At 38.6% G+C, this 115,343-nt stretch carries 97 protein-coding genes, 10 tRNA genes and 1 pseudogene (2 of these 108 cut by a window edge); 31 read left to right on the top strand and 77 right to left on the bottom strand.

All coding sequences use genetic code 11. The features are described 5' to 3' along the window. Together rcsC and gyrA are read right to left on the bottom strand one after the other, a co-directional pair. On the bottom strand, positions 1–1,148 hold the 5' portion of the coding sequence (gene rcsC / locus GWJ01_RS17340) for a two-component system sensor histidine kinase RcsC (RefSeq protein WP_161711378.1). 1,687 nt of this gene lie to the left of the window's left edge; the window shows 1,148 of its 2,835 coding nt (coding positions 1–1,148); the start codon lies at positions 1,146–1,148; its stop codon lies beyond the left edge, outside the window. Between the two features lie 192 nt (positions 1,149–1,340). Next, positions 1,341–3,968: a DNA topoisomerase (ATP-hydrolyzing) subunit A gene (gyrA, locus tag GWJ01_RS17335; protein WP_075670684.1), complete on the bottom strand. Its 2,628-nt coding sequence runs from the start codon at positions 3,966–3,968 to the stop codon at positions 1,341–1,343. 172 nt (positions 3,969–4,140) lie between these two features. Here gyrA and ubiG point away from each other — a divergent pair, with 172 nt between their 5' ends. The 6 genes from ubiG (at position 4,141) to tyrP (ending at position 10,682) form a co-directional block, all read left to right on the top strand. Further along, entirely contained in the window at positions 4,141–4,878 is a 738-nt protein-coding gene (gene ubiG / locus GWJ01_RS17330; RefSeq protein ID WP_109393073.1) for a bifunctional 2-polyprenyl-6-hydroxyphenol methylase/3-demethylubiquinol 3-O-methyltransferase UbiG, read from the top strand. A gap of 348 nt (positions 4,879–5,226) precedes the next feature. Further along, a complete protein-coding gene (gene nrdA, locus GWJ01_RS17325) occupies positions 5,227–7,518 on the top strand; it encodes a class 1a ribonucleoside-diphosphate reductase subunit alpha (protein WP_109401828.1) in 2,292 nt (763 codons plus the stop codon). Between the two features lie 11 nt (positions 7,519–7,529). Further along, positions 7,530–8,660 (top strand): class Ia ribonucleoside-diphosphate reductase subunit beta, encoded by a 1,131-nt coding sequence (gene nrdB, locus GWJ01_RS17320; protein WP_109393071.1) that lies wholly within the window; start codon positions 7,530–7,532, stop codon positions 8,658–8,660. A gap of 25 nt (positions 8,661–8,685) precedes the next feature. Next, positions 8,686–8,964, top strand: coding sequence for a class I ribonucleotide reductase maintenance protein YfaE (gene yfaE, locus GWJ01_RS17315; RefSeq protein WP_161711377.1), 279 nt, complete (start codon positions 8,686–8,688; stop codon positions 8,962–8,964). 90 nt (positions 8,965–9,054) lie between these two features. Then, entirely contained in the window at positions 9,055–9,288 is a 234-nt protein-coding gene (locus GWJ01_RS17310; RefSeq protein WP_036935606.1) for a YgdI/YgdR family lipoprotein, read from the top strand. Between the two features lie 182 nt (positions 9,289–9,470). Continuing rightward, a complete protein-coding gene (gene tyrP, locus GWJ01_RS17305) occupies positions 9,471–10,682 on the top strand; it encodes a tyrosine transporter TyrP (protein WP_161711376.1) in 1,212 nt (403 codons plus the stop codon). A gap of 79 nt (positions 10,683–10,761) precedes the next feature. Here tyrP and GWJ01_RS17300 read toward each other — a convergent pair whose 3' ends face one another. Next, entirely contained in the window at positions 10,762–11,304 is a 543-nt protein-coding gene (locus tag GWJ01_RS17300) for a YfaZ family outer membrane protein (protein WP_109393068.1), read from the bottom strand. Positions 11,305–11,588: 284 nt separating this feature from the next. Between GWJ01_RS17300 and GWJ01_RS17295 the strand changes: the two genes are divergently transcribed. Then, positions 11,589–13,043 carry a catalase gene (locus tag GWJ01_RS17295; protein WP_098942372.1) on the top strand — a complete coding sequence of 485 codons (1,455 nt, stop codon included), beginning with the start codon at positions 11,589–11,591 and terminating at the stop codon, positions 13,041–13,043. Positions 13,044–13,243: 200 nt separating this feature from the next. On the opposite strand, the gene menE is transcribed toward GWJ01_RS17295, so the two are convergent. The 6 genes from menE to GWJ01_RS17265 all read right to left on the bottom strand — a co-directional run bounded on the left by menE (position 13,244) and on the right by GWJ01_RS17265 (position 20,622). Further along, positions 13,244–14,674 carry an o-succinylbenzoate--CoA ligase gene (gene menE / locus GWJ01_RS17290; protein WP_161711375.1) on the bottom strand — a complete coding sequence of 477 codons (1,431 nt, stop codon included), beginning with the start codon at positions 14,672–14,674 and terminating at the stop codon, positions 13,244–13,246. Continuing rightward, positions 14,662–15,633, bottom strand: coding sequence for an o-succinylbenzoate synthase (gene menC, locus GWJ01_RS17285; RefSeq protein ID WP_161711374.1), 972 nt, complete (start codon positions 15,631–15,633; stop codon positions 14,662–14,664). Before menC ends, menE begins: the two co-directional genes overlap by 13 nt. Beyond that, positions 15,633–16,490 (bottom strand): 1,4-dihydroxy-2-naphthoyl-CoA synthase, encoded by an 858-nt coding sequence (gene menB / locus GWJ01_RS17280; RefSeq protein WP_075670662.1) that lies wholly within the window; start codon positions 16,488–16,490, stop codon positions 15,633–15,635. The genes menC and menB overlap by 1 nt, the downstream gene beginning before the upstream one ends. A gap of 12 nt (positions 16,491–16,502) precedes the next feature. Further along, positions 16,503–17,270: a 2-succinyl-6-hydroxy-2,4-cyclohexadiene-1-carboxylate synthase gene (gene menH, locus GWJ01_RS17275; protein ID WP_161711373.1), complete on the bottom strand. Its 768-nt coding sequence runs from the start codon at positions 17,268–17,270 to the stop codon at positions 16,503–16,505. Beyond that, a complete protein-coding gene (gene menD, locus GWJ01_RS17270) occupies positions 17,245–18,939 on the bottom strand; it encodes a 2-succinyl-5-enolpyruvyl-6-hydroxy-3-cyclohexene-1-carboxylic-acid synthase (protein ID WP_109401832.1) in 1,695 nt (564 codons plus the stop codon). The genes menH and menD overlap by 26 nt, the downstream gene beginning before the upstream one ends. A gap of 351 nt (positions 18,940–19,290) precedes the next feature. Further along, positions 19,291–20,622: an isochorismate synthase gene (locus tag GWJ01_RS17265; protein WP_109401833.1), complete on the bottom strand. Its 1,332-nt coding sequence runs from the start codon at positions 20,620–20,622 to the stop codon at positions 19,291–19,293. A 209-nt stretch (positions 20,623–20,831) separates the two neighbouring features. Here GWJ01_RS17265 and GWJ01_RS17260 point away from each other — a divergent pair, with 209 nt between their 5' ends. After that, the gene (locus GWJ01_RS17260; RefSeq protein WP_161711372.1) at positions 20,832–22,043 is read left to right on the top strand and encodes an alpha-xenorhabdolysin family binary toxin subunit A; all 1,212 of its coding nucleotides are present in this window, start codon (positions 20,832–20,834) and stop codon (positions 22,041–22,043) included. A 14-nt stretch (positions 22,044–22,057) separates the two neighbouring features. Further along, positions 22,058–23,104 (top strand): alpha-xenorhabdolysin family binary toxin subunit B, encoded by a 1,047-nt coding sequence (locus GWJ01_RS17255; protein WP_109401835.1) that lies wholly within the window; start codon positions 22,058–22,060, stop codon positions 23,102–23,104. Positions 23,105–23,164: 60 nt separating this feature from the next. On the opposite strand, the gene nuoN is transcribed toward GWJ01_RS17255, so the two are convergent. From nuoN to hexA, 14 genes are all read right to left on the bottom strand, one after another. Next, positions 23,165–24,634, bottom strand: a complete 1,470-nt coding sequence (gene nuoN / locus GWJ01_RS17250; protein WP_109401836.1) for an NADH-quinone oxidoreductase subunit NuoN — start codon at positions 24,632–24,634, stop codon at positions 23,165–23,167. A gap of 6 nt (positions 24,635–24,640) precedes the next feature. Beyond that, complete coding sequence (gene nuoM, locus GWJ01_RS17245; protein WP_109393059.1) at positions 24,641–26,170, bottom strand: NADH-quinone oxidoreductase subunit M; 1,530 nt, start codon at positions 26,168–26,170, stop codon at positions 24,641–24,643. Between the two features lie 19 nt (positions 26,171–26,189). After that, entirely contained in the window at positions 26,190–28,025 is a 1,836-nt protein-coding gene (nuoL, locus tag GWJ01_RS17240) for an NADH-quinone oxidoreductase subunit L (RefSeq protein ID WP_109401837.1), read from the bottom strand. Beyond that, positions 28,022–28,324 (bottom strand): NADH-quinone oxidoreductase subunit NuoK, encoded by a 303-nt coding sequence (gene nuoK, locus GWJ01_RS17235; protein WP_023581731.1) that lies wholly within the window; start codon positions 28,322–28,324, stop codon positions 28,022–28,024. The genes nuoL and nuoK overlap by 4 nt, the downstream gene beginning before the upstream one ends. Continuing rightward, the gene (gene nuoJ / locus GWJ01_RS17230; RefSeq protein WP_109401838.1) at positions 28,321–28,854 is read right to left on the bottom strand and encodes an NADH-quinone oxidoreductase subunit J; all 534 of its coding nucleotides are present in this window, start codon (positions 28,852–28,854) and stop codon (positions 28,321–28,323) included. The genes nuoK and nuoJ overlap by 4 nt, the downstream gene beginning before the upstream one ends. A 12-nt stretch (positions 28,855–28,866) precedes the next feature. Further along, positions 28,867–29,409: an NADH-quinone oxidoreductase subunit NuoI gene (gene nuoI, locus GWJ01_RS17225; protein WP_006533299.1), complete on the bottom strand. Its 543-nt coding sequence runs from the start codon at positions 29,407–29,409 to the stop codon at positions 28,867–28,869. 14 nt (positions 29,410–29,423) lie between these two features. After that, positions 29,424–30,401, bottom strand: a complete 978-nt coding sequence (nuoH, locus tag GWJ01_RS17220; RefSeq protein ID WP_006533300.1) for an NADH-quinone oxidoreductase subunit NuoH — start codon at positions 30,399–30,401, stop codon at positions 29,424–29,426. Beyond that, entirely contained in the window at positions 30,401–33,133 is a 2,733-nt protein-coding gene (gene nuoG / locus GWJ01_RS17215; protein ID WP_161711371.1) for an NADH-quinone oxidoreductase subunit NuoG, read from the bottom strand. Before nuoG ends, nuoH begins: the two co-directional genes overlap by 1 nt. Positions 33,134–33,186: 53 nt before the next feature. Next, positions 33,187–34,551: an NADH-quinone oxidoreductase subunit NuoF gene (gene nuoF / locus GWJ01_RS17210; protein ID WP_109393055.1), complete on the bottom strand. Its 1,365-nt coding sequence runs from the start codon at positions 34,549–34,551 to the stop codon at positions 33,187–33,189. Then, the gene (gene nuoE / locus GWJ01_RS17205) at positions 34,548–35,093 is read right to left on the bottom strand and encodes an NADH-quinone oxidoreductase subunit NuoE (protein ID WP_006533305.1); all 546 of its coding nucleotides are present in this window, start codon (positions 35,091–35,093) and stop codon (positions 34,548–34,550) included. The genes nuoF and nuoE overlap by 4 nt, the downstream gene beginning before the upstream one ends. Positions 35,094–35,095: 2 nt before the next feature. Then, a complete protein-coding gene (gene nuoC / locus GWJ01_RS17200; RefSeq protein WP_075670636.1) occupies positions 35,096–36,892 on the bottom strand; it encodes an NADH-quinone oxidoreductase subunit C/D in 1,797 nt (598 codons plus the stop codon). Between the two features lie 76 nt (positions 36,893–36,968). Further along, positions 36,969–37,643, bottom strand: a complete 675-nt coding sequence (locus GWJ01_RS17195) for a NuoB/complex I 20 kDa subunit family protein (protein WP_004243697.1) — start codon at positions 37,641–37,643, stop codon at positions 36,969–36,971. A 17-nt stretch (positions 37,644–37,660) separates the two neighbouring features. Next, the gene (locus GWJ01_RS17190; RefSeq protein WP_036912633.1) at positions 37,661–38,113 is read right to left on the bottom strand and encodes an NADH-quinone oxidoreductase subunit A; all 453 of its coding nucleotides are present in this window, start codon (positions 38,111–38,113) and stop codon (positions 37,661–37,663) included. 799 nt (positions 38,114–38,912) lie between these two features. Further along, on the bottom strand, positions 38,913–39,830 hold the full coding sequence (hexA, locus tag GWJ01_RS17185) for a transcriptional regulator HexA (protein ID WP_075670634.1): 918 nt from the start codon (positions 39,828–39,830) through the stop codon (positions 38,913–38,915). An 861-nt stretch (positions 39,831–40,691) separates the two neighbouring features. Here hexA and GWJ01_RS17180 point away from each other — a divergent pair. Then, positions 40,692–41,906, top strand: a complete 1,215-nt coding sequence (locus tag GWJ01_RS17180) for a pyridoxal phosphate-dependent aminotransferase (protein WP_075670632.1) — start codon at positions 40,692–40,694, stop codon at positions 41,904–41,906. Positions 41,907–42,042: 136 nt separating this feature from the next. Then, positions 42,043–42,624 (top strand): 5'-deoxynucleotidase, encoded by a 582-nt coding sequence (gene yfbR, locus GWJ01_RS17175; RefSeq protein WP_075670630.1) that lies wholly within the window; start codon positions 42,043–42,045, stop codon positions 42,622–42,624. 50 nt (positions 42,625–42,674) lie between these two features. Here yfbR and GWJ01_RS17170 read toward each other — a convergent pair whose 3' ends face one another. The 5 genes from GWJ01_RS17170 to yfbV all read right to left on the bottom strand — a co-directional run bounded on the left by GWJ01_RS17170 (position 42,675) and on the right by yfbV (position 47,095). Then, complete coding sequence (locus GWJ01_RS17170; protein ID WP_109401841.1) at positions 42,675–43,178, bottom strand: hypothetical protein; 504 nt, start codon at positions 43,176–43,178, stop codon at positions 42,675–42,677. A gap of 185 nt (positions 43,179–43,363) precedes the next feature. Continuing rightward, positions 43,364–45,193, bottom strand: coding sequence for an SLC13 family permease (locus GWJ01_RS17165; RefSeq protein ID WP_109393053.1), 1,830 nt, complete (start codon positions 45,191–45,193; stop codon positions 43,364–43,366). 109 nt (positions 45,194–45,302) lie between these two features. Further along, positions 45,303–45,965 (bottom strand): sugar phosphatase, encoded by a 663-nt coding sequence (locus tag GWJ01_RS17160; protein ID WP_075670624.1) that lies wholly within the window; start codon positions 45,963–45,965, stop codon positions 45,303–45,305. 40 nt (positions 45,966–46,005) lie between these two features. Then, positions 46,006–46,500 (bottom strand): YfbU family protein, encoded by a 495-nt coding sequence (locus GWJ01_RS17155; RefSeq protein WP_100158514.1) that lies wholly within the window; start codon positions 46,498–46,500, stop codon positions 46,006–46,008. Between the two features lie 139 nt (positions 46,501–46,639). Beyond that, the gene (gene yfbV, locus GWJ01_RS17150; protein WP_069367978.1) at positions 46,640–47,095 is read right to left on the bottom strand and encodes a terminus macrodomain insulation protein YfbV; all 456 of its coding nucleotides are present in this window, start codon (positions 47,093–47,095) and stop codon (positions 46,640–46,642) included. Between the two features lie 392 nt (positions 47,096–47,487). Between yfbV and ackA the strand changes: the two genes are divergently transcribed. Together ackA and pta are read left to right on the top strand one after the other, a co-directional pair. After that, positions 47,488–48,690, top strand: coding sequence for an acetate kinase (ackA, locus tag GWJ01_RS17145; RefSeq protein ID WP_109393052.1), 1,203 nt, complete (start codon positions 47,488–47,490; stop codon positions 48,688–48,690). A 77-nt stretch (positions 48,691–48,767) separates the two neighbouring features. After that, positions 48,768–50,912: a phosphate acetyltransferase gene (pta, locus tag GWJ01_RS17140; protein ID WP_161711370.1), complete on the top strand. Its 2,145-nt coding sequence runs from the start codon at positions 48,768–48,770 to the stop codon at positions 50,910–50,912. A 355-nt stretch (positions 50,913–51,267) separates the two neighbouring features. Here pta and alr read toward each other — a convergent pair whose 3' ends face one another. The 4 genes from alr to GWJ01_RS17115 all read right to left on the bottom strand — a co-directional run bounded on the left by alr (position 51,268) and on the right by GWJ01_RS17115 (position 54,872). Then, entirely contained in the window at positions 51,268–52,491 is a 1,224-nt protein-coding gene (alr, locus tag GWJ01_RS17130) for an alanine racemase (protein ID WP_161711369.1), read from the bottom strand. Between the two features lie 353 nt (positions 52,492–52,844). Further along, the gene (locus GWJ01_RS17125) at positions 52,845–54,101 is read right to left on the bottom strand and encodes a PTS ascorbate transporter subunit IIC (RefSeq protein ID WP_099073795.1); all 1,257 of its coding nucleotides are present in this window, start codon (positions 54,099–54,101) and stop codon (positions 52,845–52,847) included. 10 nt (positions 54,102–54,111) lie between these two features. Continuing rightward, a complete protein-coding gene (locus GWJ01_RS17120; RefSeq protein WP_075670616.1) occupies positions 54,112–54,399 on the bottom strand; it encodes a PTS sugar transporter subunit IIB in 288 nt (95 codons plus the stop codon). 29 nt (positions 54,400–54,428) lie between these two features. Then, positions 54,429–54,872, bottom strand: coding sequence for a PTS sugar transporter subunit IIA (locus GWJ01_RS17115; RefSeq protein WP_075670614.1), 444 nt, complete (start codon positions 54,870–54,872; stop codon positions 54,429–54,431). 227 nt (positions 54,873–55,099) lie between these two features. On the opposite strand from GWJ01_RS17115, the gene GWJ01_RS17110 reads away from it, so the two are divergent. Next, on the top strand, positions 55,100–56,146 hold the full coding sequence (locus tag GWJ01_RS17110; protein WP_088495111.1) for a LacI family DNA-binding transcriptional regulator: 1,047 nt from the start codon (positions 55,100–55,102) through the stop codon (positions 56,144–56,146). On the opposite strand, the gene yfcD is transcribed toward GWJ01_RS17110, so the two are convergent. Next, positions 56,143–56,685: an NUDIX hydrolase YfcD gene (gene yfcD / locus GWJ01_RS17105; RefSeq protein WP_072063189.1), complete on the bottom strand. Its 543-nt coding sequence runs from the start codon at positions 56,683–56,685 to the stop codon at positions 56,143–56,145. The genes GWJ01_RS17110 and yfcD overlap by 4 nt on opposite strands. Before the next feature lie 198 nt (positions 56,686–56,883). Here yfcD and GWJ01_RS17100 point away from each other — a divergent pair, with 198 nt between their 5' ends. Together GWJ01_RS17100 and GWJ01_RS17095 are read left to right on the top strand one after the other, a co-directional pair. Continuing rightward, positions 56,884–57,501: a glutathione binding-like protein gene (locus GWJ01_RS17100; RefSeq protein WP_075670610.1), complete on the top strand. Its 618-nt coding sequence runs from the start codon at positions 56,884–56,886 to the stop codon at positions 57,499–57,501. A 63-nt stretch (positions 57,502–57,564) separates the two neighbouring features. Further along, the gene (locus GWJ01_RS17095) at positions 57,565–58,470 is read left to right on the top strand and encodes a TIGR01777 family oxidoreductase (protein ID WP_161711368.1); all 906 of its coding nucleotides are present in this window, start codon (positions 57,565–57,567) and stop codon (positions 58,468–58,470) included. Between the two features lie 153 nt (positions 58,471–58,623). Here the strand turns inward: GWJ01_RS17095 and GWJ01_RS17090 are convergent, their stop codons facing one another. The 11 genes from GWJ01_RS17090 to GWJ01_RS17040 form a co-directional block, all read right to left on the bottom strand. Further along, positions 58,624–59,205: a UbiX family flavin prenyltransferase gene (locus GWJ01_RS17090; protein WP_006533335.1), complete on the bottom strand. Its 582-nt coding sequence runs from the start codon at positions 59,203–59,205 to the stop codon at positions 58,624–58,626. A gap of 119 nt (positions 59,206–59,324) precedes the next feature. Then, on the bottom strand, positions 59,325–60,842 hold the full coding sequence (gene purF, locus GWJ01_RS17085) for an amidophosphoribosyltransferase (RefSeq protein WP_075670606.1): 1,518 nt from the start codon (positions 60,840–60,842) through the stop codon (positions 59,325–59,327). A 30-nt stretch (positions 60,843–60,872) separates the two neighbouring features. After that, positions 60,873–61,364: a colicin V production protein gene (gene cvpA / locus GWJ01_RS17080; protein WP_023581692.1), complete on the bottom strand. Its 492-nt coding sequence runs from the start codon at positions 61,362–61,364 to the stop codon at positions 60,873–60,875. A 185-nt stretch (positions 61,365–61,549) separates the two neighbouring features. After that, complete coding sequence (gene dedD, locus GWJ01_RS17075) at positions 61,550–62,200, bottom strand: cell division protein DedD (RefSeq protein WP_161711367.1); 651 nt, start codon at positions 62,198–62,200, stop codon at positions 61,550–61,552. Beyond that, positions 62,190–63,488 carry a bifunctional tetrahydrofolate synthase/dihydrofolate synthase gene (gene folC, locus GWJ01_RS17070; protein ID WP_161711366.1) on the bottom strand — a complete coding sequence of 433 codons (1,299 nt, stop codon included), beginning with the start codon at positions 63,486–63,488 and terminating at the stop codon, positions 62,190–62,192. The genes dedD and folC overlap by 11 nt, the downstream gene beginning before the upstream one ends. Beyond that, a complete protein-coding gene (accD, locus tag GWJ01_RS17065; protein ID WP_109393043.1) occupies positions 63,481–64,449 on the bottom strand; it encodes an acetyl-CoA carboxylase, carboxyltransferase subunit beta in 969 nt (322 codons plus the stop codon). The genes folC and accD overlap by 8 nt, the downstream gene beginning before the upstream one ends. Positions 64,450–64,618: 169 nt before the next feature. Beyond that, entirely contained in the window at positions 64,619–65,320 is a 702-nt protein-coding gene (locus GWJ01_RS17060; protein ID WP_098942343.1) for a DedA family protein, read from the bottom strand. Between the two features lie 24 nt (positions 65,321–65,344). Further along, positions 65,345–66,229 (bottom strand): tRNA pseudouridine(38-40) synthase TruA, encoded by an 885-nt coding sequence (truA, locus tag GWJ01_RS17055; RefSeq protein WP_109401847.1) that lies wholly within the window; start codon positions 66,227–66,229, stop codon positions 65,345–65,347. Then, on the bottom strand, positions 66,229–67,239 hold the full coding sequence (locus tag GWJ01_RS17050; RefSeq protein ID WP_109393041.1) for an aspartate-semialdehyde dehydrogenase: 1,011 nt from the start codon (positions 67,237–67,239) through the stop codon (positions 66,229–66,231). The genes truA and GWJ01_RS17050 overlap by 1 nt, the downstream gene beginning before the upstream one ends. A gap of 45 nt (positions 67,240–67,284) precedes the next feature. Beyond that, complete coding sequence (gene pdxB, locus GWJ01_RS17045) at positions 67,285–68,427, bottom strand: 4-phosphoerythronate dehydrogenase PdxB (RefSeq protein ID WP_161711365.1); 1,143 nt, start codon at positions 68,425–68,427, stop codon at positions 67,285–67,287. A gap of 149 nt (positions 68,428–68,576) precedes the next feature. Then, positions 68,577–69,359, bottom strand: a complete 783-nt coding sequence (locus tag GWJ01_RS17040; RefSeq protein WP_109393039.1) for an AraC family transcriptional regulator — start codon at positions 69,357–69,359, stop codon at positions 68,577–68,579. Positions 69,360–69,480: 121 nt separating this feature from the next. Here GWJ01_RS17040 and GWJ01_RS17035 point away from each other — a divergent pair, with 121 nt between their 5' ends. Then, positions 69,481–70,401, top strand: coding sequence for a DMT family transporter (locus tag GWJ01_RS17035; RefSeq protein WP_109393038.1), 921 nt, complete (start codon positions 69,481–69,483; stop codon positions 70,399–70,401). Positions 70,402–70,966: 565 nt separating this feature from the next. Here the strand turns inward: GWJ01_RS17035 and fabB are convergent. Then, the gene (gene fabB, locus GWJ01_RS17030; RefSeq protein ID WP_088495099.1) at positions 70,967–72,178 is read right to left on the bottom strand and encodes a beta-ketoacyl-ACP synthase I; all 1,212 of its coding nucleotides are present in this window, start codon (positions 72,176–72,178) and stop codon (positions 70,967–70,969) included. Between the two features lie 206 nt (positions 72,179–72,384). Here fabB and mnmC point away from each other — a divergent pair, with 206 nt between their 5' ends. Then, positions 72,385–74,433, top strand: a complete 2,049-nt coding sequence (gene mnmC / locus GWJ01_RS17025) for a bifunctional tRNA (5-methylaminomethyl-2-thiouridine)(34)-methyltransferase MnmD/FAD-dependent 5-carboxymethylaminomethyl-2-thiouridine(34) oxidoreductase MnmC (protein WP_161711364.1) — start codon at positions 72,385–72,387, stop codon at positions 74,431–74,433. A gap of 87 nt (positions 74,434–74,520) precedes the next feature. Here mnmC and GWJ01_RS17020 read toward each other — a convergent pair whose 3' ends face one another. The 7 genes from GWJ01_RS17020 to prmB all read right to left on the bottom strand — a co-directional run bounded on the left by GWJ01_RS17020 (position 74,521) and on the right by prmB (position 80,472). Continuing rightward, on the bottom strand, positions 74,521–75,069 hold the full coding sequence (locus GWJ01_RS17020; RefSeq protein ID WP_161711363.1) for a GNAT family N-acetyltransferase: 549 nt from the start codon (positions 75,067–75,069) through the stop codon (positions 74,521–74,523). A 109-nt stretch (positions 75,070–75,178) separates the two neighbouring features. Next, positions 75,179–76,075: a hypothetical protein gene (locus GWJ01_RS17015; protein WP_109401850.1), complete on the bottom strand. Its 897-nt coding sequence runs from the start codon at positions 76,073–76,075 to the stop codon at positions 75,179–75,181. 327 nt (positions 76,076–76,402) lie between these two features. Continuing rightward, positions 76,403–76,675: a YfcL family protein gene (locus GWJ01_RS17010; protein ID WP_109393034.1), complete on the bottom strand. Its 273-nt coding sequence runs from the start codon at positions 76,673–76,675 to the stop codon at positions 76,403–76,405. A gap of 153 nt (positions 76,676–76,828) precedes the next feature. Beyond that, positions 76,829–77,383: an elongation factor P hydroxylase gene (locus GWJ01_RS17005; protein ID WP_109393033.1), complete on the bottom strand. Its 555-nt coding sequence runs from the start codon at positions 77,381–77,383 to the stop codon at positions 76,829–76,831. 17 nt (positions 77,384–77,400) lie between these two features. Next, positions 77,401–78,201, bottom strand: coding sequence for a sulfite exporter TauE/SafE family protein (locus tag GWJ01_RS17000; protein WP_161711362.1), 801 nt, complete (start codon positions 78,199–78,201; stop codon positions 77,401–77,403). A gap of 168 nt (positions 78,202–78,369) precedes the next feature. After that, the gene (gene aroC / locus GWJ01_RS16995; RefSeq protein WP_151435599.1) at positions 78,370–79,455 is read right to left on the bottom strand and encodes a chorismate synthase; all 1,086 of its coding nucleotides are present in this window, start codon (positions 79,453–79,455) and stop codon (positions 78,370–78,372) included. An 84-nt stretch (positions 79,456–79,539) separates the two neighbouring features. Next, positions 79,540–80,472, bottom strand: a complete 933-nt coding sequence (prmB, locus tag GWJ01_RS16990; RefSeq protein WP_161711361.1) for a 50S ribosomal protein L3 N(5)-glutamine methyltransferase — start codon at positions 80,470–80,472, stop codon at positions 79,540–79,542. Between the two features lie 590 nt (positions 80,473–81,062). Here prmB and smrB point away from each other — a divergent pair. Further along, positions 81,063–81,605, top strand: a complete 543-nt coding sequence (gene smrB, locus GWJ01_RS16985) for an endonuclease SmrB (protein ID WP_109393029.1) — start codon at positions 81,063–81,065, stop codon at positions 81,603–81,605. Between the two features lie 88 nt (positions 81,606–81,693). On the opposite strand, the gene sixA is transcribed toward smrB, so the two are convergent. From sixA to GWJ01_RS16965, 4 genes are all read right to left on the bottom strand, one after another. Then, positions 81,694–82,167 (bottom strand): phosphohistidine phosphatase SixA, encoded by a 474-nt coding sequence (sixA, locus tag GWJ01_RS16980; RefSeq protein ID WP_075670568.1) that lies wholly within the window; start codon positions 82,165–82,167, stop codon positions 81,694–81,696. Between the two features lie 388 nt (positions 82,168–82,555). Then, positions 82,556–84,712: a fatty acid oxidation complex subunit alpha FadJ gene (fadJ, locus tag GWJ01_RS16975; protein ID WP_161711360.1), complete on the bottom strand. Its 2,157-nt coding sequence runs from the start codon at positions 84,710–84,712 to the stop codon at positions 82,556–82,558. Next, positions 84,712–86,016, bottom strand: a complete 1,305-nt coding sequence (gene fadI, locus GWJ01_RS16970) for an acetyl-CoA C-acyltransferase FadI (RefSeq protein ID WP_109393026.1) — start codon at positions 86,014–86,016, stop codon at positions 84,712–84,714. The genes fadJ and fadI overlap by 1 nt, the downstream gene beginning before the upstream one ends. 235 nt (positions 86,017–86,251) lie before the next feature. Then, entirely contained in the window at positions 86,252–86,548 is a 297-nt protein-coding gene (locus tag GWJ01_RS16965) for a YfcZ/YiiS family protein (RefSeq protein WP_006533378.1), read from the bottom strand. A 345-nt stretch (positions 86,549–86,893) separates the two neighbouring features. On the opposite strand from GWJ01_RS16965, the gene fadL reads away from it, so the two are divergent. Then, positions 86,894–88,249 (top strand): long-chain fatty acid transporter FadL, encoded by a 1,356-nt coding sequence (gene fadL, locus GWJ01_RS16960; RefSeq protein ID WP_109401854.1) that lies wholly within the window; start codon positions 86,894–86,896, stop codon positions 88,247–88,249. 84 nt (positions 88,250–88,333) lie between these two features. On the opposite strand, the gene mlaA is transcribed toward fadL, so the two are convergent. The 4 genes from mlaA to GWJ01_RS16940 all read right to left on the bottom strand — a co-directional run bounded on the left by mlaA (position 88,334) and on the right by GWJ01_RS16940 (position 91,315). Then, positions 88,334–89,074: a phospholipid-binding lipoprotein MlaA gene (mlaA, locus tag GWJ01_RS16955; RefSeq protein ID WP_075670556.1), complete on the bottom strand. Its 741-nt coding sequence runs from the start codon at positions 89,072–89,074 to the stop codon at positions 88,334–88,336. A 207-nt stretch (positions 89,075–89,281) separates the two neighbouring features. Then, positions 89,282–90,178, bottom strand: a complete 897-nt coding sequence (locus GWJ01_RS16950; protein ID WP_227003129.1) for an AAA family ATPase — start codon at positions 90,176–90,178, stop codon at positions 89,282–89,284. Between the two features lie 296 nt (positions 90,179–90,474). Then, positions 90,475–90,657, bottom strand: coding sequence for a GDCCVxC domain-containing (seleno)protein (locus tag GWJ01_RS16945; RefSeq protein ID WP_161711359.1), 183 nt, complete (start codon positions 90,655–90,657; stop codon positions 90,475–90,477). Positions 90,658–90,739: 82 nt separating this feature from the next. Continuing rightward, positions 90,740–91,315 (bottom strand): fused DSP-PTPase phosphatase/NAD kinase-like protein, encoded by a 576-nt coding sequence (locus tag GWJ01_RS16940; RefSeq protein ID WP_161711358.1) that lies wholly within the window; start codon positions 91,313–91,315, stop codon positions 90,740–90,742. A gap of 334 nt (positions 91,316–91,649) precedes the next feature. On the opposite strand from GWJ01_RS16940, the pseudogene GWJ01_RS16935 reads away from it, so the two are divergent. Continuing rightward, positions 91,650–91,839, top strand: a pseudogene (locus GWJ01_RS16935) (DNA polymerase III subunit theta). 2 nt (positions 91,840–91,841) lie between these two features. Here GWJ01_RS16935 and GWJ01_RS16930 read toward each other — a convergent pair. The 5 genes from GWJ01_RS16930 to GWJ01_RS16910 form a co-directional block, all read right to left on the bottom strand. Further along, a complete protein-coding gene (locus GWJ01_RS16930) occupies positions 91,842–92,105 on the bottom strand; it encodes an immunity protein (RefSeq protein WP_075670550.1) in 264 nt (87 codons plus the stop codon). Further along, complete coding sequence (locus tag GWJ01_RS16925; protein WP_161711357.1) at positions 92,105–93,979, bottom strand: colicin-like bacteriocin tRNase domain-containing protein; 1,875 nt, start codon at positions 93,977–93,979, stop codon at positions 92,105–92,107. The genes GWJ01_RS16930 and GWJ01_RS16925 overlap by 1 nt, the downstream gene beginning before the upstream one ends. Before the next feature lie 18 nt (positions 93,980–93,997). Then, positions 93,998–94,237, bottom strand: a complete 240-nt coding sequence (locus GWJ01_RS19080; protein ID WP_411909535.1) for a phage antirepressor N-terminal domain-containing protein — start codon at positions 94,235–94,237, stop codon at positions 93,998–94,000. A 362-nt stretch (positions 94,238–94,599) separates the two neighbouring features. Further along, positions 94,600–94,671: transfer RNA gene (locus tag GWJ01_RS16915), tRNA-Arg, on the bottom strand. 195 nt (positions 94,672–94,866) lie between these two features. Next, a complete protein-coding gene (locus GWJ01_RS16910) occupies positions 94,867–95,643 on the bottom strand; it encodes an AraC family transcriptional regulator (protein ID WP_109401868.1) in 777 nt (258 codons plus the stop codon). Between the two features lie 104 nt (positions 95,644–95,747). Here GWJ01_RS16910 and GWJ01_RS16905 point away from each other — a divergent pair, with 104 nt between their 5' ends. The 6 genes from GWJ01_RS16905 to GWJ01_RS16880 all read left to right on the top strand — a co-directional run bounded on the left by GWJ01_RS16905 (position 95,748) and on the right by GWJ01_RS16880 (position 104,544). Then, positions 95,748–96,551 (top strand): sulfite exporter TauE/SafE family protein, encoded by an 804-nt coding sequence (locus tag GWJ01_RS16905; protein ID WP_161711356.1) that lies wholly within the window; start codon positions 95,748–95,750, stop codon positions 96,549–96,551. Positions 96,552–97,424: 873 nt separating this feature from the next. Beyond that, positions 97,425–99,704, top strand: coding sequence for a thiosulfate reductase PhsA (phsA, locus tag GWJ01_RS16900; RefSeq protein WP_161711355.1), 2,280 nt, complete (start codon positions 97,425–97,427; stop codon positions 99,702–99,704). A 14-nt stretch (positions 99,705–99,718) separates the two neighbouring features. After that, positions 99,719–100,297 (top strand): 4Fe-4S dicluster domain-containing protein, encoded by a 579-nt coding sequence (locus tag GWJ01_RS16895; protein WP_023581663.1) that lies wholly within the window; start codon positions 99,719–99,721, stop codon positions 100,295–100,297. Then, entirely contained in the window at positions 100,294–101,073 is a 780-nt protein-coding gene (phsC, locus tag GWJ01_RS16890) for a thiosulfate reductase cytochrome B subunit (RefSeq protein ID WP_161711354.1), read from the top strand. Before GWJ01_RS16895 ends, phsC begins: the two co-directional genes overlap by 4 nt. 270 nt (positions 101,074–101,343) lie before the next feature. Further along, positions 101,344–103,485, top strand: coding sequence for a TonB-dependent receptor (locus GWJ01_RS16885; RefSeq protein WP_234566152.1), 2,142 nt, complete (start codon positions 101,344–101,346; stop codon positions 103,483–103,485). Positions 103,486–103,497: 12 nt separating this feature from the next. Beyond that, the gene (locus GWJ01_RS16880; protein WP_161711353.1) at positions 103,498–104,544 is read left to right on the top strand and encodes an ABC transporter substrate-binding protein; all 1,047 of its coding nucleotides are present in this window, start codon (positions 103,498–103,500) and stop codon (positions 104,542–104,544) included. Between the two features lie 597 nt (positions 104,545–105,141). On the opposite strand, the gene GWJ01_RS16875 is transcribed toward GWJ01_RS16880, so the two are convergent. The 8 genes from GWJ01_RS16875 to GWJ01_RS16840 form a co-directional block, all read right to left on the bottom strand. Beyond that, entirely contained in the window at positions 105,142–105,444 is a 303-nt protein-coding gene (locus GWJ01_RS16875) for a helix-turn-helix domain-containing protein (RefSeq protein ID WP_109393015.1), read from the bottom strand. A 2,183-nt stretch (positions 105,445–107,627) separates the two neighbouring features. Continuing rightward, positions 107,628–107,703, bottom strand: a tRNA-Val gene (locus tag GWJ01_RS16870). A 14-nt stretch (positions 107,704–107,717) separates the two neighbouring features. Continuing rightward, positions 107,718–107,793: transfer RNA gene (locus GWJ01_RS16865), tRNA-Lys, on the bottom strand. 40 nt (positions 107,794–107,833) lie between these two features. After that, a tRNA-Lys gene (locus GWJ01_RS16860) sits at positions 107,834–107,909 on the bottom strand. A gap of 38 nt (positions 107,910–107,947) precedes the next feature. Continuing rightward, a tRNA-Lys gene (locus tag GWJ01_RS16855) sits at positions 107,948–108,023 on the bottom strand. Positions 108,024–108,064: 41 nt separating this feature from the next. After that, a tRNA-Val gene (locus GWJ01_RS16850) sits at positions 108,065–108,140 on the bottom strand. Positions 108,141–108,183: 43 nt separating this feature from the next. Next, positions 108,184–108,259, bottom strand: a tRNA-Val gene (locus tag GWJ01_RS16845). A 39-nt stretch (positions 108,260–108,298) separates the two neighbouring features. Then, a tRNA-Val gene (locus tag GWJ01_RS16840) sits at positions 108,299–108,374 on the bottom strand. 321 nt (positions 108,375–108,695) lie between these two features. On the opposite strand from GWJ01_RS16840, the gene gltX reads away from it, so the two are divergent. From gltX to GWJ01_RS16825, 3 genes are all read left to right on the top strand, one after another. Next, the gene (gene gltX, locus GWJ01_RS16835; protein ID WP_161711352.1) at positions 108,696–110,114 is read left to right on the top strand and encodes a glutamate--tRNA ligase; all 1,419 of its coding nucleotides are present in this window, start codon (positions 108,696–108,698) and stop codon (positions 110,112–110,114) included. A gap of 157 nt (positions 110,115–110,271) precedes the next feature. After that, positions 110,272–110,347, top strand: a tRNA-Ala gene (locus GWJ01_RS16830). Positions 110,348–110,374: 27 nt separating this feature from the next. Then, positions 110,375–110,450, top strand: a tRNA-Ala gene (locus GWJ01_RS16825). Positions 110,451–110,518: 68 nt separating this feature from the next. Here the strand turns inward: GWJ01_RS16825 and GWJ01_RS16820 are convergent. Beyond that, a complete protein-coding gene (locus tag GWJ01_RS16820; protein WP_109393087.1) occupies positions 110,519–111,271 on the bottom strand; it encodes an SDR family NAD(P)-dependent oxidoreductase in 753 nt (250 codons plus the stop codon). 183 nt (positions 111,272–111,454) lie between these two features. On the opposite strand from GWJ01_RS16820, the gene GWJ01_RS16815 reads away from it, so the two are divergent. Next, positions 111,455–111,895: a MarR family winged helix-turn-helix transcriptional regulator gene (locus GWJ01_RS16815; protein ID WP_109393013.1), complete on the top strand. Its 441-nt coding sequence runs from the start codon at positions 111,455–111,457 to the stop codon at positions 111,893–111,895. A 2-nt stretch (positions 111,896–111,897) separates the two neighbouring features. Here GWJ01_RS16815 and GWJ01_RS16810 read toward each other — a convergent pair whose 3' ends face one another. The 3 genes from GWJ01_RS16810 to ligA form a co-directional block, all read right to left on the bottom strand. Continuing rightward, a complete protein-coding gene (locus tag GWJ01_RS16810) occupies positions 111,898–112,113 on the bottom strand; it encodes a DUF3820 family protein (RefSeq protein WP_023581656.1) in 216 nt (71 codons plus the stop codon). Between the two features lie 166 nt (positions 112,114–112,279). Beyond that, positions 112,280–113,464: a NupC/NupG family nucleoside CNT transporter gene (locus GWJ01_RS16805; RefSeq protein WP_069367879.1), complete on the bottom strand. Its 1,185-nt coding sequence runs from the start codon at positions 113,462–113,464 to the stop codon at positions 112,280–112,282. A 228-nt stretch (positions 113,465–113,692) separates the two neighbouring features. After that, positions 113,693–115,343: the 3' portion of an NAD-dependent DNA ligase LigA gene (ligA, locus tag GWJ01_RS16800; protein WP_161711351.1), read on the bottom strand. 377 nt of this gene lie beyond the right edge of the window; 1,651 of the gene's 2,028 nt are visible here — the last part of the coding sequence; the start codon falls outside the window, past its right edge — the gene reads right to left on this strand; it ends in the stop codon at positions 113,693–113,695.

Below are 115,343 nucleotides of genomic sequence, written 5' to 3'. Positions count from 1 at the left end.
CTTAAGATGATCATTCCATCACGTATTCTAAGAATACTGATCCCGACTGGCGCTGATGCCACGATCTTATGGTTAAACTGTTCGTGTTCTTCTAGACGAGAGGCATTATTTTCGGCTGGAGAGAATATTTTTCTCTCAAAGATCCAGACGAAAATAAAAATCATAATGGCTGAGATAATATTTAAGATCAGCGCATTAAAAATCGTGAATTTAAATTCATTTAAAATTTGCTTGAGTGGTAATGAATACACCACACTAAAAGATGATGGTAATAATTTACGCTTAGCAACTAAATCACTAAAGTCTTCATCAAAGCCAAAATAAGGGGCGCTGACATCAGGAACCTGTTTAACGGTATGATAGTTGTTTTCTGCTGGATAGCTTAAAACTGTTGTATTTCTGCTATTAAGAAGATGAATTGAAATCACTCTATCTTTGGCAGGAGAAAAATATTCAAGACGAATAGCCCTTTCAATACCAATCAGGCCAATGAATTTACCTGAGGCATAAACTGGCGACATAACATATAAAATGCCACTATCCCCTTTTGCATCTGGCACTATCCAATATTGATTAACTTCTTTACCTTGTGCACGTTGATTAACATAGTTACGTGTATTTTCGTAAACCATTTTTTTCAACATTTCAGTATCAACAGGGGATGCTCGCAAAGGGAAGTTAATCATACACATGCTATGGGAGCCAACCATAAAGACTTGATTTATCCCTTGTAATGCCGGAGTGTTATCTTTCCAATAATATAAGATGCTGTTAAAAGAGCGGAAATAGTTGTTCGTTTGCCCTTTAAATAATTCACAATCTGCGGTGTCATTAAGTTTATGAAGAGAGAATGGCCCTTCATAAAATAATGAGTTTTTCATGCCCGGGTTTAAGTTAATTTGTTCTTGGTGACGTTCTGCGAGGTATTGTAAATCACGGATAGTGCCGGAGGTTTGCCTAAAGAAACTCAGAAGGTTGGTGTAGTTATTACTATACTCTTGCCGAATATCAGACTTGGTATCATTAAAGATATTGATGAGGTAAAACATGGTTAGCAATGCACCCATCGCCCACAACATGATACCTAATATCCGAAAAAGGTAGCGGGAAATTTTTAACGATGTTTTAAAGGACGAGAGATATCTCAAACAACCACCCTAATCAATATTCCTACCGCACAAGAAACTTATTCTATTCTAGCAGAAGTTACTGAATGTCTGAATGATATGATCTTTATCATCAGGATAATTTTTTCTGATAATAAACTGATCCTACCACATAAAAAAAGCAGGCAATTATGCCTGCTTTCTTTTATTTATACATCACAATAATGATAAATATTATTCTTCGTCCGCATCATCTGCTAAATTTGAATCAGGTGCTTCTGATGACTCTTCGCTAATAACTTCATTAACTTCATCGTCATCTAATGCATCATCCTCATCTTCAACGCGTTGCAAGCCAACGACCAACTCATCTTCTGTTGTACGAATTAAGGTAACACCTTGTGTATTACGTCCAACAATGCTGACTTCAGAAACGCGTGTACGAACTAATGTACCCGCATTAGTGATCATCATAATCTGATCAGTTTCTTCAACTTGAATTGCACCAACAACTTTACCGTTACGCTCACTCACTTTAATAGAGATAACGCCTTGTGTTGCACGATTCTTCGTTGGGTATTCGCTTTGAGCAGTACGTTTACCATAACCATTTTCAGTTACAGTTAAGATATCACCTTCACCACGAGGGATGATGAGTGAAACCACTTTATCGTCATCACTCAGTTTCATACCACGGACACCTGTCGCAGTACGACCCATTGGGCGAACACAATCTTCCGCAAAACGAACCACTTTACCTTCCGCAGAGAACAACATAACTTCGTTTGTGCTATCGGTTAAATCAACACCGATTAACTCATCGCCTTCATTTAAGTTAACGGCAATGATGCCTGCACTACGAGGACGACTGAAATCTTGCAGAGGCGTTTTCTTCACGGTTCCGCTTGCCGTTGCCATAAAGACAAACTTACCTTCTTCATACTCTCTTACTGGCAAAATAGCGGTAATTCGTTCATTTTGCTCAAGAGGTAATAAGTTGATAATTGGACGACCACGAGCACCGCGACTTGCTTCTGGTAACTGGTAAACTTTCATCCAGTAGAGACGACCACGGCTTGAGAAGCATAAAATCGTGTCATGGGTGTTAGCCACTAATAGACGATCGATAAAGTCTTCTTCTTTAATTCTTGCTGCTGATTTGCCTTTACCACCACGACGCTGTGCTTCGTAATCGGTAAGTGGTTGATATTTAACGTAGCCTTGGTGAGAAAGTGTCACAACAACATTTTCTTCATTGATCAAGTCTTCAATATTAATATCAGCCGTATTTTCAGTGATCTCAGTTCGGCGAGGATCGTTATACTGATCTTTAATCGCATTTAGCTCTTCACGAATGACTTCCATCAGACGTTCAGGGCTTCTTAAGATATGTAATAGCTCAGCAATTTGGAGTAATAACTCACGATATTCATCTAACAGTTTTTCATGTTCAAGACCGGTCAGTTTCTGCAAACGCAGATCTAAAATAGCTTGAGCTTGTTGCTCTGTTAGATAGTATTTACCGTCGTGCACACCATATTGTGGCTCTAACCATTCAGGGCGAGCAACGTTGCTGTCGCCAGCACGCTCTAACATGGTAGAAACGCTACCTAAATCCCAAGGTTGTGCAATTAATGCCGCTTTTGCTTCTGCTGGATTTGGTGCTTGACGGATCATTTCAATAACTGGGTCAATGTTCGCCAATGCAACAGCCAGTGCTTCTAAGATATGAGCACGGTCACGCGCTTTGCGTAATTCGTAAATAGTACGACGAGTAACAACTTCACGACGGTGACGAATAAAGGCAGAGATAATTTCTTTTAGATTTAATAATTTTGGCTGGCCTTGGTGAAGCGCAACCATATTAATACCGAAAGAAACCTGCATTTGTGTTTGTGAGAATAAGTGATTTAATACCACTTCACCCACAGCATCACGTTTGATTTCAACGACAATACGCATACCGTCTTTATCAGACTCGTCACGTAATCCGCTAATACCTTCAATACGCTTATCTTTAACAAGCTCTGCAATTTTTTCAATTAAACGAGCTTTGTTCACCTGATAAGGAATTTCTGTCACGATAATAGTTTCGCGACCTGTTTTCTCATCAGTTTCGATGTCAGCCTGAGCACGAATATAAATTTTTCCGCGACCAGTACGGTAAGCATCTAAAATTCCTCTACGACCATTAATAATAGCGGCAGTCGGGAAATCAGGCCCCGTAATATGTTCCATCAACTCTTCAATCGTGATGTCTTCGTTATCAACATAAGCAAGACAGCCGTCGATAACTTCGCCTAGGTTATGTGGAGGAATGTTTGTTGCCATCCCCACCGCAATCCCTGAAGAACCATTGACTAACAAGTTTGGAATACGGGTTGGCATTACTGCCGGAATATGTTCTGTTCCATCATAGTTAGGAACAAAATCAACCGTTTCTTTTTCCAAATCCGCCAGCAGTTCATGGGCGATTTTCGCCATACGAACTTCGGTATAACGCATTGCAGCCGCCGAGTCACCATCAACTGACCCGAAGTTACCCTGCCCGTCAACCAACATGTAACGCATAGAAAAAGGCTGTGCTAAACGAACAATCGTTTCATAAACAGCACTGTCACCGTGCGGGTGATATTTACCGATAACATCCCCAACAACACGGGCTGATTTTTTATAAGGTTTATTCCAATCGTTTCCTAGTACATTCATCGCGAAAAGCACTCGGCGGTGTACTGGCTTCAGTCCGTCTCGAACATCGGGTAATGCGCGTCCTACAATAACAGACATCGCATAATCCAAATATGAGCTTTTCAGCTCTTCTTCGATATTAACTGGTGTGATTTCTCTGGCAATGTCGCTCATGGAGCCACTGTCCCTCATACTACGGATTCAAAGGTTTAGAACTATACCACAAATCGCCAATTTTTGGAAAAAGGAAACAACTAAATTAATGATCCTTTCGCTATTCTCTTCGATTTCACCGTCTAACGTTGGTAGAATCATGGCAATATGAAAATAGGAGTAATACTTTCTGATGAATGATAAAACAACCTCTTTACATGCTAACGTGGATCAGCATGAAATCGACAAGTTTGAAAGCGTCGCATCACGGTGGTGGGATCTTGAAGGTGAATTTAAGCCATTACACCGCATCAACCCGCTAAGACTCAACTATATTCAAGAACGCGCAGACGGCCTATTCGGAAAAAAAGTCCTAGATGTTGGTTGCGGTGGCGGTATTTTGTCTGAAAGTATGGCATGTGTTGGGGCTGAAGTAACTGGCCTTGATATGGGTACAGAGCCATTACAAGTTGCACGTTTGCACTCGCTAGAATCGGGTATTCCGGTCACTTACATTCAAGATACAGTTGAAAACCACGCAAATGAAAACCCACAAACTTATGACGTCGTTACCTGTATGGAGATGTTAGAGCACGTTCCTGACCCTTCATCTGTTGTAAGAGCCTGTGCAAAACTGGTAAAACCTGGTGGACATGTTTTCTTCTCAACCATCAATCGTAATAAAAAAGCGTGGTTGATGCTGGTGGTAGGTGCGGAGTATATTCTGAATATGGTACCTAAGGGCACACATGATGCTAATAAGTTTATTCGCCCATCAGAATTACTTAGTTGGGTTGATGAAACCGATTTGCGTAGCAAAAATATGATTGGTTTACATTATAACCCGATTACTGACAAATTCCGATTAGCGCCAAATGTCGATGTGAACTATATGGTGCACACACAATCGACACATAACTCGAATTCGTGAAACTGAAAGTTTGATTTGGTTTAATAAAACATCAAACGATCACATTTTTTAAAATTGACTTTACATCGTTGTCACTTGAATTTGTGTTTCTTACTGCCTGTATTTATGCAGGGTACAGGCAGTTGTTAAAAAAATTATCCCCTATTTATCCACAGAAACAATCAGATTTGTACACTTGATCAATCGCTCAATTACCTTTATCTTGTTATCACCATTTGAACCAACCCCTATATATTGTGTTTCCTTAAATTTCACACCACAAGACTCCTTGGCACAAATTGTCATCGGGAGCGTTTTTTTGCGGTATAAAATTTCAGGTAACACTAATGCAAGAAAGGTGCATCGCTCATGAATCACAGCCTGCTCGTCACAAAACGTGATGGTCATAAAGAACGCATTGACTTAGACAAAATTCACCGTGTTATCACCTGGGCCGCAGAAGGTCTAGAAAATGTCTCTGTATCTCAAGTTGAATTACGTTCTCAGATTCAGTTTTATGATGGTATCAAAACTGCTGATATCCATGAAACGCTGGTAAAAGCTGCTGCGGACTTAATCTCTGGTGAAACACCTGATTATCAGTACCTCGCTGCCCGTCTTGCCGTATTTAATTTACGTAAAAAAGCGTATGGCCAATTTGAGCCACCAACACTGTATGATCACGTTAAAAAATTAGTCGATTTAGGCAAATATGATCGCCATCTTCTTGAAGATTACACACAAGAAGAGTTTGAACAGATGAATAACTTTATTGTTCATCAACGTGATATGAACTTCTCCTACGCTGCGGTTAAACAATTAGAAGGTAAATACTTCGTTCAAAACCGTATTACAGGTGAAATTTACGAAAGCGCACAGTTTTTATATGTTTTAGTTGCGGCTTGCTTGTTCTCTCGTTATCCACAAGCAACACGTATGGACTATATCGAACGTTTCTATAATGCGATTTCAACCTTTAAAATCTCATTACCAACACCAATCATGGCAGGTGTAAGAACACCAACTCGTCAATTTAGCTCTTGTGTATTAATTGAGTGTGACGACAGCCTTGATTCTATCAATGCGACATCAAGTGCCATCGTGAAATATGTTTCTCAACGTGCGGGTATCGGTATCAATGCGGGTCGTATTCGTGCATTAGGTAGTGCTATTCGTAATGGTGAAGCATTCCATACGGGATGTATCCCTTTCTATAAACACTTCCAGACTGCGGTAAAATCTTGCTCGCAAGGTGGTGTTCGTGGTGGCGCAGCAACCTTGTTCTACCCATTATGGCATTTAGAAGTTGAAAGCCTGCTGGTGCTGAAAAACAACCGTGGTGTTGATGATAACCGTGTTCGCCATTTAGATTACGGCGTTCAATTAAATAAATTAATGTATGAACGTTTAATCAAAGGGCAGGATATTACTTTATTTAGCCCTTCTGATGTCCCTGGTCTATACGATGCATTCTTTGCTGATCAAGATGAATTTGAACGTTTATATGTGCAATACGAGAAAGATAAGAGCATCCGCCAAAAACAAGTTAAAGCAGTTGAGTTATTCTCATTAATGATGCAAGAACGAGCATCAACTGGCCGTATTTACATTCAGAACGTTGACCACTGTAATACACATAGCCCATTTGATCCGGCAATTGCACCAATTCGTCAATCGAATTTATGCTTAGAAATTGCACTACCAACTAAACCATTAAATGATATTAAAGATCCTAATGGTGAAATTGCACTGTGTACATTATCTGCATTTAACTTAGGCGCAATTGAAAATCTTGATGATTTAGAAGAACTTGCTCGTTTAGCCGTTCGTTCTTTAGACGCGCTGTTAGATTACCAAGATTATCCAATCTTAGCGGCAAAACAAGGTGCAATGGGCCGTCGTACCTTAGGTATTGGTGTTATTAACTTTGCTTATTATTTAGCAAAACACGGTGTTCGCTACTCTGATGGTAGTGCAAATAACTTAACTCATCGTGCGTTTGAAGCAATTCAATACTATTTATTAAAAGCATCTAATGAATTAGCGAAAGAACAAGGTGCATGCCCATGGTTTAATGAAACCACTTACGCTGACGGTATTTTACCTATTGATACCTACAAAAAATCATTAGATGTACTGACAAAAGAACCTCTGCATTACGATTGGGAAAGTTTACGCAAAGACATTAAAGAGCACGGTTTACGTAACTCAACACTGTCTGCACTGATGCCATCAGAAACATCTTCACAGATTTCTAATGCAACAAATGGTATCGAACCACCGCGTGGTTATATCAGTATTAAAGCCTCTAAAGACGGTATTTTACGTCAAGTGGTTCCTGAGTATGAGCGTTTGAAAGGCGCTTATGAATTACTATGGCAAATGCCAAGTATTGAAGGTTACTTGCAGTTAGTGGGCATCATGCAGAAATTCGTTGACCAAGCCATTTCAGCGAACACTAACTACGATCCTACTCGTTTCCCTAGCGGTAAGGTTCCAATGAACCAACTGCTGAAAGATTTGCTGCTCGCTTACAAATATGGTGTGAAAACACTTTATTATCACAATACCCGTGACGGTGCAGATGATGTACAGGGTGATCTGGAAGAAGTCGTTGAGACGGAAGATTTAGATTGTGAAGGCGGCGCGTGTAAAATTTAATTGAGGAAGCTATGTCTTATACTACTTTTTCACAAGTTAAAAATGATCAACTTCAGGAGCCCATGTTTTTTGGGCAACCTGTTAACGTAGCGCGTTATGATCAGCAAAAATATCCTATTTTTGAAAAGCTAATTGAAAAACAGCTCTCCTTCTTCTGGCGTCCAGAAGAAGTGGACGTTTCTCGTGATCGCATTGACTACAATGCATTACCTGATCATGAAAAACATATTTTTATTAGCAACTTAAAATATCAAACGCTGTTGGATTCGATTCAAGGCAGAAGCCCTAACGTGGCATTCTTACCTTTGATCTCGATCCCAGAGTTAGAGACATGGGTTGAAACATGGTCATTCTCTGAAACCATTCACTCACGCTCTTATACTCATATTATTCGTAATATCGTTAATGATCCGTCAGTTGTGTTTGATGATATCGTTGAAAATGAAGAGATTTTAAAACGTGCTCGTGATATTTCTTCTTACTATGACGAGTTAATCAAGCTGACAAATCTTTATCACATGTATGGTGAAGGCGACCATCAAGTTAAAGGTAAAACAATTCACGTCACATTACGTAAATTAAAGAAACAGCTTTATCTGTGCTTAATGAGCGTCAACGCACTAGAAGCAATCCGCTTCTATGTTAGCTTTGCTTGTTCATTTGCCTTTGCTGAACGTGAACTGATGGAAGGTAACGCGAAGATCATCCGACTAATTGCTCGTGACGAAGCGCTACACTTAACAGGTACACAACACATGCTGAATTTACTGCGTTCAGGTCAAGATGATCCTGAAATGGCAGAAATTGCAGCAGAATGTGAGCAAGAGTGTTATGACCTGTTCGTTGAAGCTGCTGAGCAAGAAAAAGAGTGGGCTGAATACCTATTCTCTGAAGGCTCGATGATTGGTTTAAATAAAGATATCCTTTGCCAATATGTTGAATATATTACAAATATTCGCATGCAAGCAGTGGGTCTTAAATTACCATTTAAAGCGCGCTCTAACCCTATTCCATGGATCAACGCATGGTTAGTGTCTGACAACGTTCAAGTTGCACCTCAAGAAGTTGAAGTCAGTTCTTACCTCGTGGGTCAAATCGATTCACAAGTTGATACTGATGATTTAAGCAACTTTGAATTGTAATACTGAGAAATAACACCGATACGTTATGGCATCTCATAAAGTGACCCTGCTGATGCAGGGTCTTTCAAAACCTTTAGAATTTCATACTGACACCCACCCCTCTTTGCTTGATGCATTAGAACATGGGAAAGTCCAAGTCGAATACCAATGTCGCGAAGGCTATTGTGGCTCTTGTCGTCTGCGCCTAGTGAAAGGCAAGGTTTGTTATCGCAATGAACCTTTAGCATTTATCCAACCTGATGAAATCTTACCTTGTAGCTGTCATCCCATCAGTGATATTGAAATAGAAATTTACTCTAAATAATTTGAATTATCTTAATTTGAGCTTTTTTCTAACACTCTTGTTCAACTTTGACTAAGGTTAAGTTAACACGATAAAAAAAGGAAAAGCATTATGAAATTAAAGTCTATTTTCTCAGTCATTGCTATTTCTACATCAATTCTGCTTGTTGCAGGCTGTTCAAGTCCACAAAAAATAGAAACAGTAAATGGGGAAACAATTTTAACGACGGATAAACCCCAAGAAGATGAAGCAACTGGATTAATTACCTACAAAGATTCAGAAACCGGACAGATTAAACAGATTAATCGTGATCAAATAAGACGAATGGTAGAGCTTGACGATTAATGCTCTTATAAACCCTTCTCTTAAAGCGCCAATTCATATTTATGATTGGCGTTTTTTTATTCACAAAACCCTTTCTTGTAAACTAATCATTACACTATACGTAATTAAAATTTGACAGAATTTTACCATTCTTATACTCTGCTTTTTAAATAAATAAAATAGTCTAGTGAACAGAGGATCTTGTGAAGAATCGCACTATAGGCAGTGTTTTTATTGTTGCAGGAACAACAATTGGGGCTGGTATGCTGGCAATGCCATTAGCTGCCGTGGGTATTGGCTTTAGCACGATGATGTTATTGCTTATTGGCTTATGGTTATTGATGAGCTATACCGCATTACTGCTGGTGGAAGTTTATCAATACAACGATCCTCATACAGGTCTCGGCTCTATCGCAAAACGCTATCTCGGTGTAGGTGGTCAAGTTATCACTGGCCTCGCACTGTTGCTATTAATGTATGCATTAACGACCGCTTATATTAGTGGTGCAGGTGAACTACTTTCGGCTACCCTTTCATCTTGGATTGGTCATGAGCTTTCTATCACTCAAGGTATTATTATCTTTACAGTGATTGGCGGAGCTGTAGTAGGAATTGGTACAACATCGGTCGATATGATTAATCGCCTATTATTTACCGCAAAAGTCTTTTTCCTTATATTCATGCTGATTGTGATGTTACCTCACGTTGAGTCGGTAAACTTGACCTCAATGCCTGTAGAATATGGACTTATCCTTTCTGCGGTTCCTGTTATTTTTACCTCATTTGGTTTCCACGGTAGTGTGCCAAGTATCGTAAGTTACATGAATGGCGATATTAAAAAGCTACGTATTATCTTTATTATTGGTAGTGCTATTCCGCTTGTTGCTTATATCTTATGGCAAATTGCCACATTAGGTGCCATCCCAACAAATACTTTTATGGGAATTATGGCGCAGCAATCGGGATTAAATGGCTTACTGACGGCTATTCGTGATGTTGTTGCTACACCTCGCGTGAATATTGCAGTTAACCTATTTGCTGCATTGGCTTTAGCTACTTCATTCCTTGGTGTTGCATTAGGGCTATTTGATTATCTTGCAGATCTCTTTAAGCGTAGCAATCGCGCTACTGGGCGCATGCAATCAAGCCTGTTAACCTTTGTTCCACCTTTGGTTTGTGCGCTTTATTTCCCTAACTTTGTGCAAGCATTAGCTTATGCGGCTATTGCACTGTCAATTTTAGCATTACTTCTACCGGCTTTATTAGTATGGAAAGTCAGACAAGAACGAAATGGTACTGATAAATACAAAGTTAAAGGTGGGAAAAATGCATTAGGTCTTGTATTTACTTGTGGCCTGGTGGTTATTGGTATTCAAGTCGCCATCACTTTTGGTTTATTACCTCAAGTTGGCTAACTCCCTTTCTTATAGGCGACAAAAAAGCAGGTGCTGATTTTAGACACCTGCTTTTTTTGATTCAGATATAGCGTCTAGATTAGAAACTTAAACCGGCACCCACATAGAAACCATCAGCTAATTTATTATTACTTCTATTATGTGAGTTTTCGATTTCAATCACGCGATAACCAGCATTAACATGCAATGGTTTAAATACCGTTAATTGTGCACCCACATCAGCTTCATAATAAGATTTGCTACCAGAGGTTAATCCTTCAGGAGATGCATAGGCTTCGCCATACACACTTAAAGAAGGCAGAACATTCCAGTTAAGACCCACACCACCCGCTAAAGCAGCACCATCATCACCATTTTTGGGTGCTAAATAAAGTGCTTTACCACCAACACTTGCTGAAAAAGGCCCTAATGGCAGAGCAAACTTTGCACCTAGGCTACCTAATTGACCATCATGATCACTACGAGCCCAGTTACCATTAAAAGAAAGACCCGCATTAGGATTGCCTAATCCTGCGCGAACGTCTGTATAATGCTCACCCGCTTGAATATTCATTGATACCGCATTGGCATTTGCCGCCATAAATAGTGTACTTATAGCGCCGACCAATAAATATTTTTTCATTGTTATTACCCCAGCAAATAATTGTCCTAACTTATAATTATACAACAAATTTATTAAACAACTTGACTCAAAATTGAAAGATAATCTGTAGAATTTTCAATCTATGTAAATAAGTTACATCTATCAATATTATTGGTCTAATTGGTTTTATTAATGGATTTAATATTGCTAAAGTGGAATTACAGTCAATATTAACCATAATAAATATAAGGCTGTTCGCTTCGTTTTATTCACACATGCTATTTTTTTAGATCGTTTACTATTTCATAAACTGGAGATATGTGATGGAAAAGAAAAAGCTAACAACGGCGTCAGGCGCACCTGTTGTAGACAATAATAACTCAATGACAGCAGGCCCTCGTGGTCCGATGTTACTTCAAGATGTCTGGTTTTTAGAAAAACTAGCTCACTTTGATCGTGAAGTTATTCCAGAAAGACGTATGCACGCAAAAGGCTCTGGTGCTTTTGGTACATTTAAAGTCACTCACGATATTACGAAATATACTCGCGCTAAAATTTTCTCTAAAGTGGGTAAAAAAACAGAAATGTTTGCTCGCTTTTCAACTGTTGCTGGTGAAAGAGGTGCCGCAGACGCCGAACGCGATATTCGTGGCTTTGCGTTAAAATTTTATACTGAAGAAGGTAATTGGGATATGGTGGGTAATAACACTCCTGTTTTCTACCTTCGCGATGCGCTGAAATTCCCAGACTTAAACCACGTTGTAAAACGTGATCCTAAAACCAACCTACGCAATATGGCATATAAATGGGATTTCTTCTCTCATTTACCAGAAGCTTTACACCAATTAACTATTGATATGAGTGACCGTGGTTTACCACAAAGCTATCGTTTTATTCACGGTTTTGGTAGCCATACTTATAGCTTTATTAATAAAGATAATGAGCGTTTCTGGGTTAAATTTCACTTCCGTTGCCAACAAGGTATTAAAAACTTGATGGATGATGAAGCTGAGACTCTGGTTGGTAAAGATAGAGAAAGCTCACAACGTGATTTATTTGATGCGATTGAACGCGGTGATTTCCCTCGCTGGAATTTACAAATTCAAGTGATGCCAGAAAAAGAAGCGTCAAAAGTCCCTTATAATCCTTTCGATTTAACTAAAGTTTGGCCTCATGCTGACTATCCATTAATTGATGTGGGCTATTTCGAGCTAAACCGTAACCCTGAAAACTATTTTTCTGATGTAGAGCAAGCAGCATTTAGCCCTGCCAACATTGTTCCGGGCATTGGCTTCTCCCCAGATAAGATGTTACAAGGTCGCCTATTCTCTTATGGTGATGCTCACCGTTATCGTTTAGGTGTTAATCATCATCAAATCCCTGTGAATGCGCCACAATGCCCATTCCATAATTATCATCGTGATGGTGCAATGCGTGTTGATGGTAATAGTGGTAGCGGTATTACTTATGAGCCCAATAATGGTGGTATGTTCCAAGAACAGCCTAATTTTAAAGAGCCACCATTATCAATTGAAGGTGCTGCAGATCACTGGAACCATCGTGAAGACGAAGATTATTTCAGCCAACCTCGCGCACTGTATGAATTACTGAGTGATGAAGAGCATCAACGTATGTTTTCTCGCATCGCAGGTGAATTAATTCAAGCAAGTAAAGATACACAAAAACGTCAAATTGCCTTATTTAAGAAAGTTCATCCTGAATATGGTGCTGGTGTTGAAAAAGCAATGAAAGCATTAGCAAAAAAAGACGCTAAATAACCGTATAATAAGAAGCCCTGTGAGCAACTCGGCAAAAATAATAAGGCGCCTTCGGGCGCCTTTTTCTAATAATCTTTAGGACTTATTGTCTATTTTATGCTCATCATTTTAACCATGACGAACAGAAATTCAAATTACTTTTATCTACCTTTTATATTAGAAATAGAATTTTGATAGGAGGATCGACAAACACACCATTATTACTTCAACAATTGCCCTTTCATCCATTGTTGTACTTGTTTACGAGAGATTTTTATTCCCCCATTTTTAAGGCTTTCAGGAAGTTGTAAGCAAGCAACAGGTCTTTGAAATCCGGCTAATCGGGAGTGATACCACTGTGGTAATTGATTAATGATTTCAATATCAGCATCAACAACTGCAACCGGACGTTGTCCAAATTCGGCATCATCGATAGGGACAACAAAAGATTGGCTAACACTTGGATGTGTATTAAGAATTTTTTCAATATCTTCCGGTTGGATCCCTTCGCCAGCACTGAAAAAAAGATTGTCCAAACGGCCTAAAACACACCATTCTTCGGCACTAAAACAACCTTTATCTTGTGTTGAATACCAACCATCAGCCGTAAGCGATAGCGGTTTTAATTGACCATCAAACCAATACCCTAGTGCAACACTGTCAGACATTATCTGGAGTTCATCATCCACTAACCTAACTTCTTTGCCTTTTAGTGGAAGTCCTACTCCCGCTTTACCATCTGCACGCTTGGCACAAACGGTTGATGCCATTTCCGTCATACCGTAGCCACACCAGCATTGAATTCCCCAATGTTCTGCTTCTTGCGTTAGCTCAATAGGGATCATTGCTCCGCCTAATAAAACAGATTTTAGGGTAATAGGTTGTTGATTATCTTGTTGCGCTCTATTTTGTAAGAAGCGCCATAATTGTGTGGGAACTAAAGAGGCATGAGTACAACCTTGCAAAGCATCTACAAAAGGATGCATTTCGCGCACCACCAGCGTTGCTCCGCGTAATAACCAGCGCCAAAGTATACCTTGTCCTGAAACGTGAAATAGAGGCAAAGAGAGTAACCAACTATCCCCTTTTTCCAAAGGCATTAATGATAAAACACCCATTGCACTGCAAAGATGTGCGTCAAAGGTGTGTACCGCGGCTTTAGGCAAACCTGATGAGCCTGATGTCAAAATAAGTGTTGCCATACGAGATGGCGTCCATAGGACATCATTTACTGTTTGAGTTTTATATTGACGTGACGTGTTATCTAACTCCACACCACTAAGATCAAGCAATGTTGCATTTAAATCTAGCGGTGTTTCACTCAAATCAGCATAAAAATCAATGCCTAAGTGAGGTAATAATTCATCAAGTAAAGATTTTGGAAGCTGTGGATTTAAAGGTAATACCTTTGCACCACATTGAAAAACAGCGAGCAATGCGAAAACAAGATTAATGTGATTTTTTCCACGTAACAACACAGTGTTTTGTGTATCAACACCTTGTTTAGCAAAATTATTAGCTAACTGATTTATATGACAACTTAGTTGTTGCCATGTAATTGGTGAAACACCTGAAATGATGGCCGTTTCATTTGGGTATAATTGTGCCCAGTGATGCCACGGCCATTGTTTAAATGGAACTACTGTTGCCATACTGTCTCTAGCTGTTCAAGAGAGATAAGCGGAATGTCCACATTTGGCCAAGAACGAATAAGTTGTTGTTTAATCAAATCAACAGTATCGAGCCCCGGAATACTATTAGGTGTTAACCATTGTGCAATTCTGGCTAATTGAGTGAGTCCGAAACTACTTTCAATACTTGAACTGATAATAGCATCTAACCCCAACGCATTGGCTTGTTTAATAAGCATTTGACAGCGTTCAAGACTTCCCACTAACGTAGGCTTAATAACAATCGTTGTTACACCAGGTTGTAGTTTTACTTCAAAACCATCATCACGCACCGTTTCATCCCAAGCGATGTTAATACCTGTTGCTTGAGAAAAAGCCAGTGACTCTTCTGGTGTTTTGCAAGGCTCTTCTAAAAACGCAATACGGTCACGCCATTGCGGATTAACATACTTTGCAAAGCCTTCTGCTTTTGCTGGTGTCCAGCTTCGATTGGCATCAAGTCTTAGTTTTAAGTCAGGGATAGCTTCTAATAACAGGTTAACAACGATCCCATCACGCACTGCTTCATATAAGCCAACCTTGATTTTAGCGACCTTTTCACCTTCCATATCATTAAGGCTTAAAATCAAATCATCAGGATCGCCATTACATAAAGGTGCGGCACGATAATTCGCATCTTGTGGCAATGTACCTTCCAGCTCTGCTAATGCACAGCTAATACCAAAAGCCACACTTGGCAGTTCACTATGAACAGGGTTTTCACCCGCGCACCAAGCTGTTAACCAAGATTGTGCAGCTTCTTGTGCTTGTTCTAAAGTTTCACGGCTAAACTCAGGAAGAGGTGAAATTTCACCCCACCCTTGTTTGCCATTTTGCTCTAAACAGACAAGAAAACCATCACGCGTTTTTAGCCTTTGATAGCGCAGAACAACGCCTGCATCTACAGGTAGGCTGAATGAATAGAGTTTGGCGTTTCGCATTATGGGTTACGTTTAAATCGAGTGAAATCAGGTTGACGTTTTTCGTTAAAGGCGTTGCGACCTTCTTGACCTTCATCAGTCATATAGAACAGCATAGTTGCATTACCCGCTAATTCTTGAAGGCCAGCTTGACCATCACAATCTGCATTTAATGCAGCTTTCAAGCAACGTAATGCCATTGGGCTATTTTCTAGCATTTCACGACACCAGCGTACTGTTTCTTTTTCAAGATCTGCGTAAGGAACAACAGTGTTAACCAAGCCCATTTCTAATGCTTCTTTTGCATCATATTGACGGCATAAGAACCAAATTTCGCGTGCTTTCTTTTGACCAACAATGCGAGCCATATAAGAAGCGCCCCAGCCACCATCAAAAGAACCAACTTTAGGGCCAGTTTGACCAAAAATAGCGTTTTCAGCAGCGATAGTTAAGTCACACATCATATGAAGTACATGACCACCACCGATAGAATAACCTGCAACCATTGCTACAACAGGTTTTGGACAAGTACGGATTTGGCGTTGGAAATCTAGCACATTCAGGTGATGAGTACCGCTATCATCGCGATATCCGCCGTAATCGCCACGAATTTTTTGGTCGCCACCTGCACAGAATGCTTTTTCACCCGCACCCGTTAAAATGATAGTACCAATTGTGTCATCATAACGTGCATCAGCTAATGCTTGGATCATCTCTTTCACTGTCAAAGGACGAAAAGCATTACGCACTTGCGGGCGGTTAATCGTAATTTTTGCAATGCCATCGACTGATTTATGATAAAGGATATCTTCAAAACCTTCAGAACAATCCTGCCATTCAATCGGTGCATATAATTTTTCTTCGCTCGGGTAAAGCATAATTAGGTTCCTTTAACCAAAGAGGGATAAAACATGATTTATCACCGCAGCATAAGCAACAGGCTGTGCCTGATGGGCATTATGACCAGCATGCGGGATAGTCGTTAATGGCAGCGAATATTGCTGCGCAATAGATTGAAATTTATTATCTTTTTCACCACAAAGCCAAATAAATGGCAAAGTGAGTTGCTGTAATTCTGTAACAAGCCAAGGCTGATTACCTAAAGAAAGTGTTTCTAAACTTTCTGCAATACAAAAACCCGCATTACGGCAACGTTTTTCAACGAATAACTGGCGTTTATCATCACTTAAATCGGCAAATACCGGTTGCTGATACCACTGTGTTAATACGTCTCTGATAGGCTCATTACGAAAACGTTCAGCCCAGCGTTTATCATGTGCAAGGCGGCTTTGTCTTTCCGTTGCATCATATAACCCCGGATTTCCGCCCTCCACAATCAATCCCATTAATCCTGTAGTATCGCCAAAACACGCGTGATACATAGAGATTCTGCCACCTAACGAGTAGCCAATTAACCAATAATGGTTAATACCTTGCTCTTTAAGTGTGTCTGTTAGCAATGCACTAACTTCAACAAAATCTTTCGCACTGATAGAAGCAGAACCACCATGACGAGGCAAATCAATCACAAGTGATGGATATTCATGGCAAGCCTGGATCACAGGCTCCCATTCACAACCTTCACCTAATAGCCCATGCAACCAAACTAACCAAGGCCCTTCATTATGGGTATTATATCGCTGACATGCTAAAGTCATGAGATGTTACCTGTTTTACCAGCTGATTTAATGTTTTTGCACCATCAGTATCATCAACAATTAATTCAATTAATGTCGTTGTTGGCGCCCCTGTCCAGCACGCCTGAACAGTCGTTAACAGTGCATCCCAATTTGTTGGTGATACATAATGCAAGCCAAACATTGCGGCTGCATGTTTGAAATTTAATGAGTGAGGCATACAGTAAAAACGTTCTCGTTCTGCCTCTGGCGTTGGTAGCATTGAGAATATTTGCCCACCGTTATTATTCACTACGATAATAACATTAGGCGCATAGACTTGTTGATGCAACGCTAGACTATTTAAATCATACAGTGCTGATAAATCGCCTAATATTGTTAATGTTGGCTTTTCTGTTGCACGATGAACACCCGCAGATGTTGAAATCAAACCATCAATACCACTCGCACCTCGATTGCTCATCACAGGATAACCTTCAGGCAACTGAGCAAATGCATCGATTAATCGTACTATCAGACTATTGCCAACAAATAACTGCCCATCATTAGGAAGTAATTTATCTAATCGGTGCGCAACCTGTGCTTCACCGAAATAATCCGTTATTTCACTGACTTTTTGATAGGTTTGTTTGGCTATATTAGTTAATACATTTGTCCACGGTGAATTATCAACCGCAGGATGTGCCGTTAACCACTGCATCGGTGGTAATGTAAATTTCTCACCTTGATGATGACCAGGATCTAATCGTCCCGGAATAGGATCAATAATCCAATACGTTTTTGGCGAACATCCTACTTGCCATTGTAATAAGCGTTTGCCTGTTAAACTTGAACCAAATTGAATAACGATTTCAGCTTTATTTAATTCTGATTTTATCTGTGGATTATTCAACCATAAATCGGCACAAGGTAACGGTTGCCCAGTTTGTGATAATACATCACCCAATAAAGGCCAACCTAATTGTGAAGCCCATTTTGCGACTTCAACACCCTCTTCTGGGCTAATACGTCCTGCAATAACCACACCTTTTTTTTGACGCAATGCATTCCACTGAGAATGCATAGTGGCAGAGGTAAAAAGTGTTTCTTGTAGCCACGGTTTATCACTTTGCCACCAATCCCCTAAAGCTTCAGTCCATGGAGTCGATGTTTCAACATCATCACCATATAAAGGTTCTGCAAAAGGGCAATTGACGTGTAATGCACCATGAACCAATGTATTCATGGCATTATCAAGGGTAGAAACTAACCAGCTTGCAGAAATATCTGCTGTTGGCCTTGGTAACGAGAGTGTCTGTGAAGGATGCGTTGCAAAAATACTTTGCTGGCGAATAGCTTGGTTTGCACCACAATCAATTAATTCGGGCGGTCTATCCGCGGTTAAAAAGACAACACGCTCACCCGTTAATCCGGCTTCAATTAACGCAGGATATAAATTGGCAACGGCGGTTCCCGATGTCACGATCACAGCGACAGGCTCTTTAGTTGCTTTTGCGAGACCCAAAGCTAAATGACCAAGACCACGCTCATCAAAATGCGTATGGCAGACTAATTTTTGATTGGCAGCCGCCGCAAGTGTTAAAGGGGTCGAACGAGATCCGGGGGCAATACAGATATGGCGTAAGCCATGACGAGTCAAAGTTTCGAGTATAACTTTAGCCCATTGGCGATTAAACGAACTATTAGACATTGATCATCCCAACAACGAAAACCTGCAATTGCTATTATAATATCTGTTCCTAAATACTTTTCCTTAGCCTAGTTCAATGAACAGAAGTTTTCGTTAAATAAATCGTTAAAGAAAACACTCAAAAAGTGCATTATTTAGGCTAATCATCCACTCTATTTTCAATGAGCTCTTTTTTATCGTTAAGAATAGGAATAAATAGCGCTAGTGTTCTAAAGGATAGCATCAATTAGTTAACAATTAGCAGTGGTTATTTGAAGAGTAGCACTAAATAACTGACTTTAAAAAACTACTCATCAAATTTTGATTATTTCGCTGGTATTATTTATTCAAACTGAGATTATCTGTAAGAAATTAATTCTCTTTTTCCAGCAATGTGCGTAAACCTGCCGCTTTATTTTCGATTTCAGTCCACTCTTGCTGAGGATCAGATCCTGCAACAACTCCTGCACCAGCGTATAAAGTCAATGCATCATCGTGCAACTCACCACAACGTAAACTGACCGCAAATTCGGCATGAGGGAGAGATAAATATCCCGCAGAGCCCGCATACCAACGACGCTCAAAAGGTTCATGCTTACGAATAAATGCACGCGCGACACTTCTTGGTAAGCCACATACGGCTGCGGTTGGCTGTAATCGCTTTAAGCAATCGATGTCATCAGAGTCAATTAATTTACCATGTATATAGCGACGAAGATGTTGCACTTTACGCAACCGGATAACATCCGCGGGTGAAACATCAATACCGTCAACTCCACCTTGTAATCGTTGGCAAATATCATCAACTACAACCAGATTTTCATGTTGATTCTTCTTATCATTCATCAACCAATCTGCAAATTCAGTAGCTTGTTGCTCGTTATCAGAACTCGCGACTGTACCCGCTAACGCTTCGGTATAAAGCATCAACTCATCACGCTTATATAATCTTTCTGGGGTTGATCCCATAAATGCATCTGAAGGTGAAAACGCCAGCATATAGTGATAGCAATGATGATTAACATCACGGCTCGCTTTCATAAATTGGATCGCTTTCAGCGGGTTATCTAGAGTTAAGCATGTCGCTCTTGCAGGGACAACTTTTTCAAATAAACCTTGGCTAATTTCATCTAAGGCAATATTGAGATAGTGAGTCCACTGCTCTTGCGTTAAAGAGTGATTAACATGAGTAACAGAAACAGAAAGCGGTTCAATTTCTACAGCTTGATTTAATGTTTGCAGAAAATCCAATGTATTTTGCTTATCACCTTCATCCAACATATTTAGATGAACAGAAAGCTGTTGCTGGTGGCGCCTAATCTCAATGCGAGGCAAAAAAAGGTAGGCATCATCGCCTTTTATTTTATCAATGCGGCCTGGAATAATGGTATCCCATGCATTTAAGCCCCAAATACGCACATCATCACTGTCTGCATCACAATGATGTAAACCTAAAAATTGGCAAGCATCTTGAATATGATTAAAACAGCGTAATTGCCCACAAGCGGCGACTTCTTCATGCTCATCGCGATGTTGCCAATAAAATTGGGGATAATGCGACTGTGCAGCAAGCCATGAGAGCAATGAAAATGAAACCTCTGATGGCAAGGTGACTTTCAAATGTAAAAGATTACCTTGTGCTGTCAGATTTATATTTTTAACTTTTTCGTACAGTGTCGAAAACACAGGATTAACCTTTTCCACTCCAAATACCCACAACTAATTAAAAGGAAGATTATACGTCTCTATACAAATTATCAAAGGGTTGATTAATTATAACCTTTGTCATTTATCAAAGTTTTGTATTTTTCATGTTACAAAGTAGATGTATTAATCTAAAAACTTAAATCGTGAACAAATCATTTTAAGGCTGAACTGTATAGGCGAAAAACATTATACATAAGAGGGGTTATATGGATACAACCATCTTTGAACAAGTAGATAAATTTATCGAAGTGCCCGATGTTCCTAAAGTTGCACTCAGTTTAATATTAGGAATAGATATCGAAAATGGCCGATTACCGGGAATTGTAACTGCTCCTGATTTAATTAAGATAAAATCTTATATTAATAAAGCGCTTTCACTTCCTTACAAATTAGATGATGTAATAGATTTTATTGGTTACAACCAAATAAGCATACAACAACTTTTACCAGAAAACATTTTATCTCTTTTTATCAAAATACGAGAGCATGCCTTAGAATGGAATAAGATAGAATATTCAATAAAACAACAAGCAATTGATTTAGAAATTATTGGTAGAGAAATTACTTCTACAGGTGAAAATATTATTTCATTTATTAATCAAATGCCGTTACTTACTAAAATATCAACAACCATGCATGATCTTTCTGAGCAAGAGTTAGCCAACATCAAATATACCTCTCAAGATAAACAAGTTTCCATTCAACTTATTCATATATTAGAAAGTATGAAAGAAGATATTGAAACTGAGCGAGATAAAACACTTAAATTAAAAGAGAACTTATCCACGTTCAGAAGTAAAATTATGGGTGAAAAAGACAGTAAAAATGTAACTCATCACTCTATTTATCATGAAATTCTTAATAAAAAGAGACTCATTAATGAATTTTATAATAAAAATAATCCTCTATTAAGTGATGAACGTAATTTACTGATTGAAGATATTTCAATACTGAAAGAAGAATATAAAAACTATGTTATCCTTGCTTTTACAGGGCTTGCTGCGGGCATTATCGGCGTTATTATTACTGGTGGAATTTTTGGTTCAAAAGCTGAAAATATTCGTAAAAAAAGAAATCAATTAATTGATAAAGTAAAAAGCCTCAATAAAGAGATAGATATTTACACCAACCTATCACTACATTTAAATTCACTTTATATTGAACTGGAAGAGATACAACAACTTATCGAAGATACAAATATGGCACTAGAGCATATTGAATATGTTTGGCAAGCCATATTAACGGAAATAGAAGCATCAATTAATAATTTCAACAAAATAAACAATACATTAGAACTTATTAAGTTTAGTATTTACCTAGAAAAAATCATTTCACCTTGGTATATGGTAATTGGTTATTCAAAAGAGATCTTAATCTCTTTCGATAATGCTCTCTCTTCTTTTTACTCCTCAAATTAACAAAGGGAATTGTTATGAATAATAATGAAACTCACATCATCTCAGAAATATCTTTTGAACATAATAAACTCTTTCATGCATATAAAAACATTCTTCACTTAAGTAATAATAAGTGTTATATGAATAATGATTTTGACAATGAGCTAACCTTATTCTTAGAGAAAAACAATAAAAATATTGAGAGTATCATTTATTTTTCTCTAGTATTAAAAAGTCGATTAAGACAAAAATTACTTAATAATACATTTAAAACCATTAATGAAATTGATGAAGAGATAAAAAAGGAAACTCTTGATGTAGAGTTAAAATTAAAACTGGAAGTAGAAAAAAAAGAGATCATAGATCTATATCTAAACGAGATAAACGAAACAAGCACTATAATTAGTGAACATAATTTATTTCTATCAATGGAAATAAAGCGACTTAAAAAACATTTTATCACTCATAAGGTCACACCCTTTATCACTGATAAAAAGGATTTTATTAACCAACTAACAAAAAACATTTCAACTTTAGAGATAGATTCAGAAAAAACGAAGCAAGAACTGAATATCATTCGAGAAAGTGAAGCGCTTCTAAATAAAAGATATTTTCTCAACCTCTTCAAAAGTTCTATTCCGTCAAAGTCAGAAATAGAAGAACTCAATATTGAACCTAACGAGAAAAACCTGTTATCTTCATTGATAGAAATACTTAATAATTTATTTTCAACCTTAAATCATGGTTTTTCTTATACTAAAATCGTTGAAACTCGTCACCAATTAACGGCAAATTACCTAGAGCAAATTAAACAACTCAACCAATTAAGAAACAAAAAGCAAAATGCCCTATTTGTTCTAAAACACTACTATAAACTAATTGATATCGACTATTACCTAAGAGTTTTTATTGAACAATTAGAACGATTAAACAAATATTGGAATAATATTAATTTACAATTTTACGAGCTAAAAAATAATATTTTATTAACAGAAGATATTATTATCCCTCTATTTTCATTCTTAGATGATTTCTCTCTATATTACGATACTTCAGAAAAGATAAACAGTAATACACCTTAGCTAAAAAAACGGCTCTATAATAAAGAGCCGTTTTACTACCTTATTATCTAATAATATCGATTAATTTACTGCTGGAGCAATAATCGCAAAATTAGTTAATTCAATAAGTGGTTGTGGCCATACACCTAATGCAATAACAACAATTGCACAGATTAGTGCAACAAATGTTGCCATATTTTGTGATGTTGTTGAAATAGCTGGAGTGTTGTCATTGTCAGGTTTACGTAAGAAGACAATAGCCGCAGCACGTAGGTAGTAGAATAAACCAATAGCACTACCTAACACAACCATACCTGTTAACCACCATAAGCTTGAGCTGATACCTGCAATGATGACATATAGTTTACCAATGAAGCCTAATGTAATTGGTACACCTGCCAGTGATAACATCATCAGCGACATCACCACCGCAACCACAGGACGACGCCAGAATAACCCGCGGTAATCTTCCAGTGAATCCATTTCGCTCTCACGATAAGGACTTGAAGCTACTGCAATAGCACCAAACGCCCCTAAGCTTGCAAACAAGTAACCTGCTAAATAAATTTCAGCTGTTTCTTGTGCTAATACAGGACTGTATTGCAATACAATTAATGCCACTAGCAGATAACCAAGGTGCGATACTGAAGAGTAACCCAGTAAGCGCTTCACGCTCTTTTGCGTTAACGCCATGATGTTACCAAATAAGATAGAGGCAATTGCCATGAAACCTAAGATCATTCGTAAGGTTTCACTATCCGCAGCGGGTGCTTCAAGGAATAAACGCATAACAACAGCGAAAATACCAATCTTACTTGCTGTCGCTAAGAACGCGCCAGTTGGTGCTGGTGCGCCTTGGTAAACATCGGGTGTCCACAGTTGGAATGGGAATAAAGATAATTTAAAGCCAATTCCCACTAACATCATACCTAAACCTGCGAGTACTAATGGTTTATGGATATTACTATCACTTAAACTCTGTCCCATTGCGGTAAAGGAGAGGTTTCCTGCTTCTGCATAGAGAAGTGCCATGCCAAACAGTAAAAAAGAAGATGCAGCTGCTGAAAGCAGCATATATTTAATACCTGCTTCCAAAGAAGGACGTTGTTGGAATGCATAACCGATAAGACCAAACAGCGGTAATGTCAGTAATTCAATACCAATAAACATCGATGCGAAGTGGTGAGCCGAAGAGAGTAAAATCCCCCCAATGACCGCAATCGCAATCAGCAAATAAAATTCTTCTTTGTTATCTTGATAGCCTTCTAACCAAGGATAAGCAAAAGCTATAGTTCCAATACCAGAAAGGATCACTAGCGCGGTAAAGAAGCTAGAGTATCCATCAACATGGTAAAGCGTGGTAACGTCCACTACGCCTAATGCATTAACGTAATAGAGTGATCCCAGCGCAATGATGAAACCCGTTGCTGTCAAAGTGGCAATAGTAAAATGATCGCGTCGCCACGCAATGGACAGCATCACAACCACCACCGTCAATCCGACGATCAATAGCGGTAGCATTGCGATCAATTGTTCAGGAGTTATTGTCATGGCGAATTACGGCCTTACTGTTGAAATAGAAGCGGAATACCAAGTCTGGAGATTTTCCATCGCTGATATTGATGTGTCTAATACTGGTTGTGGGAAGAAGCCTAAGATAACCAGTAAAACAACCAATGTGATCAGGATAAAGAACTCTCTCAGATCTAACCCTTTATAGGTTCTTTCAGCTGCTTTCGGTGAACCATAGTAAGCTTGTTGCATCATCCACAATGCATAGACAGAAGCAAAAACTAAACCAAAGACCGAAATAATTGTAATCAGCTTAAAGTGACCATAAGTACCAAACAGGATCATAAACTCACCAACGAAGTTACCTGTTCCCGGCATACCTAAAGAAGCAACCGCAAAGAACAATGAAAACGCTGGTAAGAAGCGGATGCTTTTCCACAATCCACCCATTTGGTTCATATCACGAGTACCTAAACGCTCATACAGCATGCCACACATGATAAATAGACCTGCTGCTGACAAACCATTGGTGATCATTTGAATAATCGCACCTTGGTAAGCCAATACAGAGCCGGCATAAATCGCAATTACGATAAAGCCCATGTGAGAAATACTACTGTAAGCCGCAAGACGTTTGATATCTGTCTGACGAAATGCCAGTAATGCTGCATAGAATACAGTAATTAAACCTAACCACATCGCCACCGGAGCCAGTAACGCTGATGCTTCTGGGAAGAGCGGTAAGTTAAAACGTAATAGACCGTAAGCCGCTGTTTTTAGCAAAATACCTGATAAGTCAACAGAGCCTGCTGTTGGCGCTTCTGCGTGAGCATCCGCTAACCAACCATGTACAGGAACAATTGGCATTTTCACTGCAAATGCAGCAAAGAAACCTAACATCAGAATAAATTGTAGTTCAGAGCTTAAAACAGTATGTGCTTGTAATAAGGTATCGTAATTAAATGTCCAAATACCTGTTTCACGGTAGAAAGCCACCGCAAGACCGATAATGGCCAGCAACATTAACAGGCCACTTGCCTGTGTATAGATAAAGAATTTTGTTGCTGCACTAACGTGTTTTTTATCGCTACTTCCTTTGTGTCCCCATAAAGAAATCAGGAAATACATTGGGATCAACATCATTTCCCAGAAGAAGAAGAATAAGAACAGGTCAGTTGCTAAAAATACCCCCATCACACCTGCTAAGATCCACAGCAGATTAAAATGGAAAGCACCTTGTGATGGCTGATTTTCACTCCACGATGAAAGTACCGCTAAGATACCTAAAATCGCAGTTAATACAGTCATCAGCAATGACATACCATCAAGTGCAAATTGGATATTAATCCCTAAAGCAGGTATCCACGGCACAAAGTAATACTCTGTCCAGCGTGGCGCTCCATCAGCACTAAGTAGTTGATAATCGCCCTGCAACCAAAGTTGCACAGAAATAACAAGTGTTAATCCCATCGTCAGCAACGCAACCCAGCGAGGGACTTGCGAGCCGATTCGTTCAGCCTGCCAACTTAGCAGGCCACCGATGAAGGGAATAAGTATTAGCCAGGGTAATAACATGGCGCAATGTGTCCCTTAATTAAACCAGAAGCAGCAGAGCGATGACCAGCACTGCACCTAAACCGAGAGAAGCCGCATACCAACGTGCTAATCCATTCTCACTGAAACTTAATCCTTTATTGGTGCCTTTAAGCAGACAACCGAATAAATTAAAGAATTGGTTAACAGGATCATTTTGGATAAGCCACGCCGCCCCTTTATAAGGTTTGACAAACAGCACTTCATACAGCGCATCGAATCCCCAAGCATGGAACCACCATGTTGAGAAGAAACGACCTGTACGAGTATTGGCAACCTTAGAAACACATTGACGCTGTTTCAGGTATAACCATGCTGCAATGGCAACGCCTACTATCGCTACCACACCAGAAAGAATTTCTAACACATATTTACCATCGTGCGATGCATTTCCTTCAGGGAAAACTGCACCTAGCGGTTGAGTAATTAACGCACCGATAAATGTTGATAACAGTGCTAATACCGCTAATGGGAAAGTATGAGTAAACCCTCTAACTTGGTGTGCTTCGGTTTTGGTTTCACCATGGAATACGATGAAAATCAAACGGAAGGTATAAAGTGACGTAAATAACGCGCCAACTAAACCTGCAAGCATTAAGTTAAAATGCCCGTTTGAATACGCACCCCATAAGATTTCATCTTTACTGAAGAACCCTGCTGTTAACAGCGGTAATGCCGCTAATGCGCCACCACCAATTAGGAAACAAGCATAAACAAATGGGATCTTCTTACGTAACCCGCCCATCTTAAAGATATTTTGTTCGTGGTGGCAGGCAACAATCACCGAGCCAGCTGATAAGAACAGTAATGCTTTAAAGAAAGCGTGTGTCATTAAGTGGAAAATTGCCGCATCCCATGCTTGAGCGCCTAAAGCCAAGAACATATAACCAATTTGGCTCATGGTTGAATAAGCAAGAATACGTTTGATATCTGTTTGTACTAAAGCTGCAAAGCCCGCTAACACTAATGTGACTGCACCGATAATGCCGACCAATTCCAGTACTTCTGGTGCCATTAAGAATAGTGCATTGCTGCGTGCGACTAAGTACACACCCGCCGTGACCATGGTTGCGGCGTGAATTAATGCAGATACAGGTGTTGGACCTGCCATTGCATCGGCTAACCAAGTTTGTAATGGAAGCTGTGCTGATTTACCTACTGCACCGCCTAATACCATCAACATTGCCCAGTTAATAACGCTTGAGCCCACGGCTAATTGCTCAGGAGCAAGTACTGCCATTTCACGGAAACTCAATGTACCTAATTGGTCAAACAGGATAAACATACCGATAGCTAAGAACACATCACCGATACGCGTTACGATAAACGCTTTCATCGCCGCTGCGCCATTAGCAGGATTGCTATAATAGAAACCAATTAATAGGTAGCTACATAGACCAACCCCTTCCCAACCCATATACATCAGCATCATGTTATCAGCCAGTACTAAAACAACCATACTTGCGATAAATAAGTTGGTATAAGCAAAGAAGCGAGAATACCCCTCTTCTCCACGCATATACCACGATGCATACATATGAATAAGGAAGCCAACACCGGTAATAACACCCAGCATAGTTAATGAAAGACCGTCAAGAACCAGAGTGAATGGAATATTAAAATTTCCTGCAGACATCCAGTTCCATAAAGTCAGAACATACGTTTCTTGCCCATTGGCAAAGAAATCCATACCAGCCCAAAGTGCAACTAAAGCCGATAAACCAACCGAACCAGTACCAATCCATGCTGATACGTTTTCAGACCAACGACCACGTGAGAAAGCGAGCAGTAAAAATCCCAGCAGTGGTAGCAGAATGGTTAAATAGAGTATATTCATCCGCGCATCTCACTGACTGTATCGATATTGATATTTTGGCGATGTCTATGAAGCTGTAACAACAATGCCAGACCAATACTTGCCTCTGCCGCTGCCAAGCTGATTGCCAGAATATACATTATCTGACCATCCGTTTGACCCCAAAAGCTACCACCGACAACAAATGCCAGTGCAGCCGCATTAATCATAATTTCTAGTCCGATCAACATAAACAACAGGTTGCGGCGAAGTACTAAGCAGGTAAAACCTAACACAAACAGTACCGCAGCCAAGATCAAACCATGTTGAAGAGGTATCATTTTTGCTCCCCTGCGTTTTCGTTTTCGACGAGATCGTCATGGCTCTGATCACGACCAATGTGATAAGCAACTATTAACCCTGACAATAAGAGAACAGATGCTAACTCAACAGCCAGAATATAAGGCCCAAATAAGCTAATACCGACCTCTTTCGCACCAATTATTTCTCCAGTAATTTCACCGTGAGTGACACTACTAATTGCATAAATAAGCACGATTAATAACATCAGAGATAAAAGTGCTGGCCCAATCCAAAACTTCGGTTGTAGCCACTTTCTCTCTTGATCAACGACGGATTTACCTAAGTTGAGCATCATCACCACGAAAACGAACAACACCATAATGGCGCCAGCGTAAACGATGATTTCTAATGCACCTGCAAAATAGGCGCCCAGCGAGAAGAAAACCACAGAGAGTGCAATCAATGAAATCACTAAGTACAACAATGCGTGTACTGGATTGGTATGAGTGATAACTCTCAATGTTGCAAGGATGGCAATCAGCCCCGCGATGTAAAATGCAAATTCCATGAATATCGCTCCTTACGGTAACAGGCTTTTGACATCGATAGGTTTAGCTTCATCATCTGCATCACCTTTGTCTTTGCCGTTAATCGCCATACCTGTTTTACGGTAAAAGTTATATTCAGGATATTTGCCGGGCCCAGAAATTAACAGATCGTCTTTTTCATAAACCAGATCCTGACGCTTAAACTCACCCATTTCGAAATCAGGCGTTAATTGCAGTGCCGTTGTTGGGCAAGCTTCTTCACATAAACCGCAGAAGATACAACGAGAAAAGTTGATACGGAAAAATTCCGGATACCAACGACCATCTTCATGTTCTGCTTTCTGTAATGAAATACAGCCAACTGGACAAACTGCTGCACACAAGTTACAAGCAACACAGCGCTCTTCACCATCGGGATCACGCGTCAATACAATACGTCCACGGTAGCGTGGTGCAACATTGACAGGTTCTTCCGGGTACATCTGTGTTTCACGTTTGGCGAAGGCGTGTAAGCCAATCATCCAAATGCTTCGTACCTGGGTGCCGAAACCAGTCAATAACTCTTTTAAAGTCATGGTTCAATCACCCCTTATTGAGCGTTGTAAAGTATCACTGCAGCAGTTACCAGCAGATTGATAAGAGTTAACGGTAAGCAAATTTTCCAACCAAAAGACATCACTTGGTCGTAACGCGGACGCGGTAACGAAGCACGAATAAGGATGAACATCATCATGAAGAATCCTGTTTTCAGTGCAAACCAAATAAACGACGGTAAGAAAGGGCCTTGCCAACCACCAAAGAATAACGTCACGATAAGACCTGATACCGCAACGATCCCGATATATTCACCAACAAAGAACAGACCAAATTTCATACCGGAATATTCAATGTGATAACCATCAGCAAGCTCTTGCTCTGCTTCTGGTTGGTCAAATGGATGACGGTGACAAACAGCAACCCCAGCAATCGCAAACGTAATAAAGCCAAAGAATTGTGGAATGACATTCCACATATTCGCTTGTGAGTTTACGATGTCAGTCAGGTTAAAAGAGCCCGCTTGTGCAACAACCCCTAGGATTGAGAGTCCTAAGAACACCTCATAACTTACGGTTTGTGCTGATGCACGCATTGCACCTAACAGTGAATATTTGTTATTACTTGACCAGCCTGCAAATAACACGGCATACACCGCAATACCTGCAACCATCAAGAAGAACAAAATACCAATGTTTAAGTCAGCGACAACCCATGTTGAGCTAACAGGTACAATTGCAAATGACAGCAGTAAAGATGAAAACGCAATCACTGGCGCAATGGTGAAGATAAAGCGATCAGCAAATTTCGGGATCCAGTCCTCTTTAAAGAACATTTTGATCATATCCGCAATTAACTGTGCTGAACCTGCATAACCTACACGGTTAGGCCCATAACGGTTTTGGAATAACCCCAGTAAACGGCGTTCCCCCATACTCATAAAAGCACCACAAGTGACCACGACAAGCAAGATCACGACGGCTTTTAAAACGGTGAGTAAAATCTCTGTAACTTCAGGAGATAACCAGCTCATTATGCAATACCCCGCAGTTGACGAACCGATACACCCACCAGCGATGGAGAAATACCGGCCATACCTAACGGCAAGCCGATTTGACCTTGAGTCAGGTGAGTACTGATTTTCACAGGTAAGGTGAATTCACGGCCTTCGTAAGTAAACATCGCTTGCTGACCTTGAGTTAACGCTAATGCCTGTGCATCAGATTCACTCAATGTTAAATAAGCCGTTTCCATACGAGATTGGATAACTTCAGCGCGTTGTGATAACTCTTCACTACCAAATAAACGGTAGCAAGGTGCGACAGTCCATTGATTTTTCTGTGCATTAAATGGCGCAGGAATATCAGTGAAATAGCCAAGCGTATTATCACCACATTCAATTAGACGCACACCAGGATCGCCAAAGCGTAAGCTACCACCCACTTCGGCTTGGAATTTATTCCATGCTTGAGGTGAGTTCCAACCCGGTGCCCATGCAAATGGAATTTGCTGACGAGGTGCTGTTGGGCTGTTATTGCCTTCCATTGAGAACGCAAATGGAGTGTCGATATCTTTTGGTTGACGCTGTTCATGAACAGACACATTTGCCAACATAGAAGTACGGCCGCTATAACGATGCGGTTCACGAGCCAGTTTCTGTCCACGAATACGGAATGATGCATTCGGAGCAGCATCAACAATGCCTGCAAACTGAGGAAGACTGGTTGCACAATGCTCAATAACACTGTCTAACTGTGTCCAATCCAGTGTTCTTTCATGCCATTGTGAATCAACCGCACTTAACCAACGCCAGCTTTCATGCATCACGACTTCTTTGTTATAAAAAGAAGGTTCGAAAACTTGGAAGTAACGTTGTGCTCTACCCTCTTGACTCACCATTGTTCCATCGCTTTCAGCAAATGAAGAAGCAGGGAGAACAAGATGTGCTTTCGCCATAATGTCTGTTTGCTGGTGGTCGATAACAATAACGTTATCTACTTTAGCAATCGCATCGTCAATCACGTCTGCATCGTAGTGGCGATATAAATCGTTTTCCATTACAACAACAGTGTTAGTTTGACCACTACGCATCATTTTTAATGCATCATCAAGTGGTTGTGCATTCATCATGGCAAGCCCCATGCTGTTTGCATCATCAGCAACGAAAGAAAGCCCTACTTCATTACCTTTTGCTTTTAATGCAAACGCAATGTTAGCAGCTGCTTTGATAACGTCTTCGCTACCTGCATGACTACCACTGATAATTAATGGTTTCTTCGCTTGAGAAAGTGCTTGAACAACCATCTCGATATGTTTATTCAGCGCTTCATCAATGCCATCAACTGCAGGTGCTTCACCGTTAATGTTATTGGCAATCGCAAAACCTAAACGCGCTTGATCAACAACCGGTGCGCGGTAACTCCATGCAGCAACATCATCGAGGCGGGTTTCATCAACATGAGTGACAAACAGCGGATATTTTGCACGTTGCCCGATATTCATAATCGCAGCAATTTGCCAGTCAGCGACTTTTTGAGCAGCTGCCATTTCACGTGCTTTACCTTTCACAGCTTGACGTACAGACAATGCCATACGAGCACCGGTTTGTGTTAAATCTTCACCTAACACTAAAACAGCATCGTAATCTTCAATTTCACGCAGAGATGGGGTATGAACGCCACCTTTTTGTAAAATATCTAACATTAAAGTCAGTCGTTTTTGCTCTGATGCCGAGATACCACTATAGAAGTTTTCAGCACCAACAACTTCACGTAATGCGAAGTTGCTTTCAATGCTTGCACGCGGGGAACCAATACCCACGATACGCTGACTTTTCTTCAGCATATCCGCAGCAGCTTGAGTTGCTTGAACAGCGTTAATTTCTAACCAGTTACTGCCTAAACGTTTTTTAGGCTGACGAGGTCTGCTTGCTAAATTCACATAGCCATAGCCAAAACGACCACGGTCACACAGGAAATAGCGGTTTACAGTCCCGTTATAACGGTTTTCAATACGACGTAATTCACCATAGCGTTCACCAGGGCTGGTGTTACAACCTATGCTACAACCTTGGCAAATACTTGGTGCAAACTGCATATCCCACTTACGGTTATAGCGTGATGAGTGAGTTTTATCAGTGAACACACCTGTCGGACAAATTTCAACTAAGTTACCCGAGAATTCGCTCTCTAATGTTCCATCTTCAACGCGTCCAAAGAATACGTTGTTATGTGCACCAAAGACGCCCAGATCAGTACCATCGGCATAGTCTTTGTAGTAACGAACACAGCGGTAACAAGCAATACAACGGTTCATTTCATGAGAAATAAACGGTCCCAGATCTTGGTTTCTATGTGTACGCTTCGTAAAGCGATAGCGACGCATAGTATGACCTGTCATTACCGTCATATCTTGAAGGTGGCAGTTACCGCCTTCTTCACAAACTGGACAGTCATGAGGATGGTTTGTCATATACCATTCAACAACGCTTTCACGAAATTTCTTCGCTTCTTCGTCATCAATAGAGATAAACGTGCCATCAGTCGCCGGTGTCATACAAGACATCACTAAACGACCTCGGGTATCCTCAGCATTTTGATACTGCTTCACCGCACACTGGCGGCAAGCGCCAACGCTTCCCAGCGCTGGGTGCCAGCAAAAATAAGGAATATCTAAGCCTAAATTAAGACAGGCTTCTAACAGGTTATCAGCCCCGTTAACTTCATATTCTTTGCCGTCTACATGAATCGTAGCCATAGTCAGCATGCTTCCCAAAGGCCTGCACAGCAGGCGTTAAACCTAGAATGTGTCGTGAAAAATTACCAGCGGCTTTTCAGCAAGTTAGGCTGAATACCTCTGATCAAGTTGGCATTGGTATAATCTTCTTGAATAATGCCAGCCTCAAATTCTTCACGGAAATATTTAATGGCGCTTTGTAAAGGTTCTACTGCGCCCGGTGCGTGAGCACAGAATGTGTGTCCTGGACTTAAAGAACGACATAAATGCTCAAGTGTTTCGATATCACCAGGGCGACCTTTACCGTTTTCTATCGCACGTAAGATTTCGACACTCCATGGCAAGCCATCACGACAAGGTGTACACCAGCCACAAGATTCACGAGCAAAGAACTCTTCTAAATTACGGGTTAATGAAACCATATTAATTTCATTATCTACCGCCATTGCAAGTGCTGTACCTAAACGGCTACCTGCTTTTGCAATCGTGCCAAAATCCATTGGGAGATCGAGATGATCTTCTGTTAAGAAGTCAGTACCTGCGCCACCCGGTTGCCATGCTTTCAGCTTAAGACCATCACGCATACCGCCTGCGTAATCTTCAAGGATCTCACGCGCTGTTGTACCAAATGGTAATTCCCATAAGCCCGGAAATTTCACGCGACCAGAGAATCCCATTAATTTAGTACCCGCATCTGGGCTTTTGCCTTCACTTAAGCCGATATACCAATCTTTACCGTGTTCAATAATCGCAGGCACGTTACACAATGTTTCAACGTTATTGACACAAGTTGGTTTACCCCATGCACCTGATGTTGCTGGGAAGGGAGGTTTAGAGCGCGGGTTAGCACGACGACCTTCTAATGAGTTGATTAATGCTGTTTCTTCACCACAGATGTAACGACCTGCACCAGTGTGAACAAACAGTTCAAAATCAATTCCGGAACCAAAGATGTTTTTACCAAGAAAGCCAGCTGCTTTTGCTTCTTCAATGGCATGGCGTAAATGCTTAGCCGCTTCGACATATTCACCACGAAGGAAAATATAACCACGGTAAGCTTTTAGTGCGTGAGCGCCGATAATCATCCCTTCAATTAACAGATGTGGAAGTTCTTCCATTAAGAGACGGTCTTTATAAGTACCCGGCTCCATTTCATCTGCGTTACAAAGGATGTAACGGATATTCATGCTTTCATCTTTTGGCATCAGGCTCCATTTCAAGCCTGTTGAGAATCCAGCACCACCACGACCTTTTAGACCAGCATCTTTAACTTCAGTGGTCACTTCCGTCGGTGACATACCTTTTAATGCTTTTTCTGCCGCTTTATAACCGTTTGTAGCACGGTATTCATCCAGCCATACAGGCTGACGATCATCACGTAAGCGCCACGTTAGCGGGTGCGTTTCTGCGCTACGAATAATCGGTTTTGCTCCTGAAATTGCTGTCATGGATACTGCTCCAGTAACGTTTCAATCTCTTCAGGTTTAACAAAGCTGTGAGTATCGTCATCTACCATCATGGTAGGACCTTTATCACAATTACCTAAACAGCAGGTTGGCAGTAACGTAAAGCGACCATCTGGTGTAGTTTGACCAGGAATGATATTAAGATGCTTTTCAATCGCTGCCTGAATGCCTTGATAACCTGTAATATGACAAACCACGCTGTCACAAAAACGAATAATGTGACGGCCAACGGGTTGACGGAAAATTTGGCTATAGAACGTAGCAACGCCTTCAACATCGCTTGCAGGGATCCCAAGAACATCCGCAATCGCATAAATTGCACCGTCTTCAACCCAACCGCGGTTCTTCTGCACAATTTTCAGTGCTTCAATAGAGGCTGCTCGCGGATCTTCATAGTGATGTTTTTCTTGTTCAATTTCAGCACGTTCTTCTTCAGTTAAAACAAACGTTGCTTTCTTTGAATGCGTGACATCAACGATTTCGATCTGCACTGCATCATCTTTTTGGTTTAATTCATTTTGCATGATTAACGATCCACATCCGACATTACAAAATCAATACTTCCCAGATACACAATCAAGTCAGAAACCAGACTACCGCGGATAACCGCTGGGATTTGTTGCAAGTGAGCAAAGCTTGGCGTACGAATACGCGTGCGGTAGCTCATTGTGCTGCCATCACTGGTTAAGTAATAGCTGTTGATCCCTTTAGTGGCTTCAACCATCTGGAATGATTCATTAGCAGGCATAACAGGGCCCCATGAAACCTGTAAGAAGTGATTAATCATGGTTTCGATATGCTGTAATGTGCGCTCTTTTGGTGGAGGCGTTGTCAGTGGATGGTCTGCTTTAAATGGCCCTTCTGGCATATTTTTATAGCACTGTTCCAGAATACGTAAGCTTTGGCGTAGTTCTTCTACTTTCAGCATTACGCGGTCATAACAGTCACCATTACTTGCAACAGGGATTTCAAATTCAAAGTTTTCATAACCTGAATATGGACGCCATTTACGCACGTCAAATTCAACACCTGTTGCACGAAGACCTGCACCTGTCACACCCCAATCTAATGCTTCTTTAGCATTATATGAGGCAACACCAATAGTACGACCTTTCAAGATACTGTTTTGCAGTGCTGCTTTTACGTAAGAATCTAGGCGTTTTGGCATCCAATCTAAGAATTCACGTAATAAGCGTTCCCAACCGCGAGGTAAGTCATGAGCAACACCACCGATACGGAACCATGCTGGGTGCATACGGAATCCAGTAATTGCTTCAACAATGTTGTAAACTTTCTGACGGTCAGTAAAGGCAAAGAACACCGGTGTCATTGCACCAACGTCTTGGATAAAGGTACTGATATACAGTAAGTGACTATTAATACGGAATAGCTCTGACAGCATGACACGAATGACTTTAACGCGTTCAGGCACTTCAATACCGGCAAGTTTTTCCACTGCAAGTACATAAGGCATTTCGTTAACGCATCCGCCAAGGTATTCGATTCGATCTGTATATGGGATATAGCTGTGCCAAGATTGGCGCTCACCCATTTTTTCAGCACCACGATGGTGATAGCCCACGTCAGGCACACAGTCGACGATCTCCTCGCCATCAAGCTGAAGAATAATACGGAATGCACCGTGAGATGATGGATGGTTAGGACCGAGGTTTAAGAACATAAAGTCCTCATTCTCCGTACCGCGTTTCATCCCCCACTCTTCAGGTTTAAATGTTAGCGATTCCATTTCCAGATCCTGCTTCTGCTTTGTCAGCACATAAGGATCGAACTCTGTCGCACGGGCTGGATAATCTTTACGCAGTGGATGACCTTCCCAATCAGGAAGCATCATAATACGACGTAAATTTGGATGCCCATTAAAGACAATCCCAAACATATCCCAGACTTCACGCTCATACCAATTCGAGTTAGGAAAGATAGATGTGATAGTCGGAACATTAAGATCATTTTCACTTAATGCGACTTTCAACATAATATCTTTATTACGATCGATTGATATCAGATGATAGAAAACGGAAAAGTCTGCTGCTGGCAAGCCTTGACGATGCGTACGAAGACGCTCATCAAAACCATGCATATCAAACAGCATGACATAAGGTTTTGGTAAAGATTTGAGGTATAGCATTACCTCAATAAGTTGTTCCCGCTTTACCCAAACAACTGGCATGCCAGTACGAGTAGGCTGGAACGTAAACGCATCTGGCCCAAATTTCTGACGCAGTTCATTAACCACCTGATCATCAATATGATCGGTCGTTTCCCACGCTGGCCGAGCGCCTTTTTGCGCTATCTGATCGGTCATTTCTATTCACCACAACTTTGATCAGGGTTACTATGATCGCAACACATTGCTCTGGTTACGTCTTAGGCAAAAGCCTTTAAATTTCGTCAGGAGTACGCAGATTTTTCACTGCGATACGTTCACCGTGTTTTCTTTCTCGTTCTGATTGCATATTGGCACGGTAAACGCCTTGGTCGCCGACAACCCATGATAATGGGCGACGTTCTTTACCAATGGACTCTTGTAATAACATCAGTGCTTGCATGTAAGCTTCAGGGCGTGGTGGACATCCAGGAATATACACATCGACTGGAATGAACTTATCAACACCTTGCACTACTGAGTAGATGTCGTACATACCACCAGAGTTTGCACATGCCCCCATAGAGATAACCCATTTAGGCTCTAACATCTGATCGTATAAACGTTGAATAACGGGTGCCATCTTAGTAAAGCAAGTACCCGCAACCACCATAAAGTCAGCTTGACGAGGGGATGCACGTAATACTTCAGAACCAAAACGAGCCACGTCATGCACAGCCGTAAATGACGTCACCATTTCAACGTAACAACAGGAAAGACCAAAGTTATATGGCCATAAAGAGTTTTTCCGTCCCCAGTTCACAACGTCATGCAACGCATGTTCCAGTTTTCCCATATACACGCTGCGATGAACGTGAGCATCTAACGGGTCACTGACAATTTCCTGTGATTGCAGGGGATAACGGTCATTCTCACCGTTCGGATCTATGCGGGTGAGCGTATAATCCATTTCTAATGCCTCGCTTATTACTGCTGCGGATGTTTGCCGCTGGTTAATCGAACATGGCTTTTACTCGCAGTTTCACGGCGAGAGCGAACAGGCGTCCAATCTAATGCGCCTATACGAACCAAGTAGAATAATCCAGCTAATAAAATAGCGATGAAGACTGATGCTTCAATAAAGCCTAACCAGCCAACTTCACGAACGGAAACAGCCCAGGCATAAAGAAACAGTGCTTCAACATCGAAAATAACGAAAAACATGGCAACTAAATAGAATTTAGCTGACATGCGCAGACGAGCGCTGCCAACAGAATCAAGACCTGATTCATAAGGAACATGCTTTGCCCTTGCCTGTGCGCGTCCGCCTAAATAGCGGGCACCCAACAACATGAGCGAACATAACCCCAATGCGCCTATGAGGAAGACAGCAAATGCCCAATGATGGGCGATAACTTCGGTGGTTGTAGACATACTCATTGCTTACTCATCAAAGGTGGTGTCAATTAACCAACTCTTATCCGGCGGTTTACACCACATTTCTAATTACGAAAAAAAAGGCGAATTAAACAGACTTGCTAATTAAAGAAATAATAACAGTCTATTTATACCTTTATTCTTTTTTAAAAAACTTTGCGACAAATCACTCAGTTTTCTATCGCGATTTAACAACTTTAACACTCAATTTTAACACTCAATTACGGCTCAATGCTAAAACGTGTCAGTAAACCGACAAGCTTTATGCTAACACGCTTAGTCTAACTGATAATTCGATTTTACTACACCAGTATCTCAGGAAAAACCTGACTCAACACAGGCAAATGTGCCTTATTTTTTTGATCAAACTCACAAAATAGTCGAAAAAACACCTAATCAGTTTAAAATTTATCCAAATTTTAACAAATTAACTTTCTAATATTGTGGAGGAGGTCAAATATCCGCTTAGATTTACTTTTTTATTCTCTTAAAACCTAGACAATCTTTTTATTTGTTAACAAATCCTACAAGTGATTAACCAAGGGGGAAGGTAAACATTTTTTTAACAAGCAGTTAAGGTAGTTATGGAATGAAATGTCACAAAGATAAATACATAAAACAACATAATTATTAACAAAGTGTTACTATTTCAAAAAAAATAATAAAAAAACGGAAATAAATGCACTTTATTGCATCTATTCCCGTTTATCATTATTCATCACTATCCAGTTTTATTTGACTCTTTTTTAATCTTTAATTTTTGTGTTTTAACGCTAAAAAATTCACACAATTATTAATGTGATTATTCAAGTTCAGTAGAGCTAATATCTTCAGGTGCAGTGACGGTATAAGGTGTTTTCTTGTTTTCAATCGCATTGAATACTGTTAACACCGCTTCGTTTTGTTCATCAGAATTACGATATAACCAATATTGTGTCTCAGGTAAACGAGGTAATCCTTCGCTTTCACCTAAAATACGTAAATCGGCATTCTGCATTTCAAGTGGACGTGCAGTAATACCCACTTCTGCATTAACCGCAGCACGAACAGCAGATAAAGAAGCTGCTTCATAAGCAATACGCCATTGGATCCCTGCATCATCTAACGTGTTTATCGCTAATTGACGGAATGGGTTCGTTTCATCCATTACAACTAAAGGAATAGGCTCATTCATTTGTAATTGGAAGTCTGGCGCACAATGCCATAACACTGGTGCAGTACGTAACGCTGTACGTGGGTGATGACCAATACGTGCTGTTGTTAATGCTAAATCAATTTCATGATTATCTAGCATTGTCTCAATATATTGAGAACGCTTAATACGTACATCAACAGCTAAACGTGGATACACTGACGCGATACGATTTAGTAAAAACGGTAATAAAGTATCAACAGAGTCATCAGAAGCACCAATACGTAGCTCCCCTTCTGCATCACTATATGTTAATGATGCCGTTGCATCATCATTTGCACGCAGAATTTGACGCGCATAACCTAACAGTTGTAGACCATGCTCTGTTAAAAGTTTATTACGACCATGACGGGCGAAAAGCTCTCTACCCACCAATTGCTCTAAACGTTGCATCTGCTGACTCACAGCAGATTGGGTTCGACATACAGCAGCAGCGGCTGCTGCAAAAGTGTTCAAATCTGCTACAGCTACAAACGTTCTAAGCAGATCGAGGTCGAGATTCATTATCGGACGATTTGCATTAATCATTGTTTATTCTTCACTTATTTTTGATTTTTAAATTACATATACCTGGTGTTTTATATCAAAAGTCTAAAAAAGACTTCCGATTCAGACAGTACTCTACTCTGAAAAGGAGAGCAAAGACATACCGAATACTTTACATTTGTTTCTTATCGTTTACACCTCCTAGATAGAAAGGAATTGCATCTTTTTGTAACAAATTAAATTTTATTATCATTTCAAGCATTCACAAGAAAGAACTGTATACCGTCATCACAAGTTAGACGTAGATCATACTATATTGCTTTCTCATTCATAAATTTTAACATTTTGAAAATAATTTAAATTATCTTAACTATGCATTCAGGTTTAAGTATCTTCCCCTATAAACTAAATTTAAGATTTAAATTTAATTTATACTTAAACTAATTGATTGCTATAGAATAAAGTAGATTTAACCATATTATTTGAAAATTTAATATATTAAGTCAGATAATACAAATCCGATAAAATTATTCAATAATTGATTATGCAACATTTCATCTACCTATCAATCACATCAACTTATTTCTGATAACCACACTAAAAAGCCCCTTTTCAATAGAGCAATAATCTAGTTTCACTTCAAAATATGAAATATAAATCCATCATAAGCAATACAATCAGTCATCAAAATAACATTCTAAGAATAAACTGACCTTTTACACCAAAAATTACCTAGCATCTTCAAAAGTTTGTAACGTAAGAGTAGAGTGATAGAACAGTTATTTGCTGGGACAGCCTTTTCATTTGTATCTTTCTATATGAATAGCAATCGGCGATAAATGTCGCTAAGTCGCCATAATCACAATAAAAGATACGAGTCAGACCCTATTAGGTAAACGCGCTATGAATCAGATTAAAAAATCAAACAAACTCGAACATGTCTGTTACGACATTAGAGGTCCGGTTTTGCAAGAAGCAAAACGTCTGGAAGAAGAAGGTAATAAAGTTTTAAAACTCAATATTGGTAACCCGGCACCTTTTGGCTTTGAAGCACCTGATGAAATCTTAGTAGATGTGATCCGCAATCTACCAAGCTCTCAAGGTTATAGTGACTCCAAAGGACTGTTTTCTGCGCGTAAAGCTATCATGCAGCATTATCAAGCCCGTGATATGCGTGATATCACTGTTGAAGACATTTATATTGGTAATGGTGTTTCTGAGTTAATCGTACAAGCAATGCAAGCTTTATTAAATAATGGCGATGAAATGCTTGTACCTGCACCTGATTATCCATTGTGGACAGCAGCCGTTTCTCTTTCAGGAGGAAATGCCGTTCACTATATGTGTGATGAGCAACAAGGCTGGTTCCCTGATTTAGATGATATCCGCAGTAAAATCACAAAAAATACCCGCGGTATTGTTATTATCAACCCAAATAATCCGACAGGTGCGGTATATAGCAAAGACATTCTGATGGAAATTGTTGAAATTGCACGTCAACATAACCTGATTATTTTTGCTGACGAAATCTACGATAAAATTCTGTATGACGATGCCGAGCACCATTCTATTGCTGCCATGGCGCCCGATTTATTAACCGTAACATTTAATGGTTTATCAAAAACCTACCGCGTTGCAGGCTTTCGTCAAGGTTGGATGGTATTAAACGGCCCTAAAAAACACGCTAAAAGCTATATTGAAGGCTTAAATATGTTAGCGTCTATGCGTTTATGCGCTAACGTTCCTATGCAACATGCCATCCAAACGGCATTAGGTGGCTATCAAAGTATTAGTGAATTTATTCTGCCGGGTGGTCGTTTATATGAGCAACGCAACCGTGCTTGGGAACTAATTAATCAAATTCCGGGCGTTTCTTGTGTTAAACCTATGGGAGCATTGTATATGTTCCCTAAAATAGATCTTAACCGTTACAGTATTAAAGACGATCAAAAAATGATCCTCGATTTATTACTCCAAGAGAAAGTATTACTGGTACAAGGTACAGCCTTTAACTGGCCATACCCAGACCATTTCCGTATCGTTACTCTTCCGCGTGAAGACGATTTAGATATGGCAATTCAAAAATTCGGTCGCTTTATTGTCGGTTATCATCAATAAGATTACCTGCATATAAAATAAAACGCAGTATAACAACCAGTTATATTGCGTTTTTTTATTTTCTTTTCTATTAACGTTTACATCTACCTGTTATCCACTCACAATAATGCCTTCAATCACGCAATTGGGAGATATTATGAGTTACTTTTTTGCCCACCTTTCTCGCTTAAAACTCATTACTCGTTGGCCTTTAATGCGTAATATCCGCCAAGAAAATGTTTCTGAACACAGTTTACAAGTCGCTTTTGTCGCCCATGCCTTAGCGGTGATTAAAAATCGTAAATTTGGTGGTAATGTCAATGCTGAACGTATTGCATTACAAGCGATGTATCATGATGCCAGTGAAGTGATCACCGGTGATATGCCGACACCGATTAAGTACCATAATCCACAAATTGCTCATGAATATAAAAAAATAGAAAAATATGCCCAGCAAAAATTAATTGAAATGTTACCAGAAGAATTACAAGACGATTTTCGCCCTCTTATTGATGAGCAATTACATAGTGAGGAAGAAACCTTTATTGTCAAACAAGCTGATAGTTTATGTGCTTATTTAAAATGCCTTGAAGAGCTTGCCGCAGGTAATAGTGAATTTAATTTAGCCAAAAATCGCTTAGAAAAAACGTTAGCCGAAAGACATAGCCCAGAGATGGACTATTTTATGAAGGTATTTGTACCAGGGTTTAGTTTATCGCTTGATGAAATTAGTGAGTAAAAAAATCAGCTTATGATAATATATTATCGTAAGCTGATTTTTAATTAATTTTAATTGTTAAAAGTATTTTTATTATTAATAGACTGGAAGTAAGGTGAACTTTCGTACTGAATATGACTAATAGACCTTTCATTTTCTAGTTGAGGTTCATCTGTATGTATCTTTGATGAAATCCATAAATTCTTATCTAATTTTATTTTTTGAGTCGGTGGATTATTCTTTTTTTCAAAAGATGTATATCCTATTTCTTGTGGATATTTTGCAATACTATCATTAATACTTTCCTTCAAATTTTCAGCTGTAGACTTATTATAAATATGCCGAACACCTCTTTTCTCTTCATTTTTATTTAATAAATCTTTCTGTATTTGATTTAATTTTATCGGTTCACCTATCGTAACATTTGATTCAATTTTACTAAAAAAGCTGACAATATTATTTTTAATACTACTAATACTAGATGCTAATCTTGAAAAAATTGATTTACTTTTTTCATTAGAACCTATACCAACAACTTTTCCGCTATTATTAAGGACTTGAAATGTAATACCCATAATTATCTCTTTATCTATAAATAAATGTATAGACAAAGAATACACCTCTAATTTGAATTAATTTTCAGAAAAAAAACATCTATAAATAAATTATATATTGCACATAAAAAACTACCAACCAATAAATAAAAAACGCTGTTTATTAATTAATAAACAACGTTTCAGCAAACCAAAAATATTGATAATTAGAATGGGAATAATAGCGGGATCAAGAATACGCTAATAAACATCACAATAATGGTAAATGGCACCCCAATTTTAATAAAGTCAGCAAATTTATAACCACCAGGTTCAAGGATAAGCGTATTAACCGGAGATGAAACAGGCGTCATAAATGCTGCGGAAGCCGCGACACCAATCACCATTGCAAATGGTAATGGTGAAACATTCATTTGGTTTGCAGCAGCAATAGCAATTGGTGCCATTAATACTGCGGTTGCCGTATTCGAGATAAACAACCCGATTGATGCACAAAGTATAAATAAACATACCAACATCACTTGAGGACCGGCACTACCTGCAACATCCATTAAGCCATTTACAATAAGCTCGATACCGCCTGTTTTTTGCAATGCGGCAGCAAAAGGCATCATACCGACAATTAAAATAATACTTGGCCAATGAATAGAACGATAAGCACTTTCCATATCAATACAGCGGAATTTACCCATCAATAAACAAGCAATAAGTGCCGCAATAAAATTAGGAACTTCATTCGTTACCATTAATGCCACCATTAATGCTAACGAAAATAATGCGTGAGGTGCTTGAGATGAAGCAGGAGCAACCGTTTCAATTTCAGCAGCCAGATTTAATACGATAAAATTACGCGGTTTAGTTGATAAAACGCGAATAAGTTTCCAATCACCAATCACCAATAACACATCGCCAAGGCGTAATGGCTCATCGACTATTTTACCCGGCAAGGCACTTCCTTCGCGACGGATCGCAACGACATTTAAGCCATAACGAGTACGGAATTTTATCTCTCTTAATGATTTGCCTAATAACTCTGAGTCTGGATTCATGGATACTTCAGCAAGACCTACATCACGGGATTGTTCAGAGAAATATTCTCCTCGTAATACCATCGGCTCTAACATCTGTTCACGGCAAAACTCACGTAAATCGACATCACTGGCTGACATATCTATCAATAAAACATCACGTTCTCTTAATTCAGTACCACCGGTTGCGCTAACCATAACACGCCGAAACCGCCTCCAACGTTCGATACCAACAACGTTTGCACCATAACGAGAACGTAAATGTAATTCATCAAGTGAATGGCCTATTAGCGGAGAACCTTTACGAATGGCTAAACGACGAGCACGTCCTGCTAATTGATAATCACGAATAAGATCACGGAAAGTTCGACGATAAGCCTCTTTTTGCTTACCATTATCGTTGTTTCCTAGCCACCGACGTACCACCAGCATATATAAAATGCCTGCGAATAAGACGGCAATACCAATAGGTGTAATGGAGAAAAATTGAAAACTTGGCAATCCTTCTCTGACTAATTCACTATTAACAACCATATTAGGCGGTGTCGCCACTAAGGTCATTAATCCACTGATAAGGCCCGCAAAACCTAGTGGCATCATTAAACGACCTGGTGATGTTTTCATGCGAGCAGCAACGCTCAGCACAACAGGAATAAAGATAGCTACCACGCCTGTTGAGCTCATGAAAGCCCCTAAACTTGCAACACATATCATTAATAGCACAAGCATTTTAACTTCACTGCTACCCGCGACACGTACAAGCCAGTCACCCATTTGATAAGCCACGCCTGTTCTCACTAACCCTTCGCCAATAACAAAAAGGGCTGCAATAAGTAATACGTTAGGATCACTAAATCCTACTGTGGCTTCATTTAATGTGAGTGTACCGCTAAGAACGAATGCGATGATGACGAGTAAAGCGACCACATCCATGCGGATTTTGTTGGTCGTAAAAAGCACAATAGCTATCAATAGCAGGCTTAAAACCCATAATAATTCGCTATTCAAAATGGCCTCGATCAGCAATAAGTGAAAACAGGTTAAGACATCAATTCACTACATTGATAAGTAGACCATTTCTACATCAATAAGTCTTCTAATATGATCAAAGAAAAGACTATCTTTTGTGCGTTATTATCACTTTTTCAGCTTGCTTCTCGATTTGAATATCATTTAAAGAATCAATAATTAAATGAATCTCATTACGGCGAGGAAGGGATAAAGGAGCATGAACAGCAACGACTTGGCATCCTGCATCTAAACCAGAGTAAATACCCGCGGCGGCATCTTCAAAAACCACACAATCTTGTGGTAATAAACCCAATTTCTTGGCACCTAAAAGATAAGGCTCAGGATTAGGCTTACCTCTACTAATACATTCTGCTGTGACCCAATGCTTAGGTTCAGGGATACCCGTGACAGATTGACGTGTTGAGGCAATAGGAACAGTGCCTGATGTAACAATCGCCCAAGGAATATTTAAGTCATTAAGGCGATTAATCAGTTCAATAGCACCCGGAAGCGGTGCTAACCCTTCGGTTTGTGTTGATTCTAATTTTTCTAACCAACGGAAAGTTTCAGTTATCTCTTGTTCGGTTGCATTAGGCATAAAATGGCGAATCGACTCAATGGCAGGTTTTCCGTGGATGTAGTCATTAATCTCTTGTGTTGATACACCTACGCGCTCACCAAATAGCGCCCAACAATGTTCAACAACCGGTAATGAATCAACTAAGGTTCCATCAAGATCAAACAGAAAACCTTTACATGTAATTGCCATATTTTATGCCTACCTTTACCTTACAATGGTGCGCTAATGATTACGCATTAAGTATTTGTTGAATTTCAACGGTGCTAAGGTGATATTGGCGAGGGCACGCTAACCAAACGTTAAGCATTCTTTGGTATTTTTCCCACATTGGTGTTTGAGAGTTAAAACCATGACTGCCACTATCGAAATGCGTGTAACGCCCTTCTGTATTCACCATAAAACGCACATAGCTAAGATAGCGGGATTCTGTCGCCGCATCAAAGCCAATAAATGCGACACGACGAGCATCAGGCATCTCTTGTTCTTTTAAGTTATCACGAGAAACTTGCAGTGCATGGTACATTTCCATGACATTAATAATGGTACGGCAAGTCTCCTCTGACATTTCATCAAAATCACGGTCTAGTTCACGTAATTGTAATCCATACCCACGTTCAATGATTGTCTGATAGCGGCGATAACGTTCAGCGTTATCAGGATCCATCATAGTCATCATTTTATATTGATTAGAGAGGATCAAGCGTTGTGCGTGTGTCATTTCCATCATTAATTCTCCAAAGAAATCATTGAGGAGAGCATGACATTAATCAAAAGTATTGAGTAGTGTTAACTACGCGTTTTTTGATCTCAACGGGGTAATTCTAAGGACAATCATGACAAACGAAGACGGTAGAACAAATGTTCTACACATCATCAAGAAAAGAGCGATCAAGTTGCTTAAAAGCACGTTTTAATAAATGGGCTAAAGAAAGGTAAGTAGGTGTTTGCTCAACAGGGGCTAAAGCGATGCCTGCTTCTTCAAATTTCTCACGAATCTCATAAAACCAGCGTAATAACGTAGCAGGAAGTGGCGTAGCTGCACGTTTACCCAACCACCATAATCCTTGCATTGGCAAGCTACAAGCAAAAAGCGCGGTTGTAATTGCAGGTCCCAAATTACCACCTAATGCAATTTGCCATGTCATTGTAAAAATGGCGATAGGTGGCATATAACGAATACCAAAGCGTGTGGCTTTGACAATACGATTTTCAGGGAAAACAGGCGCTAACTGCTTTTCAACCGGCCAGGTTTTTAAATACTCGTTACCCAAACGAAGCTTCTTAAAAAAGCCGGGGGGAGTCACTGTCGGTTCGCTCATAATGACCTCAATCAATTTCTTCTGTAACTTTTAAAAAATATCTATAAAGAATAAAAATCTTTTAGTAGAATTAAGTATATTTTGTCTTTGTTGCCTTTACTCTGTATCCTGTGCCCATTCTAAAGGTTTGTGGCAATAAAGCGCTATATTTTGTTTGCCGGCGTGATTTTCAACCCTTTTCGCCGATTTTAACGCGAAAAGCTAATGGGTGAATAAAAATCGTCCAATTAATGATTGGCAACTATAATTAGCATCAAGTTTTTTACTTTAAGCATGATGCGCGTCATTAATGTCATCATAGTAATGCGATAGGCTTTTATGATTGACGTTTTATTAACCACCGTCTTTATAATATAAAAGACACTACGACAACAAGATAAATAGGTAATTCCATGTCAAGTAAGCTGGTGCTGGTACTGAACTGCGGTAGTTCTTCTCTTAAATTTGCAATTATCAACCCAGAAAATGGTGAAGAATTCCTTTCAGGTTTGGCTGAATGCTTCAACCTTCCTGAAGCCCGCCTGAAGTGGAAAATGGATGGCCAAAAACATGAAGCTGCGTTAGGCGCAGGTGCTGCTCATAGCGAAGCATTAAACTTTATCGTAAATACTATTCTGGCTGAAAAACCAGAACTGTCTGCACAAATCGCTTCAATTGGTCACCGTATTGTTCACGGTGGTGAGAAATTCACTAAATCTGTCGTGATCACTGACGAAGTTATCAAAGGTATTGAAGCTGCTATCCCATTTGCTCCATTACATAACCCAGCTCACCTTATTGGTATTGAAGAAGCGCGTAAAGCATTCCCTCATTTAATTGAGAAAATGGTTGCGGTATTTGACACTGCATTCCACCAAACAATGCCAGAAGAAGCTTATCTGTATGCACTGCCATACAGCTTATATAAAGATCACAGCATCCGTCGTTACGGTGCTCACGGAACTAGCCATTTCTTCGTTTCTCGTGAAGCCGCTAAAATGTTAAACAAACCTGTTGATGAACTGAACGTAATCACTTGCCACTTAGGTAATGGTGGTTCTGTTTCTGCTGTTGTTAACGGTAAATGTGTTGATACTTCTATGGGTCTGACTCCATTAGAAGGTTTAGTAATGGGTACTCGTAGTGGTGATATCGATCCTGCTATCGTGTTCCATTTACACGACACTTTAGGTATGAGCGTTGAAGACATCAACAAACTGCTGACTAAAGAATCTGGTCTGTTAGGTTTAACAGAAGTCACTAGTGACTGCCGTTATGTTGAAGATAACTACGACACTAAAGCAGATGCTAAACGTGCAATGGACGTTTACTGCCATCGTTTAGCCAAATACATCGGTTCTTACTGTGCACTGATGGAAGGTCGTTTAGATGCTATTATCTTTACTGGTGGTATCGGTGAAAACGCAGCGATGGTACGTGAGTTATCTCTGAAAAAACTAGCTCTGTTAGGTTTTGAAGTGGATCATCAACGTAACTTAGATGCACGTTTCGGTAAATCAGGCACTATCACTACCGATAACAGCCGTCTTGCTGTTGTTATCCCAACTAACGAAGAGTTAGTTATCGCTCAGGACGCAAGTCGCCTGACCGCTTAAGTTCTTTGATGTACTGCCAGTGTCATGCTGGCAGTACTGTTTTACATAACGAGCAACCGATATTTAAAGAGGTTTCCGTGTCCCGTACAATTATGCTAGTCCCAACTGATACACGCGTAGGTTTAACCAGCGTCAGCTTGGGTGTTATCCGTTCTATGGAACAAAAAGGCGTTCGCCTTAGCGTGTTCAAGCCAATTGCACAACCTCGTGTAAAAGGCGCTTTAGATCAGACAACTGCGATTATCCGCTCTCACTCCACTATTCAATCATCAGAACCTTTAAACATGGATTATGTTGAGTCTCTACTCAGCTCAAACCAAAAAGATGTTCTAATGGAAGAAATTGTTGCTAGATACCATGAAAACACCGCTGATGCAGAAGTTATTCTCATCGAAGGTCTGGTACCTATGCGTAAGCATCCTTTTGCACAATCATTAAACTATGAAATTGCAAAAACATTAGGTGCTGAAATTGTTTTCGTTACTGCATTAGGTAACAACACTGTTGAACAGCTAAAAGAGCGTATCGAATTTGCGCGTGCTGAATTTGGCGGTGTAAAAAACCAAAACATCACAGGCGTTATTGTTAACAAACTAAATGCACCTGTTGATGATCAAGGCCGTACTCGCCCTGACTTATCTGAAATCTTTGATGATTCAAGTAAAGCGATTATCTCTAATGTCGATTTAAAAACCATTGAAAAAAATAGCCCACTGCCTTTACTGGGTTGCATTCCTTGGAACTTCGATTTAATCGCCACTCGTGCAACAGATATGGCAAAACACTTAAATGCGACTATCGTCAATAAAGGCGATATTGAAACCCGTCGTATTAAGTCTGTGACTTTCTGTGCCCGTAGTATTCCACACATGTTAGAGCATTTCCGTCCAGGTTCACTTTTAGTGACTTCAGCGGATCGCCCAGACGTATTAGTTTCAGCGTGCCTTGCAGCAATGAATGGCGTGGAAATTGGTGCAATTCTACTAACAGGTGGCTACCAAATCGATACACCAATCAAACAACTTTGTGAACGTGCATTCGAAACTGGCTTACCAATCTTTATGGTTAATGCTAACACTTGGCAGACCTCTTTAAATCTGCAAAGCTTTAGCTTAGAAGTTCCTGCTGATGACCATGAACGTATTGAAAAAATTCAGAACTACGTTGCTCAACATATCAATACACAATGGATTGATTCACTGACAGCTAACTCTGAACGCCCTAACCGTTTATCACCACCAGCATTCCGTTATCAATTAACAGAATTAGCACGTAAAGCGAAAAAACGTATCGTTTTACCAGAAGGTGATGAGCCTCGTACTGTTAAAGCAGCAGCAATTTGTGCTGAGCGTGGTATCGCAACTTGCGTACTGTTAGGCGATCCTGAAGAAATTCGTCGTGTAGCAACTGCACAAGGTGTTGAATTAGGCACAGGCATTGAGTTAGTCAATCCTAAAGAAGTACGTGAAATCTATGTACCTCGTTTAGTTGAACTGCGTAAAAATAAAGGTATGACAGAAGTTGTTGCTCGTGAACAGTTAGAAGATAACGTTGTTCTTGGCACATTAATGCTGGAAAAAGGTGAAGTAGACGGCCTAGTTTCTGGTGCTGTTCATACAACTGCTAACACTATTCGCCCACCACTACAGTTAATCAAAACTGCACCAGGTAGCTCATTAGTGTCTTCTGTGTTCTTTATGCTGTTACCAGAACAAGTTTATGTTTATGGTGACTGTGCAATTAACCCAGATCCAACAGCAGAACAACTGGCTGAAATCGCAATCCAATCTGCAGACTCTGCAATTGCATTCGGTATCGACCCTCGCGTTGCGATGATCTCTTATTCTACTGGTAACTCTGGTGCAGGTAGCGATGTAGAGAAAGTTCGTGAAGCGACACGTTTAGCACAAGAAAAACGCCCTGATCTGATGATTGATGGTCCTTTACAATACGACGCAGCTGTTATGGCTGATGTTGCTAAATCTAAAGCGCCAAACTCACCAGTTGCAGGTAAAGCGACTGTGTTTATCTTCCCTGATCTGAACACCGGTAATACCACTTATAAAGCGGTACAACGTTCAGCTGACTTGGTTTCAATTGGACCAATGTTACAAGGTATGCGTAAACCAGTGAATGACCTTTCTCGTGGTGCATTAGTAGACGATATCGTCTACACCGTTGCGTTGACAGCGATTCAGGCAAGCCAACAAGAAAACGCATAATTATTGAAGTTCGCTTCAAATAAAAAAACGCCAGATGATTGATTTCATCTGGCGTTTTTTATTCTACAGATTTCTTATTTGACTAAAATCCGAGGCAATCTCAAAACAGACAACTTGATTCTGTCTCCGTTATAAAGGAGTGTCAAGAGAAATGACTAAGCTTGCCCTATTAGAGCTGATTAACAGTTTTGTGTTTTGCTTTACTGAAACATGAAAGATTATGTTCTTTTAATATCAGTAGTGGCGACACCGTAGTTCAAGCTATTTTATCTTGCGATAAATAGTTTTGTGGGGGTAAATTCCCCCACAATTTCTCTCGAAAGTTATTGAGATTGGTGATCACAAACACCCTACTTTAATCCACTAACACACGCTGATTGGTCGCACCCCACAAAATCGACATCTCTGTAAATAATGCACCACTAATATCTTCAACCTCTTCAGCGGTGATCTCTGCATTACCTTGCTTACCAAAAAACACGACTTCATCCCCTGATTTGATATTTTTAAGATCAGTAATATCAACAATCACCGTATTCATTGATGTTTTACCTAAAACAGGCACACGTTGGCCACCAATTAAAGCATGCCCTGCATTACTAAAGACTCGACGATAACCATCTGCATAACCGACAGGAATATTAGCTAATACTGAGTCACGTTTTAGTGTGTAAGTGCGATCATAACCAACAGTATTTCCTTTAGGATAATAATTGATTGAGGCAATATTGGATTTAAAAGTCATAACACGTTTGTAATCTGTACTTGCGATGGTATCACCATAAAAAATCCCGCCTACACGTACCATATCTAGCCATGATTCAGGGACGGTAATTGTGGCAAAAGTATTTGCCATATGCAGAGTAACGTCTTTACGATTTAGCCCAGTAACATCCAATACCTTTTGTGATTGCTGTTTAAAACGAGCGAGATCTTCTCTTACTTTATCCGCATCTTCTTCAGGATAATGAGACATAATGCCAACCACTTTAAGGTTAGCTAATTGAGTAATTTGCTTCGCCTCTTCGAGCCCCGCATTGTTATTAACTTCTAAACCATTACGAGACATTCCACCTGAGTTTAAGGCAAGATGAATAGGGATCACTTTATTTTGTTGTTTAGCAATGGCATCTAATTTCTTAGCCATATCTAAGTTACCAATCAATTCTTCCACGTTATAGCTTGTCGCCTGAGCCATTTCTTGCTCAGTGGCATTACGTACACGCATTAAACGACCTTGAAATCCTAGATCACGAACTTCTTTTAGCTCTTGGTTATTCGTTACACCAATACATTGCACATTATTTTCAATCATAACAGGTGCAACTAATGATAAATCATGTCCATATGCATCGCCTTTTAAAACAGCACAAAGCGAGGATTTATCACCTAAAAGTGATTGGACTTTTTTCACATTAAAATCGAGCGCACTACGTGAGATTTCAATCCATGAGTTATTCACAATTACCGGTTGAACCTGAGCTGTTTGAGTCGCTGGTAGATTGTGATTAACTGGTTGTTGGCAAGCAGTGATAACAAAAAGTGGTAACAACGCAAGATATCGAATACCAAAAGACATCTTCTTTTTCCTTAGTGATTGTGATGTTAAACCTATTTTTATAATTAATTAGGTACGAAAATATACACATCGTGAATATTCACTCAGGATAATAGCATTATTATTCATAAAATAAACATATTAATTCAAAATGATATATGTATCAGCCAATGACGAAAGTGAATAGAAAAGGGAAAGAAAATTATAGGTGTGATCTCTGTAGGAAACGCCAGTCTATCCCCGTGCATACGGGGAACACTCTAATCATAATATATTGAATATATAAAAGAAATTTAAGTGCATTATTTCTACCAAAAAAATGCCCGACTGATTAAAAAGTCGAGCATCTATTAAAATTCAATAAATAAATACTATCAACGAACAATAATACCTAACAGAATACCGATAACACCGAAATCTGCATCACTAAATGTAGTGTTAGCAATACCGATATCACCAAGTACTGGTAATAGGAACACAGGTAAGAACGTGATTAATAAACCTTGAACGAATGCGCCTAAAATCGCACCACGACGTCCACCGGTTGCATTACCAAATACCCCAGCCGTTGCACCCACAAAGAAGTGAGGAACCACACCAGGAATTATTACTGTCCAATCTAAGGCATACAGAATAAACATGCCGATAACACCCGCAGCAAAGCTACTTAAAAAACCTACTAATACTGCATTAGGTGCATAAGGGAATACAACTGGGCAATCTAACGCTGGTTTTGCATTAGGGACTAACTTATCTGAAATACCTTTAAATGCAGGAACTATCTCAGCAATAACCATACGCACACCTTGCAGAATAATATAAACACCTGCTGCAAAGGTTATAGATTGCATTAACGAGAACATAAACCAGTTTTTACCACCACTGACTTCACGAACAAAAGCATCGCCCGCAAATAAACATGTAATGATAAAGATAATGCCCATAGTGAAGGCAATAGCAACTGGCGTATCACGTAAAAATAGTAAGCTTTTAGGAACATTCATCTCTTCTGTTGAATGCTCTTTATTACCAAATTTACTGCCGATAAAGCCCGCAACAACATAAGAAATAGTTGAGAAGTGCCCTAATGCAACATCGTCAGAGCCAGTGATTTTTTTCATATAAGGATGTGCAATGGCAGGGAAAAATACCATTGAAATCCCAACAACTAATGAACCAACCGCAACTAATACTGTGCCTTCTAAGCCCGCAGTTGCCAAAATAACTGCCACCATCATTGACATAAATAATGTATGGTGACCAGTTAAGAAAATAAATTTCCACGGCGTTAAACGTGCAATTAAGATATTAATCAACATGGCAAAAAACATAATTAATGCCATCTCTTTACCAAAGCTTTTTTGTGCAATAGAGACAATAGCCTCGTTATTAGGCACAACACCTTGAATACCGAATGCATGTTGGAAAATCGTTGAGAAATCACCCAGTGAGTTAATTACAAGACCTGCACCAGCACCTAAAATCACAAAACCCATAATGGTTTTTACGGTGCCTTTAATACATTCTGTAACTGGTTTTTTCTGGGCAATTAAACCAATCAATGCTATCAAACCCACTAAAATAGCCGGCTCTGAAAGCACATCACTCATTAGAAAGCGGAAAAAGTCCATGATAGGCTCCTTATAACGCGCCTAATTCACGTAATGCGGCAGAAAGCTTCTCTTTCATCGCCACTTTATCAATCATGTTGTCCAGTGAAACAACCTTTCCATTTACCGCTTGTGAATTAAGTTGCTCAGCAATATCGCGTGTACCTACATAGATATCACTTGGTGTGCCTTTTGCTGAACCCAGATCAACGTGATCCACTTCTGCATTCACAGCAAGATCTTTTAGGATGCTTTTGATGCTCATTTCCATCATTAAGCTACTACCTAAACCATTTCCACACACAACAGTAATTTTCATGATATTCCCCTTGGTAATTTAAATCGTCATTAATAGTTGTTGATAACGGCTAATACATCCGCTTTGCTTTTCGCATTAAATAGCTTTTGAATATCAGTGTCGTTATCAAAAAGTTCGGCTAATTTCATAATGGCATTAATATGGCTATCGTTATCTGTTGCAGCCAAAACAATCAGTAATTTCACAGGATCGTTTTCATCAGCACCAAACTCAACACCTTGCTCAACAATAGTTAATGCAAGAGAAAGTTGATTAACACCATCCTCAGGACGTGCATGAGGCATCGCAATGCCTGGACCTAATACATAATATGGCCCGATTTTTTCGTGTGATTTATAAATTGCATCGATATAACGAGGTTCAATACAACCTTTATCAATTAATGGCTGACACGCTACTTTAACGGCTTCTCGCCAATCGCTAACGTTTGGAACCACTTGCACCACATCCGGTGTTAATAACGTTTTAAGCATATTTGTAACCTCAATAAGACTCTTTTTGAGCTTCGTTATTAAGGATAGTAATCATTAATGGTAGCGCTATCTAGATAGATCATTCGTAATTGTGATAGCGCTATCATTTTAATGAAATGTTAATTGCAGAAAATGCCAACAATTGACACTGTATTGTTTCAGCATAATGGGAAAATTTCAGGTAGGATCTGCGGTTAATAAAATAGGCTAAGCAAGCATAATCACAAATGATCAAAACACGTAAGCGCCGAAATACAGGTCGCGTCACATTACAAGATGTCGCTAAACATGCAGGAGTCGGTTCAATGACCGTTTCTCGTGCATTGCGAACCCCTGAATTAGTTTCTGATAAGTTACGAGAAAAAGTTAATCAAGCAGTAGAAGAGCTTGGCTATATTCCTAATGCTTCAGCAGGTGCTTTAGCTTCAGCACAAAGCCATATTATTGCTGTACTGTTGCCCTCTTTTACAGATAGAGCCAGTGCGGATTTTATGCAGTCTTTGCAACAAATACTCAATCGTCATCAGTATCAAATTTTAGTCGGTTGTTATGAACATCAGCCTCATAAAGCTAGCGATGTGATCAATATGCTATTGCAAAGTAATCCTGCTGCATTGGTTGCCTTTGGTTCACAGCTTAGCCCAACTCATTTTTTACATATCAGTAATGCCAATGTGCCTGTTGTCAGTGTCGCCAGCCAATCGGATGAGCAGGCAGCAATTAGTATCGATTGTTCTTATGAGCAAGCCGCATATGATTTAACAAACCATTTAGTCACCCAAGGAAAACGTTGTATTGGCTATATTGGTGCGTTACAAGGGCAACGCCTGCACCACCAGCAAATAACAGGTTGGTCACGAGCATTACTCAAAAATTATTTAAATGCTGAACAAAGTGTCACCACACCCGATCCCGCTTCTATGGCATACGGGCGACAAGCATTAACAGAAATTTTATTGCGTCAACCAGAACTAGATGCGGTTATTTGTAGTCATGAAAGTATTGCGCTAGGTATGATTTTTGAGTGTCAACGTCGATTAATTAAGATCCCACAAGATCTAGCTATTGCTTGTTTAGAAGGCTCTGAAAATAGCGATCAGATATCTCCTTCTCTCACATCAATTCGTTTTGATTATCACAAAATGGGAAAAGAGGCGGGAAAACATCTGATAGCACTTTTACAACGTTTGAGAGACGAAGATGATAACGCTATATTCGAAGATACCGTTATCAACTATGCTTATCGATTTGAACTAGGGCAAAGTACCCCTTAATCTACTGTTTCTCTACTTTCTAGGCGTGTACTGTTGTTACGCGTTAACCAAAGAGAAAGCGCTTTTAATGAATCCGGTGTGAATTCATCACAACGTTCAGTAATTTCAGAGGGAGTTAACCAACACACTTCCTCAATTTCTTCTGCTTGCAGTGCGAAAGGCCCATGAGAAACACAACTAAACAGACTTCCCCATACACGACAACTTTCATCATCATAATAAAATTGGCCATGCTCAGCAAAAGGGACACCAGCAATACCTAATTCTTCTTCTGCTTCACGACGTGCACTTTCAAGTAAATTCTCACCTTGTTGAACTACACCACCCGCAGTAGCATCCAACCAACCAGGATAAAAATCTTTTGTTTCAGTTCTTCGCTGTGCCAAGATTTTTCCCATTCCATCATGAACCACGATATAAGTTGCTCTATGTCTTAGGTTTTCAGCTCGCATTTGTTGACGTGTTGCTTGTGCAACGACTTCATTTTTATCATCAACAATATCAACCCATTCAACCAATGCCGTCTTTTCTTGTTCCATCCTCAACAAACCTTTTTTAACCGATACTAAACGATCGTAATTTTTATCCTGAATATACCAAAATCACTATTTTTCACCACTACAATAATCATACGTGACTTGTTTTATCCATCTTGCGCTTTTTTGCTTTTTATGATGTTAGAAGGCAGACTGTGATTATCTTATGTATTTAGTGCCTACTTTATTTTGGAGCTTTTTATGATTGACTTATATTATGCAGATACCCCAAATGGCCAAAAAATAACGCTTTTTCTTGAAGAAACAGGCATACCTTATCAGTTACATCGCATTGATATTAGTAAAGGCGATCAATTTAAGCCTGAATTTTTAGCAATTTCACCCAATAATAAAATTCCCGCTATTGTAGATAACTCACCGGTTGATGGGGGTGAACCTATCTCTATTTTTGAATCAGGTGCTATTCTTATCTATCTAGCTGAAAAAAGTGGCAAATTGATTAGCCAAAATTTACGAGAAAAAACAACACAACTACAATGGCTGTTTTGGCAAGTGGGTGGATTTGGCCCAATGTTGGGGCAAAATCATCACTTCACTCGTTATGCCACAGAAAAAGTCCCTTATGCGATTAAACGTTATACTGAAGAAACACAGCGTTTATATAGCGTATTAGAGAAAAGGTTAGCGCAATCACCTTACCTTGGTGGACAAGAGTACAGCATCGCGGATATCGCCACATATACATGGGTTCGTCGACACGAACATCATAACATTGATTTGGCAAATTACCCTGCGGTAGAAAAATGGCAAAACAACATTACCCAACGCCCAGCTGCGAAAAAACTCTTTGGTGAATAAACGCAATTCATATATCAGGATGATATTTATTCTTTATTAGGCAAGATGATCAGGAGGATGGTGATGAAAATACTTATTACAGGTGGTACAGGATTAATTGGCAAAGCATTAGTGTGCGAACTTGCACTATCTAATAATGATATTACGGTGCTTTCTCGTTCACCTCAAAAAGTCTATTCGCATTTTTGTAATGAGATCACCTGTTGGACTCAACTCAACGATAAACAAAATCTTAATGAGTTTGATGCCGTTATTAATCTTGCTGGAGAGCCTATTGCTGATAACCGTTGGACACCTTCTCAAAAACAGAAACTCGTTAATAGCCGTTGTCATTTAACCCAGAAATTGGTTGATTTAATTAAAGCCAGTGATCCCCCCCCTGCTGTTTTTATTTCTGGCTCAGCGGTGGGATTTTATGGTGATCAAGGTGATACTCGAGTCACTGAAGAAACACCAGCAAATCCAGAGTTTACACATGAGCTTTGTGCAAAATGGGAACGTATTGCACTTGAGGCTCAAACACCATTAACACGAGTTTGCTTGTTACGTACAGGGATTGTACTTTCAACACTCGGTGGCGCGTTGCCTAAAATGAGCAAACCCTTTAAGCTAGGGTTAGGCGGCAAATTGGGAAGTGGGAAACAATATATGCCGTGGATCCATATTGATGATATGGTCAATGCGATTATTTTCTTGCTTAAGAACCAAGATACTAAAGGCGCTTTTAACTTAACAGCACCTGATCCTGTAAAAAATAAAGAATTTACTCGTCTATTAGGAAAAGCCTTTAATCGCCCAGCCTTAATGACAGTGCCTGAAAGCATATTACGTTTAGTGATGGGAGAAAGCGCCACATTAGTGTTAGGTGGGCAACAAGCCATTCCTGAAAAACTACTTAATGCTGGCTTTAAATTTCGCTACCCACATTTAGAAGAGGCATTAAAAGATATTATTACCACAGGAAAATAATCTCTTTTTATCCCAAATAGATATTCTACCGAATAGATACTCTAAATATTTCAAGGTGTAGCTAGGCGACAAGTAAATGAGTCACTAGGTGCATACAATAGTGCGAATGAACGCAGTCAACAACGCTACAACTTGAAGTGTACGACTAAATACTTAGCGAGCAGGCTTATCGCCTTCCCATCGTTGAAACAAATCATCAGGTAAATCAATCTCAAACTGATCAAGTACACGATTAACAGTCTGATTGACAATATCATCGATGGTTTTAGGCTGAAAATAGAAAGCTGGAACAGGAGGCATAATCACTGCGCCTAACTCAGAAGCTTGTGTCATTAATCGCAAATGACCTAAATGCAGAGGCGTTTCACGCACACATAACACTAACTTACGCCCTTCTTTTAATACCACATCCGCAGCACGAGTCACTAAGGTATCTGTATAGCTATGAACAATACCTGACAGGCTTTTGATTGAGCAAGGTAATATAACCATTCCATTGACACGAAACGATCCTGAAGAGATAGAGGCGCCAATATCGCGATCGTCATAAATCACATCCGCTAAAGCATGGATATCTTTTAGCGAATAATCGGTTTCTAATGAAATAGTACGACGTGCAGCTTGGCTAATGACTAAATGTGTTTCAACTGATGGCACTGATTTCAGTATCTCTAATAAACGTATACCGTAAATTGCACCACTGGCGCCGGTTAGCCCAACTATCAGCTTTTTCATTATGATCCTCAGAATATATACCTTTGTTAATCATTATGATGATTAACCCTCAAAAAACAAGCGTCGATGCAGAACACGCTGGCATCGACGCTTTATAAGAGGGATATCTTACCGAAAAATTAGCCTTCGTTATAGATTTCCAAATTTTCTATTTCATTCTGATCACGAATTTTATGTTCATCATCACGACGTAGATTTTCTAAATAATCCAAGTAATCTTGGTCAATATCTTTTGTAATATAAACACCGTCAAACACAGAACATTCAAACTGATTAATATCAGGATTCTCTTCTTGTACTGCGGCAATTAAATCAGTGAGATCTTGGAAAATAAGCCCATCAGCACCAATTAATTTGCGAATTTCATCCACTTCACGCCCATGAGCAATAAGCTCATTAGCATTTGGCATATCAATGCCATACACATTAGGGAAGCGAACTTCTGGTGCGGCTGATGCAAAATAGACTTTCTTCGCACCTGCTTCTCTTGCAAGCTCGACGATTTGCTCTGACGTTGTGCCACGTACAATCGAGTCATCAATCAACAGAACATTTTTATCACGAAACTCTGCACGATTTGCATTCAGTTTACGTCTAACCGATTTACGACGCTCTTGCTGACCCGGCATAATAAAAGTACGACCAACATAGCGATTTTTTACAAAACCTTGGCGATAAGGTTTATTGAGAATATGTGCAATTTCTAAGGCAATATCACAAGATGTTTCAGGAATTGGGATCACAACATCAATGTGTAAATCATCCCACTCTTTCGCAATTTTAGCGCCTAATTTCTGCCCCATGCGTAAACGCGCATTATAAACCGAAATTTTATCGATAAAGGAATCGGGGCGAGCAAAGTAAACATACTCAAATAAACAAGGCATTAATTGCGGATTTTCAGCACATTGGCGCGTAAAAAGTTGTCCTTGTTCTGTGATATAGACCGCTTCACCTGGTGCCACATCACGTAAGAATTCAAAACCTAAAGTATCAAGTGCAACACTTTCAGATGCGACCATATATTCATGGCGACCATCTTCTAAGGTACGTTTACCTAATACTAAAGGACGAATACCAAAGGGATCACGAAAAGCCAGTAAACCATGACCGATGATCAAAGCAACACAAGCATAAGCACCGCGTAGTTTTTTATGCATTGCCGCAACGGCTGCAAAAATATTATCAGGTTCAAGAGGGAAATGGTCAAAACGGTCTAATTCATATGCCAATACATTAAGCAGAATTTCAGAATCAGAGGTGGTATTGATATGGCGACGCGCTGTTTCAAATAATTGGCGACGTAATAAATGCGCATTGGTTAAATTACCATTGTGCGCCAACGTAATACCAAAAGGTGAATTCACATAAAAAGGCTGCGCTTCTGATGCACTAGAACTACCCGCAGTAGGATAACGGACATGCCCTATCCCGATAGTACCTTTTAAACGCAACATATGACGGGTTTCGAACACATCTTTAACCAGTCCGTTCGCTTTGCGAAGACGGAAACCATTGTTACCGTCTATCGTTGCAATTCCTGCTGCATCTTGACCTCGGTGTTGTAACACCGTTAACGCATCATAAATTGATTGGTTTACTGGATTAGCTCCAGCGATACCGACAATACCGCACATGAATAGATCCTCATCAGCCAGACGGAGAGGTTATATTCTCTCCGACACGAAACTTGACGCATTTTGCAGGTAGTCAAAGAACCACCTAATAATATGGTTGAATTGAGGAATAAGCTCAGAACGTTGCCAATCAGCGCTATCTGCCATAGGCGTAAATGCACCTAAAACAAAAAGTAATGCTGAGACTATCAGCACGCCTCTTAAAGCCCCGAAACAGACCCCCAATACACGATCTGTACCTGATAACCCTGTGCGTTGAACAAGAGAGCTAATCACATAATTCACAACAGCACCGACAATCAGTGTCGCAATAAATAACGTGACTATCGCAATCCCGTTACGAACCAGCTCATCTTCAAACCGGGTAAAATAGACGGCAAGATAAGGATAAAACTGACTAGCAACAAAGAAACCACAACCCCAGGTGATGAGTGACAATGCTTCACGAACAAAGCCACGGATCAGGCTGACTAATGCAGAAAAACCAATAATGGCAATGATGGCGTAATCTATCCAGACCATAAATTCTTTATCCAATAATGATGCTCCGCATTAATACGGAAGCATTCTAACAGAAAACGAAAACGTTTGCGTAATGCTAATTTTCGCTAATTTCAAAATAATTTACGGCGATATGAAAAATCATAATCGCCGCAATAAGTTAACGCTTTGTTACATCACTCATCTGATGACTCGTTTAGAAAAAATTAAGGCTTATATGCCCTTACCTCACCTTGTAAGCCCGTAAGCTCTTTTAAATGAGGCAAAATCGCCTGTAATTCTGATTTAGATGCACTAGGGCCGATATAAATTCGAGTTACTTGCCCTGCAACTGGGCGGGCAGGGATGGTGTATACCGGATAACCTGAGAAATGCATTTTCGCAATAATTTCTTCTACCTTCGCCGCATTTTTCAACGCACCTAATTGAACAACCCAAGCCTCACCTTTCGGTGGCTTGGTTTCTTGCACCGGTGGCGCTGGTGGTTGTACAGGTGGCGTAACCACAGCAGGAGGCTCTGGTGTAGGTGTTGGTTGTGGTGTTTGTAATGGTGGTGTAACAGGTACAATAGCAGGTGATTCAGATATTGTACCTGTAGATTGCTCAACACCTGTCACTGCTTCAGAAATCATACCTTCAGACGCACCTTCTGACGGAGTAGAAGGCACTGCGGTTTGCTCTATCGGGGCAATAGATTCTATTTCTTGCTCATCACCGGGTTTGGGTACTAAAGGAATAGAGGCGAACTGGTCTTCGTTATATTTCTTATCGCCGTCGAGCAGTGCAGGTAAAAAAATAACCCCTACTGCCACCAATACAACGGCACCGACTAAGCGATTTTGAAATTTACTTGCCACCCACACACTCCTTTTCCAAAAGTTCCATCACATGCGCGACAGTATGAAATGAGCCACAAACCACAACAATATCGTTTGGAGTAGCATCAGACATTGCTTGTTGCCATGCATTTTCAACACTATCAAATACCATTGGTTTCTCAAGATGTTGAGCTAATACCTCAGCAGAAGCGCCACGAAACTCATTAAGTGGAGCAACATACCAACTATCAGCCAATGGTGTTAAGCACGCTAATGTTCCTGCAATATCTTTATCACCCAGCATACCAACAACAATACGCACCTGAGTATCAGATTTTTGTGGTAATTGTGATAATTTTTCCGCTAAATATCCTGCTGCATGAGGATTATGAGCCACATCAAAGATAACCAAAGGATGTTGAGAAATTACCTGAAAACGACCCGGTAATTGTGCGCGAGACATACCTTCAACAATACTTTGCTGCGTTATTGCTTGACTGATTTTATCATCAGACTTGAGCAAGCAACGAATAACGCCCATCGCTGTCGCCGCATTGGCTAATGGAATATTAGGGATTGGCAACGCATCAAATTCACAATCAGCACAACGCCAATGCCAGTGATCACGTTCAATAGCAAAAGACCAATCCATTCCCCGACGGAAAAGCTTAGCCTGTTTTTCATTGGCAACTTCAGCAATGGAGTGAGGCATATCTGGCTCACCCACAACGGCGTAGTGATTAGCACGGAAAATACCAGCTTTTTCGTGGCCAATATGCTCTCTATCTGCACCTAACCAATCAGTATGATCGAGTGCAATACTTGTGATAGTAGCAATATCCGCATCAACGATATTCGTCGCATCTAATCGACCGCCTAATCCTACTTCAAGAATAACAACATCAAGTTGTGCTTGTTGAAATAACTTCAGCGCAGCTAGAGTGCCATATTCAAAAAAGGTCAGCGAGATATCGCCTCTAGCTTGTTCAATTTCTGAAAAAACTTCACAAAAAGCATCTTCGGAGAGTTCTTTGCCTTGAATACGGATACGTTCTGTATAACGAACAAGATGAGGAGAGCTATAAACACCGACTTTCAACCCTGATGCCATCAAGATTGACTCTAGCATATGACAGGTTGTGCCTTTCCCATTTGTACCTGAGACCGTAATTACCTTAGGTGCAGGACGTAACACGTTTAATATTTTCCCTACCTTGCCTACTCGTTCTAGCCCCATATCAATGGCGCTAGAATGCAAATGTTCAAGATAAGAAAGCCACACCGACAAAGGCGATGTGGCTTTAGGAGCTGTTATGATATTAGACATCTTCTTTTTTATTCGTTTCGATGTTAATTTCTGGCTCGTTGTCTGTAGATTCAATTTCATCAGCAATCATTTCTTCACCGATGATTTCATCTTCATTTTCATCTTCAACTAAATCAAACTGAGTCAGCTTAGCCAGTAATTCAGCCAGCTCATCACGCATTTCAGGACGACGAACAATCATGTCGATCGCCCCTTTCTCTAACAGGAACTCACTGCGTTGGAAACCAGCAGGTAATTTTTCACGTACTGTTTGTTCAATAACGCGAGGGCCTGCAAAACCAATCAGAGCTTTAGGTTCAGCAACGTTGATATCACCTAGCATCGCTAAACTTGCAGAAACACCACCCATTGTAGGGTCAGTCATTACTGAAATATAAGGTAAACCACGCTCTTGCATTTTTGCTAATGCTGCACTGGTTTTCGCCATTTGCATTAATGACATCAGCGCTTCTTGCATACGCGCGCCACCACTTGCTGAGAAGCAAACTAATGGGCAGTTATCTTCTAATGCTTGTTCAACAGCACGAACAAAACGCGCACCTACAACAGAAGCCATTGAACCGCCCATAAACGCAAATTCAAAGGATGCTGCAACAACGGGCATCTTTTTCAGCGTTCCTTTCATCACTATTAATGCATCTTTTTCTTGTGTCTGTTTTTGAGCAGCGCTGATTCTGTCTTTGTATTTTTTAGAGTCGCGGAATTTCAGAATATCTTTAGGCTCTAATTCGCTGCCTAATTCTGTTGTGCTTCCTGTATCAAGAAAAGTCTCAAGGCGACGGCGCGCTGAAATGCGCATATGATGATCACATTTAGGGCAAACCTCTAAATTACGCTCTAATTCTGCGCGATAGAGTACCTGCCCACAGCTGTCACATTTAGTCCAAACCCCTTCAGGGATATTGGCTTTACGTGAACTTGTGATAGTGCTTTTGTTTAAAATTTTTTCAATCCAGCTCATTAATGGACCTTTTCGTCTGAATCTGACCTTCGCCAGTAAAATTATTGTTAGCGTATCAACCACAATGCACTGGCTGTGTGGTTAGCAAAGTTTATGATGATACCGCTTACTGAATTTCAGCGCATCTCTTTATTATGGCTATTCTACGGCAAAAACTTATGATAACTGCTCAAACCTCTTTGTTATCACTTTCTTTCTTTGCTTTTGCACTCGCTCTGCGGTGGCGTAAGATCTCAATAACGCCCGGTAAAATAGAAATAACAATAATGGCAACAATTAGCAATTTTAAGTTCTTTTGAACTATATCTAAGTCACCAAAAAAGTATCCTGCATAAGTAAATAGCAGTACCCATACAATTGCCCCAGTAACATTATAAAAGGCAAAATGACGATATGACATTTTACCCATTCCTGCAACGAATGGTGCAAAAGTTCGGATAATCGGCACGAATCTTGCCAAAATTATCGCTTTACCACCATGCTTTTCATAAAAAGCATGAGTTTTATCTAAATATTCACGACGGAAAATCTTTGAATCCGGCTTACTAAATAGTTTCTCACCAAACAGTCGCCCAATAGAATAGTTAACAGCATCACCTAAAATGGCGGCACAAAGTAACAGTAAAACAATAATATGAACATTCACATCATTGGTTTCTAATGAAGCTAAAGCACCTGCAACAAATAATAAGGAGTCTCCGGGTAAGAAAGGCGTTACCACCAACCCTGTTTCACAAAAAACAATAAGAAACAAAATGGCATAGACCCATGTACCATATTGTGCAACAAGCTCTGCTAAATGCGCATCAATATGTAAAATAAAATCAATTAGAAATTTAATTAAATCAACAAATTGCGTTAATATTTCCATAAATCCTCAGAAAACTGGGTGTCTTTATGATTGAGATATCTCAATAGGGTTATCCGCTAAAAATAGTGGGCCCATTGCAGGTTTTGGTAATTCAAAATGATCAGGATAATCAACAGAGACCAAATACAATCCATTCGCTTTAGCTGTTGCTGCGGCTTTGGTTCTGTCTTTTAAAGCTAATAATTCAGCCATCCAAGTAATATCCTGATTGCCACACCCTATTTCTAAAAGGCTGCCAACAATATTTCTCACCATATGATGAACAAAAGCATTCGCTTTAATATCCACAACAACATAGTCACCATATCGAGAAACATTAACATGTATAACATTACGCCACGGCGTTCGTGATTGGCATTGAACAGCCCTGAAAGAGGTAAAATCATTTTCACCCAGTAAACATTGTGCTGCTTGGTGCATACGTTCAGCGTCTAAAGGATAATGAAAATGTGTCACTCCAGATGACAAGATAGCAGGACGATAACGATGATTAAAAATCACATAGCGATAACGTCTTGCCGTTGCACTAAAGCGAGCATGAAAATCATCAGAAACTGTTTTTACCCAACGTATTGCGATATCCGCAGGTAAATGAGTGTTAACACCCATTGTCCAAGCAGGATCTTTACGGTGTGCAGTTGTTTCAAAATGGACAACTTGCCCCGTTGCATGTACTCCAGCGTCAGTTCTTCCCGCACAAAACACAGATATAGGTTCATTAGCCACTTGTGAAAGTGCTTTTTCTAACCGTTCTTGTACACTACGCACTTCATTTTGGCGTTGCCAGCCATAATAACGGCTACCATCATATTCAACGCCTAGAGCAATTTTGATTGTTGTGCTTTCAGAAATAACCGCTGACTCAGTCAAGGATTGTTCTGTTACTTCAGCACTCTCTTGCGCATTCATTAGTAAAACTGCTCCTGCATTAACTGCTCAGCTACTTCGACAGCCATTAATGCCCCACCAAAGCGCACGTTATCTGCGACTGACCAGAATTGTACAGCTTCTGGCATACCATAATCATTACGGAAACAACCTAAATTTAAGCTCACATTACCAGATGCATCGGTAACTTGAGTTGGAAAATCATTTTCATCACTGATATTAAGATCTTCATTTTCTTGTAATGTTTCACGCGCTTCATCACTACCCATTGGGCGTGAGGTTTCTAATTGTACTGACTGTGCATTACCATAGAAAACTGGCGCTTGCAGTGTAGTAATAGAGATTGGCAAGCCTTCGTCTTGTAAAATTTTACGAATTTGGTCAACCATGCGACGCTCTTCTTGTATAGAGCCTTCGTCATCAACCATTAAAGGTAAAATGTTAAATGCTAACTGTTTATTAAAACGACCTAATTCAGGAGGAATACCATTAAGTAGACGAGCACTTTGACCTGCCAGTTCATCTACGGCTTGTTTTCCAAAACGAGAAACTGACATTAAGTTTGTCACGCTAAGGCGCGTTAAACCCGCAGATTCTGTTAATGGATTAATGGCCCGTAATAATTGGCTCACCATACTATCTGCAATTGAAACAATATTACGAGTACGATATTCCGCAAGCATTGCACTGTTCACACCCGGAACAACCAATGGCACATCCCAATCCATTGCAAAGATGCCACTACAATCAATGACAATACAGCCAGCATCAGCCGCTTGTTGTGCATATTGCGCGCTGATCTCTGCCGGTGCAGCAAAGAAAGCTAATTGAATATCAGCCCATTCGATATTGTGAATACCTTGAACTGCAACACTTTTGCTGTTTACACGCACTGATTTCCCAATACTATCTTCACTTGCGATTGCTGTTAATTCACCAATGGGAAATTCACGCTCTTGTAGCAGTTCTAAAATCGCTTCACCAACAGCACCTGTTGCACCAACAACTGCAATATTCCAACCTTCTCCCATAAGATATCCTCCAATACTATAAAATTTTTAAAATAATATTTTGCTTTATTTGTGTGTAGTGCTTTTATGTGTCGCACTAAAACCAATTGCATTTAATGTGTCAACGGTGGTTTTATTGTCACAAATAACGTGTAGTGAAGACCACTCACGGCGTACAGGGTAAAATTTGCGTAATTTATCAAACTCCCCTTTTATTCCTGCCACTTTTCGTAATGGAGCATCATCACGACGCACATCATAAACAAGATGAATAAGTTGTTTTAAAAGTGTTTGTGTTAACTCGCCTTGCACAGAAATGGTGGAAATAGTAGGTGCAGGCAACAACGTTGATAATTCAACAGTTTGAGGCTGACCAATAAAATCACAATAAGCTTCGAAAACCTGAGTTGTACCGCGCGCCTTACCTTCTAAGGTATAACCTGCAATATGTGGTGTTGCGATATCAACTTTATTTAATAACTCAATAGAAAGATCTGGTTCTGGCTCCCAAACATCCAATACAACGCGTAAGGATTTGCCGTTCTTAAGTACAGACAATAATGCTTGATTATCAACAACCTCACCACGGCTCGCATTAATTAAAATGCGTCCTTCAGGTAAATTTTCGAGGTTACTCTCATTTATTAAATGATAAGTTTTGTATGGGCCTGATTTATTGAGAGGTGTATGGAAAGTTAGAATATCTGCTTTTTCTAACAATGTTTCCAATGGGTGAAATTCTTCATCATCACCATTATCCGCTCTTGGTGGATCGCAAAGTAAAACATTTACACCTAATGCACGAAGGCGTGTTGCTAATCGCCCCCCCACATTTCCCACACCAACAATACCGACAACTTTATCGGTTAATTGAAAGCTATCTTGCTCTGCAAGCATCATCAGTGCAGAAAATACGTATTCAACAACCGCTATAGCATTACAGCCTGGGGCAGATGAAAAACCAATTTGTTGTTGTTCTAACCATGCAATATCGACATGATCGAAACCCGCAGTCGCAGTTCCAACAAATTTCACTGGCTTGCCTGATAATAAGGATTCATTGACTTTAGTAATTGATCTCACCATTAAGGCATCAGAATCATTAAGCTCATCAATAGGTAATGGGCGACCAGAAACAGCTTTTACCTCACCTAATTGGCGGAAAAGTTGTTCCGCATAAGGCATATTTTCATCAACCAGAATTTTCACGGCGTTATCTCACTGATTTGGTATTTATGTGTGTAAGCAATCAATCGAAAAATAAAATTAAGCGGTCTATTTTGCCACTTATTCACAGCAAAGCCTATTATTGACAGTAAAATCCGCCTAGATTTTAAGTAAATATATGAAAAGAAAGCTTAACAATTGGGTAATCGACGAAAACGCTCTGGTGTTGTGCCAGCAAATTGTTGAAACATCGCAATAAATGAAGACGAAGAGCTATATCCCACATCAAATGCAATTTCATTCACGCTTTTCCCTTGCTCTAATAAAGAAATTGCATGTAAAAAACGTAGGCGTTTACGCCATTCGCTAAAAGACATACCTAATTCCTGTTGGCAACGACGAGAAAGTGTTCTTTCTGAGGTATAACGCTTTTTAGCCCATTCTTCTAACGAGGTGTTATCTGCCGGATTTTGCTCTAATACAGAAAGTATAGGGGCAAGTAATTTATCTTTAGAGGAAGGTAAATAAGTATGATGTATTGGTGAAGATTTAAGTTGATCAATCAGTACTTGGGCTAAGCGAAAATCTTCTTCTGTTTGTGGTTTACACACACCACGATGGAAAAAGTCAGAAAATATGGTTGAAAAAATAGCACTCAATTGAATCAAACAAGGTTTATCTAATAGTCCTTCACACCAATTCGGCGCGATATCTAGTACCTTAAAAGAGAGTGTTTTTTTATTGTAACTGGCATGCCCTACATTTTTGGGGATCCATACACTAAACTCTGGTGGCGCCAAAAATCGCTGTCCCCCAGCTTCTAAATCCATAACACCAGAAATTACATAAAGTAGCTGACCAAAATCATGTTGGTGATAAACAAACTCTGTTTCAGCTAATAGTTGCTCATCACGAAATCGAACCGTATCTGGATCAGACAATAACCATTGCATTTTTTGTTGTTCAATTGTCATCTTTATGTTGTTCTCTTGTCATGTTGTCTTTATTGGCCTATCACTTGTCTGGTTTTCATTATATATATCTAATCAGACAGGCTTACAATAGCGACCTGGTTTAAAAATAGATGTGAGAATAATGAAAAACGCAATTTTTCCGCTTTTAGCGGTGCTAATCTGGTCCATTAATGCAGTCGTTAATAAAGCAGCCGCGTCTGTTATTGATCCCGCTGCAATCTCTTTTTATCGTTGGTTCCTCGCCTTTTTAATTATGACACCTTTTTTGATTATGCCTGTTTGGCATCATCGTAAAACCGTCAAACAATATTGGTGGAAATTATTTATTCTTGGTGCATTGGGGATGGTGATGTACCAAAGTTTAGCTTATTATGCAGCGCATTATGTTAGTGCAACATTTATGGGGATTTTGAATTCTCTCATCCCATTATTAACCGTTATCATTAGTATTTTTGTTTTACGTGTTGTACCGACAATAGGTATTGTTTTAGGCACAGTGCTTTCAATTAGTGGATTAGTTTGGCTAATTAGCCGTGGCGAACCTTCTCAGTTGCTTTCACAAGGTTTAGGTTATGGTGAACTGATGATGTTTATTGCTTCGGCGTCATACGCCCTCTATGGTGTATTAACAAAACGCTGGTCAATTGCGCTGCCAAACTGGCAATCACTTTATGTGCAAATTGGATTTGGTGTTCTGTTATTATTGCCAAACTTCTTTCTTGCCGAAAGTGTTGCGTTAACAAAAGATAATATTGGATTAGTTGTCTTCGCAGGTATCGGTGCTTCTATTCTTGCACCTTATTTATGGATTTTAGGTGTGATGAAATTAGGTGCAAATACGACCTCTATTTTTATGAACCTAATGCCATTATTTACTGCAATGATCGCTATCGCGCTTCTTGGTGAAGAAATGCATAGTTATCACTTAGTGGGTGGTGGTATTGTGTTACTTGGCGTGCTCTTAGTGCAACAACTCAGAACGCCACTGAATTTCCGACGCCAGTCTGCTCAGAAGAAAGCAGATTGTCGCCAGGAGATGTGAGTCAATGTCAAAAAGACAACAATAAAAAAATGCCGGCTAAATTCTTAGCCGGTCACATTCATAATGTTAGGTTTAATAAATAAAACTGACACAAGAAATCAAAGTATAAAATATAAAGTAATACAAGTATCCGTGGCAAACATTACCAACTTTTATATTAAATAGCTCCTACTTATTTGTAATAAAATAATCCAGATCAATTTTTTTGCGCTCTTTTTGTCTTATTCAACCACTCCGTTCTCCTAACCCTATATAAAACAAAACATTTAATGATTTTGGGTAAAATTAAATTAAACGATTGAAATAAAATGGACCTAATTTAATTTTCTCAATGTAAACAACACATTAACAAAAACAGTCTATTTTATTAGAATAATAAAATGAGTAACTATTAGGAAAGGCATTTTTAATGCGTTATTTATATAATCTTTTTTTAATGATTTTTATTCGAAAGATATCTTTATTAGAATAATAAATTATTTTGCATAATGAATTTAAAATAGAAAAGCAGACTCCATTTAAATGAAGCCTGCTTTTTTTAATAAGAAAATATAAGTATATCTAACTATTTTTTATATTTACTCATGACTAGTGAAGCATTTGTACCACCAAAACCAAAGCTATTTGACATTACAGTCTCCAGCTTCTGTTCTGTTGGTTGAGTAATGATGTTCATACCCATTGCTTTATCGTCTAATTCTTCAATATTGATGCTTGGTGCAATAAATCCATGCTCTAACATCAGTAAGCTATAAATTGCTTCATGCACACCAGCCGCACCTAATGAGTGACCAGTCATTGCTTTTGTTGCTGAGATAGCTGGTGTATGCGAGCCAAACACTTCTGTGATAGCTTCAAGCTCTTTTAGATCGCCAACTGGCGTTGAAGTACCGTGTGTATTGATATAATCAACTTTATCAATACCTTGCATCGCCATTTGCATACAACGCACCGCACCTTCACCTGAAGGAGCAACCATGTCTGCGCCATCAGACGTCGCACCATAACCTACGACTTCACCATAGATATGTGCACCACGCGCTAATGCGTGTTCTAGCTCCTCAACAACCACAATACCGCCACCGCCTGCGATAACAAAACCATCACGATTTTTATCGTAAGTACGAGAAGCTTTGGTTGGCGTTTCGTTATATTTAGTTGAGAGTGCGCCCATTGCGTCAAATTCGCAGGTCATTTCCCAACTTAACTCTTCACCACCACCAGCAAATACAACATCTTGTTTGCCTAACTGGATAAGCTCAACAGCATGACCAATACAGTGTGCAGATGTTGAACAAGCAGAACTGATTGAATAGTTAACACCTTTAATTTTGAAAGGAGTTGCTAAACAAGCTGAAACGCCTGATGCCATTGCACGAGTTACCATGTAAGGACCTACGCCACGTAGGCCTTTTGCTCTCATGCCATCAGAACCTTGGACTTGGTTACGTGGAGAACCACCACCAGAACCAACGACTAAGCCAGAACGAATATTAGAAACTTGGTCTTCAGTCAGACCTGAATCAGCTATCGCCTCTTGCATAGATAAATAGGCATAAACCGATGCGTCGCTCATAAAACGGCGGATTTTACGGTCAATAAGACCTTCAGTATCAAGCTTAACGTTGCCCCAAATGTGGCTACGAAGCCCCATCTCTTTAAATTCTTCTGAGAAAGTTATCCCGGAACGACCTTCTTTTAAAGAATCCAGCACTTCTTTCTGGTTATTACCAATGCTCGAAACAATACCCAGACCCGTGATCACTGCGCGCTTCATTCATACCTCTTTACAATAATAGTTGTAGCTGCGGGATTTCTGAGTAGCACTTTAGCGTACAGTTGTACGCCGAACAAGTCCGATCAGGATCTTTTTTACAAAAATACAGATAAGCTGATAAAACACTTTCCCCCTTTAAGGCTGGCACAAGCAACCTAACGGCGCTAAGATATTAGTTAATTTTTTCGAGAAATACAGGCAGTTCCGTGAATAATAGCCCGATAAATACTGCGTCTTTAAGTTGGAATGAACTTGGTACGCCTATCTCTGAACAATTTGGCGATATTTACTTTTCAAACCAGGACGGTCTAGAAGAAACTCGACATGTGTTCTTACATGGAAATCATTTTCCATTACGTTTTGGTACACATGTACGCTCTGAATGTGTTATCGCAGAAACAGGATTTGGTACTGGACTTAATTTTTTAACATTGTGGCAAGCTTTTGAGCAATTTAGGCAAACATCCCCTGACTCTCGTTTAAAACGTCTTCATTATGTTAGTTTCGAGAAATTCCCTCTTACAAAAAGTGACTTACAATCTGCACATTGCCATTGGCCTGAACTGGAAAAATATTCACAAGCGCTTTGTTCTCAATGGCCATTAGCCATTGCGGGTTGCCATCGTATTATTCTCGCTGATGGAACAATTACATTGGATTTATGGTTTGGTGATATCAATATCTTGTTACCCCAAACTCGCCAAGCACTACATAATAAAGTGGATGCCTGGTTCTTAGATGGTTTTGCACCTTCTAAAAACCCACAAATGTGGAGCGAAACTCTCTTTCAATCGATGGCTGATTCAATGCGGGAAAACGGTACATTTGCAACATTTACCGCCGCAGGGATTGTCAAACGAGGTTTGCAAAGCGTTGGTTTTGAGATAAATAAAATCAAAGGATTTGGCCAAAAAAGAGAGATGCTGACAGGTATTTTTCCACATCCTCCATCTCCTGAATTTCTCCCTTACTATGCCAGACCAAGTGCAACCAAAGCACAGAACATTGCAATTATAGGCGGTGGCATTGCCAGCACATTTACCGCGCTTTCCTGCCTAAGAAGAGGTGCCAATGTCACCTTGTATTGTGAAGATAAACAACCCGCAACTAATGCCTCTGGTAATCGACAAGGTGTCTTATATCCTTTACTCAATGGCAAATCCGATGAACTAGAACAATTTTTTACAACCGCATTTTTATTTGCTCATCGCACTTATGACAACCTAAGTAAAGCAGGCATTCCTTTTTCACATCAATGGTCTGGCGTTGCACAAATTATTTATAACGAAAAAGTTCGTAAAAAAGCACAGAGAATTATCGATAATTCCATACCCTTTGCTCAAATAGCGTGTTACCTCGATGAAGACGAAGTCAATAAACTCAGCGGATTAGACGTTAATTATGATGCTTTGTTTTACCCACAAGCGGGCTGGCTTTCACCGACTGAGCTCACAATCAATACATTAAAATACGCTGAAAAATTAGGGTTAACGTTGCGATTTAATCACCAAGTTACTCAAATAAGCGCACAAGAAGCATTTTGGCACTTGGAGATTGTTCATCACGATGGCGAAGGTACGACACAACTTCAATCACAACATGATTGCGTTATTTTAGCAAATGGGCATCGAATTACCGATTTTAGCCAAAGTGCAAAATTACCTATTAGCGCAGTCAGAGGGCAAGTTAGCCATATTCCAACAACAAAAACATTATCAAAACTAAAAACTGTGCTTTGTTATGATGGCTATTTTACACCTGTTGATCACCAAGATAATTTGCATTGTGTAGGAGCAAGCTTTCGCCGCGATAGATTAGATTTAGTAGTCTCAACGCAAGAGCAAGAAAATAACCAAACTCATCTTACACAGTGTTTATCAAAAGCGCCTTGGGTTAAAGATGTTGATTTTAGCCGAAATGAAGCTCGAATAGGTATTCGTTGCACTATACGTGACCACCTACCGTTATTAGGCGAAGTACCTGATTTTGAAACACTACGAGTGGCATATACGCATTTAGATAGATTTAAACGTAGAAAACAAACGCCAGCTTTAGCCCCTGCTTATCCTCAACTTTATATTATCAGTGCATTAGGCTCTCGTGGATTATGTTCAGCGCCTTTATCAGCCGAAATTCTTGCAAGCCAAATTTTTGACGAACCCTTTCCGGTTGAAGATAATGTATTAAATGCCTTACATCCTAATCGTTTTTGGGTAAGACCATTACTGCGTGGGAAGCCAATTGAAGTGGAATAAATGTATAAGCAACCAACCTCGGTTGCTTATTTTTTACTTTTTGATTACCTCGCTATTATACCCAAGATCACCATGTCCAAAGAGAAGCTAAACCTCAAACTTCATTGCACAGCGCGTTTCTTTTACAAACCCCCCCCTTTCAACTTCATCGTCTAAGATTTCTTGCAAAGAATGAGGGATCTCGCTTTCTGGTAAAATAGAAAAACCTAAACGTTGATAATACGGTGCATTCCAAGGAACATGGCGAAATGTCGTCAACGTAACAGAATCAAACTTATGTACTTTTGCTTTATCTTTTACTTTTTGAATAAGTAACTTACCAATCCCCCTATTTTGCCAATCTTGGCTCACTGAGAGTTCATAGATAAATAAGCTTTCTGGTAAAGCAGTCGTCATGATAAAACCAACTGGCTCGTTATCACCATTAACTGCTACCCAATGCCCTTGCTGATCAATAAACGCTAAATGTTTTTCAACACTTTGTACGCCACTTTCACTTATCCAACGTAAGTCTTCTAAAGTACTAAAGAGTTGTCCTGCTGATTGCTCAATAGCAGGCAATTTAGTGGCATCATCGATTTGTGTTTGACGGATCGTAATATCGTTATTTTTTATTTTGTTTTGTGTTGTTGTCATCTCTTTTTCCAGCTCAGGTATTTTTATACTTTTATGCTTAATTTATTAAAAAGCCATCCTGTTGGATGGCTTATGTTAATACTAAAATAGCTTCTTATTTTTTAAGTCGTTAATCTTTAGGTAATATACCGTAAGATTGGAACTTCTGAGTCTCTATAATAAAACGATTATAGTACATATTGTCTTCTACTGAATCCTTCACCACACGGTTACTATAAGCACGAACAACAGCAAGTGTCGCCTTATGAAGTTTATCTTTTAGTGTGTTATGGATCTTCGGATCATCACTTTCTTGAACTTGATTTAATAATGAAACAAGCTCTTCTGCTTCAGCTTGAATATCAGGATCAGTAAATTCTGCTGCCGGTAACATATAGTCTAAATCCAGATTAACAGAATCGTTATATTCATCTTCTTGAGTAAACGGCTCTAAATCTTTGTTGTATTCTGCTGAAATATATTTAATAAATTCTGGTTTATCAAAGCATTTATTTTTTATGCCACCATTATTATTTTTATTGCGAGTGCGGATTTCATTAGGAAATGGCTCGCCTAAAGCATAAGTACACTGAAAGATATTACCATCGATTAATGTGGCATTAGTGCTACGCACTGGCAGTTCAAATTCATAACCATTAATAATAACGGGGTAATCGACAGGTTTAAATTGATCTGTTTTTCCTTTTACTGCATAAACTTCTGAAAGGGTGTAATACATAAAATTATCAGGATTTAGTATGCCACCATTATTCTGCTCATAAACCATAAATCGAGCATCATTACCGGCACTATCTTTTAAACTATGCTCACCAGGTGACAGGGTTATATAACCATTCTTACCCGGTTCAACCTGATATTCTTTATCATCGACACTAAAACTAATGACTTTTTCGCTTGGATTACTGTAATAAAACTTATTTTTTTTATTATCTAAATCAAATTGATCACAAGCCGATAAAAATAAAACTGCGCTAGTCAGTAGGCCTATTTTAAAGAAATTTTTCATCGTATCGTTATCCTTATCATAAATATTCTATGCAAATCATTTGCATCCCGAGAAACATTCCTAAAAAACATTTAAAAGTAATTTTACAGAAATGGCAAGGAGTTACAAAAGATAGCACTATTATGCTTAATCAATGAGAGATACATCGACTTTGAAAAATCAAATAAAAACAATTGATAAATAGTAAGGACCAATTTTTGTATAAAAACCAATCTAATTCAACAGTAAATATCTTAAATATGACTCAACGGCTGTGATTTTAATAAGATATTAAGAAAGAAAAAACAACCGATTTATGCCGGTTGTTCTCTTAAAAGACATGCAGGATTAATTAATTGAGTTAACTAAATCATGCCAAGTAGATAAAACTAACGCTTGATCAGGTGGTGAAAGCTCACCTGCTTTTATCGCCTTTTGAATGCTATCTTCTACACGCGCTCTTAACGCTTCTAACTGTGTGTTATTTTCTTGCTCAAGTTCAGCAATAGCCAGTGTAATATGGCCTTGTAAATATCCACCTGCAAATAATTCATCATCAGTGGCATGTTCAACACGGCTATCAATTTTATCTAATAAGTACGCTTCATACTCAGAAAGCATTATTTATCCTCAATATATAATGTTGCTATCTTTTATATTTACCCTGTATTAACAGAGCATAAATACATGTGCTCTAGCAACCTTACTACTTCAGACTCCACCCTATTGGGTAAAACCTTCACAGTGGATAGGCGATAATTATTCTCGCAATCCTTAATTAACTAAAGGATTTTCCTGATAAGGAAACATCTCTTCGGTTAGCTCTGGAGTATTGTAAAACAAATGTAACGCATTAATAAATAGCTGTGCACGAGGTGGCGCGTTTTTATCTCGTAAATAAGCGAGTACTTGTTCTCTAACTTTATTTCTGAACTCATAACGATCAGGCTCAAAGTTACCTTCTAAATTGTCACAACTAACATTGAAAGGATAACCAGCAGCTTGGCAAAATAACCAATCTAATGCTTGAGGTTTGATTTCTACAACTTCAAACTGCCCTTGAGTGGTTTCATCTCGTCCATCAGGACAATACCAGTAACCATAATCAACTTGTTGGCGACGAGCCTCTCCAGCGATACACCAATGTGATATTTCATGTAAGGCACTGGCATAAAAGCCATGAGCAAAAATGATTTGGTGATAAGGTGTCTCTTCATTTGCAGGCAAATAAATCGGCTCATCATCTCCTTTAACTAAACGGGTTTGAAAGCTTTCGCTAAAGCATTGATTAAAGATATCAATTAACTGTTGATAATGATGTGCTGACATTTAAAAACCATCTATTCCTAATTAAAAAGTGCAGAAAACCAAAGTGCAATAGTATCGCCATGATTGTCATGAATGAGTTTGATGCTCATCAAAAAGGAGATAATGACCAGCATAGGTCTTATTAATTTTTGCCCTTTTGTTAATACTAAACCTGCACCTAAGCGAGCACCAATAAATTGCCCACAAAGCATAACTAAACTAATAGTCCAAATAACCTGCCCACCAATAATAAAAAACAGTAAAGAGCCAAAATTAGAGGTGAAGTTGAGCAATTTAGCATGAGCGGTCGCTTTTGAAAGATTATATCCAAGTAACATGACATAACCTAAAGCGAAAAAAGAACCTGTACCCGGTCCAAAAATACCATCATAAAAACCGACACCGCCGCCTAATATTGCCCCAAAAGTATAGTAACCAATGCGTTGTTTACTGTCTTGAGCACCTATTGATGGAGTAATAAGGAAATAGAGACCAATGGCGATGGTAAGAATAGGAAGCGCTTGTTTAAGAATTTCGGGATTAATAAACTGCACTAGCATGGCGCCAGAAACAGCACCAATAAAAGTCATTAAAATTGCAAATCGCTGCGCTTTTAAATCAATAACCTTTCGACGTATAAAATAGAGCGTAGCCGAAAACGAGCCACCTACTGATTGTAATTTATTTGTTGCAAGAGCTTGAACTGGCGAGATCCCCGCAGATAACAAAGCTGGAATGGTGATTAATCCACCGCCACCAGCTATTGAATCAATAAAACCTGCGATTAAAGCAACAAAGAAAAGAAGAAGGTAGATGCCATCTGAAAAGAGCCAATCCATTTATCTATCCGAATTATTAGGAATGAAGGACGAGTTGCTGTGTTTATCTCATTTATTTTAAAAAACCACAGCAACACGATCTGAGCATAATAAAATTAGGCGCTCACACCTTTAAAGCTAACATCAAACTTACAACAGTTTATCGACCACGTTATTGATGTAGAATGATTACCATTGCATTAGTGGAGGTACAACATCACCACATTGACCACGTTGGCGCAATGCATGATCGAGCAAAACAATTGCCATCATTGCCTCAGCAATAGGGATAGCGCGTATTCCTACACAAGGATCATGACGACCTTTGGTTATCATATCGACTTCTTCACCATCACGATTAATTGTTTTGCCTGCAATAGTAATGCTCGATGTTGGTTTTAAAGCGATATGAGCAACGATTGGCTGACCACTGCTAATCCCACCTAAAATGCCACCTGCATGATTGCTAGTAAAACCGTTCTTAGTGATTTCATCTCTATTTTCAGTGCCTTTTAAGGTTACAACACCAAAACCATCACCAATTTCAATTCCTTTAACAGCATTAATACTCATTAATGCGTGTGCTAAATCTGCATCTAGTCTGTCAAAAACCGGCTCACCAAATCCGGCTGGTACACCTTCTGCAACCACAGTCACTTTTGCACCAATCGAATTGCCTTCTTTTTTAAGCGCACGCATGTATTCATCAAGTGCTTCTAAACGAGAAGGATCTGGGCAGAAAAACGGGTTGGTTTCAACGATAGACCAATCAACAAGATCACAAGTAATCGGGCCTAGTTGAGAAAGATAGCCTTTTACCTCAATACCCATTTTCTCTTTTAGGTATTTTTTAGCTATTGCACCAGCAGCAACACGCATTGCAGTTTCTCGTGCAGAAGAGCGCCCACCGCCACGATAATCACGCAAACCATATTTTTGCTCGTAGGTATAATCAGCATGACCAGGGCGAAAAACATCTTTGATTTCACTGTAATCTTGGGAGCGTTGATCGGTGTTTTCAATCAATAAGCCAATGCTTGTTCCTGTTGTAACACCATTAAATACACCTGATAAAATGCGTACTTGATCAGGTTCGCGGCGTTGAGTGGTATAACGCGATGTTCCAGGTCTACGTCTATCTAAATCAACTTGTAAGTCAGCTTCTGTTAAAGGCAATCCAGGAGGTACACCATCAACAATGCAACCTAATGCAATACCATGAGACTCACCGAAAGTTGTGACTCTGAATAATTGTCCGATACTGTTTCCTGCCATCCCTTTATTCCTATCTTTTACTGTGTGATGTTATCAATATGTTATTTGCAATAAATAACAATCTACCGTCTCATTGCTGTTACATCAACGTTTATCAGTAGAAAAACACGCTGAATATTCGACGAGCTGTTCACGAGTCAGCATAAAGACACCAAGCCCACCATTTTCAAACTCAAGCCATGTAAATGGAACCTCAGGGAATTGCTCAATTAAATGAACCATACTATTACCCACTTCACACACTAAAATACCTTTTTCACTCAGATATTCAGGCGCTTTTAGCAAAATTTGTCTTGTAATATCAAGACCATCGATGCCAGAAGCTAATGCTAGCTCAGGTTCAACTTGGTATTCATCAGGTAAATCGCCCATATCTTCTACATCAACATACGGCGGATTTGTCACAATAATATCGTAAGGCGTTGGTACAATGGCGTTAAATAAATCCGATTGCATTGGATAAACACGATGTACTAAACCGTGGTTTTCAATATTAAATTCAGCGACTTCTAATGCATCTTCAGAAATATCAACCGCATCAACTTCAGCATCTTCAAATTCATGAGCACAAGCAATAGCAATACAGCCACTTCCAGTGCATAAGTCGAGAATGCGTGCTGGCTCTTGCTGAATTAAACCATCAAAATGGTTATTGATTAATTCACCAATAGGAGAGCGAGGGATAAGAACTCGTTCATCAACATAAAATTCGTGGCCACAGAACCAAGCGCTATGCGTTAAATAAGGAACTGGGATTTTCTGTTCAATACGGCTTTCGATCAGCGTAATAATTTCCATCTTTTCAGAAGTTGTTAACTTGGTTGATAACAGTGCGTCTGGAATATCTAAAGGAAGTGCAATAGTCGGTAATACCAGCTGCAATGCTTCATCCCACGCGTTATCTGTGCCATGACCATAGTAAATATCAGATGAATTAAACTGACTCATAGCCCAACGTAACATATCTAGGATCGTGCTTAGATCAGCAACCGCTTCCTCTTTTAGTGTTATATCCAAAACTGTTGTCCTCTGAAGAAATAGAAAGTCTGTAGTTTGCCATGAAGATGGCGATAAATCAGCGGGAAACCATAAAAAAACATCACTACATTATTATTCTCTTTATCATACCCATATACTTCTTATGGTTTTAAGCTTCAATCAGGTAATCAAAAGCAAAATTTATGATCTATTCATAAACAAAGATTAGCATTTTATACTTTTAATTTAACTTTTATTAGCAAGTAAATGAAATTGGACCATACTTAAAGCATGAAAGAATTAACTGTGTACTAAAATGCGCCTATAGATGTTTTTCATTCAATATGCAGTCGCTTGAAAGCAAATGACTAATTTTAAAGACTATTTAAATATCTTTTTATCGTTTTTTATCGCAATCTGAAGATATAGTAATATTTTATGTTCCACTGAGATCATGAGTAGAGCAACTTATTAACTAGCCTATATTTGCTAACTATGTGACTATTTCGGCAGGGTAAATTCCCTGCTTTTTTTTACGCTAAATTTATGGCCTATACTTTTTTATCTCTGACACTATTTCATGTACTATTGCCTTATAAAGACAGTAACACTATGAAGAATCGTAAAAAATGAATAAAAAATTTTCATTACCTCCTTCTGAAATTGAGTTGTTTCAGGAGATGATAAAAGGTACTAAGAAATTACCTCAAGATAAAATACTTCATTCGCCAAAACGTAAAAAAATCACACATTACGCGCCTGAACGTCTGCAACAAGAGCAAGTTGATGCCTCTTATTATTTTTCAGATGAATTTCAGCCTAACTTAGCCACAGAAGGCCCAATGCGCTATTTAAGGGAAGGCGCTAATGCTTATGAATTAAAAAAACTACGTCGTGGTGATTATGTACCTGAATTTTTTCTAGATTTGCACGGATTAACACAGTTAATTGCAAAACAAGAGATTGGCGCATTGATTGCTGCATGTAGACGAGAACATGTTTATTGTGCCTGTATTATGCATGGGCATGGCAAACATATTTTAAAGCAGCAAACACCTCTTTGGTTAGCACAACACCCTGATGTAATTGCTTTTCATCAAGCCCCTAAAGAATGGGGAGGTGATGCCGCATTATTAGTACTCGTAGAAAACGACGATATTGCTCGCCGCTAAACCTCAAAAATTCTATTGCATTAACCCTTAAATCACCTATCGGGTGAAATAAGGTGTTAATTAATTATTTACTTAGTTGATTTAAATTTTATTTCAATGTTGAGGGTGACACTTGCCATAACAACTCCCCTGCACCTTTTGATAAATCAAAATCAACACAGGCAATAGTTGATGTTGAAAACATAGGAGCACATACCGCAGGACAGAGTTCAGCGACAACATAACCAACTAAAGGTAAGTGAGAAATAACAAGAATATTTTTATATCCTGTATCGCCCAAGGCGCGTAAATAATGTGCAACATGTGAAGGATTACCTCCTGGGATAAGTCCATCATCTGTTTCTATTTTATTAGGTAGCGCTAAATCTGCTTTTACTGCATCCAAAGTCTGTTGAGCACGTAAATAAGGGCTGACTAAAACATAATCAATTATATGTCCTTGCTTTATCATCCATTCAGCCATTTTTATTGATTCACTTTTTCCACGTTCAGTCAGTGGTCTTAATGCATCGCTAGCAGCATCAAGAGCTGCTTCTCCGTGGCGCATAATAAAAATTTGCATAGTAAATTATTAAACCTATTTTATTTTTGTAATTACTGGCATTTACAGTTTTAAGATACTTAATTTAATTCAGTTTAAATCAATATATCCCCATATAAAAATCTTCAATACCCTAATTGCAATAGCATTATTAATCTTTTTAAGATCATGCCGTTGGTTTACAAATCAACATCATTTTCAGAATTTTATTTTAAAAAATTTCGTTTTTAAATTTATTTTCAAATAACTATTTTGCCATATCTGGCTATCATTAACACTTTCGACCTCTTTTTCCATTAAAAATTCACCAATTATTAATCTGACGCAAAAAGTACAAGAAAAAAGGCGCCTAAGCGCCTCAATCAAAACAAGTGTCACAAAAGGAAAAAGCAATGGTAAAGTGATGACCTTAATCGTAAAAACGTTCATTTCGTTTAGCCATTTCAACTAAACGCTCACAAGGGCGATATTTTTCTCCGTATTTATCGGCAAGTTGATTGAGCTTTTCTGCTACTTTTGTTGTTCCCATACTGTCCATATAACGGAATGGACCACCAAAAAAAGGAGGAAAACCGATACCAAATACAGCACCAATATCACCATCTCGCGGTTGTTTTATAATATTTTCATCTAAACAACGAACGGCCTCATTTAACATTAATAATAAACAGCGCTCCGTAATTTCAGAGGAAGATAATTGGCTTTTAGGTTTAATTTGTAATAACCGATATATAGCAGGATCAGGCTGTTTTTTATTTTTACCTAATGAGAAAGGTAATGCATGTTTTGCATAAAGATAAAAACCTCGTCCATTTTTACGACCTTTTCTATCATCAGCAATAATGGCATCGACAGCCGGAGGAGAAGCAAACCTTTCACCAAATGCATTCACTAATATTGGCGTTATTTTAGTACCAATATCAATCCCCACTTCATCCAATAACTGAATAGGCCCTACGGGAAAACCAAACTGAACAAGGGCTTTATCGATATTCTCAATAGGCTCTCCTTGTACTAAGCATGTCAATGCTTCACTGATATAAGGAGCAAGAATACGGTTAACATAGAATCCCGGTTTATCACCAACAACTATTGCAACCTTGCCCTGCTTTTTCGCAAAGGCTACAGTTGTAGCAATGGTTTTTTCATCGGTATTTTCATGCGGAATAACTTCAACCAAAGGCATTTTTTCTACTGGGCTAAAATAGTGAAGCCCGATCACTTTTTCTGGGTGTTTTGCTGTTTCTGCAATTTTATGAATAGGAAGTGAAGAGGTATTTGAAGCAAAAATAACTTTACCTTTTCCTACTTCTTCGATATCTGCAACCATCTTCTGTTTTAAAGCCAGATCTTCAAAAACTGCTTCAACAATAATATTTGATTGATGAAAACCGCTGTAATCTAGTGAACCCGAGAGTAGCCCCATTTGACGCTGACGTTCGCGTGCAGATAACCTTTTTTTACTCACTTTGGCTGAAAGCGCTTTCCAACTATAATTAAGCGCCTGAGCAATTCCCTTATCACTGATATCTTTAATTCTTGCTGGTAAATTACCTTTTGTCGCGGTCACAAAGGCAATACCACCGCCCATTAATCCACCACCTAAAATACCGATATGGTGCAAATTATCTGGTTTCTCGGATGATCCAGTTTCATTTTTAAGTGCCGTAGAGGCAAAAAAGAGATGTCTTAATGCCGATGAAACGGGTGTCATCGCTAGTTCACCAAACGCATTAGCCTCTTCTTTAAAACCTGTTTGAATATCTTTCTCAAGGCCTCGTTCAATGACATGAAGAATACGCTCTGCTGCTGGATAGTGACCTTTCGTCTTGGCTAATGTGCGTTTTTTTGCTTGCCCAAACAGTATATTTCTACCTAAAGTCGTATTTGCCCAAAAGCGATCCATTATCGAATGTTTTTTCTGCTCTTTTTTACCCGATAAAATCCATTTAGCTGCAACTTCTAATAGAATATCTTGTGAGACAACATCGTTTACAAGGCCTAATTTTAAGGCTCGTTTCGCATTAATTTGTCTACCCGTTAAGATCATGTCTAACGCAGATGTCACACCAATAAGACGAGGTAAACGTTGAGTTCCGCCAGAGCCCGGTAGTAATCCAAGTTGCACTTCAGGAAGCCCTAAACGTGTTTTATTATTATCAGAACAAATTCGTCCATGACAGGCTAAGGCTAATTCAAGCCCTCCACCAAGGCATGCACCATTGATAGCAGCTACAACAGGCAATGGGTAATTTTCAAGTTGCGTAAAAAGATCCTGCCCTGCTTTTGCTAATGCACTCGCTTCTTCTTTAGTTTTACAACCCGCAATCATGGAGATATCCGCACCCGCAATAAAACTGTCTGTTTTACCTGAAGTGATAATCAATCCTTTTACACCTGAGTGTTGCTGAGCTTGCTTTAAAACATCTTGAAACTGCTGCACAAACTCTGCTTTTAGTGTATTTACTTTTTCACCAATAACATCAATAGTGATAATGCCTACTTTGTCATTACGAACTGAGAATTGAAAAACAGATGATTTTTCTAGTGTTGTTTGTTGTTCCATTATTCCACCTCCAAAATCATCGCTGCACCTAATCCACCAGCCGCACAAGCAGTGGTTAACCCAAACCCTCCACCTCGACGTTTAAGCTCATGTAGTGTCTGTGTGACCATTCTTGCGCCAGTCGCTGCAAATGGATGCCCATAAGCAATAGAACCGCCTAGCACATTAAATTTATCCATATCCACTTCTCCAATCGCCTTGGATAATCCTAGTTGCTCTTTAGCAAAACGCTCACTGGCAAATAGTGTCAAATTGCTTAATGTTTGTGCAGCAAAAGCTTCATGCATATCAATTAACGTTAAATCACTCAATGCAAGACCAGCGCGAGAAAGCGCAAGTGGTGTGGCATATGATGGTCCCAATAGCATATCTTTCCAAACATCTGTCGCTGTAAAAGCATAACTACGCAAATAACCTAAAGGCTGATAACCGAGACTTTTAGCAACAGATTCTTTCATCATTAATACAGCGGCTGCGCCATCGGTTAATGGCGTACTGTTTGCGGCAGTGACACTACCATGACGACGATCAAAGGCAGGTTTGAGTTTGGCATAAGAATCAAGAACTGAATTTTTACGAATATTGTTATCTTGATGAAAACCTTCTTTGTAAGGAGGGAAAAACGCAGTCATGACTTCATCATCTAATTTACCCATTTCCCATGCTTTCGTTGCTAATTGATGAGAACGATGCGCTAATTCATCTTGAGCAACTCTGGAAATATGATAAGTCTTTGCCATTTGCTCAGCGGTATCTCCCATACGCAACCCCGTTGAATATTCAGCAACTGCGGGTGCCACAGGAAGGAGATCACGAAATCGTAATTGGCTTAAATAACTTAATTTCTGACCTAGTGACTTGGCCTTATTAAGGCTTAATAAAACATCTGCAAGCTTTTTACTAACTCCGATAGGCAAAACTGAAGAAGAGTCTGCACCACCAGCAATACCGACAGAAACATGTCCAGCCATCATGCTTTCAGCAACATTAGCAATCGCCTGAAAGCTTGTTGCACATGCTCTTGTTACACTATAAGCATCAGTTTTTACACTTAACCCTGCGCCGAGAACAATTTCTCTGGCAATGTTAGGTGCCTCTGGCATTTGAACCACTTGACCGAAAACAAGTTGATCAATAATTTCGGGAGGAATTTCATTGCGAATCACTAATTCTTGAACCACTGAACGCCCTAATTCAACCGCAGGTATTCCTCGATACGCCGTCGCTTGTTTAGCAAAAGGTAAGCGTAGCCCGCTGACAATGGCGATGCGATCTTTCATAGCACTGTTCGTTGATGACTTCATAACGGCTCCTGACAAAATGATTTCCTAACACCAAAGAGGTCTGACCTGATAATAGTGTTAACAAAAATTTCACCTTTCAGAAACGTCATTTTACGAGAAGTGGGAGTTAGCGCTCAATATTTCGATGAAATGTCTGAAACTTAACAATAATGATAGAAAAGAGAATGGAGTGATCGAGAGATATAAAAAAAGGCTGTCGAATTTCAACAGCCTTAAATCTATTAATTTCAGAGGATTAACGTAATCCTAACTGGAAAATTAGGTTTTCTGCTTCACAAGAAAATGTAAAATCAGCGGTAAGTTGAACACCACCATCAACATCAGCAAATTGTTGATTGATTTTGCAAGGCTCTGAAGCGATAGATTGTGCTTTTGCACTAAGTTGATCTAACATTGCTTGCGCTTGTACTTTATCAGCGAAGACATGCTGATATGACGCTGTGCAATTCTTATTGTCAATAATAGTACCCACATCTACACAACAGCAAGCAGCGGTTTCTTCTGCACTACAACGATTAATTGCGTCTGCCATTTTAGTCTCCCAACGAAAGAAATGTTAATTATCTATCATAATCGCAAAAAAATAAAATAAACTGCTTTAGCTCAAATTTTATTACAATTTTACAAAAATAATTGATTACTCTGTTTATTTAACAATCAAAAACATCTTTATTGGCATATTTTGTGAAAAATATGTTAACTAAATCTCAATTATTGAATCTAAACAGCAATATTTGTAAAACATACTTGCAACATTCGGGGTAATCAACTTTATACTTAATCAACTGGTCTGATTTGTCATAACGACAACCGCACCTAAAATCCAGCGCTTCTAATCAGAAGTTACTAACTTAAAAAAATTATGAGGGTTTAGGTCATGAACCGTAAAAACCTGTTTACTCGCACAGCACTAGCTGCCATTGTAGGAGCAATTTCCTCTCAAGCAGGCGCTGCCGGTTTTCAGTTAAATGAATATTCTACTTCAGCACTAGGGCGTGCATTTTCAGGGGAAGGCGTTATCGCCGATGACGCAAGCGTAGGTAGCCGTAACCCAGCGGCACTTACCATGTTTGATCGCCCTGAATTCTCTGTTGGTGCTATCCTTATTAATCCAGGCGTTGATGTTAAAGGTAAATCACCTCTTACTGGTACTGATACCACTGCAAAAGACATCGCACCAAGTGCATTAGTGCCTAATATCCACTTTGTAGCACCAATCAATGATAAATGGGCCATTGGCGCATCAGGTACAACAAACTTTGGTTTAGCAACAGATTTTCCGAACGATTATCCTGCGGGTCTCATCGGTGGTAAAACTGATTTAAAAACCATGAACTTAAATCTAAGCACAGGTTACCGTGTTAATAACCAATTTAGTGTTGGTTTAGGCTTAAATGCCCTTTATGCTGATGCAGAAATTACACGCCATGTTGGTGAAGCGGGTAAAGTTTTAGGTGGTGCTTTATCACAAAAACCGGGCATGGAGCAATTAGGCGGTTATTTATCAAGCCTATCGCCAAGTGACCGCTTTGCTCAATTGAAGGGAGATGCATGGGGTTTTGGCTGGAACGCCGGTTTATTATATGAATTTGATGAAGGTAACCGTATTAGTTTCACCTACCGTTCTAAAGTGAAAGTCAAATTTAAAGACGGTGAATACCAAAATGACTTACGTTCAATTCCACAACTCGAAGGAATGGGAATTGTAGGCACTAACGGTGAAACCATTAAAGGTAAACTTGACCTTAACCTACCTGAAATTTGGGAATTTGCCGCTTATCACCGTGTAGCACCAAAATGGGCGGTACACTATAACTTCGCTTATACAAGCTGGAGTGCTTTCGAAGAGCTAAGAGCAACACGTAAGAGTGATGGTCAACAACTGTTCAAGAAAGAAGAAGGTTTCCGTGATGCATGGCGTGTCGCTTTAGGTACAACCTATTATCACGATGATAACTGGACATTCCGTACTGGTATTGCTTTTGATGACAGCCCTGTTCCTGCTGATAAACGCTCAATCTCTATTCCAGACCAAGACCGTTTCTGGTTAAGTGCAGGGGCAACCTACGCATTTAACAAAGATATGTCTGTTGATGTTGGCTTAGCATATATGCACGGTAAAAAAGTCACAATCAAAGAGAAACTATCTGAAGATTTACCATTACCTGCATATGAGTTTGAATCATCAGGTAAAGCATGGTTATACGGTATGAATTTTAACTACCGCTTCTAATTTTTCACTATGCTTTTTATACAAAAAATGGTCTTTTTTAAGACCATTTTTTTATTTATTCATCAAGCTAACAAAGATAATAAACTAATCGATAGAATCTAAATCATCTTCAATAGCTTTCGCATTAGGATTTTCTTTTACAGTGCCATCAGCTTGAAAGTCGTTACGCTGGAAATAAGCTTCGCGCATCATTAAATATGGATCAGACGAGTTTTGTAAAATCGCATCGGAATCGAGCAATTGTGCCCGTGTTTCAATGCCCTCTAATGCCCACTTACCTGCTGACATCCAAAAAGTTAAATAGCTCAGCATAGGATACGTTAAGTCAGCCCAGTCACCGCCCTCTTCACGGACAGTAAAGCTACCATAGCCCGGTACAACCACATAGGGGCCATAATCCATACCATAATGACCTAACGTACTACCAAATCGCATTGGGACTTCTTTTTCCATCGTTTCTTTAGACATACCAGCGACATCTATTAAGCCACCCATACCAAAAACGGTATTAATCCAGAAACGACCAAAATGTTTTGCCCCCTTCTCAAAGTCACCACGCAATACGCTGTTTACCATACTTGCCGGCTCTTCTAAGTTACCTAAAAAGTTAGATAAGCCATTTCTTGCTGGTGGGGGCACATAATCACGCCAAACAACCGCAACAGGGCGTAAGATATAGGGATCTAAAACATAGTAGTTAAAATCAAACATCTGGCGGTTGAACCCTTCCAATGGGTCAGAGCGCCCCTCCCCATTATTAGGGGTACTTGCACATCCTGAAAGTAAGGCGACTGAAAGAGCAACACCGCACAGGCGATACTTCATAATGTTCTCCGCTAATTATCTTATGATGGACAGCATCATAGTTCGCATATTCATAAACTCTACACATAATACTGTCAATGCATGATAAGTGGTACTTTTATTAGGTTTTGATCTTATAAGATAATTCGGTTTTTGTGATTATCTTATTGAGCTGATTTAAAATATTAGCCCAATATTATGGGCTAATATAAAAATCTATGATGTTATTTAATTATATTCTTTTATCACTAATCGCTCTTCTGGATCAGGGTACGAAAAATGCTGTGTAATAAAATCAAACTCTACTTCTGTGGTTTTAAACGGGTTCTCATCTGATTGATTACGTAAAGATAATCGTTTTTTACACTCAGCATTTTCTACTTTCAAAACATGAAATAAATAAGGCATTCCCGTATTATCAGCTAATGATTTTAGCCATTTTCGCTGCTTTGGTGTATTTGCCGGAAAATCCATAATAACGGTATTTCCAGCATTAAGAAGAACTGCAATATGTTCGCTTAACACCCCCTTCACTAACTCACTTTTTTCAATATAGTCAGTTACTGTTTTTATTTGATTTGGGTAAAGTCGCGATAACCATTCATCTTCATTGATTAATACCGTTCTGGGTGATTTAGCGAATGATTTTGCTAACGTTGATTTACCAGAAGCAATTTTTCCACAGAAAAAATGTAAACGAGCATCAGAAGATGATTTTAATAAATCAGTTCCATAAGAGTTATCGATAACACAAAGCCATTGGTCATTAATAAGTTTAAAAACATAAGTGGCTTCTCTTACTGTATTAAACTTTCCTTCATTTGGCATATTTGCACTTAAAAGTGTTTGTGCTAAAACAAGTGCACAATCTTCACCAAAAATAGCTTTCACTCTTCCTTGAGAAACTTGTAATGAGTGATTAAAAAATCCAGCAATTGTCATAAATGCTTTTTTTAGTGAAGGCTTACCAGAAACATGCAAATCATCTTTAACCACTAACGTGCCATTTTCAGTATAAAAACTCATTAGATACTCAAAATTTTCGTCAGTAATAGCTTGGTCTGCATTTACAATTAGCTGCGTTAGAGATTGGGTATGTTGATCAACTTCTTCTGAAGTAAACATTTATTGTCCTTATCTTTATCTTTGTACCAGATAAGGAGTTTAAAAATAAAAAAACCCGCTTATCTGGCGGGTTCTTAATACAACCAATCCCCACCACTAAGTGATGGTAATAATAATTGCTGGAGAGGTTGTGATATATGACATAAAAATAAACCTTATAAATAGACTAAATAAAATCTAGCAGTAATTTATTTTTTAAACAAGAATATATTTTTAAAATCAAATCAATAAATTAATTGATGTTTAATTTACCTTTGAATATAAAATTATTTTATTTAACTGTTATAGATAAATAATTATTTGCTCTCATGTTGATAGCAACATGATGTTTTCCCAGATGATTTTTCTTCTTGAATCGGTGGGCAAGGTACTGTTCCATAAGAACAAAATACACAACAATCGTCTTCAAGGGGGTTTAATAGAGTATGACAATACGGGCAAGTGATTTCTGACATCAAGTTAATCTGATTATTTGACATTTTATTTCCACAAAAATTTATAAACATCGTTTTTTTATTTATAATACGCTATTTTCATTTCTTCAATAGCGTATTAAATCAATCATTTATTTATGACTTGCTGATTAAATACTTGCTGTTTTATTGCGGAAATATCAACTTCTTCTAAGTATTGAATAATATTAGGAAAAAAGAGTTCGTGATAGCCGTATTCTTTTTTTCTTAATTCAGCAATTGCCTGCTCTTTTGTCCAATTCTCAAATATTAGCCGATACATTGCTATAACAGTCCCTGTGCGATCACTGCCATGCCAACAATGCACTAACACAGGATCAGACGTGCTATTTATTTTACGTAATACCTCAATGACGTCCTTATCATTAATTCTACCTGCGTTCATTTTTACGTGAAAAGTTTCTAGTTGCGTACCTTTTACATCATCACTATCACTATGATATTCACGTAAGTTAATAATCGTCTTGATACCTTGGGCTTCTAACCATTTCATTTCACCGGGTGTTGGTTGTCCTGAACGATAAACTTTTTCTGAAACTTGATAAAAATTTTCAGGAGGTACGAGGACATCAGTAGGCCTAGAATTACACCCCACCAGCAGAAAAAAATAAGTAATAAATAAAAACTTTAAATATCGAATATCATTAATTGATTTTATATCCATATAAAAACCTAAATTTATTACTGGTTATTGAATGAGGAAGCAAAATAATAGCGATAATAGCGTGGATTGATAAACACTGCTCTAGGAATAATTTCTAAATTTATAAAATAGGTAATAGATAGCGTTCCCTACAGACTTCACAAGCAATGATTACTTATTTGATTTATAGTAATAAATTACTAAAACTTAAATATTTTACCCATAATTTTACCCAATTAGGGAAAATGAAATTGATTTGGAGATCGAACCTGTGAGAAAGGTGATACTTTTATACCACCCCCTCATTTTTAATTCCACACCCTGCTATACTCTCCAAAAACTAACCGGATCCATTATGAACCTCGCAAACCTAACTCAAGAAGAAAAAGACAAAATCAATGTCGATTTAGCCACAAGTGGTGTCGCATATAGAATGTCTAAACATGCCAGTCGTTGCGTCCGAAGTTGAACAACAACAACAACAACTGGCACATTTGAGAACGTACTTTAATGAGAAAATAAAAAATCCATCGAAATGGATTTAAATCTATTTAATTCCGTATTTTTTTTGAGTAACAAATTTAGGCTCTTTCCAATTAGGACCTTTAATTGTTAGCCCCTTCTTATCTTTAGCTAATTTACCTTCCTGTAAAAGCTTACCCATTGTTTTTATAAGTATAGCTTTTTCAACAACTTCAAATTTATATCTCACATAACAACGATCAATGCTTGGGTACGTCGTTTTTGGGGCAAAATATAGAAGCACATCTTCTACGCTTTCGTTTTTATAAATACTTTCAACATCAATCATTATCTTATCTCCTGAGATTTATCATATGCTTCGATAGCCTCTGGTGTATATAAAGGCTGCGTCCGTTCATTGATATTATAATCTTCTAGTGTCGCTGTATGAGTATTATTCCAAACCTCATCAATATTATTCGGAACCTCGCCATCTTTAATACCTAAATTACGATACCGTTCCAATTCTCTAATTTCATGTGTATAAAACCGCTTGTCAATATCAGTAGCTTTTATTTCACCACGCAATATTTTTTCCAGTCGATCAATCATTTCCTTGTTATCAGCTGACTCACCAAAACGCTCTGTGTGTAATTTTACTTTATCAACGCCATCACGATCGATTTTTACATCTTTCCAATCTAAATCTTTAATTGGTCCACCAGCTTTATCTTTATTAAATTCACGGCCACTAGATTTTCCTTTGGTATTTACCTCACCATAAGCACCCAATTTTTTCTCTATATCCTCGACCTTATCCTCAGCAGCTTTTTTCTTTCCTTCTGCTTTTTTGCGTGATTCGAGAATGGGAGCCAGTTTTTTCTTTGCATCTTCGATTTGAGCGTGGGTTTTTAAAATTGAATCACATAAAGCACTTAAAAGAGCTGCAACAGCAAATAACTGCGGGCCTTTAATAGACTCTTTAACTAACTTTTGAACAACTATATTAGGATAGTCATTAGGCCGACTCAAAATTGCTTTTAATAACTCTTTGTCATTAAATTTAACTTCTTGTTTTGTTATTTTTAATTGCTTGCTGTCCTGTTTATAAACAAGAGGATTTTTAACAGGGTCGGCTAAAGCCAAACCTTCTGGCGTAGCTTTGAGTTTATTAATAACAGCGACTTGAGCCTGATATTGTTTGTCAATATTAGCTAATCTTTTTTTTGCTTCTTCAAGCTCTAATAATGCGGCTTCTAAAGGATATAGAGTCGACCATTCAGCCCATTCTTTTTCCACTATTTGCTTTTCATTATTTATATCAATAACGTCGATAATAGAGACATAAAGAGCTTCATGCTTTCCACCAAAATCAACAATCGCATGATGAGTCTTTAATTTGGATGAAGGGATATAGTATCCAACGTTAGGCTTGGAATTAATGACTACTTGTTTGTTTTTATCCGCTTTATTTTCAGAAACGCTAATACGCACTGGCTTTGCGCCTGCAATAATAGGAGCGGTATAAACATTTGGTGTGTTTGTTGCTGTTGCTTTTACGATTGGAATACTAATAGCCTGACCCGTTGATACAATGGTTCGTTGCTTTCCAGTATTCTTATCTAAAGCAGACATAACCTGAGTATGTATACTTAATGATGTTTTTTTACCAATGTTGCTAATTTGATTAGTAACAATATCAGCAGGCATGGTTGTAACTTTACGAGCTTTATTTCTATCAAAAATATCTCTGTCTAAAACACCGTATTTTTCCAGCAGAGCCATTTCAGCTTGAGTAGACATAATATTACTACTTGGCCACACTCCTTCGATTGCAATTCCGACACCTGTAACTCTAGCCAGTTTTGGAGCAACAGAAATTGCTTCTAATGTGCTAGCTTTTAACGCTGTCAATGACTTAGAAAAGACACTCTTAATATTAGCGGAAACAAATGGACTTGATCTAAAACTAAGAACACCTTGATAGGTAAGGAAACCTAAAGCAGGGAGGCCAGCTGATGCCATTACTAACTTTTCAGGATATTGGTTTAAATCAATATCAGAGGCATCTTGAATATCTCTTTCTCTTTCGTTTCTGTCTCGATCTTCATTGTCATTATCTGTGTAATTTGAATTATCATCTTCATCATAATCATAGTAATCATGACTACTGACGCCATCGGTTATTTCAATCCGAATATCTCTATCTTCATTATCACTCATATAAATTCCTTTTTATATTTAACAGCACACAATCACTGTATACAAATACAGTGCATTCAATAATAATTGCAAAACAATCGTCTGATTTCGGCTATAGTCGGAATAGTTACGGATACCTTCTTTCACCTTAGATGAGTTAATCCTGAGCAGCCAACCATTTAATTTCTTTAATGCCATACATAAAATATTACGTAATTCTTTATCTATAACGACCATATTCATATGAACAAAGTTGTATTTATTATTGTTTTTATTGATTTTTTTGATTTAATCAACCAACTCATACCAAGATTTTCTACAATCGACTTCATTGCTACATAAACAATACTTTCTACCATCGCAGTAATTATTTATTGTCCATGAAATTGAATGTTTGATGTGTTACCGACACAAATAGATACCACCAGAGCCCTTATACGGTTTATCTTTTGCTTTAAATGATGATGTCTGCTTTACAGTTAACATTTTGGGTAAAATCTCGCTGGAGAAAAAATTTATCCAATAAAGATAGAAGTTTTCCAACGAACTAATAAGAACCACAACGGAAAGGAAATTATTGTGTATATTGAATTTTGTGGGATTTTACGAACAAAGGCGAACTAATGCGAATGGATTCAGAGCGTTCCCTACAGGAATCGAACCTGTAACTAGCCCTTAGGAGGGGCTTGTTATATCCATTTAACTAAGGGAACATACGTAGGAAGATAAAGCATGACTTATGGACGGGCTACATTTTACCCCCCTCACTCTCTATTAATCAAGTTTTAACGCACTGATATTGGAAGGAATTTTTTTGTTTCTTTTTTGAACAATACAATTTGACTTAAAAAGTATCTGATAAATATCATTATCATTGATTATGTTTACTCTTATATATGTCTGTTTTATTAAAACTCTTTCAATCGTTTTAAAAACAATTTCGGTGAATATCCCATCTCTTTATTAAACATTGCACTAAAAGCACTCGGATTTTCATAACCCAGCTCTAAAGCAACTTCAGTAACTGAATCTCCTTTCTTTAAAGCGGTTAACGCATACATTAAACACGCTTTTTGGCGCCAATCTCGAAAAGAAAGTCCAGTCTCCTTGTGAAAAAGACGAGTAAATGTACGTAGGCTCTTATTTAATTTTTCAGCCCACATTTCTGGTGTTGTGCGAATATTAGGTCGTGACATAAATTCAGTACACAATTCATCTAATAAAGCATGTTGCGGTAATGGCGTAAAATAAGGTAATGGCTTAGCTTGGGATAATTCATGACAAAGCAAAGTCAATAATGCGCTATCTCGCCCGCCTAAATCATAAAGTAAAGGAAGTTCATTGGCAGAAAGTAATAACTGATGAAGCAGAGGGGAAACTTGTAAAACCTCACAACATTCTGAATGGCGAGGAATTTTATTAGGCTCAATATAGAGACTATAAGTACTACTACCCAACATTAGCACTTGATGTACTTTTTCTGCGGGGATCCATACACCACTGTAAGGCAATACAATCCATTGACCATCTTCTGTTTTGACTTTCATTACCCCACTAGGGGCATATAAAAATTGCGCACGCCGATGATGATGAGCTTCAAGTAATGTGTCATAAGGATAATCAGAGCCTAATGCCAAAATATCACGAGGAAGATCATCCACACTGTTGATATCGATATTACGCATAATATTTAAATTGTCCTAAATTCGTATAAACTTGTCATTATCGCGTGGGTAAGCCATCACTTTATTCTATATTGTTAATCTCCTGACTCAACAGGAGATTTGAAATGACACTCTGGCTGATTTCTTTTGGTTTAATTTCAGGCATCACAACATGGTTATTTGGCTTTGGCGGAGGTTTTATTACTGTTCCCTTACTCTATACACTTATTCTGACACTTTGGGGAATAGACAGTTTACCTGCCGAACATGCTATGCAAATCGCAGTTGCTACCTCTGCATTAATTATGTTGTTTTCTGCGACAGTCACAACCATTAAACACCATAAAGCCAAAAGGCTTGATTGGAATATCATGTCCATTCTGTTTATGGGTATCGCTTTTGGTGGGATCTTAGGTGCTCTTCTCGCATTAACAGTTGAAGGTACGTGGATCAAATGGATCTTTATTGGTTATCTTTTTATCACTATTTTAGATTGTTATTTTCGCCCCGGTTTTATGGCTCCGACTCACAACTCAAAAAAAGTGATTAAAGCAAGAGAAACGGTTAATGGCACAGTAATTGGTATTATCGCTGCTTTTTTAGGCGTTGGAGGGAGTGTGATGACAGTACCTTTATTGCGTCGTAGAGGAACCCCCATGGCACAATCAGCAGCAATGGCAAATACATTAACCTTACCTTTAGCTCTCACGGCAACATTTACTTATGTCGCTCTTTCTTTTACGTCACCTTTAAATAGTGAATCAGGTTTTATTGGTTATATTTGGTTAAAAGCTGCACTTATTCTGATTTGTAGTACTTGGGTTGGCTTGAAGATCTCTGAACGCTTTTTATCTCGCATTCCTGATAAATGGCACGCAAGAGTTTATCCTCTGTTATTGAGTCTTGTTTTAATTGTCATGCTGTTTTAAATCCTTTCTTCTATATAGACAATACCAAGACAATAAATAACGGAAAAAACAATAACGACTACACATAAGATGGTGACTTTGAGTATTCAAAAGAGTCGCCATTTTTTAACATTTCACCTCATCTTTTTCCTACGCATCTTCACCTAGCATTAATGTTATTGAGACACATAAAACAAAAAATATCTCTTTTTGACAATCACGACACAGTTCCATAACGATTAATATCATTAATTAATATTTAAACATAATGAACAATAATTTATAAATTGTCTCATTTTTAGTATCAATCTGATCACGTCTCGATGAATATTTTTTGTATAAAAAAACACCTATTTATTTTTCTATTTTATTTTCATTTATCATCATAATAATAAGTTAGCTATTTTTCAGAAGAAGATAATTTAAGAAGAAACTGGATTTAAATAACATCAAAAGTATTATTTATTATGATTTTTAAATAACAAGTTAATTACAATATAATGTCATTTCGATATATAAATAATTATATATCGATAGGCTTTTTTGTCAAATTTTAATTATTATTAATCATATATTTTAAATACACTTTAATAAAACAAATTAATCATATAAGCCCGTGAATTTAAAAGAACTATCCATCAATCCCTTATCCCTTAAAATCCCCTATTCCTTCCCCAGATTTTTATAATAGCATTTAATAGAAGAAAATAATTATCATTTAATTTTGTCTATTTTAGTTAATTTATTTAGTGATATTTATTAACTTCTTATTCTCTATTATTTATTATTTACAACTAACTCATCACTTATGGATTAATAAAATGGAGGCGCCTTCAAATATTTATTTAATCGTCCGTATATAATATTTAGCTATAAGAAGAAACTGGAGGTTATATGAGTATTAGTCGTCGTTCTTTCATTAAGGGGATGGGGATAGGATGTGTGGGTTGTACCGTGAGTAGTTTACCACCAGGTGCACTTGCATTTAATCCTGTAGATTCTCTTAAGGGTCAGTCAACATTAACACCTAGCCTATGTGAAATGTGTTCTTATCGTTGCCCGATAGAAGCTCAGGTTGTTAACAATAAAACTGTATTTATCCAAGGAAACAGAAACGCAGAGCATCAAAGTAGCCGAGTTTGTGCAAGAGGTGGAAGTGGCGTTAGCCTCGTTAACGATCCAAATCGTATTGTCAAACCAATGAAACACAAAGGCCCACGAGGCGCTGGTGAGTGGGAAGTGATAAGCTGGGAACAAGCTTATAAAGAAATTGCAGAAAAGATGAACGCCATAAAACAAAATTATGGTGCAGAAAGTATCTCTTTTTCATCTAAATCAGGTTCACTCTCTTCTCATCTTTTCCATTTGGCTGCCGCTTTTGGCTCTCCAAATACCTTTACACACGCATCTACTTGCCCGGCAGGCAAAGCCATTGCAGCATCCGTTATGATGGGTGGCGATCTTAAGATGGATTTAGCGAACTCTAAATATATTCTCTCTTTTGGTCACAACCTTTATGAAGGCATTGAAGTTGCTGAAACACATGAGTTAATGACAGCGCAAGAGCGTGGTGCAAAATTAGTCAGTTTTGATCCTCGTTTATCAGTTGTTTCAAGTAAAGCAGATGAGTGGTTCGCAATCCGTCCTGGCGGCGATCTGCCAGTTCTAATGGCAATGTGCCATATCTTAATTAAAGAAGATCTCTACGATAAAGCGTTTATTGAGAAATTTACGGTAGGTTTCCCACAATTAAAAGAGGTTCTACAAGACACAACCCCTGAATGGGCTCAAGCACATTCTGATGTTCCAGCTAAAGATATTGTTCGTATTGCTCGTGAGATTGCAGCAAAAGCACCTCACGCACTGATTATGCCAGGTCACCGCGCAACCTTTAATAAAGAAGAAATTAATATGCGTAGAATGATCTTCACCTTCAATGCGTTACTTGGCAACATTGAACGTGAAGGCGGTATGTATCAGAAAAAAGCAGCGACAAAATACAATAAATTAGCAGGTATTAATGTTGCGCCTGAATTAGCGAAACCAAGCGTTAAAGGTATGCCTGAAATTACCGCAAAACGTATTGATGCTACAGCTCCTCAATTTAAGTACATCAATAAAGGTGGCGGTATTGTTCAATCAATTATCGATTCAACATTAGAAGGCGTGCCGTATCAAACACGAGCATGGATTATGTCTCGTCATAACCCATTCCAAACAGTGAGTTGTCGTCCTGATCTAGAGAAAGCCGCACAGAAATTAGACTTAATTGTTAGCTGTGATGTGTATTTAAGTGAAAGTGCCGCTTATGCCGATTATCTTTTACCTGAATGTACCTATTTAGAACGTGATGAAGAAGTTGCTGATGTTTCAGGGTTAAACCCAGCTTATGCATTACGCCAGCAAGTTGTCGAACCGATTGGTGATACTAAACCAAGTTGGTTAATTTGGATGGAATTAGGTAAAGCATTAGGATTAGAAGCCTGTTTCCCTTGGGAAAATATGGGAGTAAGACAGCTTTATCAAGTTAATGGTAGTGAAGAACTTTATAAAGAGATGCATAAAAAAGGCTATATCTCTTATGGTATTCCACTGTTATTACGCGAACCTTCTTATGTAAAAGCCTTTGTTGAGCAATATCCAGATGCAATTAAGCATGTTGATAGCAACAATACAATGGAAAAAGCCCTCTCCTTTAAATCACCAAGTGGCTTAATTGAAATCTACTCTGAAGAATTAGAAAGCCGTTTAGAAAACTACGGTATTCCACGCTTCCACAACTTCCCATTAAAAGAAAAAGACGAGCTTTATTTTATACAAGGTAAAGTCGCCGTTCATACTAATGGTGCAACACAATATGTACCGTTATTAGCTGAATTAATGTGGGAAAACCCTGTTTGGCTTCACCCTGAAACAGCTAAAAACCATGGAATTAAACATGGTGATGAAATCATTCTGGAAAACAGTATAGGCAAAGAAAAAGCACATGCTTTGATAACGGAAGGCATTCGCCCTGACACTGTATTTGTTTATATGGGATCAGGTGCAAAAGCAGGTGCGAGAACAGCAGCGACTACAACAGGCGTTCACTGTGGCAACTTATTACCTCATGAAATTAGTCCTGTATCAGGTACTGATGTGCATACATCAGGTGTCAGAATTAGTCGGGCTTAAGGAAAAAAATAACAATGAACAATAATGATAAACAATTTGTCATGTTACATGATGAGAAACGTTGTATTGGCTGCCAAGCTTGTACTGTTGCGTGTAAAGTCATCAATGACATTCCTGAAGGATTTAGCCGGCTTCAAGTCCAAATTCAAGGCCCTCATGACGACGAAGCGGGTAATCCACATTACCAATTTTTCCGTGTTTCTTGCCAGCATTGTGAAGATGCACCTTGTGTTTCTGTTTGCCCTACTGGTGCCTCTTTTATTGATGAGAATGGTATCGTTCAGGTGAAAAAAGAGCTGTGTATCGGCTGCGATTACTGTGTTGGTGCTTGCCCTTACCATGTTCGTTATATCAACCCAATGACGCATATCGCAGATAAATGTAACTTCTGTTCTGATACTCGATTAGCTGAAGGTGAATTACCTGCATGTGTATCGGTATGCCCAACAGATGCACTTGCTTTTGGTCGCATTGACTCACCTGAAATTCAGGCTTGGATCAAACAAAAATCCGTTTATCAATACCAATTAGATAATGTCGGAAAACCAAGTTTATTCCGTCGTAAAGAAATCCATCAGGGAGATAAAGCATGACTAGTATCTGGGGAGCAGAACTCCATTATACGCCAGATTATTGGCCTGTATGGTTAATGGCAGCTGGTTTATTAATTGTTGCTATGATAGCAGTATTAGTTATTCATGGCTTACTACGCTATGCCCTTGCACCAAAACATTCTGGTCATTATGAAGAAGAACGCGTTTATTTATACTCTAAAGCAATTCGTTTTTGGCACTGGGGTAATGCTTTACTGTTTATCCTATTACTATTAAGTGGATTTTTAGGGCACTTCTCTATCGGTAATGTCACTTCAATGGTGCTATTACATAAGATCTGTGGCTTTGTACTGATTGCATTTTGGATTGGTTTTATCCTTATCAATCTAACAACTAGTAATGGTGTACATTACAAAGTAAGATTTAGTGGGCTAATTGGTCGTTGCATCAAACAAGCTCGCTTTTATCTTTATGGCATAATGAAAGGCGAGCCTCATCCTTTTGCAGCAACTGAAACTGACAAGTTTAACCCTCTTCAACAACTCGCTTACTTAGGTGTGATGTTTGGTTTAGTGCCGCTGTTATTGGTTACTGGATTATTATGTTTATATCCTGAAGTACTTGGTGAAGGCTATTGGATGCTAAAAGCACACTTAATATTAGGGATCGTGGCATTAATGTTTATTTGTGCGCACTTCTACTTATGTACACTGGGTGACACTTTTACTCAAACATTCCGCAGTATGATCGATGGTCATCACCGTCACCAAAAACATGATGATCATAGTTCAATAACAGAAAAAACAGAGCATTAATTTCTCAAGATCCCTTCTGTTACGATCCATTTCCTCAAATGCCCGCTTAAGCGGGCATTTTTTGATCTAAATTCAGAAACAATTTCATAATTTTATTATTAGCAAATATATCATTTTATTTACATGTTATTCGGTGTATAGTCGGCGCCCACTCTCGTTATATATAATTTTATACAATGATATACATTGCATTCGCGATATATATCGTTATATAAATTTTTTAATATCGATGGGTTTATATAACTAAAAAATACATTTTGGGAATCTATCGTGAAGAAATTTATCATTTCGACAATAGCTTGTGCTATAGCACAAACATTAGCTGTATCAGCAAGTGTAGCCGCTGATAATGCTGAAAAAATCGTCGTTACTGCACAACCAGTAAATAATAGTGAAGCAGGTGCGGGATTTGTTACTCGTGAAGTTGATATGGGGCCATTAGGCGAGAAAAAATGGTTAGATACCCCTTATACAACAAATACTTTTACTCAATCTATGATTGAAAATCAACAAGTCACTAGTGTTGCAGATATCTTAAAATATAATGCCTCTTCTCAAATGCAAGCACGTGGCGGTATGGATGTTGGCCGTCCTCAAAACCGCGGAATGCAGGGCAATGTTGTTGCTAACTCTCGTTTAGATGGTATGAATATTATTTCTACTACAGCCTTTCCTATCGAAATGCTTGAGCGTGTAGATATTATCAATGGTCTAACAGGTTCACTTTATGGACCAGCAAGCCCAAGTGGGCAATTCAATTTCACACAAAAACGTCCAACTTTAAAACGCTTAACGTCACTTAATGCAACTTATGTCAATGATAACCAATTTAAAGGCCATCTTGATTTAGGTGGTTTTATTGATGATAACAACACTTTTGGTTATCGCATTAATCTAATGCATGATGAAGGTAAAGGTTACGTCACAGGTAGCAAAACACGTCGCCAGCTAATCAGTACCACATTTGATTGGAATATCTCGTCTGATACTGTGTTAGAAGTGAATTTTAGTGATTATTGGTTTAAAAAAATGGGTTACCCTGGTGCATTCTCTTATGGACCAAAAGTTAGTGCATTACCCGATGCACCAGATCCAACTAAAGCTGGCTATGGTCAAGCTTTTGCCGGCGTTGATCTTCATACCAGAACAGTAAGTAGCCGACTAAAACATGATTTTAACGAAGATTGGCAAATCAGTGTAGCAATTGGTTATCAAACGGCTGATCGCGGATTCCGTTCTGTTTCTAACCAATTAAGTCATGATGGTAAGCAATTTACACCAACGTTATCAGTACCGACAACTTATGGTCGTTTTACTGTTTTAAGCAATTCTGTCAATGTTAATGGTCATGTGATGACTGGCGCACTATCTCATGATTTAATTCTCGCCACTAGCGGTTATCGTTGGGATATTTATGGCGCAAATGGTGATGATCAAAAATTCACATTACCAACTCAAGATATTAATAATCCACATCGTTACGATGATCCTTCTCATGAAGGCTTTTACACTGGCTCTGCTCGTACTAAAAACAGTCGCTCACAAGTTCAATCCTTTACTCTAGGTGACACCATTACCTTTAATCCTCAATGGTCAGTAATGGGATCGCTAAGCCAAAACTGGATCAAAGAAACGTCTTATCGTGCTGGTGGTGGAAATCACACCGAAAATGGATTAAGTCCTGCTGTCGCATTAATGTTTAAGCCTATTCCTGAAGTGATGACTTATGTTTCTTATGCTGATTCATTAGAAGAAGGGGATTCAGCACCAAACACTGCCGACAACAAAAATGAAGCACTAAAACCTTATCGTAGCGAACAATGGGAAATGGGGATTAAATCACAAATTGGCGATCTTAATTTAAATGCGGCTATTTTCCAATTAGAGCGCCCTTTTGCCTATGTGGGTAACGACAATATCTTTAAAGAACAAGGTAAACAACGTAACCGTGGGTTAGAGCTTATCGCTAACGGAAAAGTCACTGATGAGCTTTTCGTTTTTAGTAGCATGACTTGGTTAGATCCTACTTTAACCAACACAGGAAATCCTCAAACACAAGATAAAGACGTTGTAGGTGTACCAAAATATCAAGCTAATTTATTAGCTGAATACCATTACCCTACCTTGCCAAATGTTATCTATAGCGCCAATGTTCACTACACAGGTAAACGCGCAGCAAATACCACCAATACGATGTGGGCAAAAGCCTATACCACACTCGATCTGGGTGCGCGTTATCAAACACAATATTGGGATAGGAAAACCACTTTCCGCCTCAATTTAGATAACGTGACTAATGAGCATTATTGGGCATCTATTTTCTCTGGTAACCAAAATGGCGCAATTGGGGGAGCAAATGCTTTCTTAGGTACACCTCGCCAAGTTTCCGCTTCTGTAAGCATTGAGCTCTAAGAGGAAAACGAAATGTATAAAGTTTTTTTCAAAACTCTGTGCATTGCGTTACTGGGAGCTTCGGCTCTCAGTATCTCCTTTAATGTACAAGCACAACGAGTTGTTCAATATTATCAAAATCAATCCATTACTATTCCTGACTCCCCCGAAAGAGTCGCCACGAGTTGGAATGCTCAAAATGCGATACTTGCTATGCTTGGTGCTGGAGATAAAATTGTTTCCACAACCGATTTAGTCAAAACTATTCCCTTTTTTACCGAGATTGTTCCCGCTATAAAAACGGCTTCAATTTCTAGTAAAGGTAATAATGACACACTGAATATCGAAACATTAATTGTTAGCCAGCCTCAAATCTTTTTTGCAACAGGAAAACTATCTGATGCACAAATGACAGCGCTAAAAAATGCAAGGATCAGTGTTGCATTATTAAAATCAGGTTCAATGGATGCATTGTTAGAAAGAACGTTGATCACTGGTGAGATTTTAGGTTCAAGTAGTCACCAATTAGCAAAAGATTATTTAGCTTACTTTCAGCGAAATAAAGAACTTGTAAAAAGTGCGGTAAACGAGATAAGCACCAATAAACCAATGAAGGTCTATCATGCTTTTGGTTCGCCATTAAGAACATCTGGCGCACCTTCGTTAAATCATGATTGGATAACACTTGCAGGCGGTGTTAACGTTGCAGAACATTGGTTTGATAATGTACCAAGCCGAGCTGGTGATGTTTCCTTAGAACAAGTTATTCATGCCAATCCTGATGTCATTGTCACTATGTATGCAAGAGATACTGAAATCATTAAGAATACACCTGAATGGCAATCCATCACTGCCGTACGTGCAGGCCGAGTTTACACAAACCCTAAAGGCTTATTTTGGTGGTGCCGTGAAACTACAGAGGAAGCTTTACAATTTTTATGGTTAGCGACTGTTTTATATCCAGAACAAACAAAGCATATTGATATCTCTAAAGAGACTCAACAATTTTATAAAACATTTTTTAATATCACCCTCACCGATCAGCAGCTCAAACATATTCTTAACCCCCTCAAAGACTAATTGTTACCGCCTCTTCATATTTACGATGAAGAGGTAACAATAACCCATACTACTTCTATTTTGATATTACCACTCGTTCTCTATACATAGTCATTTAATGATAAATACGTAAATTTTGATCTGATAACACATTTTCACCAATGCACACATTTTGCTTTTATCATATTAGGATTCACTCTTTTCGAATTTATTGGTATGAAACGCATAAGTCATAGGTTTAATAGCTTCAAAAATGTTATCAAGAGGTAAAATCATGGTAGGTAATATAAGTGGTAATTTTATGAATAGCTTATTCTAAGCAAGCATTGATTAGCTGTTTTTTATCATACAAATAAATACGAGAATATATTTCTCCGAGCATGAAAGTCTCGGTTCATATGCAATATAATTATTCTTTTTTTTGTGAAAAATAAAAATTATCATTCCCTATAAACATAAAATGCCCTAATAAGGGCATTTATTTCATATAGAGGCTTTATATCATCTATTAAGAAAATTCTTATTATTAACTAGTTAAAGAGAAACGCCTACATATAAGAATTATCTTACTCAGTTTAGTTATTCTAAAATGAGTTACTTTCTAATTTAAGAATATTATTAGAAGATAGAAAGAGCCTTGCTATCGAAATGAGCTGGAATATGTTGTTCATTATGCTCAGTTTCTTGAGTCATTCCACCTGTAACTTCTTCAAAGAAGCTACCAATATTAACGCCTAGTACTTCAAGTACTCTAACTAAGCAATCAATATCAATACGGTTTACACCACGCTCATAACGAAATAACTGTTGTTCACTAATATCAATCTCTTTTGCTAACTGAAATACAGTATAACCTTGAGATTTTCTTAATGACTTAATTTTTTGTCCAACTGCATAAGCGACTGGATACTTGCTACTCATAATATTGTTCTCGCTTTTCACTTTGATTGATATCTAATTTATAATGGTGTGTTCCCGCGCAATAATATGTAAAACTATATATTATCGAGGACACCTTTTTGTTTTAATAAAATATTATTTTTAGTAGATAAGAAATATTACAATTCATAACATGACTTATCATATGTAAATAATATACTACGCATTTAAACACTTTCAACTAGTCAAAAAAAGACAGTGCAAGTACAATGATTTACTCATACTAGTTAACAATACCTAGGAGAGCACTATATACCCTTTGTTTTCATATAGTTAAAATATTTTACTTATAAAATTACGCTTTTTTTTTCTTAAACTTTACTCATTAATTAGAATTATCATCTAGTACAAGCTTAATTTAAAGTGTGATTGTTTGAGTTGTGCAAAAATAAATCAACTTATATTAGTCTAATTTATTTAAAATAATAAATTAACCTCCTAAAGGTAACGATTTTCTTATTTTTATTAAATTGCTTAAGTAATATCAATGAAATCTGATTAGTTTACAAACAAGCCAACATTATGTTTTTATATCAAAAACTTACACTAATTACACAGAAAAATAGATATGAATCACATTTTAAACATTTGTTAATTAATTTATATAAGCATAAACCCTTACTCTTTCAACTAAATATATTTCAAGATCCACAATTCTTTATTACTCTAGAATAAATAGATAATAGATTTAATTACTCATTTTTTTTGAATTTTTATTAATGAATAACTTATTTTAATTTTCAATTAGATTAAAAATCTTCTTTATGAAATAGAAAAAAAGTAAGTCTTAATATAAATATTTTTGTTTTATCAGTAGGTTATTTGAAGGCTAAGCGTATTATTATAAAAAACGTTCTTTTTATGACCATGTAATACTATTCTTTCTTTTTCACTCAAATACGCGCATTTGGCACGTTATAAAAACAGAACAATAATCACATCTTAAGTTAAATTCACAAAGAAATGAGCTGTTAAATATCAACTTTAGTATGATCTAATTTTGTTAAAAAAAACAAAAATTAATCTTTTTACATCCTAAGTAATTACACGTACTCCATATAAGAGTTATTCTTAGGAGAAAATAAACATTAATATTTTTATATAATTTATATTCCTGCTAAATGCACAAATTTCTCTATTTTTCGTAAAAAATGAAATTAACCACTTCAGGACAAATCAATTACTGATGAAATAAGTTCTTTTTGCTTTATATCATTTACTATCTAGTTCATTATGATGTAAAGATTGATAAATATCAAATTTTGAATTTAGTTTATTTTAAATCAAACAGTTATGCAAAATCCCTTGCTATATCATCCCTTCAAAAAAGAAGATAAAACATCATTATATTTAATCTTTATTCTTATTAGCACGATCAATGATTTATAAAAAGTAAGAAAGATTAACTATAAAGCCCAATTTTTATCTTTTAATCTTCTGTATTTTTTCTTAAAAAATGAGTGCCACATATTTTTCAATTCTGACTAAAAATGTTTTAACTTGCTCATTTTATGAGAGATATTGCTCATAAAAAATGAAAAAATAATTTATCACAGTACGTCTAAGGTTATTTAATTTTATTAAAAAATTGAAAATTCTTATATCTACACTCAAAAGGAGTAGATCTTTCTTTTTCAATTAGAGTAATTTTTTTAATATTTTCAGATCAAAACTTTCCTCCCGTTCAATAATAGATACATATTTTCTACTGAGCGCAATCCCTCATCTAAAATGATTGACTTAACAGTAGAAGAACCTTTTCTTTTTTTAAGTGGCTCCATTTAAATGATAAAAATATGACAGGATGTAAAAAAGCGTAATAAAGAAACTGACTTATGAGTCTTCTTCACAACAAGCACAATGCAATAATAAGTTAAAGCAATCTTAGAAACTAAGAGCTCCAAGGGAACAAAATAAGTAGCTAAGTGAGGATAAAGAGATAATGCCAATATAAGGGACAAGGAAAGCATGTCTATAGGGATATGTAGCCATAAGTGAAGCAACGAGCAACGTAATAGAACAGTACACACAAAGAACAAGATTAAGGCTCAAAGAATGCAACTAGCAGCAATAGCGCAGGTATTAGAAACCAAATAACTATTATTAATTCTTTTAGAAAAATACTAGGGAAGTAAATAAGGAGGTACAACGAAGAGATAAAGAAGTGGTGGGCGGTATTGGGCTCGAACCAACGACCTCCTCCTTGTAAGGGAGATGCTCTACCAACTGAGCTAACCGCCCGCTTTATTATTAAATGGTGGGTCGTGGGCGATTCGAACGCCCGACCAATTGATTAAAAGTCAACTGCTCTACCGACTGAGCTAACGACCCATTTAATAATTTTGCGTAAATCTGTAAGTAGCTTTGTGAATGGTGGGTCGTGGGCGATTCGAACGCCCGACCAATTGATTAAAAGTCAACTGCTCTACCGACTGAGCTAACGACCCGTCACAATGTTCACTACTTTATGTTGTATTTTTAGGGATGGTGGGTCGTGGGCGATTCGAACGCCCGACCAATTGATTAAAAGTCAACTGCTCTACCGACTGAGCTAACGACCCATACCTAACTGTGTGATATTGCGCGAAATAACCGAATGAAGTGGTGGGCGGTATTGGGCTCGAACCAACGACCTCCTCCTTGTAAGGGAGATGCTCTACCAACTGAGCTAACCGCCCACTTCATGATGACTAAATTCTCACTACCACGCTTTAATGTAATTGGTGGGCGGTATTGGGCTCGAACCAACGACCTCCTCCTTGTAAGGGAGATGCTCTACCAACTGAGCTAACCGCCCAATTACACTAAATCATACAACTTATCACAACGAAAATAATGGTGGGCGGTATTGGGCTCGAACCAACGACCTCCTCCTTGTAAGGGAGATGCTCTACCAACTGAGCTAACCGCCCGTCGTGATGGGGTGCATTATAGGGATACTGCGCTATGAGTCAACGATTTTTATCAGTTTTTTATCGTGAAAATGATCGTTCGTTTTATTTTTAGTCAAGATGCTTTTTTTAGCACCATAAGTGACACAGCAATTAACCAAAGTAATCCCACGGATACTCTTCGTCAAACAAAAAATCATTAATTTGAAAATTTTATCTCTGTTAAAAGCTTAATGGCATTGAGGAATTAGCATCCAGTGATAAAATAAGGCAACCATTTCGTTTTTTTGATAATCACGATTACTTATCTATATATAAGTAAGACGTACAAAGGCAATCCCAATGAGTAAAATAAAAACCCGTTTTGCACCAAGTCCTACTGGCTATCTACATGTTGGTGGTGCGCGTACCGCACTTTATTCCTGGTTATATAGCCGTCACAATAAGGGCGAATTTGTACTGCGTATAGAAGATACCGACTTAGAACGTTCTACACAGCCAGCCATCGATGCAATCATGGACGGTATGAATTGGTTAAATCTGAATTGGGATGAAGGTCCTTATTATCAGACTAAACGCTTCGAACGCTATAACCAAGTGATTGATCAAATGCTATCTGCGGGTACTGCATACCGTTGCTATTGCTCTAAAGAGCGTTTAGAGCAACTGCGCGAAGCTCAAATGGCGAAAGGTGAAAAACCTCGTTACGATGGTTGTTGCCGTGGTGGTAACCATAATCACAGCGCTGATGAACCTCATGTTGTGCGTTTCTTAAACCCACAAGAAGGTTCTGTCATTTTTGATGACAAAATTCGTGGTCCAATTGAATTTAGTAACCAAGAGCTTGACGATCTGATTATTCGTCGTACTGATGGTTCTCCAACTTATAACTTCTGTGTTGTTATTGATGACTGGGATATGGAAATCACTCACGTTATTCGTGGTGAAGATCATATCAACAACACGCCTCGCCAAATCAATATTCTCAAAGCATTAGGTGCACCTGTGCCTGAATATGCTCACGTATCAATGATTTTAGGTGATGATGGTAAAAAACTTTCTAAACGTTATAACGCGGTCAGCGTAATGCAATATCGTGATGACGGCTATTTACCGGAAGCATTATTAAACTACTTAGTTCGTTTAGGCTGGTCTCACGGTGACCAAGAGATCTTTACTATTGATGAAATGATTGAGCATTTCACTTTAGAAGCTATCAGTAAATCAGCAAGTGCGTTTAATACTGATAAACTGCTTTGGTTAAACCATCACTACATCAATACACTGCCAGCAGAGAAAGTTGCTGTTCATTTGGATTGGCATGTCAAACAACAAAATATTGATACCAGTAATGGCCCATCATTAGTTGAGCTGATCAAATTATTAGGCGAACGTTGCAAAACATTAAAAGAGATGGCTGAAAGTTGCCATTACTTCTATATTGATTTTGACACCTTTGAAGAAACAGCAGCGAAAAAACATTTACGTCCAGTTGCTCGTCAACCATTAGAAGTCGTTCGCGATAAATTATCAGCAATTACAGAGTGGACAGCTGAAAATGTTCACCAAGCAATTCAAGATACCGCTAATGAATTGGAAGTGGGTATGGGTAAAGTAGGTATGCCATTACGTGTTGCTGTAACAGGCGCAGGTCAATCTCCTGGCTTAGATGTTACCGTTCACGCTATTGGTAAGACTCGTAGCGTTGCGCGCATTAATAAAGCATTAGACTTTATTACTGAAAGAGAAAAACAAGCTTAATTTACTCGTTAATCTTGCTTATTAAGAAAGATACATTCCTAAAGTAGGAAATGTATCTTTTTTTTGTACTCTTTTTCAGCAATCAATAAATAATGTGAGATTAACTGATTGACAGTATTGTGCTTGTTGCCTATTATCAAGCCCGTTCCAGTATGTTGGGGCTATAGCTCAGTTGGGAGAGCGCTTGCATGGCATGCAAGAGGTCAGCGGTTCGATCCCGCTTAGCTCCACCAATATACTTCTAGAACAATCCAATATGTGGGGTTATAGCTCAGTTGGGAGAGCGCTTGCATGGCATGCAAGAGGTCAACGGTTCGATCCCGTTTAGCTCCACCAGAATTTTAAGATCCTGAAGAGAAATCTTCAGGATTTTTTGTTTTCGACTCCTCCCTCTTTATTTATTTTTATTGTGCTGTATAACCCCCATCAATGGCATAAAATGCCCCTGTTGAGAAACTGCTTTCATCTGAAAGTAAAAATGCAACCGTTTTAGCGACTTCTTCTCTGGTTGCCATTCGTTTCATTGGATGTGTATTTGCCATCCATTCACGTACTTCATCGGGTAGCATTTGCATTCTTGGTGTATCGACATAGCCAGGCCCAATTGCATTGATCCTTATTCCTTTGTCTGCAAACTCAAGTGCAGCTGAACGAGTGATCCCTAATACGGCATGTTTAGCTGCTGTATATGCTGAAATACCCGCAATCCCCACAATGCCATTAGATGAAGAAAGATTCACAATACTCCCTCCCCCACTTTTTAATATTGCAGGTATGCCATATTTCAAACCATAAAATACGCCATTAATGTCCGTATCAATGACTGCCTTCCAATCTTCAATCTCATAATCGACAATAGATGTATTATGAGGTCCCGTGATCCCTGCATTATTAACTAAACCATGTAATGCTCCAACTTGAGCGATAATAGTTTCAATCATTTTTTCAACTTGAGAAAATGAGGTCATATCCGCCTGCAAAGCGATAACTTTTTTGCCCGTTATATCAATTGAACGTGCTGTTTTTGTTATTTCCTCTAAATGCCGACCAGTAATGAAAACCGTTGCACCACGTTGGAATAGCAATTGTGCAATACCTTCACCCACACCTGTACTTGCTCCTGTGACTAAAATCACTTTATCTTTAAAATAGTCCATCATTTCGACTTCACCTCTTATCAACTGCGTCAAGTTTTATCGGCCAACCATAAAGTAGTTAACCAAAGTTAACTATACATCATCTTATTTAATTAACTTTAGTTAATCAATATAAAGTTTATTCGCAATGAATGACCTGATAATATTAACTTTAGTTAACATAATTTATGAGATAGCGTATTTATGGAGAAGTGTGAATTAGAAAACGCATTGTCATTATTACAATGCACATTAGTCGCGCAACGAACTCGTTATACCCCAGAACAAGTCACTTGGGGTCAATATGATATTTTAGAATTATTGCGCTTACGAGGTGACTTAACCCCTTCTCAATTAAGTAATTCATTGGCGATTTCAAGACAGAATTTATCGAAATTTATGCGAGGATTAAAATCCTTAGGATTTATTGCGCAGTATCGTTCTGAAAAAGACAAGCGTGAGCTTATTACTCATTTAACTGATGAGGGTCACGCTTTTCTAGCAAGAGCGGCATTAGGTCGAAAACAAAATGCTGAGAAAATAAGTGAATGCTTAACACTCGGAGAGCAAACATTATTTATTGAATTAAGTCAGAAAATCATTAATGCATTAGCACCTGATAAATCAGCTATGGATAATGATTAACATCACCGCTTTAATGGTTTTAATAACCCTTCTAAACCTTCAATTTTAATTGCTAAGGTCATCTCCATGAGTTGACCAAGCTTACCTTCAGGAAACTCGCCTTTCTTTGCAAACCACAATAGATACTCTTCAGGTAAATCAACCAGCATACGTCCTTTGTACTTGCCAAATGGCATTTGTGTGTTTGCTATATCGATAAGGTGCTGTTTCTCTAACATGTTCTCTACCACGTCGTCATTGGAGGGATAAAACTGATTATAGGGTAAATTAAAGATAAAAAAAGCAGTACCCAGAGGTACTGCTTGATTTTCTGTTACTTGATTAACAAGTGACTCTGTTTACATTGTTATTTTATTCACATGCCATCTGTTTTATCTTCAAAGATTAAACAAACAAACCTGCGATAGCTGCCGATAAGAAGCTAACTAATGTAGAACCGAACAGTAATTTTAGACCGAAACGAGAAACAACGTTACCTTGTACTTCGTTTAGACCTTTAATCGCACCAGCAACAATTCCGATTGAAGAAAAGTTAGCAAATGAAACTAAGAATACAGATAAGATACCTACAGAGCGCGGTGAAATTTCCGCAGCGATATCTTGTAAGCTACCCATTGCAACGAATTCGTTAGACACTAATTTAGTTGCCATAACACTACCAACACGTAATGCATCTTGCTCTGGTACACCAATTACCCATGCTAATGGATAGAAAACGTAACCTAAGCAATCTTGGAAGCTAATACCGAAAATCATGCTGAAAATCGCATTCACAGCAGCGATTAATGCAATGAAACCAATCAGCATTGCAGCAACGATTAATGCAACTTTGAAACCTGCTAAGATGTATTCACCTAACATTTCAAAGAAGCTTTGACCTTCATGCAGATTACCCATTTGGATCTCTTCTTCATTTTCAACAGAGTATGGGTTAATCACAGAAAGGACGATAAAGGTACTGAACATATTCAGTACTAGAGCAGCAACAACGTATTTTGGATCTAACATTGTCATGTATGCACCAACAATCGACATTGATACTGTCGACATTGCTGTTGCAGCCATGGTGTACATACGACGCTGAGACATTTTGCCTAATACATCTTTATAGGCAATAAAGTTCTCTGATTGACCAAGAACTAGTGAGCTCACTGCGTTGAATGATTCCAGTTTTCCCATACCGTTCACTTTAGAAAGCACAGTACCGATAATGCGGATCACGAAAGGTAATACTTTGATATGTTGAAGAATACCAATTAATGCAGAAATAAAGATAATTGGACATAAGACATTCAGGAAGAAGAATGCTAAACCACCTTTCATCATGCCACCGAATACGAATTCAGTACCTTGTGCGGCATAACCTAATAAGTGATCAAATAATCCAGCGAAGCCACGAACAAAGCCTTCACCAACATCAGAGTTGAGGAAGAACCATGCTAATGCGATTTCAATAACTAATAACTGCACGATATAACGCAGACGGATCCCTTTGCGATTGTTACTCGCAACGAAAGCTAATGCGCCAATAACGGCGAGTGCTAAAACGAAGTGAATGATAGAGGACATGCATGCTCCAAAAATAAAAATAAATCTTGTAGAGCATTTTATGTAACGCGTAACATTAGGATGTGACTATTGTCACAATCTCATGAAACCGCATACACACTATTTATTAAATAAGATAGGTTGATCACACTTTGTGAGTTACTTAAGAAACATTAAATGTAAATTTAGCTTAAGTAAAAATGCCACTGAGAAGGTTTTCCCAGTAGCATTTATTAAATAGTAGAATGATTATTTCGATTGATCAAGTAATCGTATCATTTCATCTTCATCGATAACGGTTATCCCTAATTCGTTAGCTTTCACTAACTTAGAGCCTGCTGCTTCACCAGCAATCACCATATCGGTTTTTTTAGAAACACTTCCGCTCACTTTTGCACCTAATGCAGCTAATCTATCTTTTGCTTCATCACGCGTTAACTGTGAAAGCGATCCAGTTAACACAACAGTTTTACCCGCAAAAGGATTATCACCCGCTTCATGAGTCACAATAACAGGCGCTTGCCATGTAATACCGGCATCATTGATCAATTGATCAATAACCGTTCTATTGTGTTCTTCTTGGAAGAAATTAACGACATGCTTAGCCACAACATCGCCCACATCAGGAACAGATTTTAGTGCTTCAACATCTGCATTTCGTAATGCATCAAGTGTTGAGAAATGTGTTGTTAATCCACTTGCTGTTGCTTCACCGACTTCTCGAATACCCAATGCATAAATAAAACGTGCAAATGTTGTTGATTTAGCCTTATCTAAAGCTGCGATCAATTTTTTAGCTGATTTTTCACCCATTCGCTCTAAACCAGACAGAATTTTTTCATCTAAACGGAAAAGGTCAGCTGGCGTTTTGACGTATTCTTTATCAACCAGTTGGTCAATAATTTTATCGCCCATTCCATCTACATCCATGGCTCGACGTGAAACAAAATGTTTAAGTGCTTCTTTACGTTGCGCGCCACAAATTAAACCACCAGTACAACGTGCAACAGCTTCACCTTCAATGCGCTCAACATCAGAATCACAAATAGGGCAATGTGTCGGAAAGATAATTTCTTGAGCATCATCAGGACGTTTTTCTTCAATCACACTGACAACCTGAGGAATAACATCACCGGCTCGGCGAATAACCACGGTATCGCCAATGCGTATCCCTAAGCGTTCAATTTCATCAGCATTGTGTAACGTTGCATTACTCACAACCACACCCGCGACTTGAACAGGCTCTAAACGTGCAACAGGTGTAATAGCACCAGTACGCCCTACTTGGAATTCAACATCTTTGATAATCGTCATTTGCTCTTGAGCTTGGAATTTATAAGCAATAGCCCAACGTGGTGCTCTTGATACAAAACCCAGTTCTTCTTGCAGTGCAATATCATCAACTTTGATAACAACACCATCAATATCAAAACCTAAATTAGGGCGAATTTCTTCTACATGGTGATAAAAATCAAGGACTGCTTTTCTACCAGTGCAAAGTTTTACAGCATCGCTAACGGGTAATCCCCATTTTTTAAATTGCTGTAGGCGCTCATAGTGGCTTGTTGGCAATTCGCCACCTTCGAGTACACCAACACCATAACAGAAAAAGGTTAATGGACGTTTTGCTGTAATACGAGGATCAAGCTGTCTTAATGAGCCAGCTGCGGCATTACGAGGGTTAGCAAAAACTTTTCCACCTGTACGTCGCGCTTCCTCGTTTAAATATTCAAAGCCTTTTTCATTCATAAAAACTTCGCCACGAATTTCAATGCGAGCAGGGATATCTTCACCGTATAAGCGTAGTGGAATAGCCTTAATTGTTCTCACATTCTCGGTGATATTTTCCCCTGTAGTACCATCACCACGCGTTGCAGCTTGTACTAATATTCCATTTTCA

The organism is Proteus sp. G2618 (genome assembly GCF_009915995.1).
Taxonomy (GTDB): Bacteria; Pseudomonadota; Gammaproteobacteria; order Enterobacterales; family Enterobacteriaceae; genus Proteus; species Proteus terrae.
This window is presented reverse-complemented; position numbering and strand designations above follow the sequence as displayed.

Excerpts from the sequence above, each read along its gene's own strand:
- yfbR (WP_075670630.1), top strand. The coding sequence starts at position 42,043 with ATGAGTTACTTTTTTGCCCACCTTTCTCGCTTAAAACTCATTACTCGT.
- GWJ01_RS17110 (WP_088495111.1), top strand. The coding sequence starts at position 55,100 with ATGATCAAAACACGTAAGCGCCGAAATACAGGTCGCGTCACATTACAA.
- GWJ01_RS17040 (WP_109393039.1), bottom strand. The coding sequence starts at position 69,359 with ATGACAATTGAACAACAAAAAATGCAATGGTTATTGTCTGATCCAGAT.
- GWJ01_RS17020 (WP_161711363.1), bottom strand. The coding sequence starts at position 75,069 with ATGACAACAACACAAAACAAAATAAAAAATAACGATATTACGATCCGT.
- fadJ (WP_161711360.1), bottom strand. The coding sequence starts at position 84,712 with ATGGAACAACAAACAACACTAGAAAAATCATCTGTTTTTCAATTCTCA.
- fabB (WP_088495099.1), bottom strand. The coding sequence starts at position 72,178 with ATGAAGCGCGCAGTGATCACGGGTCTGGGTATTGTTTCGAGCATTGGT.
- nuoG (WP_161711371.1), bottom strand. The coding sequence starts at position 33,133 with ATGCTGACTATGGCTACGATTCATGTAGACGGCAAAGAATATGAAGTT.
- yfcD (WP_072063189.1), bottom strand. The coding sequence starts at position 56,685 with ATGGAACAAGAAAAGACGGCATTGGTTGAATGGGTTGATATTGTTGAT.
- mlaA (WP_075670556.1), bottom strand. The coding sequence starts at position 89,074 with ATGAAGTATCGCCTGTGCGGTGTTGCTCTTTCAGTCGCCTTACTTTCA.
- GWJ01_RS16895 (WP_023581663.1), top strand. The coding sequence starts at position 99,719 with ATGAACAATAATGATAAACAATTTGTCATGTTACATGATGAGAAACGT.
- menB (WP_075670662.1), bottom strand. The coding sequence starts at position 16,490 with ATGCTTTACCCGAGCGAAGAAAAATTATATGCACCGATTGAATGGCAG.
- nuoC (WP_075670636.1), bottom strand. The coding sequence starts at position 36,892 with ATGACCGATCAGATAGCGCAAAAAGGCGCTCGGCCAGCGTGGGAAACG.
- gltX (WP_161711352.1), top strand. The coding sequence starts at position 108,696 with ATGAGTAAAATAAAAACCCGTTTTGCACCAAGTCCTACTGGCTATCTA.
- GWJ01_RS17120 (WP_075670616.1), bottom strand. The coding sequence starts at position 54,399 with ATGAAAATTACTGTTGTGTGTGGAAATGGTTTAGGTAGTAGCTTAATG.
- GWJ01_RS17300 (WP_109393068.1), bottom strand. The coding sequence starts at position 11,304 with ATGAAAAAATATTTATTGGTCGGCGCTATAAGTACACTATTTATGGCG.
- GWJ01_RS16880 (WP_161711353.1), top strand. The coding sequence starts at position 103,498 with ATGTATAAAGTTTTTTTCAAAACTCTGTGCATTGCGTTACTGGGAGCT.
- GWJ01_RS16810 (WP_023581656.1), bottom strand. The coding sequence starts at position 112,113 with ATGTTAGAGAAACAGCACCTTATCGATATAGCAAACACACAAATGCCA.
- GWJ01_RS17015 (WP_109401850.1), bottom strand. The coding sequence starts at position 76,075 with ATGAAAAATTTCTTTAAAATAGGCCTACTGACTAGCGCAGTTTTATTT.
- gyrA (WP_075670684.1), bottom strand. The coding sequence starts at position 3,968 with ATGAGCGACATTGCCAGAGAAATCACACCAGTTAATATCGAAGAAGAG.
- nuoF (WP_109393055.1), bottom strand. The coding sequence starts at position 34,551 with ATGACAGCAATTTCAGGAGCAAAACCGATTATTCGTAGCGCAGAAACG.
- GWJ01_RS17115 (WP_075670614.1), bottom strand. The coding sequence starts at position 54,872 with ATGCTTAAAACGTTATTAACACCGGATGTGGTGCAAGTGGTTCCAAAC.
- phsC (WP_161711354.1), top strand. The coding sequence starts at position 100,294 with ATGACTAGTATCTGGGGAGCAGAACTCCATTATACGCCAGATTATTGG.
- folC (WP_161711366.1), bottom strand. The coding sequence starts at position 63,488 with ATGTCTAATATCATAACAGCTCCTAAAGCCACATCGCCTTTGTCGGTG.
- hexA (WP_075670634.1), bottom strand. The coding sequence starts at position 39,830 with ATGATTAATGCAAATCGTCCGATAATGAATCTCGACCTCGATCTGCTT.
- GWJ01_RS17255 (WP_109401835.1), top strand. The coding sequence starts at position 22,058 with ATGAATAATAATGAAACTCACATCATCTCAGAAATATCTTTTGAACAT.
- GWJ01_RS17125 (WP_099073795.1), bottom strand. The coding sequence starts at position 54,101 with ATGGACTTTTTCCGCTTTCTAATGAGTGATGTGCTTTCAGAGCCGGCT.
- purF (WP_075670606.1), bottom strand. The coding sequence starts at position 60,842 with ATGTGCGGTATTGTCGGTATCGCTGGAGCTAATCCAGTAAACCAATCA.
- GWJ01_RS17000 (WP_161711362.1), bottom strand. The coding sequence starts at position 78,201 with ATGGATTGGCTCTTTTCAGATGGCATCTACCTTCTTCTTTTCTTTGTT.
- aroC (WP_151435599.1), bottom strand. The coding sequence starts at position 79,455 with ATGGCAGGAAACAGTATCGGACAATTATTCAGAGTCACAACTTTCGGT.
- menE (WP_161711375.1), bottom strand. The coding sequence starts at position 14,674 with ATGGCAACAGTAGTTCCATTTAAACAATGGCCGTGGCATCACTGGGCA.
- GWJ01_RS16965 (WP_006533378.1), bottom strand. The coding sequence starts at position 86,548 with ATGGCAGACGCAATTAATCGTTGTAGTGCAGAAGAAACCGCTGCTTGC.
- GWJ01_RS17190 (WP_036912633.1), bottom strand. The coding sequence starts at position 38,113 with ATGAGTATGTCTACAACCACCGAAGTTATCGCCCATCATTGGGCATTT.
- sixA (WP_075670568.1), bottom strand. The coding sequence starts at position 82,167 with ATGCAAATTTTTATTATGCGCCACGGAGAAGCAGCTCTTGATGCTGCT.
- GWJ01_RS17170 (WP_109401841.1), bottom strand. The coding sequence starts at position 43,178 with ATGGGTATTACATTTCAAGTCCTTAATAATAGCGGAAAAGTTGTTGGT.
- GWJ01_RS16950 (WP_227003129.1), bottom strand. The coding sequence starts at position 90,178 with ATGTTTACTTCAGAAGAAGTTGATCAACATACCCAATCTCTAACGCAG.
- GWJ01_RS17155 (WP_100158514.1), bottom strand. The coding sequence starts at position 46,500 with ATGGAAATGACACACGCACAACGCTTGATCCTCTCTAATCAATATAAA.
- GWJ01_RS17100 (WP_075670610.1), top strand. The coding sequence starts at position 56,884 with ATGATTGACTTATATTATGCAGATACCCCAAATGGCCAAAAAATAACG.
- GWJ01_RS17095 (WP_161711368.1), top strand. The coding sequence starts at position 57,565 with ATGAAAATACTTATTACAGGTGGTACAGGATTAATTGGCAAAGCATTA.
- GWJ01_RS16905 (WP_161711356.1), top strand. The coding sequence starts at position 95,748 with ATGACACTCTGGCTGATTTCTTTTGGTTTAATTTCAGGCATCACAACA.
- nuoK (WP_023581731.1), bottom strand. The coding sequence starts at position 28,324 with ATGATACCTCTTCAACATGGTTTGATCTTGGCTGCGGTACTGTTTGTG.
- GWJ01_RS16945 (WP_161711359.1), bottom strand. The coding sequence starts at position 90,657 with ATGTCAAATAATCAGATTAACTTGATGTCAGAAATCACTTGCCCGTAT.
- GWJ01_RS17160 (WP_075670624.1), bottom strand. The coding sequence starts at position 45,965 with ATGGCAATTACATGTAAAGGTTTTCTGTTTGATCTTGATGGAACCTTA.
- fadL (WP_109401854.1), top strand. The coding sequence starts at position 86,894 with ATGAACCGTAAAAACCTGTTTACTCGCACAGCACTAGCTGCCATTGTA.
- menH (WP_161711373.1), bottom strand. The coding sequence starts at position 17,270 with ATGACTTTAGCATGTCAGCGATATAATACCCATAATGAAGGGCCTTGG.
- GWJ01_RS16910 (WP_109401868.1), bottom strand. The coding sequence starts at position 95,643 with ATGCGTAATATCGATATCAACAGTGTGGATGATCTTCCTCGTGATATT.
- GWJ01_RS17310 (WP_036935606.1), top strand. The coding sequence starts at position 9,055 with ATGAAATTAAAGTCTATTTTCTCAGTCATTGCTATTTCTACATCAATT.
- GWJ01_RS17260 (WP_161711372.1), top strand. The coding sequence starts at position 20,832 with ATGGATACAACCATCTTTGAACAAGTAGATAAATTTATCGAAGTGCCC.
- GWJ01_RS16940 (WP_161711358.1), bottom strand. The coding sequence starts at position 91,315 with ATGGATATAAAATCAATTAATGATATTCGATATTTAAAGTTTTTATTT.
- alr (WP_161711369.1), bottom strand. The coding sequence starts at position 52,491 with ATGTCTTTTGGTATTCGATATCTTGCGTTGTTACCACTTTTTGTTATC.
- cvpA (WP_023581692.1), bottom strand. The coding sequence starts at position 61,364 with ATGGTCTGGATAGATTACGCCATCATTGCCATTATTGGTTTTTCTGCA.
- GWJ01_RS17090 (WP_006533335.1), bottom strand. The coding sequence starts at position 59,205 with ATGAAAAAGCTGATAGTTGGGCTAACCGGCGCCAGTGGTGCAATTTAC.
- fadI (WP_109393026.1), bottom strand. The coding sequence starts at position 86,016 with ATGAAGTCATCAACGAACAGTGCTATGAAAGATCGCATCGCCATTGTC.
- menC (WP_161711374.1), bottom strand. The coding sequence starts at position 15,633 with ATGCGAAACGCCAAACTCTATTCATTCAGCCTACCTGTAGATGCAGGC.
- nrdA (WP_109401828.1), top strand. The coding sequence starts at position 5,227 with ATGAATCACAGCCTGCTCGTCACAAAACGTGATGGTCATAAAGAACGC.
- nuoI (WP_006533299.1), bottom strand. The coding sequence starts at position 29,409 with ATGACTTTAAAAGAGTTATTGACTGGTTTCGGCACCCAGGTACGAAGC.
- nuoM (WP_109393059.1), bottom strand. The coding sequence starts at position 26,170 with ATGTTATTACCCTGGCTAATACTTATTCCCTTCATCGGTGGCCTGCTA.
- nuoH (WP_006533300.1), bottom strand. The coding sequence starts at position 30,401 with ATGAGCTGGTTATCTCCTGAAGTTACAGAGATTTTACTCACCGTTTTA.
- accD (WP_109393043.1), bottom strand. The coding sequence starts at position 64,449 with ATGAGCTGGATTGAAAAAATTTTAAACAAAAGCACTATCACAAGTTCA.
- GWJ01_RS17050 (WP_109393041.1), bottom strand. The coding sequence starts at position 67,239 with ATGGGAGAAGGTTGGAATATTGCAGTTGTTGGTGCAACAGGTGCTGTT.
- GWJ01_RS16925 (WP_161711357.1), bottom strand. The coding sequence starts at position 93,979 with ATGAGTGATAATGAAGATAGAGATATTCGGATTGAAATAACCGATGGC.
- menD (WP_109401832.1), bottom strand. The coding sequence starts at position 18,939 with ATGTCTAATAGTTCGTTTAATCGCCAATGGGCTAAAGTTATACTCGAA.
- nuoN (WP_109401836.1), bottom strand. The coding sequence starts at position 24,634 with ATGACAATAACTCCTGAACAATTGATCGCAATGCTACCGCTATTGATC.
- nuoL (WP_109401837.1), bottom strand. The coding sequence starts at position 28,025 with ATGAATATACTCTATTTAACCATTCTGCTACCACTGCTGGGATTTTTA.
- smrB (WP_109393029.1), top strand. The coding sequence starts at position 81,063 with ATGAATAAAAAATTTTCATTACCTCCTTCTGAAATTGAGTTGTTTCAG.
- GWJ01_RS16805 (WP_069367879.1), bottom strand. The coding sequence starts at position 113,464 with ATGTCCTCTATCATTCACTTCGTTTTAGCACTCGCCGTTATTGGCGCA.
- GWJ01_RS16930 (WP_075670550.1), bottom strand. The coding sequence starts at position 92,105 with ATGATTGATGTTGAAAGTATTTATAAAAACGAAAGCGTAGAAGATGTG.
- GWJ01_RS17010 (WP_109393034.1), bottom strand. The coding sequence starts at position 76,675 with ATGCTTTCTGAGTATGAAGCGTACTTATTAGATAAAATTGATAGCCGT.
- GWJ01_RS17005 (WP_109393033.1), bottom strand. The coding sequence starts at position 77,383 with ATGTCAGCACATCATTATCAACAGTTAATTGATATCTTTAATCAATGC.
- yfaE (WP_161711377.1), top strand. The coding sequence starts at position 8,686 with ATGGCATCTCATAAAGTGACCCTGCTGATGCAGGGTCTTTCAAAACCT.
- GWJ01_RS17060 (WP_098942343.1), bottom strand. The coding sequence starts at position 65,320 with ATGGAAATATTAACGCAATTTGTTGATTTAATTAAATTTCTAATTGAT.
- GWJ01_RS16815 (WP_109393013.1), top strand. The coding sequence starts at position 111,455 with ATGGAGAAGTGTGAATTAGAAAACGCATTGTCATTATTACAATGCACA.
- nuoJ (WP_109401838.1), bottom strand. The coding sequence starts at position 28,854 with ATGGAATTTGCATTTTACATCGCGGGGCTGATTGCCATCCTTGCAACA.
- GWJ01_RS16875 (WP_109393015.1), bottom strand. The coding sequence starts at position 105,444 with ATGAGTAGCAAGTATCCAGTCGCTTATGCAGTTGGACAAAAAATTAAG.
- ackA (WP_109393052.1), top strand. The coding sequence starts at position 47,488 with ATGTCAAGTAAGCTGGTGCTGGTACTGAACTGCGGTAGTTCTTCTCTT.
- GWJ01_RS17195 (WP_004243697.1), bottom strand. The coding sequence starts at position 37,643 with ATGGATTATACGCTCACCCGCATAGATCCGAACGGTGAGAATGACCGT.
- GWJ01_RS17295 (WP_098942372.1), top strand. The coding sequence starts at position 11,589 with ATGGAAAAGAAAAAGCTAACAACGGCGTCAGGCGCACCTGTTGTAGAC.
- yfbV (WP_069367978.1), bottom strand. The coding sequence starts at position 47,095 with ATGAGCGAACCGACAGTGACTCCCCCCGGCTTTTTTAAGAAGCTTCGT.
- GWJ01_RS17035 (WP_109393038.1), top strand. The coding sequence starts at position 69,481 with ATGAAAAACGCAATTTTTCCGCTTTTAGCGGTGCTAATCTGGTCCATT.
- GWJ01_RS17180 (WP_075670632.1), top strand. The coding sequence starts at position 40,692 with ATGAATCAGATTAAAAAATCAAACAAACTCGAACATGTCTGTTACGAC.
- nrdB (WP_109393071.1), top strand. The coding sequence starts at position 7,530 with ATGTCTTATACTACTTTTTCACAAGTTAAAAATGATCAACTTCAGGAG.
- ubiG (WP_109393073.1), top strand. The coding sequence starts at position 4,141 with ATGAATGATAAAACAACCTCTTTACATGCTAACGTGGATCAGCATGAA.
- nuoE (WP_006533305.1), bottom strand. The coding sequence starts at position 35,093 with ATGCAAAATGAATTAAACCAAAAAGATGATGCAGTGCAGATCGAAATC.
- GWJ01_RS16820 (WP_109393087.1), bottom strand. The coding sequence starts at position 111,271 with ATGGACTATTTTAAAGATAAAGTGATTTTAGTCACAGGAGCAAGTACA.
- truA (WP_109401847.1), bottom strand. The coding sequence starts at position 66,229 with ATGAATGCGCAAGAGAGTGCTGAAGTAACAGAACAATCCTTGACTGAG.
- phsA (WP_161711355.1), top strand. The coding sequence starts at position 97,425 with ATGAGTATTAGTCGTCGTTCTTTCATTAAGGGGATGGGGATAGGATGT.